Source organism: [Clostridium] scindens ATCC 35704 (assembly GCF_004295125.1).
GTDB lineage: Bacteria > Bacillota > Clostridia > Lachnospirales > Lachnospiraceae > Clostridium_AP > Clostridium_AP scindens.
The window spans coordinates 340,059-432,500 of sequence record NZ_CP036170.1; the positions used below are offsets into that span (position 1 = coordinate 340,059).

The 92,442-nt window shown below is 44.2% G+C and carries 82 protein-coding genes, 9 tRNA genes, 1 rRNA gene and 7 pseudogenes (2 of these 99 running past the window's edge); 31 read left to right on the forward strand and 68 right to left on the reverse strand.

Annotated features, from left to right (window positions below):
* On the reverse strand, positions 1-358 hold the 5' portion of the coding sequence (locus HDCHBGLK_RS01690; RefSeq protein WP_004605886.1) for a PH domain-containing protein. 152 nt of this gene lie to the left of the window's left edge; 358 of the gene's 510 nt are visible here — the first part of the coding sequence; its start codon is at positions 356-358; its stop codon lies off the left edge, out of view.
* 180 nt (positions 359-538) lie between these two features.
* Here HDCHBGLK_RS01690 and HDCHBGLK_RS01695 point away from each other — a divergent pair, with 180 nt between their 5' ends.
* The 3 genes from HDCHBGLK_RS01695 (at position 539) to HDCHBGLK_RS01705 (ending at position 2,567) form a co-directional block, all read left to right on the forward strand.
* Positions 539-967 (forward strand): hypothetical protein, encoded by a 429-nt coding sequence (locus tag HDCHBGLK_RS01695; RefSeq protein WP_004605887.1) that lies wholly within the window; start codon positions 539-541, stop codon positions 965-967.
* A gap of 90 nt (positions 968-1,057) precedes the next feature.
* The gene (locus HDCHBGLK_RS01700; protein ID WP_004605888.1) at positions 1,058-1,732 is read left to right on the forward strand and encodes a Crp/Fnr family transcriptional regulator; all 675 of its coding nucleotides are present in this window, start codon (positions 1,058-1,060) and stop codon (positions 1,730-1,732) included.
* A gap of 70 nt (positions 1,733-1,802) precedes the next feature.
* Positions 1,803-2,567 (forward strand): MerR family transcriptional regulator, encoded by a 765-nt coding sequence (locus tag HDCHBGLK_RS01705; protein WP_004605889.1) that lies wholly within the window; start codon positions 1,803-1,805, stop codon positions 2,565-2,567.
* Between the two features lie 126 nt (positions 2,568-2,693).
* Here HDCHBGLK_RS01705 and trxA read toward each other — a convergent pair whose 3' ends face one another.
* A complete protein-coding gene (gene trxA / locus HDCHBGLK_RS01710) occupies positions 2,694-3,002 on the reverse strand; it encodes a thioredoxin (RefSeq protein WP_009248832.1) in 309 nt (102 codons plus the stop codon).
* A 206-nt stretch (positions 3,003-3,208) separates the two neighbouring features.
* On the opposite strand from trxA, the gene HDCHBGLK_RS01715 reads away from it, so the two are divergent.
* From HDCHBGLK_RS01715 to HDCHBGLK_RS01725, 3 genes are all read left to right on the forward strand, one after another.
* The gene (locus tag HDCHBGLK_RS01715; RefSeq protein WP_004605891.1) at positions 3,209-3,685 is read left to right on the forward strand and encodes an RNA polymerase sigma factor; all 477 of its coding nucleotides are present in this window, start codon (positions 3,209-3,211) and stop codon (positions 3,683-3,685) included.
* Positions 3,682-4,506, forward strand: coding sequence for a zf-HC2 domain-containing protein (locus HDCHBGLK_RS01720; protein ID WP_004605892.1), 825 nt, complete (start codon positions 3,682-3,684; stop codon positions 4,504-4,506). Before HDCHBGLK_RS01715 ends, HDCHBGLK_RS01720 begins: the two co-directional genes overlap by 4 nt.
* 154 nt (positions 4,507-4,660) lie before the next feature.
* Positions 4,661-5,752, forward strand: coding sequence for a KamA family radical SAM protein (locus tag HDCHBGLK_RS01725; protein WP_004605893.1), 1,092 nt, complete (start codon positions 4,661-4,663; stop codon positions 5,750-5,752).
* A 75-nt stretch (positions 5,753-5,827) separates the two neighbouring features.
* Here the strand turns inward: HDCHBGLK_RS01725 and HDCHBGLK_RS01730 are convergent, their stop codons facing one another.
* From HDCHBGLK_RS01730 to HDCHBGLK_RS01745, 4 genes are all read right to left on the reverse strand, one after another.
* Positions 5,828-6,853, reverse strand: a complete 1,026-nt coding sequence (locus HDCHBGLK_RS01730; protein ID WP_009248834.1) for an NUDIX domain-containing protein — start codon at positions 6,851-6,853, stop codon at positions 5,828-5,830.
* Positions 6,854-7,141: 288 nt separating this feature from the next.
* Entirely contained in the window at positions 7,142-8,887 is a 1,746-nt protein-coding gene (locus tag HDCHBGLK_RS01735; protein WP_004605895.1) for a S8 family peptidase, read from the reverse strand.
* A 24-nt stretch (positions 8,888-8,911) separates the two neighbouring features.
* On the reverse strand, positions 8,912-9,523 hold the full coding sequence (gene rbr / locus HDCHBGLK_RS01740) for a rubrerythrin (protein ID WP_004605896.1): 612 nt from the start codon (positions 9,521-9,523) through the stop codon (positions 8,912-8,914).
* Positions 9,524-9,584: 61 nt separating this feature from the next.
* Positions 9,585-10,601, reverse strand: coding sequence for a glycosyltransferase family 2 protein (locus tag HDCHBGLK_RS01745; RefSeq protein WP_009248836.1), 1,017 nt, complete (start codon positions 10,599-10,601; stop codon positions 9,585-9,587).
* Between the two features lie 155 nt (positions 10,602-10,756).
* On the opposite strand from HDCHBGLK_RS01745, the gene HDCHBGLK_RS01750 reads away from it, so the two are divergent.
* The gene (locus HDCHBGLK_RS01750) at positions 10,757-11,980 is read left to right on the forward strand and encodes a 6-phosphofructokinase (protein ID WP_004605898.1); all 1,224 of its coding nucleotides are present in this window, start codon (positions 10,757-10,759) and stop codon (positions 11,978-11,980) included.
* Between the two features lie 436 nt (positions 11,981-12,416).
* On the opposite strand, the gene HDCHBGLK_RS01755 is transcribed toward HDCHBGLK_RS01750, so the two are convergent.
* Positions 12,417-14,294, reverse strand: a complete 1,878-nt coding sequence (locus HDCHBGLK_RS01755) for a PEP/pyruvate-binding domain-containing protein (protein ID WP_004605900.1) — start codon at positions 14,292-14,294, stop codon at positions 12,417-12,419.
* Between the two features lie 136 nt (positions 14,295-14,430).
* Here HDCHBGLK_RS01755 and HDCHBGLK_RS01760 point away from each other — a divergent pair, with 136 nt between their 5' ends.
* The 3 genes from HDCHBGLK_RS01760 to HDCHBGLK_RS01770 all read left to right on the forward strand — a co-directional run bounded on the left by HDCHBGLK_RS01760 (position 14,431) and on the right by HDCHBGLK_RS01770 (position 18,094).
* On the forward strand, positions 14,431-15,687 hold the full coding sequence (locus tag HDCHBGLK_RS01760) for an aminotransferase class I/II-fold pyridoxal phosphate-dependent enzyme (protein WP_004605901.1): 1,257 nt from the start codon (positions 14,431-14,433) through the stop codon (positions 15,685-15,687).
* A gap of 26 nt (positions 15,688-15,713) precedes the next feature.
* A complete protein-coding gene (locus tag HDCHBGLK_RS01765; protein WP_004605902.1) occupies positions 15,714-16,976 on the forward strand; it encodes a Glu/Leu/Phe/Val family dehydrogenase in 1,263 nt (420 codons plus the stop codon).
* A gap of 170 nt (positions 16,977-17,146) precedes the next feature.
* Positions 17,147-18,094 (forward strand): LysR family transcriptional regulator, encoded by a 948-nt coding sequence (locus tag HDCHBGLK_RS01770; RefSeq protein ID WP_004605903.1) that lies wholly within the window; start codon positions 17,147-17,149, stop codon positions 18,092-18,094.
* Between the two features lie 261 nt (positions 18,095-18,355).
* Here HDCHBGLK_RS01770 and HDCHBGLK_RS01775 read toward each other — a convergent pair whose 3' ends face one another.
* From HDCHBGLK_RS01775 to HDCHBGLK_RS01830, 12 genes and pseudogenes are all read right to left on the reverse strand, one after another.
* Positions 18,356-20,137 carry an Ig-like domain-containing protein gene (locus tag HDCHBGLK_RS01775; protein WP_004605905.1) on the reverse strand — a complete coding sequence of 594 codons (1,782 nt, stop codon included), beginning with the start codon at positions 20,135-20,137 and terminating at the stop codon, positions 18,356-18,358.
* Positions 20,122-21,654, reverse strand: coding sequence for a serine/threonine-protein kinase (locus HDCHBGLK_RS01780; protein WP_009248843.1), 1,533 nt, complete (start codon positions 21,652-21,654; stop codon positions 20,122-20,124). The genes HDCHBGLK_RS01775 and HDCHBGLK_RS01780 overlap by 16 nt, the downstream gene beginning before the upstream one ends.
* Before the next feature lie 256 nt (positions 21,655-21,910).
* Positions 21,911-23,158, reverse strand: a complete 1,248-nt coding sequence (locus tag HDCHBGLK_RS01785) for a 6-phosphofructokinase (protein WP_004605908.1) — start codon at positions 23,156-23,158, stop codon at positions 21,911-21,913.
* An 80-nt stretch (positions 23,159-23,238) separates the two neighbouring features.
* The gene (locus tag HDCHBGLK_RS01790) at positions 23,239-23,595 is read right to left on the reverse strand and encodes a DUF1667 domain-containing protein (protein ID WP_004605909.1); all 357 of its coding nucleotides are present in this window, start codon (positions 23,593-23,595) and stop codon (positions 23,239-23,241) included.
* 19 nt (positions 23,596-23,614) lie between these two features.
* Positions 23,615-24,592: pseudogene (locus HDCHBGLK_RS01795) on the reverse strand (NAD(P)/FAD-dependent oxidoreductase); the annotation flags it as partial.
* A 13-nt stretch (positions 24,593-24,605) separates the two neighbouring features.
* Entirely contained in the window at positions 24,606-26,039 is a 1,434-nt protein-coding gene (locus tag HDCHBGLK_RS01800) for an NAD(P)/FAD-dependent oxidoreductase (RefSeq protein WP_004605911.1), read from the reverse strand.
* 3 nt (positions 26,040-26,042) lie between these two features.
* Positions 26,043-27,542, reverse strand: a complete 1,500-nt coding sequence (gene glpK, locus HDCHBGLK_RS01805) for a glycerol kinase GlpK (RefSeq protein ID WP_009248846.1) — start codon at positions 27,540-27,542, stop codon at positions 26,043-26,045.
* Between the two features lie 150 nt (positions 27,543-27,692).
* On the reverse strand, positions 27,693-27,941 hold the full coding sequence (locus HDCHBGLK_RS01810; RefSeq protein ID WP_009248847.1) for a MoaD/ThiS family protein: 249 nt from the start codon (positions 27,939-27,941) through the stop codon (positions 27,693-27,695).
* A 35-nt stretch (positions 27,942-27,976) separates the two neighbouring features.
* Positions 27,977-29,863 carry an aldehyde ferredoxin oxidoreductase family protein gene (locus HDCHBGLK_RS01815; RefSeq protein ID WP_004605914.1) on the reverse strand — a complete coding sequence of 629 codons (1,887 nt, stop codon included), beginning with the start codon at positions 29,861-29,863 and terminating at the stop codon, positions 27,977-27,979.
* The gene (locus tag HDCHBGLK_RS01820; protein WP_004605915.1) at positions 29,860-30,285 is read right to left on the reverse strand and encodes a 4Fe-4S binding protein; all 426 of its coding nucleotides are present in this window, start codon (positions 30,283-30,285) and stop codon (positions 29,860-29,862) included. The genes HDCHBGLK_RS01815 and HDCHBGLK_RS01820 overlap by 4 nt, the downstream gene beginning before the upstream one ends.
* 280 nt (positions 30,286-30,565) lie before the next feature.
* A tRNA-Arg gene (locus tag HDCHBGLK_RS01825) sits at positions 30,566-30,639 on the reverse strand.
* A 154-nt stretch (positions 30,640-30,793) separates the two neighbouring features.
* Positions 30,794-31,003, reverse strand: coding sequence for a cold-shock protein (locus HDCHBGLK_RS01830; protein ID WP_009248848.1), 210 nt, complete (start codon positions 31,001-31,003; stop codon positions 30,794-30,796).
* A gap of 287 nt (positions 31,004-31,290) precedes the next feature.
* Here HDCHBGLK_RS01830 and HDCHBGLK_RS01835 point away from each other — a divergent pair, with 287 nt between their 5' ends.
* The 5 genes from HDCHBGLK_RS01835 to HDCHBGLK_RS01855 all read left to right on the forward strand — a co-directional run bounded on the left by HDCHBGLK_RS01835 (position 31,291) and on the right by HDCHBGLK_RS01855 (position 34,673).
* On the forward strand, positions 31,291-32,175 hold the full coding sequence (locus HDCHBGLK_RS01835) for a pyridoxamine kinase (RefSeq protein ID WP_009248849.1): 885 nt from the start codon (positions 31,291-31,293) through the stop codon (positions 32,173-32,175).
* 6 nt (positions 32,176-32,181) lie between these two features.
* Entirely contained in the window at positions 32,182-32,712 is a 531-nt protein-coding gene (locus HDCHBGLK_RS01840) for a TIGR04002 family protein (RefSeq protein ID WP_004605705.1), read from the forward strand.
* A 24-nt stretch (positions 32,713-32,736) separates the two neighbouring features.
* Positions 32,737-33,333, forward strand: coding sequence for a TIGR04100 family radical SAM protein (locus HDCHBGLK_RS01845; protein ID WP_004605704.1), 597 nt, complete (start codon positions 32,737-32,739; stop codon positions 33,331-33,333).
* A gap of 30 nt (positions 33,334-33,363) precedes the next feature.
* Entirely contained in the window at positions 33,364-34,254 is an 891-nt protein-coding gene (locus tag HDCHBGLK_RS01850) for an RluA family pseudouridine synthase (RefSeq protein ID WP_039909405.1), read from the forward strand.
* Positions 34,255-34,587: 333 nt separating this feature from the next.
* A tRNA-Ser gene (locus tag HDCHBGLK_RS01855) sits at positions 34,588-34,673 on the forward strand.
* Positions 34,674-34,820: 147 nt separating this feature from the next.
* On the opposite strand, the gene larE is transcribed toward HDCHBGLK_RS01855, so the two are convergent.
* From larE to HDCHBGLK_RS19185, 3 genes are read right to left on the reverse strand one after another with little or no spacing between them, the layout of a single operon-like run.
* Positions 34,821-35,657, reverse strand: coding sequence for an ATP-dependent sacrificial sulfur transferase LarE (gene larE, locus HDCHBGLK_RS01860; protein WP_004605702.1), 837 nt, complete (start codon positions 35,655-35,657; stop codon positions 34,821-34,823).
* Positions 35,654-36,421 carry a nickel pincer cofactor biosynthesis protein LarB gene (gene larB / locus HDCHBGLK_RS01865; protein ID WP_004605701.1) on the reverse strand — a complete coding sequence of 256 codons (768 nt, stop codon included), beginning with the start codon at positions 36,419-36,421 and terminating at the stop codon, positions 35,654-35,656. Before larB ends, larE begins: the two co-directional genes overlap by 4 nt.
* Positions 36,422-36,445: 24 nt before the next feature.
* Positions 36,446-36,649: a hypothetical protein gene (locus tag HDCHBGLK_RS19185; RefSeq protein ID WP_233440671.1), complete on the reverse strand. Its 204-nt coding sequence runs from the start codon at positions 36,647-36,649 to the stop codon at positions 36,446-36,448.
* 229 nt (positions 36,650-36,878) lie between these two features.
* Between HDCHBGLK_RS19185 and HDCHBGLK_RS01875 the strand changes: the two genes are divergently transcribed.
* Positions 36,879-37,109 (forward strand): helix-turn-helix domain-containing protein, encoded by a 231-nt coding sequence (locus tag HDCHBGLK_RS01875; protein WP_004605699.1) that lies wholly within the window; start codon positions 36,879-36,881, stop codon positions 37,107-37,109.
* 95 nt (positions 37,110-37,204) lie between these two features.
* Here HDCHBGLK_RS01875 and HDCHBGLK_RS01880 read toward each other — a convergent pair whose 3' ends face one another.
* Positions 37,205-38,575 (reverse strand): MFS transporter, encoded by a 1,371-nt coding sequence (locus tag HDCHBGLK_RS01880; RefSeq protein ID WP_039909403.1) that lies wholly within the window; start codon positions 38,573-38,575, stop codon positions 37,205-37,207.
* A gap of 21 nt (positions 38,576-38,596) precedes the next feature.
* On the reverse strand, positions 38,597-40,084 hold the full coding sequence (locus tag HDCHBGLK_RS01885; protein ID WP_004605697.1) for a sulfatase-like hydrolase/transferase: 1,488 nt from the start codon (positions 40,082-40,084) through the stop codon (positions 38,597-38,599).
* A 759-nt stretch (positions 40,085-40,843) separates the two neighbouring features.
* Between HDCHBGLK_RS01885 and HDCHBGLK_RS01890 the strand changes: the two genes are divergently transcribed.
* On the forward strand, positions 40,844-41,710 hold the full coding sequence (locus HDCHBGLK_RS01890; protein WP_009248855.1) for a helix-turn-helix transcriptional regulator: 867 nt from the start codon (positions 40,844-40,846) through the stop codon (positions 41,708-41,710).
* 146 nt (positions 41,711-41,856) lie between these two features.
* Here the strand turns inward: HDCHBGLK_RS01890 and HDCHBGLK_RS01895 are convergent, their stop codons facing one another.
* The 3 genes from HDCHBGLK_RS01895 to HDCHBGLK_RS01905 are packed head-to-tail and all read right to left on the reverse strand — an operon-like array spanning position 41,857 to position 44,096.
* The gene (locus HDCHBGLK_RS01895) at positions 41,857-42,966 is read right to left on the reverse strand and encodes an anaerobic sulfatase maturase (RefSeq protein ID WP_004605695.1); all 1,110 of its coding nucleotides are present in this window, start codon (positions 42,964-42,966) and stop codon (positions 41,857-41,859) included.
* Between the two features lie 3 nt (positions 42,967-42,969).
* Positions 42,970-43,533, reverse strand: coding sequence for a chromate transporter (locus HDCHBGLK_RS01900; protein ID WP_004605694.1), 564 nt, complete (start codon positions 43,531-43,533; stop codon positions 42,970-42,972).
* The gene (locus HDCHBGLK_RS01905) at positions 43,530-44,096 is read right to left on the reverse strand and encodes a chromate transporter (protein WP_039909402.1); all 567 of its coding nucleotides are present in this window, start codon (positions 44,094-44,096) and stop codon (positions 43,530-43,532) included. Before HDCHBGLK_RS01905 ends, HDCHBGLK_RS01900 begins: the two co-directional genes overlap by 4 nt.
* Before the next feature lie 116 nt (positions 44,097-44,212).
* Between HDCHBGLK_RS01905 and HDCHBGLK_RS01910 the strand changes: the two genes are divergently transcribed.
* The 3 genes from HDCHBGLK_RS01910 to HDCHBGLK_RS01920 all read left to right on the forward strand — a co-directional run bounded on the left by HDCHBGLK_RS01910 (position 44,213) and on the right by HDCHBGLK_RS01920 (position 46,911).
* Complete coding sequence (locus HDCHBGLK_RS01910) at positions 44,213-45,220, forward strand: LysR family transcriptional regulator (protein WP_004605692.1); 1,008 nt, start codon at positions 44,213-44,215, stop codon at positions 45,218-45,220.
* 279 nt (positions 45,221-45,499) lie between these two features.
* Positions 45,500-46,681, forward strand: a complete 1,182-nt coding sequence (locus tag HDCHBGLK_RS01915; protein ID WP_039909242.1) for an IS91 family transposase — start codon at positions 45,500-45,502, stop codon at positions 46,679-46,681.
* Between the two features lie 35 nt (positions 46,682-46,716).
* Positions 46,717-46,911 (forward strand): hypothetical protein, encoded by a 195-nt coding sequence (locus HDCHBGLK_RS01920; RefSeq protein ID WP_004607984.1) that lies wholly within the window; start codon positions 46,717-46,719, stop codon positions 46,909-46,911.
* A gap of 260 nt (positions 46,912-47,171) precedes the next feature.
* Here HDCHBGLK_RS01920 and HDCHBGLK_RS01925 read toward each other — a convergent pair whose 3' ends face one another.
* Complete coding sequence (locus HDCHBGLK_RS01925; protein WP_004604975.1) at positions 47,172-48,014, reverse strand: MerR family transcriptional regulator; 843 nt, start codon at positions 48,012-48,014, stop codon at positions 47,172-47,174.
* A 384-nt stretch (positions 48,015-48,398) separates the two neighbouring features.
* On the opposite strand from HDCHBGLK_RS01925, the gene HDCHBGLK_RS01930 reads away from it, so the two are divergent.
* Both HDCHBGLK_RS01930 and HDCHBGLK_RS01935 read left to right on the forward strand, forming a co-directional pair.
* On the forward strand, positions 48,399-49,202 hold the full coding sequence (locus tag HDCHBGLK_RS01930; RefSeq protein ID WP_039909230.1) for a site-specific integrase: 804 nt from the start codon (positions 48,399-48,401) through the stop codon (positions 49,200-49,202).
* On the forward strand, positions 49,199-49,435 hold the full coding sequence (locus tag HDCHBGLK_RS01935) for a tyrosine-type recombinase/integrase (RefSeq protein ID WP_154567907.1): 237 nt from the start codon (positions 49,199-49,201) through the stop codon (positions 49,433-49,435). The genes HDCHBGLK_RS01930 and HDCHBGLK_RS01935 overlap by 4 nt, the downstream gene beginning before the upstream one ends.
* A gap of 101 nt (positions 49,436-49,536) precedes the next feature.
* Here the strand turns inward: HDCHBGLK_RS01935 and HDCHBGLK_RS01940 are convergent.
* The 17 genes and pseudogenes from HDCHBGLK_RS01940 to HDCHBGLK_RS02020 all read right to left on the reverse strand — a co-directional run bounded on the left by HDCHBGLK_RS01940 (position 49,537) and on the right by HDCHBGLK_RS02020 (position 63,868).
* Positions 49,537-49,623: transfer RNA gene (locus HDCHBGLK_RS01940), tRNA-Leu, on the reverse strand.
* Positions 49,624-49,626: 3 nt separating this feature from the next.
* Positions 49,627-49,699, reverse strand: a tRNA-Val gene (locus HDCHBGLK_RS01945).
* Between the two features lie 108 nt (positions 49,700-49,807).
* Positions 49,808-49,881, reverse strand: a tRNA-Asp gene (locus tag HDCHBGLK_RS01950).
* A 6-nt stretch (positions 49,882-49,887) separates the two neighbouring features.
* Positions 49,888-49,961 (reverse strand) — tRNA-Ile (locus tag HDCHBGLK_RS01955).
* Between the two features lie 28 nt (positions 49,962-49,989).
* Positions 49,990-50,062: transfer RNA gene (locus tag HDCHBGLK_RS01960), tRNA-Thr, on the reverse strand.
* A gap of 10 nt (positions 50,063-50,072) precedes the next feature.
* Positions 50,073-50,144: transfer RNA gene (locus HDCHBGLK_RS01965), tRNA-Glu, on the reverse strand.
* 187 nt (positions 50,145-50,331) lie between these two features.
* A pseudogene (locus tag HDCHBGLK_RS01970) lies at positions 50,332-51,759 on the reverse strand (ISLre2 family transposase).
* An 819-nt stretch (positions 51,760-52,578) separates the two neighbouring features.
* Positions 52,579-54,008, reverse strand: a pseudogene (locus HDCHBGLK_RS01975) (transposase).
* Positions 54,009-54,375: 367 nt separating this feature from the next.
* Complete coding sequence (locus HDCHBGLK_RS01980) at positions 54,376-55,074, reverse strand: L-ribulose-5-phosphate 4-epimerase (protein ID WP_004604964.1); 699 nt, start codon at positions 55,072-55,074, stop codon at positions 54,376-54,378.
* A 12-nt stretch (positions 55,075-55,086) separates the two neighbouring features.
* Positions 55,087-56,055: a Gfo/Idh/MocA family protein gene (locus HDCHBGLK_RS01985; protein WP_004604963.1), complete on the reverse strand. Its 969-nt coding sequence runs from the start codon at positions 56,053-56,055 to the stop codon at positions 55,087-55,089.
* 14 nt (positions 56,056-56,069) lie between these two features.
* The gene (locus HDCHBGLK_RS01990; RefSeq protein WP_004604962.1) at positions 56,070-56,912 is read right to left on the reverse strand and encodes an L-ribulose-5-phosphate 3-epimerase; all 843 of its coding nucleotides are present in this window, start codon (positions 56,910-56,912) and stop codon (positions 56,070-56,072) included.
* A 20-nt stretch (positions 56,913-56,932) separates the two neighbouring features.
* The gene (locus HDCHBGLK_RS01995) at positions 56,933-58,447 is read right to left on the reverse strand and encodes an FGGY-family carbohydrate kinase (protein WP_004604961.1); all 1,515 of its coding nucleotides are present in this window, start codon (positions 58,445-58,447) and stop codon (positions 56,933-56,935) included.
* A 92-nt stretch (positions 58,448-58,539) separates the two neighbouring features.
* A complete protein-coding gene (locus HDCHBGLK_RS02000) occupies positions 58,540-59,841 on the reverse strand; it encodes a cupin domain-containing protein (protein ID WP_004604960.1) in 1,302 nt (433 codons plus the stop codon).
* Between the two features lie 84 nt (positions 59,842-59,925).
* Positions 59,926-60,357: an RbsD/FucU family protein gene (locus HDCHBGLK_RS02005; protein ID WP_039909238.1), complete on the reverse strand. Its 432-nt coding sequence runs from the start codon at positions 60,355-60,357 to the stop codon at positions 59,926-59,928.
* Between the two features lie 22 nt (positions 60,358-60,379).
* The gene (locus HDCHBGLK_RS02010) at positions 60,380-61,345 is read right to left on the reverse strand and encodes a substrate-binding domain-containing protein (RefSeq protein ID WP_004604958.1); all 966 of its coding nucleotides are present in this window, start codon (positions 61,343-61,345) and stop codon (positions 60,380-60,382) included.
* A gap of 59 nt (positions 61,346-61,404) precedes the next feature.
* Positions 61,405-62,355, reverse strand: coding sequence for an ABC transporter permease (locus HDCHBGLK_RS02015; RefSeq protein WP_004604957.1), 951 nt, complete (start codon positions 62,353-62,355; stop codon positions 61,405-61,407).
* 1 nt (position 62,356) lies between these two features.
* Positions 62,357-63,868, reverse strand: coding sequence for a sugar ABC transporter ATP-binding protein (locus tag HDCHBGLK_RS02020; RefSeq protein WP_004604956.1), 1,512 nt, complete (start codon positions 63,866-63,868; stop codon positions 62,357-62,359).
* A 414-nt stretch (positions 63,869-64,282) separates the two neighbouring features.
* On the opposite strand from HDCHBGLK_RS02020, the gene HDCHBGLK_RS02025 reads away from it, so the two are divergent.
* Positions 64,283-65,365 (forward strand): LacI family DNA-binding transcriptional regulator, encoded by a 1,083-nt coding sequence (locus HDCHBGLK_RS02025; protein WP_004604955.1) that lies wholly within the window; start codon positions 64,283-64,285, stop codon positions 65,363-65,365.
* A gap of 202 nt (positions 65,366-65,567) precedes the next feature.
* Here the strand turns inward: HDCHBGLK_RS02025 and HDCHBGLK_RS02030 are convergent, their stop codons facing one another.
* Positions 65,568-66,071 carry a carbohydrate kinase family protein gene (locus tag HDCHBGLK_RS02030; RefSeq protein ID WP_004604954.1) on the reverse strand — a complete coding sequence of 168 codons (504 nt, stop codon included), beginning with the start codon at positions 66,069-66,071 and terminating at the stop codon, positions 65,568-65,570.
* 134 nt (positions 66,072-66,205) lie between these two features.
* Here HDCHBGLK_RS02030 and HDCHBGLK_RS18750 point away from each other — a divergent pair, with 134 nt between their 5' ends.
* The 3 genes from HDCHBGLK_RS18750 (at position 66,206) to HDCHBGLK_RS02040 (ending at position 67,158) form a co-directional block, all read left to right on the forward strand.
* The gene (locus HDCHBGLK_RS18750) at positions 66,206-66,343 is read left to right on the forward strand and encodes a hypothetical protein (protein WP_161567386.1); all 138 of its coding nucleotides are present in this window, start codon (positions 66,206-66,208) and stop codon (positions 66,341-66,343) included.
* A gap of 121 nt (positions 66,344-66,464) precedes the next feature.
* Entirely contained in the window at positions 66,465-66,884 is a 420-nt protein-coding gene (locus HDCHBGLK_RS02035; protein ID WP_004604952.1) for an RNA polymerase sigma factor, read from the forward strand.
* A 4-nt stretch (positions 66,885-66,888) separates the two neighbouring features.
* Positions 66,889-67,158 carry a helix-turn-helix domain-containing protein gene (locus HDCHBGLK_RS02040; RefSeq protein ID WP_233440729.1) on the forward strand — a complete coding sequence of 90 codons (270 nt, stop codon included), beginning with the start codon at positions 66,889-66,891 and terminating at the stop codon, positions 67,156-67,158.
* Here HDCHBGLK_RS02040 and HDCHBGLK_RS02045 read toward each other — a convergent pair.
* Entirely contained in the window at positions 67,077-67,586 is a 510-nt protein-coding gene (locus tag HDCHBGLK_RS02045; RefSeq protein WP_039909232.1) for a prolyl-tRNA synthetase associated domain-containing protein, read from the reverse strand. The genes HDCHBGLK_RS02040 and HDCHBGLK_RS02045 overlap by 82 nt on opposite strands.
* Positions 67,587-67,714: 128 nt before the next feature.
* Here HDCHBGLK_RS02045 and HDCHBGLK_RS02050 point away from each other — a divergent pair.
* A pseudogene (locus tag HDCHBGLK_RS02050) lies at positions 67,715-67,915 on the forward strand (LysR family transcriptional regulator); the annotation flags it as partial.
* Between the two features lie 57 nt (positions 67,916-67,972).
* Here the strand turns inward: HDCHBGLK_RS02050 and HDCHBGLK_RS02055 are convergent.
* Genes HDCHBGLK_RS02055 through HDCHBGLK_RS02080 form a run of 6 tightly spaced genes read right to left on the reverse strand, consistent with a single transcriptional unit; the run spans position 67,973 to position 73,588 of the window.
* Positions 67,973-68,938, reverse strand: coding sequence for a permease (locus HDCHBGLK_RS02055; protein ID WP_004604949.1), 966 nt, complete (start codon positions 68,936-68,938; stop codon positions 67,973-67,975).
* Positions 68,917-69,264: an ArsR/SmtB family transcription factor gene (locus HDCHBGLK_RS02060; RefSeq protein ID WP_004604948.1), complete on the reverse strand. Its 348-nt coding sequence runs from the start codon at positions 69,262-69,264 to the stop codon at positions 68,917-68,919. Before HDCHBGLK_RS02060 ends, HDCHBGLK_RS02055 begins: the two co-directional genes overlap by 22 nt.
* A 44-nt stretch (positions 69,265-69,308) precedes the next feature.
* The gene (locus HDCHBGLK_RS02065; protein WP_147574674.1) at positions 69,309-69,980 is read right to left on the reverse strand and encodes a hypothetical protein; all 672 of its coding nucleotides are present in this window, start codon (positions 69,978-69,980) and stop codon (positions 69,309-69,311) included.
* Positions 69,953-70,270 carry a hypothetical protein gene (locus HDCHBGLK_RS02070; protein ID WP_004604946.1) on the reverse strand — a complete coding sequence of 106 codons (318 nt, stop codon included), beginning with the start codon at positions 70,268-70,270 and terminating at the stop codon, positions 69,953-69,955. Before HDCHBGLK_RS02070 ends, HDCHBGLK_RS02065 begins: the two co-directional genes overlap by 28 nt.
* Before the next feature lie 55 nt (positions 70,271-70,325).
* A complete protein-coding gene (locus HDCHBGLK_RS02075; RefSeq protein WP_004604945.1) occupies positions 70,326-72,902 on the reverse strand; it encodes an FtsX-like permease family protein in 2,577 nt (858 codons plus the stop codon).
* A complete protein-coding gene (locus HDCHBGLK_RS02080; protein WP_009248870.1) occupies positions 72,902-73,588 on the reverse strand; it encodes an ABC transporter ATP-binding protein in 687 nt (228 codons plus the stop codon). The genes HDCHBGLK_RS02075 and HDCHBGLK_RS02080 overlap by 1 nt, the downstream gene beginning before the upstream one ends.
* Before the next feature lie 305 nt (positions 73,589-73,893).
* On the opposite strand from HDCHBGLK_RS02080, the gene HDCHBGLK_RS02085 reads away from it, so the two are divergent.
* From HDCHBGLK_RS02085 to HDCHBGLK_RS02100, 4 genes and pseudogenes are all read left to right on the forward strand, one after another.
* Positions 73,894-74,601 carry a response regulator transcription factor gene (locus HDCHBGLK_RS02085; RefSeq protein ID WP_004604943.1) on the forward strand — a complete coding sequence of 236 codons (708 nt, stop codon included), beginning with the start codon at positions 73,894-73,896 and terminating at the stop codon, positions 74,599-74,601.
* Positions 74,516-75,118 (forward strand): annotated as a pseudogene (locus HDCHBGLK_RS02090) (sensor histidine kinase); the annotation flags it as partial. The gene HDCHBGLK_RS02085 and the pseudogene HDCHBGLK_RS02090, both read left to right, overlap by 86 nt.
* 178 nt (positions 75,119-75,296) lie before the next feature.
* A complete protein-coding gene (locus HDCHBGLK_RS02095) occupies positions 75,297-75,944 on the forward strand; it encodes an ABC transporter ATP-binding protein (protein ID WP_004604941.1) in 648 nt (215 codons plus the stop codon).
* A gap of 23 nt (positions 75,945-75,967) precedes the next feature.
* Positions 75,968-76,843, forward strand: coding sequence for an ABC transporter permease (locus HDCHBGLK_RS02100; RefSeq protein ID WP_004604940.1), 876 nt, complete (start codon positions 75,968-75,970; stop codon positions 76,841-76,843).
* A 167-nt stretch (positions 76,844-77,010) separates the two neighbouring features.
* On the opposite strand, the pseudogene HDCHBGLK_RS02105 reads toward HDCHBGLK_RS02100, so the two are convergent.
* The 15 genes and pseudogenes from HDCHBGLK_RS02105 to HDCHBGLK_RS02180 all read right to left on the reverse strand — a co-directional run.
* Positions 77,011-77,226, reverse strand: a pseudogene (locus tag HDCHBGLK_RS02105) (transposase domain-containing protein); the annotation flags it as partial.
* Positions 77,227-77,476: 250 nt separating this feature from the next.
* Positions 77,477-78,403 (reverse strand): TDT family transporter, encoded by a 927-nt coding sequence (locus HDCHBGLK_RS02110; RefSeq protein ID WP_004604939.1) that lies wholly within the window; start codon positions 78,401-78,403, stop codon positions 77,477-77,479.
* A gap of 29 nt (positions 78,404-78,432) precedes the next feature.
* Positions 78,433-78,963: a C-GCAxxG-C-C family protein gene (locus HDCHBGLK_RS02115; RefSeq protein WP_004604938.1), complete on the reverse strand. Its 531-nt coding sequence runs from the start codon at positions 78,961-78,963 to the stop codon at positions 78,433-78,435.
* 204 nt (positions 78,964-79,167) lie between these two features.
* Positions 79,168-80,091 (reverse strand): LysR family transcriptional regulator, encoded by a 924-nt coding sequence (locus HDCHBGLK_RS02120; protein ID WP_004604937.1) that lies wholly within the window; start codon positions 80,089-80,091, stop codon positions 79,168-79,170.
* Positions 80,092-80,626: 535 nt separating this feature from the next.
* Positions 80,627-81,376 (reverse strand): SDR family NAD(P)-dependent oxidoreductase, encoded by a 750-nt coding sequence (locus HDCHBGLK_RS02125; RefSeq protein ID WP_004604936.1) that lies wholly within the window; start codon positions 81,374-81,376, stop codon positions 80,627-80,629.
* 2 nt (positions 81,377-81,378) lie between these two features.
* The gene (locus HDCHBGLK_RS02130; protein WP_004604935.1) at positions 81,379-82,605 is read right to left on the reverse strand and encodes a hypothetical protein; all 1,227 of its coding nucleotides are present in this window, start codon (positions 82,603-82,605) and stop codon (positions 81,379-81,381) included.
* Positions 82,586-83,989, reverse strand: coding sequence for a Na+/H+ antiporter NhaC (gene nhaC, locus HDCHBGLK_RS02135; protein WP_004604934.1), 1,404 nt, complete (start codon positions 83,987-83,989; stop codon positions 82,586-82,588). The genes HDCHBGLK_RS02130 and nhaC (HDCHBGLK_RS02135) overlap by 20 nt, the downstream gene beginning before the upstream one ends.
* A 17-nt stretch (positions 83,990-84,006) precedes the next feature.
* Positions 84,007-85,413 carry a Na+/H+ antiporter NhaC gene (nhaC, locus tag HDCHBGLK_RS02140; RefSeq protein WP_004604933.1) on the reverse strand — a complete coding sequence of 469 codons (1,407 nt, stop codon included), beginning with the start codon at positions 85,411-85,413 and terminating at the stop codon, positions 84,007-84,009.
* 303 nt (positions 85,414-85,716) lie between these two features.
* Positions 85,717-86,400, reverse strand: coding sequence for a LysR family transcriptional regulator substrate-binding protein (locus HDCHBGLK_RS02145; protein WP_330490008.1), 684 nt, complete (start codon positions 86,398-86,400; stop codon positions 85,717-85,719).
* A 105-nt stretch (positions 86,401-86,505) separates the two neighbouring features.
* A pseudogene (locus tag HDCHBGLK_RS19910) lies at positions 86,506-86,577 on the reverse strand (LysR family transcriptional regulator); the annotation flags it as partial.
* Positions 86,578-86,880: 303 nt separating this feature from the next.
* Positions 86,881-87,138, reverse strand: coding sequence for a tyrosine-type recombinase/integrase (locus HDCHBGLK_RS19190; RefSeq protein ID WP_004604931.1), 258 nt, complete (start codon positions 87,136-87,138; stop codon positions 86,881-86,883).
* 230 nt (positions 87,139-87,368) lie between these two features.
* Positions 87,369-87,782 (reverse strand): DUF3788 domain-containing protein, encoded by a 414-nt coding sequence (locus HDCHBGLK_RS02155; RefSeq protein ID WP_004604929.1) that lies wholly within the window; start codon positions 87,780-87,782, stop codon positions 87,369-87,371.
* A gap of 682 nt (positions 87,783-88,464) precedes the next feature.
* The gene (locus tag HDCHBGLK_RS20165) at positions 88,465-88,755 is read right to left on the reverse strand and encodes a transposase (RefSeq protein ID WP_082210510.1); all 291 of its coding nucleotides are present in this window, start codon (positions 88,753-88,755) and stop codon (positions 88,465-88,467) included.
* Between the two features lie 887 nt (positions 88,756-89,642).
* Positions 89,643-89,714 (reverse strand) — tRNA-Asn (locus HDCHBGLK_RS02175).
* Positions 89,715-89,860: 146 nt separating this feature from the next.
* Positions 89,861-92,442 (reverse strand): 23S ribosomal RNA (locus tag HDCHBGLK_RS02180); it runs 314 nt beyond the window's last position.

Genomic DNA, 92,442 nt, shown 5'->3' on the forward strand with positions numbered 1-92,442 from the left:
CCACCACCTTTGCCACTTTGAACATCTGGTCTATCGGCCCTTTCCAAGTCTGCAGCTTGTGGAGCCTTTCTATAGGAACTATATTACGCTTTACAAACAAGTATCCTTCCTTGATATCAATGCACTCTTCATTAATACTGTACCGGTATCTGTGATACCGGAAATAGGGGCTCGCCAGCGCGTCGAATAAGATCAGGATCATAAGCGCCAGGGACACTGCCTTCAGCATATCCATATCCTTTGGAAATATCCACAGCCAATTGACCGCCCCGATCACCGCAAGCGCGATCACGCTCGCAAGCGCTGTTGCCACGTACATGCATCCCAGTGCCCGTTTTGATAACTTTTCATACTTCATACGAATACTCCTTCTGTCTGGTATATTGTGGATGGTAATATTGTAATGTATCTGTCCGTATTAATCCAGAAAAATTTTTGTTATAATGTTCTTATTACAAGTTCAAAGGCAACTGCTCGATCAAGACCTGGCTGTGCCAGATCGGCAAGAATACCTACCTGTCACATCTGTGAGCGGGCTGTGCGTTCCATCAAGACCCTGAAACGCAAACTTACCTCCAGGCATCTCATTATCCTTAGCCTGGTCCTGCTGCTGTTTGCAGCGGACTATGTATGGTCCCAATGCCTGGCTCCCTGGATCTATTCCATTCCTGCCGATGATGTCCAGGTTACAGAACTTTATGAACTTAAGAATGGGGATCAGGATGAAATCAGTTTTATCTTTCCGAAGGAAGAGAAAAGTCCTTCTTATGCCGCCCAGTATACCCACTCCTGCGCCTCCATCTATTATAGAGGCAAATCTGACGATGACCAGCTTATGATCTGGGAAGAAGGACAGAAGGTCGGACCTGCTCCCAGAGAGATTGAACAGAAAGTCAAAGAAGAGTACAAGAATTCACAGGAACTCGATTGGGGAACATTCACTTACCCTATGACACTAGAGCCATAAAATAGCAAGATATCATTTTATTCTTGCAGCGCTTCCTTCTTATGCTATACTTAGGATAAAATCAATCATACGTAGAAAGAAGGATGTTCCATGCTCACAGAGACAGATACCACTATATTGCAAGAATCCCTCCCTTTCTGGGATCAACTTAACGGCAACCAGAAGGAACTGCTTAAGTCCGGCTCTTCCCTCATGAAATACGCTAAAAACAGCAACGTGCACAGTGACAATTCGCAGTGTGTGGGCATGCTGCTGGTCAAATCCGGTTCTCTTCGGGTATATATGCTTTCAGAGGAAGGGCGGGAGATTACCCTGTATCGTATCTACAGCGGTGAAGTATGCGTCCTATCCGCTTCCTGCGTCTTAAAGTCCATCACGTTTGATGTATACATCGATGCCGTGGAGGCAAGCGAAGTCATACAGGTTAGTTCCGCCTCCATCTCATCCGTCATGAATCAGAATATTTATGCCGAATGCTTTGCATATAAGATGGCAACCGAGCGGTTCTCCAATGTAATGTGGGCCATGCAGCAGATTCTCTTTATGAGTTTTGACAGGCGCCTGGCCATCTTCCTGCTGGATGAGGCCGCGGCTTTACATTCCCAGGAGATCAAGATGACTCATGAGCAGATAGCCCGGCTGATGGGAAGCGCCCGGGAGGTTGTCACCAGAATGCTCAAATACTTCTCAAGCGAAGGTTATGTAGAACTTTCCAGAGGAACCGTAAAAATCCTTGATAAAAATAAATTAAAAAATCTGGCCTAAACCCTTGACCTTAACGCCGCGTAAACAGTTACACTGGTTTTGTCAGGAACTGACCAAAGGAGGAAGTCTTATGGAACATGGCTATACGGTTACCCAGCTAGCTGACATTGCCGGCATCAGCCCCCGCACCCTGCGCTACTATGACCAGATCGGGCTCCTTGTACCCAGACGCGCCCCGGACTCGGGCTACCGCATATATGGCAAGGAAGAGGTTGACGTACTTTGGCAGATACTGTTCTTCAGGCGTATGGGACTGGAACTTTCCACGATTGAAGGATTTATCAAGGATCCTGCCTTCAACCAGCTGGAAGCGCTACGGGCGCATCTTGACCATTTATACAAGGAGGAGCAGAATCTAAGGCTTCTGATTGAAACTGTGAAAAAGACGATTCAAATGGAAGAAGGGAAGATACGCATGACAGACCAGGAAAAATTTGCTGCGCTGAAAAAGGAATTAATCGAAGAAAACGAAGAGAAATATGGAAAGGAAATCCGCGAAAAATACGGTGACAGCACGATTGAGAACAGCAATCAAAACATGCTAAATCTAACATCAAAGGAGTATTATGCCATGAAAGAATTAGAAGGAAAGATCCTCGCGGCGCTGAAAGACGCCGTAACTTCCGGCGCGTCTGCGTCAGATGCCGTCGGCAGGGATATTGCCATGATGCACAAAGAGTGGCTGTCTTACACATGGCCATCCTATGACCCCAAGGCTCATCTGGGGCTGGCGGAAATGTACGTGGCAGATGAGCGGTTTCAATCCTATTATGACAAAGAACTCTCGGGATGCGCCAAGTTTCTTCGGGACGCCATCTGCGCCCACATAGCATGATGGTATAGACTCCAGGCGTAATACAACGACAGACAGGCAGCGGTATAGGTTCCCATAGAAGAACTTCCTGCCGCTGCCTGTATTATGTCCATTTTAAACAATCTGCCAATCTTATATCCGAATTCTTTATTTTAACATCTCTAATATCTCTGCTTTGGACTTTGCCCCAACTTCTCTTTTCACCGGCTTGCCGTCTCTGAATACCATAAGAGTCGGTATCGACATTACCCTGTACTCTTTGGCCAGTTCCGGCTGCTCGTCCACATTCACCTTGCAGATCTTCGCGTCTTTGACCTCTCCTGCCAATTCTTCTATGATTGGTAGTACCATCTGGCATGGTCCGCACCAGGTAGCCCAGAAATCAACCAGCACCGGCTCCTTCGCCTGTAATACTTCCTCGTTAAATGTTTCCTTTGTCAAATGAGTTGCTGCCATATCTATCATCCTTTCTTTCATTGTACTCTGTCGAGTATTTGTTTGCTTTGATGATTCTATTATACCCTATTTAAAAAGAAAATCTGTGATTCAGTCACATTTTGTCAATTTTATTTACAATCCACTAATACAGAAAAAAATGTTATATTAGTTGTAACGAATCAAGCAGTCATGCGTCTAATGGACAAGCGAGGGGAGGTGACGGAATGAAACTGGAATTTGATGAAATATATAAGCGCTTTTTCAAGGATGTGTATCTGTTCGTGCTTTCTATGAGCAAGGATCCGCATACCGCGGAAGAGATTACCCAGGATACTTTCTTCAAGGCGCTTAAGGAAATCAAGCATTTCCAGGGAAACTGTTCCGTCAAGTCCTGGCTGTGCCAGATTGCCAAGAATCTATACATCTCCTACACGCGCAAGAAAAAGGCGGTCCATACGGACAGTCTTGAACAGTTTCCCGATGACTCGGATATTGAAAGCATGTGCATCCGCAAAGACGAAGCCCTATCGATTTATAAGATTCTGCACTGCCTGGAGGAACCTTATAAAGAGGTATTCATCCTTCGCGTTCTGGGAGACTTAAGTTTCCGGGAGATCGGTGAAATCTTCGGCAAGCAAGAGACCTGGGCCAGAGTCACTTATCACCGTGCCAGGCTGAAAATCAAGGAGGTAATGATATGAATAAGGCAGACTGCGATATAATTAAAGATCTGCTGCCGCTTTATGAAGATAATATCTGCAGCGAGAAAAGCAAAGACCTGATTGAAGAGCATCTTATAGAATGCGAAGACTGCCGGGAGTATCTGGATTCCCTCCACGAAGAACTGCCGCCTATTGAGCCTTCTTCTGAGGACGCGGTCATAGACGAGACTCGATTCATCAAGCGGATCCAGCGCAAGATCGCGCGCCAGAAATTGCTGGCCTGTGGAATCCTTCTGCTGACAGTTCTGGCATTCTGCACTATCCGGGATAATACTCTAATCGGCGAAGGCATCCAAAAACTGCCTTTATTTGACAAGCGTATTGCTGTCGATTACATCGAGCCAACCCAGTTATACCGGCTGAAAGACGGGCGCATCTTCTGTACGCTTAAGAGCGAGAAGCCTTTTAGCATCTCATCCTACTGGATAGATGTATCACCCAAATATTATGACCAGCCTTGTGATGACGGCAAGACGATCCTTTCACTGGAACGATCCAGATGGGAGGAATTCTGGTCCAGCAGCGCCTCTTTCACGGAGATGTCTTATGTACTGCCGCTTAAGGAAGAAGTGGACTCTGCCGCCTCCATAGATGAAGAGAACCAAACCGTAATCCATTACAGCACTTCCATCTATTATGAAGGCAAAAGAGGCGAGCGGAAACTTATCTGGAAAGAAGGCCAGAAGATCAAGGATGCCCCTCTGTCTGTTGAAAAGAGAGTCGCTGCTGAAGAAAGCGGAAAGCCAAATGAAGACTATGGCCCGGAAGAAAATGTGCTCATCTTTGATTTTAGAGAATAGTAAACTCCAGCCACCAGACCAGCGAACTGTTATCCCGCATCTGTATACACAGAATTTTAATATTAGTTCATAAAATATTTCTTAAAATTCGCCTCCATTTTATGCTATACTTAGACAATAGCAACCCCGAGTATCCGTATTAAGGAGGTGCAATATGAGATGGGAAGAAATACTGGCAGGCAATGTCACTACTTTGGATGAATTATCAGCATCGATCCCACAGATCAATGAATATGGAGATATTGCGTCAAAAGTGCTGAACAAATATCCTATGTCCATTCCACGTTACTATCTGTCCCTTGTCAATCCAGATGATGCCAATGACCCTATCCGGAAGATGTGCATTCCCTCCTTCCTGGAAATGGATCTTGCCGGCACATTCGACACCAGCGGCGAAAGTTCCAATACAAAACTGCAGGGACTCCAGCATAAGTATCCGCAAACGGTACTGATGCTTTCCACGAACCGCTGCGCCATGTACTGCAGATACTGCTTTCGCAAGCGTATGGTAGGAAGCGGCACGCAAGAGGTCGTGGCAGATATCAAGGAGGCCATATCCTATATCCTGAAACATGAGGAAATTACCAATGTTCTCATCTCAGGGGGCGATTCTTTCCTACTGGATACGGACATCATCCGGGAATACCTGGATTCTCTATCTGCTATTGGCCATCTTGATTATATCCGCTTTGGAACCAAGACCCCTGTCGTCTTCCCACAGCGTATACTGGAAGATAGCAGATTGCAGGACATTCTTCGGGAATATGGACACAAGAAGCAGATCTATATCGTGACACAGTTCAATCACCCCAGAGAATTAACAGAAGATTCTATAAGTGCCGTAAGATGCCTGCAAGGCCTCGGCCTGATCGTCAAAAACCAGACGGTTCTTTTAAAAGGAGTCAATGACTGTCCTGAAACACTTGCCCGGCTTTTCCGGCGCTTCACAGAACTTGGAATCATTCCTTACTACATCTTCCAGTGCAGGCCGGTGACCGGTGTGATGAACCAATTTCAGGTTCCCTTACAGGCTGGCTATGATATCATAGAGCAGGCGAAGGCCATGCAGAATGGCAATGGGAAATGTTTCCGCTTCGTTCTGTCTAATCCGGACGGCAAGATTGAGATTCTTGGACGGACCGCTGACGGACAGATGGTGTTCAAATATCATCAGGCCAAGGATCCTGATAATCTGGGACGGGTGTTTCAAAGAGAGGTTGGGCCGGATATCTGCTGGATCGAGTAGAAATGTCAAAAGGCCGCCATCTACATAAAAAACGTGCCGGAAGCATGTGCGATACACATGCTTCCGGCACGTTTCCTACTCTGGAAAATACTCTTTCAGATACTCTCCTACCATTCTGAATTCATCTTCATATATGCAATTCGGAAGAGTTCCTTCCCGAACCTTTTGCATGCTTTCTTCGTAATCCATCCAGATGACTTCTTCTACTTCTGACTCCTGCAGAGTCAGTTCCTCTATATCTACGGGCTCTATATACACATAGACCGAACTAAGTTCGTTATCCCGGAACATCCTGCCGTAGAATACATCTTCAAAGGCTCCATGATGCACGCCTACATAATGCAGTTCTTCTTCTGACGCCGTAATGCCAAGTTCCTCTTTCATCTCCCTGATTGCTGATTCTATCACCGTATCTCCCGAAGTCACATGGCCTGCGGACGAGATGTCATAGCATCCCGGATTGGAATCCTTGCAAGCGCTTCTTTTTTGAAGCAGTACGTCATACCCGCTCTTTAGGTTCTTTCTTACCACCCAGATGTGCGCAGTGGCATGAAGGCTTCCTTCCCGGTGGGCAACGCCCCTCTCTCTTACGATTCCAGTCTTAGAGCCGTCCGGATTAAGTATATCGAACAATTCCATAGGCTTTCCGTTCAACGCGGCAGATACCAGCTTTTCTTGTCCGTCATAAACCAGTTTTAAAGAAAAGAAATCCTCTTCTTCATCCATCAGCCGGAAGAAGATCTTGTCCCCTTCCCAGATATTTAAGTTCCATACATCTTCAATGTCCACCCATTCCAATTCCCCCTCATCACATGGAATCGGCTCGCCTATAAAGCCGTCCGCGGTAAACAGGGACATGTATTCGGTAACCCCATTGCCGGATACGAAAGTTACAAGCCCTCTGTAACGGTAGGACGTAAGCGTGTACCCGGTCTCTTCCCATACTTCTCTTAGCAGGCACTCTTCCGGGCTTTCATCCTGTTCGAAGTGACCCCCTACGCCAATCCATTTATCTTTATTTACATCGTTTTTCTTTACGGTACGGTGCAGCATCAGATAACGCCCGTCCTGCTCGATGTAACATAGCGTGCTTAGTTTCATCTGTTTCCTCCTTAATTTCCAAGAGAAGAATACCCGGTTCCAAAACCATCTATGCTTCACTGGAACGATCTCCAGCAACTGGTCTGCCATAGAACGCGAGAGCAATTCATTCTCCTTCAGGAAAACTGCCAGGGTTCTGGCATTTTCTTTCAGAACCCTGTCCCCATACTCATAGACGAATACAATTTCCTCTTAGCCTATATATTAACATCAAACTATTAAAAAATCACTATTTTTGCACTTTTTCCTCATGAATCGCGCGTCTTTTATCATGCTGAAAACAACTTTTTAAATTGGCAGGCTATCTCTTACGCAGAGCGCCCCATATCCCACCTGAGGATTGGGATACTGGGTGAATCCCGGCAGAGGCCTTGCGCCGCGCCTTAAATAGGCCTTTACTTTCTCCCCATACAGGTAATTATCGTTGCCCCTTACAATTCCCCACTCCATCAGAAGCGCCGCGCCTCCCGTCACAAATGGCGTCGCAAAGGAGGTCCCGGTAAACTGTCCGTAGCCTCCTCCGACCATAACAGAGGTGACGCTTACTCCCGGCGCAACGATATCCGGCTTCACCAGCTGCTGTTCCCGGGTATATCCCCTTCCGGAAAAATCAGCATAGGAAAATGTCAGCGCATTGTAGGCGCCCACTGAAATCGCCCTGCTGGCAGTAGATGGGATCGTAAGCGTTGTGCTGTCCGTCGGAAATAAAAAGCCGGTTCCCTGGTTAAGCACAGATTCACTTGGAAGCCACATTTCAAATTCTCCGGATACGATACGCCTTGGAGACAGTACGATCTGCCAGATGCCCCCTGAGATATACCCGTCTCTTGGAATCATATCAATATAGATTTCCTGGGACGTGCTGTAAGGGCTGGGCTCCCCATAATAGAGCAGGATTTCCGTCTGGCCTGTCGTATATCTTTGAGGGCCCAATATTTCCTTAAATGGCCCTACCGCCACTCCGGAAGGGTTGACGATGGAGATGTCCACCACGTCCGTGTATTCTTTCCATATCTGTATATTTAGCGCTGGCTGGCTATTCTGTACCGCCAGCTGGATAATCGTCTCCTCATCTTCCCGGAGCATGCCGGAAGTATGGCCCGCGCTCGCCGCCTCATTCCCTGTCCCGATACAGATGCTGTTCTTCCAGATGTTGGAGATGTCGTCAATAAACCGTTCTAAAAGCGATGTCCCGTCATGGGGGCCGTATGTATTTCCAAAACTGATATTAATCGCTACCGGCATCCGAAATTCCAGAGATTTTCGGATGGCATAATCAATTCCCTGCATCAGTTCCGTAGTCCGTGGAAATCCCTCCTGCCTGGGATTCCCAAGTTTCACCACCAGCAACTGGCTTTCAGAGGCAACGCCTGCATACTGGCCGCCGCTATTCCTTCCATTTCCTGCCGCGATTCCCGCTACCGCCGTCCCATGCCCAGAGGTATCTACGCTTGGAACCAGTCTTCTTCGCTCCTGCACAGTCGGCTGTCTAAGCGCCTCGTTAATCTGCTCCTGCGTATATTCCGCGCCAATGGCGTATCCTTCCGGCGGCGTCCTTCCCTCTCCTGGTGCCAGGGACTGGTCCCACAGCGCCCGTATTCTTGTGGTTCCATCCGTCTCCCGAAAATCCTGGCTGGCATAATCGATCCCGGAATCTATGACTGCGACAAGAATGCCCTGTCCATATAGCGCAAAGCGGGTATCCTGCACCGAATCGATACAGGATACCCGTCTTCCGTTTGCAACTTGAAAGAACAGCCTTTTGGGCTTCTCAATATATTCTACTTCCACCAGCTGCGCAAGTTCGTCAATCCTGGATTCCAGGATGGTAATGATTGCATATTCGTTCAACAGTTCCACGACTTGGCTTGCCAGGGCTCTCACCCGTTCCAGGCTTCCTGAGTATTTGATGATCAGATCCCATTCCCTGTCAATTGGATTATATCCTACATCCAGGTCCAGAGATTTCTCCCGTTCTTCTTCCGTGGCATCTATCGCCAGATTTAGCTGGTCCTCAATCTTCTGACTTGCCATGCAATCCCTTCCTTACATACAATATTATTTGATAAACTCGCATTCAAAATATGGAGCCATGCTTGCTGGTATAAAGTATCCACGTTCGTGGCGGCATACCGGGCATACTTCCGGAACCAGTTTTCCCTTATGAATATGCCCGCAGTTCAGGCACATCCAGTACTCATCTTCTTTGCTTTCAAAATACTGATTGTTCTCCAGCATGCAGGCCAGTTTGCCAAACCGCTTTGCATGCGTCTGCTCTACCCTCGCGATCTGGTAGAACGCGGATGCCACTTCTATGAAGCCTTCTTCTTTGGCTACATCTCCGAAGTTTTGGTACACATCCTCATACTCTTCCATCTCGTTATGCTCTGCGGCTTTCAACAGTTCGCTCACGCTGTCAAAATGGTCTACCGGGTAGCCTCCGTCAATATGGATGGTTGTTCCCGAAAGGTTCTTAAGCAGATCATAGAAGCGCTTTGCATGAGCGCGCTCTTGATCCGCAGTAAAGAGAAATACCTGGTTGACGGCAAATAGTCCCTGTTCTCTTGCAACCTCGGCTGCTATCGTATAGCGGTTTCTTGCCTGGCTCTCCCCGGCGAATGCTCTCATCAGATTCTCTCTTGTCTTACTTTCTTTAAAATCAATAGCCATGTCACACACTCCTTTTCATTATTAATAGTAGTATGTGGCATGGCTGCCAGATTATACATATTTAATTAAATCCAATAATTCTTCTTGCAACCGTATAGGCCAGCGAGGAGATCTTCCTGCCCGACTTGCCCGGGATATTCATGGTCTGCCCCAGGATTCCGTAGCGGATCTTAATGTAGGTCTTCATATCCCGCTTCTTCAGATACAGCCACAATTCCTTTTTCTTCTCCAGATTCTCCTTCTCCTTTGAACGGATCAAAAGAATCGAAGATACCGTCATCATGATTGCCAGGTAATTTATCATATACTGCCTCAGCTTCTTGCTGGTCACCTTTTTAAGCTGGTACATGTCTATCATAGTCTTGGTTACGAATATCTGCTGGTCCACCCTTGCGATCATCACCTTCTCATTGACGGACTGGTCCTCTCTTCCAATAAAGTACCTGTAAAAATCCACATCCAGATAGTATATCTTGCGTACATGAGGAAGGGGATAGTATACATAGATGTTATCCACATAGAAGGTATGCTTCGGCAGTCTCATCTGGCTCAGTTTGAGCATGTCCGTCCGGTATATGACAGAATGCATCAGAATATACTGATCCAGCCTGAAATGTCCGATATCATCCCAGCGGAACACCTCGTCCTGCGGAAGGACGTTCCTGTAATGTATGCATTTTTTATGGGTGACCCCCGCTTTTTCATAGACATAGTTGGAAATCAGCATGTCAATCTGCTCATTGTCCTCCTCCAGATGGCGCAGCAGCATCAATATCTTATGCAGCGCCTCCTCATCCACCCAGTCATCACTGTCCACAACCTTAAAATACTTTCCACTGGCATTGGCAAGTCCGGCGTTGACCGCGTCGCCATGCCCTCCATTCTCTTTATCGATTACTTTGATTATATCCGGATACTTGTCCATGTACTCATGGGCAATCTGCGAAGTTTTATCTTTAGAACCATCATTTACAATAATAATCTCTACCTCATCCCCGCCCGGCAGGATGCTTTCAATGGCATGGGCCATGTAATCCTGGGAATTATAGCATGGGATAGCAAATGAAATATACTTCATCATTCTTCTCCTTTTCTTCGATGAATTATCTATCTAGTATAAATCATTTCGTAAGATTTTCCAACCGCTTCTTGGTAAAATATCTCCTTATTGATTGTAAATTCCCTTTACATCCGCTATAGTATTTGGTATAGGAAGAACTAGGAGGAATTCATATGACAAAAAATATTATCGTCGGACAATCGGGCGGGCCTACCGCCGTAATCAATGGAAGCCTGTACGGAGTCGTTGCAGAAGGACTTAAGCATCCTGACCGTATCGGCCGCGTATATGGAATGATCAACGGAATCGAGGGATTCCTTCAGGGACATATGATGGACATCGGCTCTTTAGACCAGACAAACGAACTGGAAATGGTACGCACCACGCCAGGCGCATATCTCGGCTCCTGCCGCTACAAACTGCCGGAAAGCCTGGAGGATGCGGTGTATCCACAGCTTTTCCAGAAATTTGAGGAGCTTGGCATCGGCTATTTCTTCTATATCGGGGGAAACGATTCCATGGATACGGTCAGCAAACTGTCCCGCTACGCCCAGACTATCGGCAGCGATATCCGCTTCATTGGCGTGCCAAAGACCATCGACAATGACCTGGTAGAGACGGATCATACGCCGGGATACGGAAGCGCCGCCAAATACGTTGCCACCGTAGTAAGGGAGATTTCTGCTGACGCCACCGTCTATGACAACAAGCAGTCTGTAACCATCGTGGAGATCATGGGACGCCATGCCGGATGGCTAACCGCCGCCAGCATTCTTGCCCGCAAATTCGAGGGGGACAACCCTGTGCTCATCTATGTGCCGGAGGTTGCCTTTGACCAAGAGGCATTTATCGCCAAGGTAACTGAATCCTTGAAGCATACGCCCAATCTGGTCGTCTGCATCTCAGAGGGAATCCATGACGAGGATGGCACTTTTATCTGCGAATACTCCAGCGAAGTAGGAACCGATACCTTCGGGCACAAGATGCTGACTGGCTCCGGCAAATATCTGGAGAACCTTGTCAAGGAGCGGCTGGGCGTCAAGGTCCGCTCTATAGAACTAAATGTATGCCAGCGCTGTTCCTGCGCCCACTTGTCCAGAGTCGATCTTGACGAGTCAGAGAATGCCGGCATATTTGCCGTGCTGTCCGCCCTTGCAGGAGAGACCGGCAAGATGATCAACTTCATCCGTAACAAAAGCGTTCCTTATGAACTGTCGTATGGCACTGCCGATGTCAACATCATCTGCAACCAGGAGAAGACCGTGCCTTTGGAGTGGATCATTGCGGACGGTTCCGACATCAGCAATGAATTCATCGACTATGTGCGCCCGCTGACCCAAGGATTTGTAGAACTGCCTACCAAGAACGGAATACCGCTTTTCGCTTATAGAAAATAGACTGGTATAAGAAGCCCCATGCCATCGTATCCTGATCGTGGCATGGGGCTCTTTTACGCTAAGGCTCCGTGCTGGCATTTACGGGATTCTGCTTTTCTATTATCTTTCCTACCACCGCCGCGGTTGTCTCTGGGATCCCCGCATATTGTTCATAGTTTGTTCACTTATCTTTCAAAAAACCTTCATTTCTTTAACATCGTTTCTTCATAGGTCTGCTTTATACTGAATTTATCAGATGAAGAACAAGACATCTGAACATTAGATAAGACCATTGACCAATAGTAAAATACTATTTTTGAATAAACTTTTTCATAATACATGCCGGGGATTGAGGAATCAATCACCCGGCATCCTCCCTTTTATAAGGATCTCTATCGCCACCTTCCCTATTTCATAAGATAAAGAAGCCCCGCCACCTGTTAACGGCAGTTTTAATTTACCTGGGAATCAAAGGCGCGGCAAGCCAGCACACTGCCCTTCCCTTTTTTGAATCCAGCAGAAGCTGGGCATTACAGTCTGACACATCATAAGCTTTAATTATCCCTCCCAGTTCCTCATTTTCGGGAAATAGTTCCGGGAATATATTCGGATGCTGCTTCAGCAGCCGGGGCTGATAGCATCTGGTCTTGCTGTTCTCGTTGATCGCACCGTAATATACGTCAGCCTCCACAAGATCCTGGAACATATGGCTTCCATAAGACAGTTCCGGATGATATCCCACTTCGCTGTACGCTACCTCGCAGATGGCGCAGAATGCACTGATGTTGGCATATACTACCGGAACTCCCAGTTCCGGCGATGAAGTTCCGATACGCCCCGGAACCAGAAGCATCATCTTCTTATCTGTCTCTTCATAGTGGCGGTTGATCTCATCAATCTTCTGTGCCACGTGGAATTTCTTAGCATAAGGATATTCGTAATATTTCCTGGGATCCACCCATACGATAATATCCAGTTTCTCCATCTTGGAGCGGCGCATGGAAGTACGGCGCACGTCGAAGAGGAACTCCTTAACTTTCTCTTCCGGAATGTGGATTTTCTCTGATATGCTGGCCTGAAGAGGCCTGCACTGCAGAAGATTCAGCTCCCACTCTCCTTTTGCCATGCTGTTTACCGCAAATTCAACGTCCACCGGCCTTCCGTATACTTCCTGCAGCATGCCAAGGATATCCTTTACCATCTGGATAAAGAGGTCGTTATTCACCATCCCCTGGCAGTCGGCAAACAATACCTGCTTATACTTTCCTCTCTGGGCCAACAGTTCTTCGGCTTCCGTATCATGGCTTAGCACCAGTTTCTTCTGCCACCCGGGAAGTTCGTCTATCACTTCTTCCAATCGTTTCGTGCACAGGGAATTGGATGCATAATCCATCACGTCTACATTCCGCTGGGAATATTTGTGCCGTTCAGCCACCGTTGTTCGAAGATTGGCCTGCGCCCGGTCAAGGCCTACCAACCTCGGATAATCTCCCGGCGTACGCTCTACCGCGCGCGTGCCAAGGCCCATGACCATCCTTATCATTCCCGCGTCCGGATTCATGTTCTCCATCCATTTATAAGGATTATAGGAGCACCCCATGCCCGCTGCCACGGGCATATAGAAACTGTCGTACCTCTGCCCTGCCACCTTCTGTATCAGCAGCGCCATCTGCTCGTCCACATCCAGCAGCCCCCAGCGCCTCCGGTACTCGATGGCCGAGGGATTCATGGTGCTTGCATAGACGCTTCGTACGGCATTCATCAGATCGGAGAGCCTCTCTTCCTCGCTTCCCTGGTTGATGCAGAAGATGGATTCATATTTGCCGGAAAAGGCGTTGCCGAATCCATCCTCCAGGAAACTGCTGGATCTGACGATGATCGGCGTATCCCCGTAATGCCGTACCACTTTGAGAAGTTCTTCCTGTATGGCTTCGGAAAAACTGCCGTTCCGGATACGGCTTTGCAGTTCATCCGCCTCTTGGAACTTCTCTTTTTCCTTCATATGGCGTCTTCTTAACTCCATACAGTCATTCTCTTCCAGATAATGATAGAATACATCCGAGCCCACAAAATAGGAATCGTGCGGCTCCATATAATCCATGTATTGAGGCATCCTCGCCTGGATCAGTTTTCTCGCAAGAAGAAGCCCGCACGCTTTCCCCCCGATCCGGCCTCCTCCAATCCGGCGCTGCGCCACCTTATAGTAGTCTTCAGGGCCAAAGTTTTCCACGATCAGGCGTTCCATCTCAAGCCCCGTACTCATCAGATCATTGCATATATATTTGCTCTCTTTCGCTGTCAGGCTCTCCCTGCTTCTGATCTCTTCCCAGTTCATATGCCTGTACCTCCTGTTCTTATGAGATAATCAAATGCCTATACCTCTTATACATATATAGGTATTTGTTTTTATCATACCATTTTATCTATAATGAAATCAAGAAAACAAAGCACCCAAAGGAGGAAAGGGAAGCATGAACCAACCAGTAAACAGCGCCGATGCCCTTGACGAGTTAAAACTACAGTACGAACAAGCCAAGACCAAAAAATTAAACCTGAATATGTCCAGGGGGAAGCCTGCGCCTTCCCAGCTTGATCTAAGCAACGGATTGCTTAAAACCATGGACACTTACATCACCGCCGATGGCACGGATGCCCGCAATTACGGCATCGGGGATGGCATCCCGGAGTGCAAGAAGCTTTTCGCCGATCTTCTGGGCCTTCAGCCTCAGCAAATTATCATGGGCGGAAATTCCAGCCTGAGCATGATGTTCGACACCCTGGCATCCATGTGCCTGTTCGGCACCGGCGGCAGCACCCCATGGCATTATTACAGATTCCAGGGCACGCCCGTCAAGTTCCTGTGTCCCGCGCCAGGCTACGACCGCCACTTCAGGATCTGTCAGGAACTTGGGATCGGGATGATTCCGGTACCGCTAACTTCGGAGGGGCCGGACATGGAGATGGTTGCGTCGCTTGCAAAGAAGGATCCCTTGATCAAAGGCATCTGGTGTGTGCCTCTTCATTCCAATCCGGAAGGCATCTGCTACAGCGACCAGGTGGTAGATCAGCTGGCATCTATGGAAACCGCTGCCGACGACTTCCGCATCTTCTGGGACAATGCCTATGGCATCCACCACATCTACGAGAAGGTGGAACTTATGAATATCCTGGAAGCCTGTGAAAGGCATCACCATCCAGACCGGGCATATTATTTCTTCTCTACATCCAAGATTACATTTCCTGGAACCGGACTTGCGCTGATTGCATCCAATTCCTCAAATGTAGCAGAGATAAAGCGGCATATGTCCGCACAGATCATCAGTTATGACAAGATCAACCAGCTGCGGCATGTACAGTACTTTCAGACACCGGAAAACATTCTGTCCCATATGGACCGGCTGGCACAGGAGTTAAGGCCCAAATTCGATCTGGTACTATCCAAACTGGAAAACCAGTTTGGAGGAACAGGACTGGCTTCCTGGAGCACCCCGAAGGGCGGATACTTCATCTCCCTTTATACCCCGCCCGGCTGTGCCAAAAGAACGGTGGCGCTTGCCAAGGAAGCCGGAGTCACTCTGACGGATGCCGGGGCAACCTATCCTTACGGAAAGGATGAAGCAGACAGGAATATCCGTATCGCGCCGTCCTATCCAACGCTTGAGGAACTGGACGCGGCCATGGACATATTTATCTTATGTATTAAAATAGCAGCATTGGAAAATAAATAAACCAATATAACAGGAGGAAATCTAATATGAGCAAGACATATAACCCTTATGATAACGTATTAAAAGTCGTATCCGAAGCAGCCGGCATCCTAGGCTATTCAGACAGTGACATTGAAGCATTGAAATACCCGGAAAGAGAACTGAAGGTTGCGATTCCGGTGCGTATGGATGATGGAAGCACGAAGGTATTCGAAGGCTACCGTATCCAGCACTCCACTTCCCGCGGACCTGCCAAAGGAGGAATCCGCTTCCATCCGGATGTCAATCCGGATGAAGTAAGGGCTCTGGCAGCATGGATGACGTTCAAGTGCGCGGTCGTCAATATCCCTTACGGTGGCGGAAAAGGCGGCGTTGTCTGCGATCCCGGCAAACTGTCTGAAGATGAGATTCGTGCAATCACCCGCAGATTCACGGCCGCTATCGCGCCTCTGATCGGACCGGAACAGGATATTCCTGCTCCTGACGTAGGAACAAACGCAGCTGTTATGGGATGGATGATGGACACCTACAGCATGCTCAAAGGCCACTGCGTTCACGGAGTTGTTACAGGCAAGCCGATCGAACTTGGCGGAGCGCTTGGAAGAAGCGAGGCTACCGGGCGCGGCGTTATGTTCACCGTCAAGAATGTACTGAAGAAAAAAGGAATTCCTGCACAAGGCACCATCGTGGCTATTCAGGGAATGGGAAATGTCGGCAGCGTGACAGCCAAACTTCTTTATCAGGGAGGATTGAAAGTCGTTGCGGTCAGCGACGTATCCGGAGGCCTCTATAAGAAAGAAGGCCTCTGCATCCCGCAGATACTCGAATACCTGTCCAAAGACCGGAAGAACCTGCTGTCCGGATATCAGGAGGAAGGCATCACGCGCATTAGCAACGCTGAACTTCTGGAACTGGATGTAAAACTTCTGATCCCCGCTGCCCTGGAAAACCAGATCAATCTCTCCAACGCCAAAAAGATAAAGGCGGATATCATTATCGAAGCCGCGAATGGCCCGACTGCTTCCGAAGCAGATGATATCCTGAAGAAAAAGAATATCATGGTTGTTCCTGACATCCTTTCAAACGCAGGCGGCGTCGTGGTATCCTACTTTGAATGGGTACAGAACATCCAGTCTGTCAACTGGACAGAAGAAACCGTCAACGAGAAACTCAAAGACATCATGGATTCCGCCTTTGACGCCGTATGGAACATTGCGGAATCAAACAACGCCACCTTGCGGACCGGCGCTTACCTGATCGCTGTGAAACGAGTGGTAGATGCCAAGAAAGCGAGGGCTATCTGGCCATAAAATACACCCTTCTCGCTAAGCAAGGGGCCTGTCAAGCGCAGGCCCCTCGCATCATATATTCATTCCCTTCAAGTCTGGCAAGACATATGCCTGATTTGTCAGCCTGGTCTTTTACGAGTTTACAAATCATGGTACAATATGAATAGGTAGAAACAGGGAGGATATCTGAGATGTTTAATTCTATGAACTATGTGTATGAAGTGTACAAAGAGCGGAGTTTTTCCAAGGCTGCGGCAAACCTGTATATCAGCCAGCCATCCTTAAGCGCCACCGTCAAGAAGGTGGAAGAGCGCATAGGCTCGCCAATCTTTGACCGCAGCGTAAGCCCGATACAGTTGACGGAATGCGGCCGGCATTATATCAAGGCCGTCGAAGAGATCATGGATACCCAGAGCCGGTTCGCGAATTATCTCAATGACCTGAATGAACTGAAGACAGGCCAGATCGCAATCGGAGGAAGCAATCTATTCGCTTCCTATATCCTTCCCCCGGTAATCACCTGCTTCACCAAGAAGTATCCTCTGGTAAAGGTACATCTGGTGGAGGCGAATACGCCTCAGCTGGTGGATCTGCTGTTCCGAGGAACACTGGATATGGTCATTGATAATTCCTCATTCCCGGATGCGATCTACCATCATCACCTATATACCCAGGAAACACTTCTCCTGGCTGTGCCCGCGTCTTTTGCTTCCAATGAAAAGGCTGCTTCTTATCGCCTTACGATCCAGGATGTGCTGGATCGCAGGCATGTGAAAGAAGAAACGCCCTGCGTTCCGCTTTCCCTATTCGAGGATGATCCTTTCATTCTCCTTCGTTCCGGCAACGATACCAGATCCCGGGCTGAAAAGATCTGTCAGGTTCAGTCATTTTCGCCCAACATTATCCTGAAACTGGATCAGCAGGTCACCGCTTTCCATATCTGCTGCTATGGAATGGGTGTTACATTTGTCAGCGATCTGCTTCTTGCCCACATTCCTAATGGAGAGGACTGCTACTATTACAAGCTGGATGCAGACTATGCCGGTCGCAGCATCTATTTCTACCACAAAGAGACACGGTACGTGACAAGGGCCATGGAAGAATTTTTAAAAATCGCTTCCAACGGCGTTACCACATAAAGAAATGCCAGATCATATAACTTTGATCTGGCATTTCTTTATCTCTTTTTTTAAGCCACTGTTCCTCATCGGAATATGGAATAATTGGAAGATAGATGTAGGAAGCGTGGATGCTGTCTACGAATATCTTATATTCAATATCCTGGCTGTTTGGCAGCCGAACCATCCAGTGATATGGATTCGCGTATGGTCTTTATCGATCTCCTCCTTCATCAAATAAGTGATTTCTTTTAAAGACAGTCCCATCTCCTTCAGACCGGATTATCGCAAGAAAAAGCCGTTCTTTTTCCTCTTTTTATAGTATATTAACACTGTAATTGCCAAAAAAAGGATAAAAATCATGCATATTATTGGCCATTTTTTGGGGGCTTCATCCTTCCTCTCCTTATCATCTGCCCTCAGTTTCTTTTCTATCGGCTTTACCAGCCTTTGAAATACCGTTTCCTTTGGCGACACCTGGAACTGTATATGGCCGACAGCCTGATTGCCCGCATAGTCGGATGCCTTGACCTCGATCTCATAATTCTTTAAATCCTGTACCGTAAACTGGTAAATCCTGCTCCTTTTATTCGTCTTCTGCACCTCCCCGTTAATCTTTATCTCATCAATCTGATCCTCCTGATCTTCGAGGGTTACCTGAAAAGTCTTCTCTTCCTCGTAGTCCTTCCCGTCTTCCACGTCCTGAAACACTACCTGGGGAGGGGTATGGTCGATGACAAATCTGGCCTTCGCTGTACCTGTGTTGCCAGCGGCGTCAATAGCCTTGACTTCCAGGGTATGCCGTCCTTCTTCCAGGACCTCCTGCCCCATGGGATAGATTCTTCCATCCAAAAGTATGGTGTATGTATAACTGGTAAAGTCCCGAATCCATTCGCTGGCAGGATAATTCCAGCAGAAACGTTTCAGGTACTGGTTATCCAGACGGTCTACATAGCTTATTAACGGACTCTTCGTATCAATGATGAACCGAGCCGCCTTCCCTGCCTCATATCCGGCCTTGTCCGTGCAGGACAGGCTCAACTGATAGATGCCGTCATCAGCCAGTACCTGTCTGGCACATTTCCCGGATTCTGTATCCGACCATTCCGATACCGGAATCTCTCTGGCATTTCCTTGCGGGTCTTCCCGGCGGACCCATGCCCTCATATCTTCAATTACATTTTCCTCCTCTACAAGGTATCTTACCACCACAGGCTGGCTGGTAATCATGTAATCTTCTATCCCCTCTATCCTGGCCTTTGGCGGCAGCCGGTCAATGAAAAGGCCGCAAGAACGGCTGGCCGTATTCCCCGCACGATCCCTTGCCGTTACCGTAATCTTCACAGCATTTCCTTTGGCGGATGCACAAGCAACCTGGAAGGCGGCTGGCAGTTCCTTGCTCCTTCCCACCCTGGAATTGCCAGAAGCGCAAACCACCTCTTCAATCTGGCTTCCCAACTCCCCGTCCTCTCCTGTTACCGTTATTGATACCGCCTCCTGATACCATGCCTCAAATCCCCGGGGCGCCCCAATCCAAATAGCAGGCGCCTGCGTATCAATAAGGAAATCCTTATCCAGGCTATACTCCTCCACCTGCTTCCCTTCTCCATCTTCCATCCAGATCGACAGTCTGTTGATTCCTTCCTTAAACTGCTCCCCTTCTATCCTGGCCGCACCGTCTTTCTGTGCCAGTTCCCCTTCCCTCGTCTGTCCTTCGCTGTCGGCAAATTTGTATTTTGTAACTCCCGCCTCGCTCACATGCGTAATCTCAACTTCCGGCTTCGTAATATAGTATCCATTTTCCCCATCTTCCGGCGGAATGGATACCTGAAAGCACTCGATAGGCTCCTCCGGAGTCTCTGGCTCTTCCGGAACCTGCGGATCTTCTGGCTGTTCTAATGCCCCGGGGGTATTCGACGCCTTCGATGTTCTCGTTTTTGACAATCCCGATTTTGACGTCCCTGCTGCCTTTGGGACTTCCGCATGCAGAATTGACGACTGCTGCCAGTATATCATTCCTAATACGATGACCAATGCTAAAATACTCTTTAATTTCCTATCCATACTTCTTCCCCTTCCACTCGAATCTCATATTCCTTCTGCAACTTCTGAAACTCTTCTTTCTCAAGAATCTCTGGCATCCTGCCAATATATTCCCGGATCGTCTGGACGCACAGTTCCCGGCTGATGGCTGTATCCTTGCACAAAAGCCGGATATGCAGGATTCCCAGATCCTTTGAATCTTCCAGTTCCCCGACGCCCTTTATACAGGTATTAAGCGCCATCTCCTTCTGCCCGCATGCCTCATAGAGGACTGCCATCTTCTTGTATACTTCTTCCCGTTTCTTCTCCTCTGACTCTAATTCCAATATCTCTTCCCAGACATGCGCCGCCTCCTCAAACGCGTCCGTCTGCTCATAGGCGCTTGCCATATACTCTTTTACTTCCTTTACCTCCCGGTCGTCCAAGCCTTCCCGTCCAAGCCATTCTTCTCCCAGCCTCAGAATATTTCCTGCCCCGTCTTTGGATTCCAAGAGACTGTAACCCTTGATCAGACATAGATCACAACGATCTTTTTGATCTTTCGGCGCCTCCTTTTCTAGTTCGAGAAGATGCTTCTTCAAGTCCCGGCGTACTCCCGCGGCTTCCCCAGCGCCTCCGCCTCCATCCAGCGCTTTTACGATGGCTTCCATGTGTTTGGCCGGTGCATAGTCATCCGATATGAGCGCAAGATATTCAAGGCTCTTTTTATAATCTTTCAGTTCCAGGAAGTAAGCCATTGCAAGTTCCAGATATGCTTCTTCGTCCGCTGCCTCTTGATCGTCCGTGTCTTTATTGACCGTGCCCTCATTGACCGCGCTTTTATTTATTGATTTCTTTTCTGCCATTTCTGTTGCGGGTTCGTGGGATTCTTCCGGCTTGTACCCTCCCCAGAGCACCGTTGTTGCAACCGCGGCAGATAGAATGGCAGTTCCGGCTACAGCCAGGATTTTTCTTGCTTTTGGATGGGATTCTTTTCTTTTTCTGTAAGATGGGATTTGTCTACGAATGTCAGATATGTCTTGATAGGAATGTTTCGATGTGTCTTTCAGACACCTTGATATAATCTTATGGAACCTTGCCTCTTCCCGCCTTTTAAGCGGCGGTTCGGGATCTGCCTCCGACAATATATACTGGATCGTCCTTCCAAGCCCGTAGATGTCCAGTCGGACGCTTGCCTTCTGGTAATAGGCCTGTTGCCGCGGAAGGAAATGCTCCCTGATTACCCTTCTCTGCATAAATCTTAACTGCTCTTCATTGGACTTGGCATCCATGTCCAGAAAATGCAGCTGGCCTTCCTGCGTCACTATGATGCTGTAAGGGTTCACATACCGATAGCAGGGATTACCCCGGCATCTGTGAATCAGTCCCAATTGCCTGGTAATATCCTGAATCCACTCTAGAAGTCTTTCCTTAGACAGATTCGGATGGTATCTGAGCCAGACAGCTAAAGTGCACCCTTTTACATACTCCGAACTAATATAGCAGGATTGTCCATGCTCAATCAGGCGCAATACATCATAACCTTCTTTTGATGACAATTACATCACCTCTTTTTCTTGCCTTTTCCTTTGTCTTTTTGTAGGGAATTAAATTGATACGTCAGATATAAAAGATTCTTTTGAATAATTAGAGTAATACATATATTACTTGATTCCGTAAAAAAATACAAGTGTTTTTGGGAAAATTTGGGGAGTTGTGAACGCAGGGGGGCCGGGCGGGGGATGACGGGATGCCAGCCCGCACCCCGCCTCCCTTGGCCGTCCTCTAAAACCATCTAAATATTACCCAAGGTTCCTACTTATGACTCAGTTCCTTCGGCGTATACAAGTGCCGCGGAATACCATCTACCATAACCGGAGATACGTCTCCTTGAATCAAAGGTCTGACATAAGATATAAACTCGCTCGTCACATACGTGCCTTCCTTGTTCACCCAATCTCTTGGAACAAGTTTCTCATCATTTGCAATCTTATGCACGTCTTTTACTTCTGTTCCGCACTGGTACGGATCATCGGACAGTCTCTGGAGAACCACCATCTTGCCGGAATCTCCTTCATCTGCTGCCTTTACGGCCGCGCCGCCTACCTGGTATGCTTCCAGGATGTCCACTCTGGAAGCGGCATGGGATGCGGAACGCTGCAGCGTGCTGAGTTCGATCGCGCGGGTCTTGCAGCCGATCTCTCCTGCAATAAAGCTTGCAAGGTATGATGCGGTTCCGGACAGCTGCTTATGGCCGAATGCGTCCACGAAGTCAATGCTGTTGCCCAGTTCGCATACATAAGTGCCATCATCGGTACGGATTCCTTCGGATACCGCAACTACGATGGACGTCTTCTTCTCCAATAATTTCCTTACCTTATCGCCGAATTTCTTAAGGTCAAATGGAATCTCCGGCAGATAGATCAGATCCGGCCCCTCGCAGTCCTCGCCTTCTGACAGCGCTGTGGCTCCTGTCAGCCATCCTGCATTACGTCCCATAACCTCTACGATCGTAACGATGCCTTTTTCATATTCCAGGCAGAATCCGTCACGGATAATCTCTTTCATGGACGTGCCGATGTATTTGGCTGCGCTTCCATATCCAGGCGTATGGTCTGTCAGCGCCAGGTCATTGTCGATTGTCTTCGGGCATCCGATGAATCTGGTTGGATGTCCTGTGATGATCGCATAGTCGGATAACTTCTTGATGGTGTCCATGGAATCATTTCCACCGATGTAGATGAACGCTTCAATATCCAATTTGTCAAGTATGGCAAATATCTTGTCATATACATCGCGATTCTCATGAATCTCCGGAAGTTTATATCGGCATGATCCCAAGAAAGCGGCTGGCGTTCTTTTCAATAATTCTGCATCCAGCTCTGTCTTGATGTGGTCTGCCAGGTCAATATATTTTTCCTCTAATAACCCCTGTACGCCATGAAGCATTCCATATACCTTCTTCGCTCCACGGTCCTTTGCTGTACGGTAGACTCCTGCAAGGCTTGAATTGATAGCTGCTGTGGGTCCGCCGGATTGTCCTACGATAACATTTCTTTCCATAAACTAGTTCCCTTCCTTCCTTGAATTGCTGTAGATATTACTATTTTAGTATATTTCAACATAATTGTCCACAAAAACTCTTATTTTTTATGCACATTTACCGTTGCTACCACATCTATACCGGTTCCGGCCACATTCTGCGCTACGATATCTCCTATCTGTACCGGCGCCTTGACCGTAATATTCTTCAATGCCTGCATGCAATCCATGATCCGGCCTTTGGGAATCTCTCTTTCCGTCTTAACCGACACCCTGGGAAGTTCCCCTCCCTCCACCTCAAGCGTCGTTGTTACCGTCCTGGTCGGGCTTAAAACCTCTTTCTGGGCATAGACATACCCCCTCATGCAGCGATTTCCCGACACATCCGACACCTCATCCTCGTCTACAAGGACCTCCAGCTGGCAGCCGTTGGGACATACGATGCATGTCATCTTCATTTTCTCCACCTCATACTGCCTCCTTTACATAATCTGCTGCATGCTTTCCTGCCTCCGCAGCCTCCTGAGACACATGGTCCGCCAGGTCATGCACATGGAGCACGTTTCCACACGCAAATACGCCTGCCACCGTAGTCTGCAGCCGTTCATCCACCACGGGTCCATGGGTCTTTTCATCCATTCTGGCCCCCAGTCCCCTGGTCAGCTCGTTCTCCGGAATCAGGCCTACCGACAGCAGCAGGGTGTCGCAGCGATACGCTTCCTGTGTTCCCGGGACGGGTTCCTTGTTTTCATCTACCTGCGCCAGCGTTACCCCTTCAATATGGTCTTTTCCCTTGATATCGATCACCGTATGGTTCAATTTCAGTGGAATCCCGTAATCCTCCAGGCACTGGACGATATTCCGGGTGAGGCCGCCGGACTTCGGCATAATCTCGGCCACCACCTTTACCGTGGCCCCTTCCAAAGTCATGCGCCTGGCCATGATAAGGCCAATATCTCCCGAGCCCAGGATCACGATCTCTTTGCCCGGCATATAGCCTTCCATATTCACCAGCCGCTGGGCTGTCCCGGCCGTATAGATTCCTGCCGGGCGAAAGCCTGGGACATTAAGGGCTCCTCTGGGGCGCTCCCGGCACCCCATTGCCAGGATGACCGCTCTGGCGCGAAGCATCGTCATTCCCTTTTCTCTGCTCATGGCTGTCACGATCTTCCATCCGTCTTCCTGCGCAACGTCTACCACCATTGTATTCAACCGATATGATATCTTCTGCTCCAGCACCTGCCGGATATAACGCCATGCATACTCCGGGCCGGTCAGTTCCTCCTTAAATGTATGGAGGCCGAATCCGTTATGGATGCACTGGTTCAATATACCGCCTAATTCCTTGTCCCTCTCTAGGATCAAAAGGCGCTCGATTCCCTGATGCCTGGCATTCAGGGCTGCCGCCAGGCCTGCCGGCCCGCCGCCGATAATCACGATGTCGTATTCTTCCATGCCTTTTGCCTCCCTATAATTCCTCTTTGTCCCGGCCCTTAAGCATCCAGGACTCGTCAGATGCTTTCCTCACTTCCAGCAGATCCGTATTCCATTCCCGTGCCAGAATCTCCATGACCTTTGGAGAGCAGAAGCCGCTCTGGCACCGTCCCATGCCCGCACGGGTCCTTCGCTTGATCCCGTCCATGGTCCTGGCTCCCAGAGGCCTGTGGATCGCGTCTATGATCTCGCCTTCCGATATCATCTCGCATCGGCAGATAATATTGCCATAGGCCGGATATTTCCGAATCCATGCGTCCCTCTTTTCAATGGACATCTGACCGGGGCGCACGATTCCTTCCCGCCTTGCTATATAGTCCTTATTCTCGGGAAGTTTCAGCCGTTCTTCTACCATGCCTGCCACCAATTCGCCAATTGCCAGGCAGCTAGACAATCCCGGGGACGCGATCCCCGCACAGTCATAGAACCCTTCCTCTGCCTCCCCTATGATAAAGTCCCCATCCTTTTCATGGGCCCGCAAGCCCGCAAAGGATGTAATCACCTGATTCAAGGGGATATCTTTTACTGCCCGGCCACACTGTTCCTTAATCTTTTTAAACCCTTCCCTGGTGGTCTGGATGCCTTCCTTATCCTGGATATCCAAAGCCGTAGGCCCTACCAGCAGATTGCCGTGGACGGTAGGCGTAACCAGCACGCCCTTGCCGTAGGACCCCGGCAGCGTAAATATGGTTCTTGAGACATGGCCTCCTGCTGCCTTGTCAAGAAGCATATACTCTCCCTTCCTTGGAACAATCTCCATAAGAGGCGAACAGGCCAGATTGTGGATCTGATCAGCATAGACGCCAGCGGCATTCACAACCGTCCTTCCTTCATAAGACTGGCCGGATTCTGTGTGCACCTCATAGCCTCCCGGCAGCCTGCGTATCCGATCCACTTTTGCATGAAAGATGAATGCTACGCCGTTCATGCAGGCATTCTCCGCCAGCGCGATGTTCAATTCAAACGGGCATACGATGCCTCCGGTGGGCGCATAAAGCGCCGCTACGGCCGTATCGGAAAGATGGGGCTCCATCTGCCTTAATTCGGGTCCGGATACGATCCTCAGTCCCAGAACACCGTTTGCAATGCCATTCTCATAGAGGCGCTTAAGTTCCGGCATCTGCTTTTCGTCTGTGCAGACCACCAAAGACCCATTCCGTATGAATGGAATATCCAGTTCTTCCGATGCCTTATCCATCATCGCGTTTCCTCGCACATTCAGCCTTGCCTTCATAGTCCCCTGCCTTGCGTCATGCCCTGCATGGACGATGCCGCTGTTGGCTTTGGACGTTCCTGTGCAGACATCCTCGCTGCGTTCTAGCACACAGATCTTCCCACGATATTTTGCCAGTTCCCTCGCAATGGCACAGCCGGAGACCCCGGCCCCGATTATCACTACGTCATACATGCTCTACTCCTCGTCCTTTGCCCAGTCAAATGCATATTTTACCGCCTTGTTCCAGCCCTTTATCCTTTTCCTTCGTTCGTCTTCCCCAATCTTCGGCTCAAAAGTCCGGTCAATCGCCCAGTTCTTTATGACTTCTTCCTTGCTCTTCCAGCATCCTACTGCCAGGCCCGCTAAATAGGCTGCCCCCATGGCCGTAGTCTCAATGCAGCTGGGCCTCTTCACCGGCGCGTCCATGATGTCCGCCTGAGTCTGCATCAGGAAATTATTGGCGCTGGCGCCGCCATCCACCTTCAGGGAACTTAAGGAAATTCCTGAATCCGCCTCCATAGCCTTCAGCACGTCGTATACCTGATAGGCCAGAGATTCCAGCGTTGCCCGGATAATGTGGTATTTATTCACGCCCCTTGTGATTCCTACAATGGTTCCTCTCGCATACTGGTCCCAGTGCGGCGCGCCAAGTCCGGTAAATGCCGGCACCACATAGCATCCATTGGTATCCTTTACTTTCTGCGCCATATACTCTGAGTCCGGCGAAGAATCTATCAGGCGCAGTTCGTCCCTGAGCCACTGGATTGCCGCTCCCGCAACGAATATGGAGCCTTCCAGCGCATAATATACCTTGCCATCCAGCCCCCAGGCAATGGTGGTTACCAGACCGTTATTCGAGAACACCGGCTTCTCCCCGGTATTCATCAGCAGGAAGCAGCCCGTTCCATATGTATTCTTTGCCTCCCCCGCCTGAAAACAGGTCTGGCCGAACAGGGCAGACTGCTGGTCGCCGGCCGCCCCGGCAATCGGGATAGGGCCGCCGAAGTAAGAAGGGTCCGCCTCCCCGTAGACGCAGCTGGACTCCTTCACCTGGGGCAGCATGGAGGCAGGGATATCCAGCAGTTCCAGAATCTCCTGATCCCATTCCAGAGTATTGATATTAAAGAGCAACGTCCTTGATGCATTGGAGTAGTCGGTTACGTGCACCCTTCCCTTAGTCAGTTTCCAGATCAGCCATGTCTCCACCGTTCCAAATAAAAGTTCACCCCGCTGCGCCCTTTCTCTTGCTCCTTCTACATGATCCAGTATCCACTTGATCTTCGTCCCGGAAAAATAGGCGTCAATGATCAGTCCTGTCTTCTGCCTGAAAAACTCCGTAAGGCCCTTGTCTTTCAACGAATCGCAGAACTGGGCCGTCCTCCTGCACTGCCATACGATCGCATGATATACGGGCTCTCCTGTATTCTTATCCCATACGATCACCGTCTCTCTCTGATTCGTGATGCCGATTGCGGCAACATCCTTGGAATCAACGCCGATCTTATTCATCGCCTCAACCGCTACCCCCAGCTGGGTGGACCATATCTCGTCCGCATCATGCTCCACCCATCCTGGTTCCGGAAAATACTGGGTAAATTCCTTCTGTGCCACGCTGCATATCTCTCCCTTTTCATTGAATAGTATACAGCGGTTGCTTGTGGTCCCGGCATCCAATGCCATAATGTATCTTGCCATATCCTTCACCTCTCTTAGCACTTCTTGTAAGTTACTATCCATTGTACCAAATCGGCGGCATAATGGCTAGTCTGCCGCGACATTCCCACGGAAATGTATTCTCATATGCAACAGACCTCCCGCATCGCATCCGGCATGGCCCGGGATATCCTACCCGCCTCCGCATACCGTCAGAAACCGCACTTCATCTTCCGGCTTCACTTTTGTACGATAGTTATCAAGGGACACAATACTGATTCCATTCAGGGTAATCAGGCTGCGCCTGGCCTCTTTATAGGCCAGGCGTCCGTATTTTACGCGGATGGAAGCCAGACAGCCCTTTACATCATGGATATCGAATACTTCTTCTTTCCTGCCCGTAATCTCACGGAGCGCTCCGTAATAAAATATCTTTGACATGATCCATCACCTGATTTCAAAAATTTGCAAAGTTATTACCGATGTATCTTTAATTGCCATATTTTCGCCGCCGAAGGAGTTCCATCTTCCTTCCAGCCGCGTACCTTGTAATACTTGGGAAGCATTTTATCAAGGCGCACTACTGATTTTGGATTCTTATCCTGAGGAACTTTTGCAAGGCGGTCCGGCAGGCTGTCGTCATTCACCGTCAAACCTTCCCTGTAATTATAAAGCCGCTCAATATTGTACCCTCGTTCTCCCAGCTGCATGAAGCGTCCAGTCGTCATCTTAAGCCCGGTGATATGCTTCAGCGCTTCTGCATGGGGCAGAAGGAACATGGAATTAAACGGAAGGAGCCACGGCATGAATTTCCACATGACGCCTAGAACCGGCCTGACCCATATAAGCAATTTCCCGCACAGTTTTGTAAACCAGTGGGACGGTCCCAGCCTGAATAAAAAAGACGGAATCATGCTGTAGGCAGTGAAGAGGCAGAATCCTGACGCAGAGACAGCCTCCATGGCATTCTGCATGAGCACGGTAAGTTCAGGCTTGCCTTTCGTCTCAAGAGGATCCGTGGATAAGACTCCTACCGATTCCAGCAGCGCCAGGTATCCTCCGTTCAGGTGGCATCCGCCCCTGTTGGAAGTTGCATAGCCAAGTCCCATGCCTACAGATTTTCTTGGTTCATAGGAAGCCAGTTCCAATCCTTTGGCATGAATCGCGGCGTCCTTAGCGCCATATTTTTCAGCCAGCCATTTGGAGCCGTTGGCCAGTTCGCTATAGATTCCTTCCCTGCGGGCAATCTTTTTAATCATTTCAGGAAGGCCGGCGGCGTCGCCAAAGCTTACGCCAAAGTCCGCAATTCCCCGTTCTTTTAGTTCCATGGCAAATGCAATCGTCCCGCCAAGCGAGATGGTGTCCATTCCCATAAGATCTGCGATATAGTTGATTTCATTGATCGCGTCCAGATCTGCGCTTTCGATATTTGCCCCAAACAGGCCCACCGTCTCATATTCCGGACCTTTCACATCCTTGTCATAGACCCGGACTCTTCTTTCGCACCGGATCGGGCAACTTACGCACCCCATATTCTTAACCAACTTCGTATCAGCCAATGTCTCTCCGCTGATCTCTTCGGCCTTCTCGTAAAATCCCTTCTGGAAATTCCTGGTGGGCAGGGAGCAGGTGGCATTGGCCTTCGTGACCAGTCCTGCGCTTCCATATTTGGGAAGGGAGGTTCCGGTCATCGGATGGGATTGTAAGAAATGGACCCATTTTTCTATATGTTGATCAAGTTTTTCTTTATTATAGATGCAAGGAGATTTTGTACCGTATGCCGTCACCGCTTTAATATTTTTAGAGCCCAGGACCGCGCCGGCTCCGCATCTTCCGGCCACTCTTTCGCCCGACAGGACTCCCGCGAAGCTTACCAGATTCTCACCGGCAGGACCTATGACGATGGTACCGTACTGCCGGGGGAATTCTTTCTGTACCTGTTCTGTATCCATCCCCCAGAGATGCCCGGCTTCTTTTACATGGACATTTCCATCCAGGATCTCAATATAGGAAGGAGCCTTCGACTTCCCAGTCAGAATAATCCCATCGTATCCGGCCTTTTTCAGCATCATTCCAAAATTACCGCCGCAGTTGGAGGATGCGATGCCTCCAGTCATCACATTCTTGAACGTTATATTGAACCTGCTGGAAGACGGCGCTCCCGTTCCGTTCGCCGGCCCTGTATTGATAATGATCATAGCCTCTTCCGAAAGTGGATCTATGCCTGCGGGCGTCAGATCATAGAGAAGCTTTGCCGCTAATGTCTTGCCTCCGATGTAATATCGAAATGTCTCAGCATCAATTTTAAAACGCCGTACTTTTTTCGTTGATAGGTTTATTTGCAGATAAATGGGCAGATTCATTCGGCCTCACCTGCTTTCATATAGATTGCGTGAAGCGGACATGCCGACTCACAGATTCCGCAGCCCACACATCTTTCCGGAGCCGCTAGTTCGGCAAATACGCTGATGTCTCCCCGGTAGGATGGATCCGCTATTTTCAGCGCGTCTTTTGTGCAGTTCCAGACACACATGGAACAGGCACTGCATTTTTCTCTCAGGATAACGGGCTTTTTCCATTTGCTTTTTGGGACTTGCTCCGCCTGGTTCCCGGCTTGGTCAAGAATGGCTCCCTGGCCACAGGCTCTACCGCAGACGCCGCATTCCACACAGCGCTTCTCATTAATACGATGCCTCTCTTTTAACGTCCCTTCGACCGCGCCAACGGGACACAGTTTTTTGCATAATGTACATCCGATGCACTTTTCCGTTATAAAATAGGACATTCTTTCACCTCTCACTATTATTCATAGGTCCGGGCTATCCCACTCTGCCCGGAGAAAACCGGGAATGTTCTCAAATAAAATCATTTCTCTGAAAATGCATTTTTTCTTCACCTCAGTCAATTTTCTTATTATATCATCATCTCTTTAATTAATTATAATCCTTCTGCAATTTAATTGCGCTATAAATATATATTTAACGAACTGAAATCATTAAAAATGTCCGGCATTATTCCGACGCAAAAAGACCCTTGCAGAATGTACCTGCAAGGGTCTTGCCTGACGTGGGCGAGAGGATTCGAACCCCCGACCTTTTGGTCCGTAGCCAAACGCTCTATCCAGCTGAGCTACGCCCACACGACTATGAATCATTTTCACAGCGAAATTAATTATATCCTAGTTTGTCCTTAATGTCAATATCATTTTATAAAAAAGAGGAAAAGTATGCTTTATATAAAAACAGGGCAGATAACTCTGCCCTGAAAAAGATCGTTCTGTATATTATAAACGACTAAACAGTACAAACGTTAACTGCTTTCAGCTTTCTGCTGTCTTTTGGATCTGCCTCTACATCAAAAGTCACTGCCTGACCTTCTTCAAGAGTCTTGAATCCATCGCACATAATAGCTGAAAAATGTACAAATACATCTTTGCCGTCTTCTCCTGTAATAAATCCATATCCTTTTTCTGAGTTAAACCATTTTACTGTACCATTGTTCATTAAGCGGTACCTCCATATTCTAATTTTGTGCTTTTTGGATAATAAAAAAACGGCCTTTATTCGTAAATCATGTGGAAACGACTTACAAACATAGGTCCGATTCATACATTACCCGATTACATTTATTACTATATCATGTATTGCTTTAAAAGTAAATAGAAACTTTTCAAAAAACTGGCCTGTTTGTTTTCTTTGTATCTGGACTTTTTAAGCCATCCACTTTAGTGATAGTATAGTCTACAGAAAAGCAATTGCAATCTATAATACATTAAAGGATGTGAACCGACTTGACGAAAAAGATCGCTGTAATCAATGATTTGTCCGGATTCGGCCGCTGCTCTCTCACTGCGGCCATCTCCGTCCATTCTGCCATGGGCGTCCAGGCTTGCCCGCTTCCAACCGCAATCCTGACTGCACAGACCGGCTATCCCAGCTACTACTGTGATGACTACACAGACAAGATGGAGCATTACCGCGCCGAATGGAAGAAGATGGGGCAGCATTTCGACGGCATATACACCGGCTTTGTAGCCGGAGAAGCGCAGATCCGGCAGATTTTCAACTTCATAGACACCTTCGACAGCCCGGATACATTTCTGCTGGTAGATCCAGTAATGGGGGATAATGGACGTACCTATTCTATCTTTACTCCGTCCCTCCTGGCACAGATGAGAAGGCTTGCTATGAGGGCAGATATCATTACCCCTAATCTTACGGAATTCTGTCTTCTGGCGGAAGCGGATTATAACAAGATCGCCAACTTTACACAGATAGACCAGCAGCTGTCCGCCATCCGCGCATTGGGCCAGTCGTTCTGCCAAGACGGCCCCCGTGACATCGTCGTCACCGGAATCAATTTCACGGATGCTGACGGGACGCAGCAGGTAGGCAACCTATATATGAATCATAAGGATTCTTTTTTCTGCTCTCTGCCTTATGTTGGCGGAAGCTACTCGGGCACTGGGGATTTATTCGCCTCCTGTATCAGCGCGGGGATGGCCAGAAGCATTCCTCTCCCAGACATTATGCAAACTGCCGGACAGTTTCTGGAACTGGCCATCAAGGATACCGTAGCAGATGGAATCCCCCGCAATGATGGCGTAAACTACGAGAAATACCTGTCTTGCCTAATTCCGGAATGTAACAATTTTTTTAATCATAAGGAAGGATGATGAATTATGAAAACTACCAACAGGCCCGCTGCCCTCATCACCGTCACCGGCCTATTCGCAGCAATGATCGCCTTGATGACCGCATATATTTTCCACATACCCTATGGAGCGAACGGAGGATATATCCACTTTGGAGATGCTCTGATCTATATCGCCGCCGTCCTCCTGCCCCGTCCGTATGCCTTGGCCGCAGCGGCGATCGGGGGCGGGCTTGCAGATCTCATGACCGCGCCAATGTGGGCGCCCGCGACCATATTGATCAAGATGCTTATCACGCTTCCATTTACCAGCCATAGCACAAAGATGCTGGAGATGCGCAATATAATCGCTCCGCTCCCTGCCCTTTTCCTGTCCGCAACAGGCTACTATCTGGCGGAGGGCATCCTCTTCGGCTCTTTTGCAGCGCCGCTGGCTTCTCTTGCAGGAAGCGCCATACAGTCCGGCGGAAGCGCGGTTATCTTTCTTCTTACCGCGGCAGCGCTTGACCGAATCCATATAAAAGCCAAGACACAGCAGTTTTTATTCAGCAATCACTAAGATTACAGAAGGGAAGGATATACGATGGCTGATATTTTATACACTTACAAAGACCAGGTATATGCTAATATTACCAACAAATGCAACTGCCGCTGCCGCTTCTGCATCCGAAGCCACGAAGACGGCGTAGGCGATGCAGACACTCTCTGGCACAAGACTGATCCCACACTTGAGCAGATCAAGGAAGCTATGGACGCCTTTGACTTTGCCGGCTATAAGGAACTGGTCTTCTGCGGCTATGGAGAGCCCACTTGCGCGATCGATAACCTGGTCGCTTCGGCAAAATATGCAAAAGAGAAATATGGACTGTCCATCCGGGTGAACACCAACGGGCTGGCAAACCTATACTATGGAAAAGATGTCATTCCCCTTCTTGCACAAGCGGTAGATTCCGTATCCATCAGCCTGAATGCGCCTACCAGCGAGCAGTATAATGAAGTTTCCCGCCCACAGCTTGACAACGCGTTTGAAGGACTCCTTCAATTCGCAACGGAATGCAAAGGACAAATTCCTTCGGTGAAACTTACGATTGTAGATGTGCTGCCCAAGGAGGAAATCGAGGCATGCAAGAAATTGGCCGCCTCGCTGGATATACCACTAAGAATACGCAGATATGCCTAACGGATGTCTGCGAAATATGGGGGACGGAATATGGACAGAATATTAACTTATCAGATTGGCCCTTCCGAGGGAGGGCTTCGGATTGAGCAGTTTCTCCTGCGCAGAGGATACTCGCTTCAGAATCTCACCCAGTTAAAGAAAATGAAAGAAAGCGTGCTTGTAAACGGCCAGTGGCTTCATCTGAACCGCCGTCTTACATCTGGTGACGAACTGGTGATCCACATACAGGAACATGAATCCTCCAAAAATATTCCTGCGGTAAACCTGTCTCTGGATATTGTGTACGAGGATGAGGACATCATCGTCATCAATAAGCCTGCCGGAATGCCTATCCATCCCTCCCAGAATAATTACAGGAATTCTCTTGCCAATGCCCTTGCCTGGTATTATCAGGAACAGGGGAAGGCTTTCGTATTCCGGTGCGCGAACCGGCTGGATCGGGATACTTCCGGACTCACCGTTGTCTCCAAGCATATGCTAAGCGGCAATGTTCTGTCGTCCATGGCCGCCGACAGGATGCTTCACCGGGAATACCTGGCAATCTGCAGAGGCCATATCACGCCCTCTGCCGGAACCATCCATGCTCCTTTATCACGAAAGCCCGGCTCCATTATCGAGCGCACCGTAGACTGGGAGCAGGGAGAGACAGCCATCACCCATTATTGCGTCGTAGATGAAAAGAACGGACACAGCCTCGTCTCACTTCGCCTGGAGACTGGCCGCACACATCAAATACGCATTCATATGAAACATCTGGGCTACCCTCTCATCGGAGATTATCTGTATAATCCTGACATGGAATATATTGGGAGACAGGCGCTTCATTCCCATAAGCTTTCATTCCCTCATCCAATTACCGGGGAGGATATGGAATTCATCGCGCCGCTTCCCGAGGACATGCAATCGGTGCTGGATCCATAAACCTTAACAGGCCTTTTGCCTGGCTTATGATTTTCTTAAGAATCTTTAGAAATTTTTCTGACTGTTGACATACTTACGTCACATTTATTCCTTATAATAAACTTATCAATTAAAGAAGACGGTAGTCGTACTGAGGTGTCTGTATGATTACCGGACTTCGCCTAACAATACGTAAAATTTACATAGATTTTTTCATCCCCCTTTCGGGCCGGCGCATAAGTGCCGGCTCTCTCTCTGTGCAAAAAAATGAATAATTTTTACATTAGGTATTCCCTCAGACGAATCTCTTATGCTATAATCAGTACGTGGCTTCCATCCGAAGCCATACACTATGCAGCAGTGGTCGAGTTGGCTGAAGGCGTCTGCCTCGAAAGCAGAAGAGCCGAAAGGCTCCGGGGGTTCAAATCCCTCCTGCTGCGTTATATCCTGCCAGTACATCTCTTTCGGTACATGCAGGATATATTTTTCCAATAATTTCTTCCGTTTTTTTAAGATTCTTTAGAAACATTTCCGTCTTCTGACATATCTGCTTCACATTTTCCGGCTATAATAATCATATTAGTATCTTAATCCTCCCTATCATGAGCCTCTATATTCTGATCCATGCTCCCAGACCGGAATCCTTCCAGATCAAGCGCAATATAGACATAGCCCAGGCTCTTGAGATATTCTGCAATCTCCTTTTTGTATTCCATGACCACGTCCATAGCCTGGCAGTCCACCTCGATTCTGGCAATATCGCCATGAACTCTGACCCGTACATTGTAAATCCCAAGTTCCTTAAGATAAGACTCTGCGTCTTCCACCTTACGCATATCCGCATAAGTCAGCCTGGTTCCATAAGGGAATCTGGTGGCCAGGCAAGGCGTCGAAGGCTTCTTCGCTACGGAGATCCCATATTCTTTCGCAAGCAGCCTGACCTCTTCTTTGGTAATGCAGGCGTCCGCCAAAGGACTGATGATTCCCAGTTCTCTTATCGCGCGGATACCCGGGCGATAGGCCTTAAGGTCATCCGCATTGGTCCCTTCCATTATCCATCCTGCCTGCAGCTTAGCGGCCTCGCCCTGGATCTGCTCAAACAAATGCCTTTTGCAGCGATAGCACCGGTCTGTCGGATTGTCCGCAATCTGCGCGGTTTCCAGTTCATCAATCTTAAGTATCCTGAAATCAGCCCCAATCTCTTCGGCAACCCTTTTGGCGCTTTGCGCGTCACCAGACGGGTGCATCGCCGTATGAAGGAAGACTGCATACACCTTCCGATTACTTTTTAACGCCGCTTCGCAGGCAAGTTTCAGCAGCAGGCTGCTGTCCACTCCGCCGGAAAATGCAACGATCACGTCCTTCTTGGCATAGCCTTCCATCTGTCTTCTCAGGCACTGCATCTTCTCTTCGTTCCTTTTCATTCCCTTTCCTCTTCCTGCCTTCCTCTTAATCCCAGCCTGTTTATCTGGGCCGCAATATAGCCCGCCCCGTATCCATTGTCAATATTCACCACCGAGATGCCATTGGCGCAGGAATTAATCATGGTCAGAAGGGCCGACAGTCCATGCATGCTGGCGCCATAGCCAACCGAAGTCGGGACGGCAATAACCGGCTTATCCACCAGGCCTCCGATAACGCTGGCAAGAGCGCCTTCCATGCCGGCCACCGCGATCACGCAATTGGCCCGCTGTATGGTCTCCAGCCTGGCGAGCAGCCTGTGCAGCCCGCTTACTCCCACATCGTAAACGCGCTCTACGCAGGCGCCAAAATATTCGGCCACCTGGGCCGCTTCCTCCGCTACCGGAATATCTGCCGTGCCTGCCGTACAGACGGAGATGCGGCCTGCTCTTTCCTTTCCCTCATGTTCTATCTTCAGTATTCCTGACGTCTCATCATACTGCACCTGTGCGTATTTGCTCCTTATCAGTTCATATTGTTCCCTGGATGCCCTGGTGCCAAGGACTTCCCCTTCTTCCTCATACAGCCTGCCAAAGATCGCAAGGAGATGCGCATCTGCTTTTCCGGCACAAAATACGACTTCCGGGAAACCGGAGCGTATCTTCCTGTGGGTATCTAGCTTGGCATACCCCAGATCCTCAAAAGGCTGGCGTCTCAAGGCGCCTTCTGCTTCCTCAAGGCTCAGTTCCCCCTTCTTTAACCTTTCCAGTATCTCGCGTGTCTCCATAATCTCCTCCTGTATGTATGCATGCTATTCATCCTGTTTCTTGATCTCTTTCTTAATATTTTCCCAGACTCTTTCCGACATCTCCTTATACTCCGTCTCCTCCACGCCCTCTTCCGGAATGACATACTTTTCCAAATACTCCCATTCCAGGCTGGCATACTCCGGATACCGCTCCATAAATTCCGTATATTCAACGATCCTGTCCTCTTCCAGCATCCTCCTGGCCATCTTCATATATCCATTAAAAGAAAGGCCATGATTACGATTAGTCCTTGTCCCGTACGCAAATACTACGCGTATATAATATTTAATTTTGCTTAAAGAAATCCTTATCTTATTCATACACATATTTATACCACCATCTACTGTTTTTTAATATATGATAACTCATTTTGAGTTAAATCTCAACGTGATTGGTTCAAGTATAATAATATGTTTCCGATAGGAGGGAATTTGTATGACGTATCACGAAGACTTGTATATGATTTATAGAGATCGTCTTAGGGCGCTGCGAGAAGATAGCGATCTTTCACAGAAAACTATCGCGGATTATCTCGGCATTGGTCAGACTACTTATTCCCAATACGAACTTGGCAAACGTTCCATGCCAGTAGAATATATTATCAGACTCTGCCAGTTTTATAACGTTTCCGCAGATTATATGCTTGGTTTAACAAATGAGAAATAAAGATCTATTTTCGGATATTTGCAACCAACTTGTTAATGTCTACATGACTGCCGGAGCGAATAAGTTTCTACGAACCCTATCTTACTAACCACTTATTATTTTGCTTCTATCGCTTTCTGTTCTCTTAATTTTTGATTTGCTTTTTCTACATTCAATTGTGTAAGCAGTAAAGCTACCAGAATATTAATAATCATTGGGAGCCACAGATACATAAAGTGAAGCATATTAATACAAGACTGTGACTGTACTGCCAGTTTTCCATCGAAACCACCAAAGTCAAGTAACCATCCCACAATTGCTGTGCCAAGTCCACTACCAATTTTTAATCCCATAGAAGTACAGGAATACATCGTTCCGTCAATTCTCTTTCCATACTGTAAAAATGTATGTTCAGAGCACTCAGCTACTAATGCATTTAAGTTTCCCTGCCATGGAGCCATACCAATCGCTCCAATCGCTGTACCCACCAGCATAAGAGGAACACTTCCCATATATCCTGCAATGATCACAATTCCACGTCCAGCTGCTGCAATCAAATATCCAGAGAAGTTCAACTTATAATATCCTTTATATTTTGCTACCATTGCCGGTAAAAACGCAAGACCTATAATAAGCGCCAGATTTATCGCTCCAGAAAATGTTCCGAGCAGTTCTGCTTTTCCGAGTACGTATGTCATATAGTAAATTCCACAGTTTATAATTGCCGAATATGTCTGTCTGAGGATATCAACAACAAGAATTACGATATAATATCTGTTATGTATTAACATTTTAATAGATTCAATCAAACTGTATTTTTCTTCTTCGGATTTTTCCTCTCCATTTCTCAGTTCTTCCTCTGGAAGTTCTTTTACCGAAAATACAGTCAGTGTATTAGAAATCAAGCCAATAATCGCATAAATAATTGCGATTGTTCTCCAGCCTTCTGCTCCCCCGCCAAGTTGCTTAACCAATCCTACTGTAATTGTCTGAATAAGAAAACTTGTACCAAATGCGAACATGAAGCGGATAGATCCCATCTGCACACGTTCTTTTAAATTCTTTGTTACCAGTGCTGTTAATGTGGAATATGCTATATTATTTGCTGTATAAAATCCTGCATTTAATAACAGGTAAGTAATAAAGAACCATGCATACTGAGAAGTTTTTCCTAATGTAGTCGGAACTGAAAATGCTGCAACCAGTGTAATTGCACATCCAAAATATGCACCAAACATCCATGGCCTTGCTTTTCCCATCTTGGTATGTGTACGGTCAATCATTGAACCAAAAATAACATCCGAAACACCGTCGAGTACCTTCGATGCTGCGATCAGCGAACCAATTACACCAGCCTTTAATCCAACAGTATTTGTCAGGTAAATCATAATAAACGAAGATAAGAATGCAAATACCACATTGCCTCCTATATCGCCGGAGCCATATCCTACTTTGTTATACCATTTTAAATATCTCTTTTCTTCCATCGTGTTCACTCCCCTATTCATTTAACATTTTTTTCTTACTGCTTCTTCCATCGGAAGCCCGGTATCATAATCCAATTGTCTTGGTTCATATTCTTCATTCTCTCGCTGTCTTGTATATCCTTCATTTTCCCAGTCTGGAATAAAATCGGTTCTCCACGGACGCATACTCCACTGATATCCACGGTATAAATCTCTCGTATCGTTCATATGCTGAATCAGTTTATCATGTAATGCATTGCGCTCTTCTATATACTTCTTATCTTCGATCAGGTTGTTCATCTCATATGGGTCATTTTCCAGATCATAGAATTCATCTGTATCCAGAAGATGGATGACCAGTTTATAACGTTTAGACATTACTGCTCTCATAATCTGCAGTCCACCAAATCCATCATGATCTATCTCATATCTTGTAAACTCTGTAAATACTACATCATTAATTTCTTTCTCCGGGTTCTTAATCTGTGGAAGCATACTCTTTCCTTCCAGTAATTTCGGAATCGGGAGTCCAAAATAATCCAGAATCGTTGGTGCAATATCAATATGGGATGCCATTGCGTCTTCTACATATCCCCTTTCCCCACCTTTAATAATCAATGGAATATTTGCGACTTCTTTATATGCCGCTGCATTTTTAGAAAATAATCTGTGTGCACCTAGCATATCGCCATGATCCGAAGTAAAAATGACCAGTGCATCTGGTGCAACTTCCCGGATTTTATCTAAAACTCTTCCAATTTCATAGTCCGCAAAGGAATTGCATCCCAAGAACAGTGATAATCCATCTGACGGCTGGTTAATTTCATCTTCAGTTGCATGCAGATTCTTTCCCGACCAAAGTCTCTGCATAAATGGTTTTTTTGAAAGATCATCCTGAAAGTTCGGACAACTTTCAAATTTAAATCCATCAAACATATGGTTAAACGGCTCCGGACAAAGTGATGGTCCATGTGGTTCATCATAGGATACACTTAAAAAGAAATCTTCGTCCTGATGGTTTTCTAAATATTTGATCGCACGGTCTGAACAACGATGTGCATAAGTAAATTCTTCTGAGAAACCATCTTTATAACATTCTTTTGGATCTCTGGACCTTACTTTTTCCTCATCCGTCAACTCATCCAGATATGTTTTCATATCATACCAGTATTCCGGATCCCATCCTTCTGGACATCGCCCATTTCCAAAATAATCAGATCCATCCAGATGCCATTTTCCAATATACCCACATGAAATCCCATGATTGTGCAATCTCTGTCCAATTGTTTTAACATTATCCCCCATTGCAATACTGTTCGTTACCATTCCGTTCGTATGTGGAAATGTACCAGTAAAAATTGCACTTCTTGCTGGACCGCACACCGGCTGACAGGTATATGCATTTTCATAACGGATACCTTCTTCTGCCAGACGATCCAGATTTGGTGTCTTCATTTTCGGATTTCCATAGCATCCCACCATATCTTTCCTGGTCGTATCTGTCATCAGAAATATCACTTGCTTTTTCATCTTTCATCCTCCTCGATTTCAATTTATGATTGATTCTGCCCGTCACTTAATTGCATACTCAGTATAGTACCCCGATTGTAGTATTCCTATATCAGATTATGTGTTTCGTATGGACGATTCTGCTTTTCCAAAGGCAAGCGCTTGCTGTTGGGATACAATAGATAGGTAACATAAAAAAACAAGGATTCGCTTCGATAATAATCTAAACGAAGGGAGAATCCTTGCATGTCAATCTTATCACAGCAGAAATACCAACGTCAACGAATGGTTATATATACACAGAAACATTCTAAGAACTAAGACAGATCCGAAAGAGATTAAAAAAATATCAATGGACGGATTTACTTTTGGCTTCTCAGGAATTATGTGAAAAAGATAAGTGCCTGTGAAGTTGTCAATACTTTTGACTCATTCACAGAACGTGGTTCAAGAAAACCTTCTGTTGTATAAGGCTTCAAATACGGTATTGGGGGGAAGGTAAGGGGTGAACTCGCAATCATGTATCCGGAAAGGATGCCAGAGTAGCAAAAACCGCCGGAATGCCAAGACTAAATGCATGCCCGGATTATGGATTATCTTCCGGCCGCTCTTGACATACCAGTTTATTTCTGATATGTATTAACCAAGGACTTGACAGCGGAATCCGCCGTCAAGCCCCATTAATTATCATAGAAGATCTGAATTTACAGAAACCAAAGGCAAACGCCTGCTATCTTGACAGTATTTGAATATGAATATATGCGAAAGAGAGGGACCTCTATGATTAACGTATCAGGTCACTTTAGAAACGAACGAAGATCCATTGGCTTTGAAGATCATTCCGCTTCACTGTCTGTAAATTGCTGTGGCATGCAGATCTTTAAAACTAAGGATTATACGCAGAATCGTGCAGCTGGTCGTGTAGATTACCAGTTAATCTACATCCATAAAGGAGCTGGACATTATTACCTGCACAAAAAATGGGAAAATCTGAGTGCCGGAAATATTCTGCTGTTCCGACCACATGAGCCTCAAACTTATTCTTATTATTTTGAAGAACATCCAGAAATCTATTGGATACACTTCACTGGAAATGAATGTAAAGAAATAATCCAAAAATACAACCTGCATAACTGTTATATCGGTGAACATAGTTTATTAAAAACGCTATTTCAGGAAATAATTATCGAATTACAAATAAAGAAACCCTATTTTGAAGAGATGGTGTTAAGTAATTTCCTACAGATTCTTGCTACCATCGCACGTTCTCATCAGCAGATTCTCTCTCCTCTTGAGAATGATTTTTCCATAAACCGCCTTGTAATCCAGTTGAATCAGAAATATATGGATGACTGGAACATAGAGTCTATGGCAGAGTATTGTAAACTCAGTACCGGATATTTCTCACATCTCTTCAAGAAACGTATGGGGAGTGCTCCTATGAAATATCTCACAGAACTTCGTATAGAAAAGGCAAAAGAATTGATTGCTACTAATTCCATGAATTTATCAGATATTGCTCAAATGGTAGGATTTACCGACTCCCTTTACTTTAGCCGAGTATTTAAAAAGACTACCGGAATTCCTCCAAAAGAATTCCAGCAGTCTTTGCTTACTTCAAATACTCCCGACTGGTGGGCTGATTAATATTCAGTCCACTATTTTATTTTTTCAGCATTTTCATACCTCTTGATAGTTTCGTTTACTTGTTCTACTATTGATTATAAAAATGTTATGCCTGTCTGTACATGCACAAAATTATAAGCAATATGCACTTTTTCTCTCATAAACCATCAACAATTTACACGATTTCCAAGTTCCATGATTTGTTCATAACAATGTTCAAAAAATATTTGATATCCTTCGCAAAAGTAATTCAAATATCCGGAGTCCCCCTGCTCCCGGTTTCTCATACATCCGCCTCCGCAAAGTCTGTAGTACCTGCACTTTTTACATTTTAAATCAAGCTCCATTGAACGTTCCTCAAATCCTAACTCTTTACGTTTTTCATCAATCTCTGAAATAATGTCCGTATTCAGATTTCCCAGGTAAAAGTCGTCCAGCACAAAAAAATCACAAGGATACACGCTGCCATCCGCTTCCACTACATACTGAATTCCACACTGCCCCCTCTGTTCACAGGACTCAGCCATATACCCTGCTGCCAGCCCCACATAATTTTCAAACTGTCTGATATACGGATGACATCCTTTTTTCAGGTCTTCATACCATAACCCAAATAGTTCCATCAAAAACTTTCCATACTGTTCTGGCTTAATTGAATATGCAGTTTTTCCATGTTCTTCTCCATATGGATCCAGACAGGCAATATATTGTTGGTAATGCCATCCCTGCTGCCGGTAAAACGAATAAATTTCTTTTATATTTTCAGCAATCTTTGGTGTTACCACTGTTAAAATATTATACTCCACACCATATTTATCCAGTAACTTTGCAGTCTTATTTATCCGCTCAAACGTATCTTCCCCATTCTTACTGTGACGCATAGAATTATGTATCCTGGCAGTACCATCTACTGATAATCCAACCAGGAATTGATTTTCTTTAAAGAATTCACACCATTCCTTTGTAACTGCATATCCGTTTGTCTGAAATGCATTGATCACCCGTACATGGTTTCGATTATATTTTTTCTGAAACCAGACTGCCCTCCGGAAAAACTCCAGTCCACGAAGTGACGGTTCTCCGCCCTGCCAGGTGTAGCTCGCAACACCTTCTGCCTGAAGCATTGTTCTGCGAATCAAATTCTTTAGAGTATCTTCACTCATCATTCCATAGAATTCCTGCTCTCTTTTGGCTGCTTCATCACAGTAAAAACAGTAATCACATGTCATATTGCACATCCCGGATGCCGGCTTCACTAATACACTTATATTCCTCATTCTTTATCCTCCAATGAATGATATTCCAACCTTCATAACCCCTGCCAGAACCATAACCCAGATTGGATTCATCTTGATTTTCCGAAGTAATACGATGCATACCACAAAAATCACGACCAGACTCCATTTTGTTCCTGCCAGTGCAATGGCTGCTGCATTTCCCCAAAAAGCAGTAATTAAAATAGAAATTCCTGCTGAGGCAATCATCGCAACCACTGCCGGTCTTAGAGAGTTCAATACTCCCTGCAGCATAGCCATATTCCGATATTTCAGATACAATTTCGCAATAACTGTAACAATAATACAGGATGGTAAGATGCATCCAAAGGTTGCCACCAAAGCACCTGGAATTCCCGCAATCTTGATTCCAACAAACGTAGCTGAATTAACAGCAATCGGTCCAGGTGTCATCTGCGAAATCGTAATCAGATCGGTAAATTCTGACATGCTGAGCCACTTATGCGCCGTCACAACCTGCCCCTGAATCAGCGGCATTGCTGCATATCCTCCACCAAAACTAAACATACCAACTTGTAAAAAACTAAAAAACAACTGCAGATAAATCATTTTTGTGCTCCTTTCCTTACAAGGAAAGTCCGGATTACTCCAATCATTCCACAAGTAATGACTATATATATTACATTCACGCCATAAATGCAGGACGCTCCAAATGCACCTGCCATGATCAGTAAAGATAATGCGTCTTTACTCTCAACAATTCCTGCTCCCATTTCATAAGTCACTGAAGCAATCACTGCACCAACTCCCGCCTGCATTCCTTCCAGCATCTGACTCACAAGATAGTTACTCCGAAATGCATTGTAGCAAACAGATATCACAGATATAATCAGGAATGGCGGAATAATAGTTCCAACAATTGCAACCAGCGTTCCCAACATTCCCGCCAGCTTATATCCCACCACAATTGCTCCATTCACCGCGATTGCCCCTGGTGATGACTGCGCAATCGCTACCAGATCCAGCATTTCATTTTTTTCAATCCAGTGATAATCATCTACAAACTTCTTTTTCATCAACGTAACTATTACATAACCACCGCCAAATGTAAAGGCACTTAAATATAATGTTGAAATAAATATTTTCCATAGTACTTTTTTCTTACATTTCATAACTATCTTATCTCCCTTCACCGTCTCTTAGTATATCCTCGGTTGACACTTATGTAAAATACTATTATTATATGAAATAGATAACTTTTTCATTATGTATTTTAGGAGGAACGCTTATGACATTACGGCATTTGAATATTTTTGTTTCTGTATATGAGTACAACAGTATTACCAAAGCTGCTGATGCACTTCACATTGCACAGCCTTCTGTCAGTCTGGTAATAAAAGAATTGGAAGAATATTATGGAATTCAACTATTCGACCGGATCGGGCGTGGGATTACCCCTACAGAAGCGGGAAAAGAACTTTACAGCTATGCAATTCATATTGTCTCTCTCTTCAATGAAATGGCGCAGCGTATAAAAAACTGGGATAATGTTGGAACTCTGCGTATCGGTGCTAGCATTACAATCGGTACACACATTCTTCCTGGATTAATCAAGGAATATCAGAAAGACTTTCCCTATCTCAGAATCAAGGTAACTGTAAATAAATCAGCCACGATCGAACAACATATTTTAGATAATAAAATTGATATTGGGTTAATTGAAAACCAGCCTGATCATCCCGAGATTCTCTCTCAACCGTTTATGAAAGATAATCTTTGCGCAATCGTTCCAAACGAAGATCCACTTTCTTCTAAGGCGTATATTACCCTTGAAGAACTGGCTTCACGTCCATTTCTAATGCGTGAAAAAGGAAGTGCCGGGAGAGAAATTCTGGACGCCTGCTTTTCTTTAAAAAATATTCATGTAAACCCTTTATGGGAAAGTTCCAGTACTCAGGCTATTGTAAAAGGAGTTTCTATGAATCTTGGTGTTGCTGTTCTTCCTTATCTTTTAATTAAAAGAGATATTGAAGAACATAACGTCAATTACCTGCCGTTTAAAACCCCGTTAACTCGAAATCTGAATATTATTTATCACAAAAGCAAATACCTCACCCGCAACATGCTTTCATTTATTGGACTTTGCAAAAAAGTGGGCAGGAGTCATTTGGTGTGCATCCCGTCAAGTAGACAATTGAATAAATATAAGATTAGTGGACCTGTTGACAAACTAAAGAAAAATGACTTTCTGTATGGTATACTTATTATATCAATTGCAGGAGGTTACTTTTTATGATGGGAATACAAAACGGACAAATCCAAATAATAATCCTTGATATAGATTCCATGATTCCAGAGAATCATCTTCTGAGACAGATTAAAAGTAAACGTCAGGCGTATGGTTTGACGTTTACACATTAACCAAGTTTGAACAGACTATGAATGACTAAGGGCTGACTTGCGAATGATATCCATTTTATAATAAAAATAGTGTCTTCGACACTTCAACTCCCCTGCCCCTCAATCATGAGGGATAGGGGTTTCTTTTTGCTTCATTTTGCTTCATAATGGTCTTATGAATATCTTACAAAAAATTTTTATCGAACATTATGAAGAAATGATTTATCTTCAACATCCTCGTGATGCTATTGTTGAGAATGTAGAAAAAATGATTCATTGTGGCGATCCATCTTATGGTGGCGCCATGTATATTTGTCCCAATTGTGGTAATTTCAAATTTACTGCTTTTCGTTGTCATTCTCGCTTCTGTCCAACTTGTGGTAACATGTATTCCATTGACAGAACTACTGCTATGTCTTTTAAGATTATTGATGTACAACATCGGCATTGTGTTTTTACCATTGATGATTCTTTGCGGCCTTTTTTTCTTAAAGACCGTTCTCTTCTTAACTGCCTTTTTTCGGCAGTCAACAGCGTGATTTCTCGTATGTTCCATAAAGAAAATAAATCTGAATTATTTACTCCTGGATTTATTTGCGTCCTTCATACCTTTGGCAGAGATTTAAAATGGAATCCTCACATTCACTGCCTTGTTTCTGAAGGTGGTGTTGGTAATACTCTTTCCTGGCGACACTTCAAACATTTTAACTATCATTTTTTACGTGATGCGTTCCAAACTGCTCTTTTAAATGAACTCCATCAAAAAATAGGTCCAGCTTTCAAAAAAGTAAAATCTGCTATCTATGCAAAAGATAAAAATGGTTTTTATGTTCGCGCCATGCCTAACAAGTGTAATCCTTCTCAGGTTATCAAATATATCGGTCGTTATCTTGGCAGACCTGTTATTGCTACTTCTCGCATTGATTCTTACGATGGTGATTTTGTCACCTTCCATTACAACCGTCATGAAGACAATAAACTTATTACAGAAACTGTTCCTGTTTTGGAATTCATTGACCGCTTAACACAACACATCCCTGAAAAACATTTTAAAATGATTCGCTATTATGGTATTTACGCTCGTCACCGTAATTCTGACAATTTTTTACGAAAAGCCATTTCCAGAGAAAAACATAACTTTTTTCTTTCACTCAATAGGTGGCGTGATTCAATCTTACATTCTTTTGGTTACGATCCTTTAAAATGTCCGAACTGTGGAAAAACCATGCTATTTTTAGAACTATATTTTAATCATAATCCTGTTCCTTTGCATGAATTATACGAAAAGGCTATGCAAAAACATAGATGTCGTTCGCCTGCCTCGTTTTCATATCTTCCAAAACCTCTTTTCTCATGATAAACTCAATATATCTTAAGAACGGAGGCCACACTATGAAACGTATAACAGAAGCAGAACTCGCAAAGGAACTAAGGGAACAGTACATTAAAAATCCACCAGAAGGTATGACTTCTAAAGAAGTCCATGACATGAGTGACGACGAACTTCTGGATATGGATTATTTCTTACATGAATTTGATAACCTTGATGATGACGATTTTGGTGAAGAGGGCTTTTACATCTTTTAATCCAAACCGTCTGATTCACTATGCCCGCTTTTGAGCGGGCTATTTTAGTCCCCAAGTTCTCCGAAAGGAGAACTTTCCTATAAAGAAATAAAGGAAACGCTTGTAAATTCAACGTTTCCTTTACCTTTAAATAATGCCGCAGACCGGAATCGAACCATTTTAAGCAATCACAAATACTGATAGAAAGGGGCTTTGAGGACTTCATCACGGTCTGGGTGTTCAAAAAGTGTTCAAAGGTTTTTCATTCACAAACCGTATTTTTACTTGTAAAATGCTTCAATAGCTTGTACTAAGAAATCAGCGGTACCTTTACCATATTTCTCATCAGTCATAGACTTAATTCTTTCGTTGCGATAATACTGTGCCTGTGCCAGCATAAAACCTTGTTCTTCTTTTATTTGTGATAACTGTTTCATAAGTAAGCCATACTCTTCAACGATTTCTTGAACTTCCAAAGAATTTACATCACAACCTTTTTTTGCAATTAGCCTTTGCAAAACTGCTTCTATTCGTTTGTTGTAACTTTCAGCTACGTCTTTGCTAATAGGATTGTTAACTACTGATAAATATTTTTCTTTTCCTCCATACCACTCAACAACTTTGGCATAGCCTTTCTGCATTTCTTCCGATGAGACTACCTCAATATAATGCTTTTTCCATTCTTCAACACTTCCAAACTCTTTGATAGCAAGTTCTTTCATATTGTCGGGCATATGTTCAAGCATAGTTTGAAACATTTCTTCCACTTCTGTTTTACTGAAAATTGCAAAATCCATTCTATTCTCTCCTTTCAGAATGTCATCAATGCTGGCAATCAGACGTTCCATACGTTCTTTCTTTGCTACCAGCATTTTTCTCTGCATTTGCAGAATCTGGTTTCTTTCAAGAGCCGGGTTGTCCATAACAGTTTTGATTTCTTTCAAGGGAATATCAAACTCACGGAAAAACAAAACCTGCTGTAATGTTTCCAATGCCTTATCGTCATAAAGCCGATATCCCGCATCACTTTTCTCTGTTGGCTTTAACAATCCAATTTCATCATAATAGTGAAGCGTGCGAACGCTGATACCTGTTAAATCTGATATTTCTTTTACTGTCCTCATAACTGCTGACCTCCTGTTCCTGATAAGATAACTTTAATCTATGACGTTCCGTGAGAGTCAATAGTTTTCAATTCAATAAATTGATTTTTCAAATGATATTTTTAAGGAAATGTCGCACGCACGCTTAAATGAAAAGCAAAAATCAGCCTTGCAAACCATTGAAAAGCATTATGAATTAGAGAATTATATTTAGTAAATAAAAGATACATAGAACAAAAAAGATAACATGAAAGATATTTGACAAGGCGAATATTCAGGTAAAGGAGGGCAGACAATCTTATCCGTAAAGATAAGCAATTATGTTCTATGTCAAAACGCCACTTTATACAGTTGACAGACGTACAGAAGCGATTACACGCTTCTATTGAAAACTTGAGATTATATATGGAAAATGCTACACTTCCTTCAGCAGAGATGGCACAGCATATAGATATGACAAGAAAGCAAAAAGAAAAACTGGTAACTGCTATTTATTTCAAAGACAAAAAAGGAAAGGATTTTTATACTTGTACAGACGGACGGATTAAGTCTTACAATCCACAATTTATTGCTACAAGCAGAGAACAGTTGATAGACAAGTTATATGAGTATTATTTTGACAATGTACTGGAAGATGTCTATAAAAACTGGGTTCAACATCGTTCTGAAACAAAAATTGTGTCGGGAAAGACGATTGAAGAAGACATTGGGATTTGGAATCGTTTTATTGCTGGTTCTGAAATAGCCACTATGCAGATTGTGGATATTCAGCCAAAGGATTTGATGAAATTGTTTCAATCGTGGACTGGCAACGGACTAATTACCCGAAAAGATTTTAATAATCGAAAATCTGTGTTAAATGGTATTTTCAGATATGCGGTGCTAAATGAGATTATCACTTACAATCCGATTACTTCTCTTCCGTGCAATGATTTGAAGTATAAAATACCAATGGCAAAGAAGAAAGCCTACACAAAAGAAGAACGCTCCGCACTGCTTGCTTATTTAAAGAGTTTAGAGCCGGACGCTTACATTCTTGCAATTATGCTTGCGTTCTACGGAATATTCCGAATTGGTGAAATCAAAGCATTGTCATGGGATAACACAAACGAGAATGTGATTACCATTCAACATCAACTTGTGGAGGAACGGATATTACAGGAAGATATGACACTAAGCGAACCGCAAAGAATGAAGGCAGACCATTGACAACAGATTCATTTAACCGTCGTTTAAAGAAATATTGTACAGAGATAGGAATTCCCTATCTATCAAGTCACAAAATACGTTTTACGGGTGCGTCCATGCTCTATGATGCCGGAGTAAAGCCGATTGATATTCAACCACTTTTGGGGCACTCTACGCTCACTATGACGCAACATTATATCGGTCAGCGTGTAGCAGAAAGAGATACCTCGCAAATGGCGAAGATATTGGCGTAAGCCTTGTATTTACGGACTGTACAACTTTGTACAACTTTTCAAAGAGAATGAAAAATGCTTCAAACCCTCCATTTACAAGGGTTTGAAGCACCTTAACCAAATGCCGCAGACCGGAATCGAACCGGTACGGGAGTATAAGTCCCGCAGGATTTTAAGTCCTGTGCGTCTGCCAGTTCCGCCACTGCGGCATATGGGACCTATAGGGCTCGAACCTATGACCCTCTGCTTGTAAGGCAGATGCTCTCCCAGCTGAGCTAAGATCCCATAAAAACAAACATAATAGCCTTGCCTCAAAGTTAAGATAACTTTGTCAAGTCGGCAGGCTGCGGCTTTCTCATCAGGCTTTTAACTCTTGCCAAATGATCATGCCGACGACCCAGAAGAGACTCGAACTCTCGACCTCCGCCGTGACAGGGCGGCGCTCTAACCAACTGAGCCACTGGGCCAGATAATGGACCTTCGGGGACTCGAACCCAGGACCGATCGGTTATGAGCCGATTGCTCTAACCAACTGAGCTAAAGGTCCAAAATCATAAAAGTCCCTTATAGGACTAAGCCGATGATCGGACTCGAACCGATAACCTGCTGATTACAAATCAGCTGCTCTGCCAATTGAGCCACATCGGCGAATTTCAAATGACTCCGACGGGAATCGAACCCGTGTTACCGCCGTGAAAGGGCGATGTCTTAACCGCTTGACCACGGAGCCATTATAGCCTGTTCCCCGGAAATATCGACAAATAATTCCTTGAGCGACCGAGTTATATATTATCACATGGGCATACTTTTTTCAAGCCTTTTTCTAAAAAAACCGAAAAAATGTTACTGTCAAGTAATCGTTGGCAACTTTCTTACCGATTTATCTTTTCTGTTCAAATAAGTTCTTTTTCTGGCTTCTAATACCCCACCATGTGCAGCAATCGTTTTCGCTCTCCTTGTATCTTTCCATCCAGTCCTACCACATGCCCGACTGCTGGATATTCATAGCCCTTTCCGTCTTTCTTCGGTGCCTTCGCTGACATCAGGATCTCTCCATATAGCTCTTCCACTTTTTCTTCTTCAAATACCGGCCTACGCACACGTTCTGTCACTTCATACAGTTTCCCACTGCATTTTTTTGCCAAGATCTTCGCCAGATGGTTCCCGCCCCGTCGGCTCCAACTCCTGTGCCCATGTTTCATCCGTTTCGCAATCACACTCCACACATGGTTCTCCATTGTCCCCATGTTCCGGTATTCCACCCCTTCCGGCGGTTCCGGCAACTCAAGCCCCTGAGACTGATATGACAAAAGTCCTTCCCGGTTATTCTCATAATACCGGATCAGTTCTTCTGCATCGTCAATCTCACTATCATCACTTAGACTGTTCCGGTAGATCTCCAGATACCGGAATAATTCTTCAATCTCTTCTTCTCTTAGAAGTTCTAAAACGGCATCCCGAGCAGTTTCTTCATGGATCTTTTCTTTTACGGCTTTATTCCGGTGGAATGGATCCAACTGGAAACACGTGCTTTTATCTTTTACTTTCTTAATCCATGACGCCCCATCTGCATTTAAGATCCTCTGGCTTACTTCATCCAGATTAAACTCCTGTGCAATCACGGCCTCCCGGTATTCCTGAAATTCTTTTGCTTTTGAAAATCCGGCAACCACCACTTTATTTTCCAGGGCATAACGATCCGGACCGGTCCTTCTCCATCCATCATAAGCAATCCCGATCTTCATCTCTGCCTTATCCTGCTTTTCCTTCTTTCTATCTTTGCCCTGCAGCCTGATATAAACACCATCTGCTTCTTCAAACAGAACAGGAACCTCTCTTTTCCCTTTTACATGCCCTCTCTTATATTCTTCTGTCAGCTCTGCTTCTTCCTCGCAGACTTTTTCCCCTAGTGTCTGGATAACATTCCATACTCCCATTGCGCTGATGGTCTGGCCTGTCATCTCACTGACCTCTAACGCGCACTCTCTGTAAGATAGTTCCGTAATCCCTTTCACCAGCAGTTCCGCCATGTTCGTTGATATCAGGCCTACATGATCCAGTTCCAATGTTTCATCCAGCAGATATACAAAACACCTGGTTCCGTCTTCCTCATTCACTTCATAGACAATTCTCTGATAGGTCACTTCGCCATACACGGTTTTTATGGTTGTCTACCTGGCTCCCTTATTCCGATACTTCTTCTTATCCCTGTTTTCCATCAGCATCCGATCATACCGCTCTAAGAATTCTTTTGTAAACTTTCTTCCGATCTGGCAGACCCATGCAAAAATATTTTTCTCCAACTCCTTGAATGTTACGCCGTTTTCCTTTATCATTGAATTCATCATACAGACTCCTTATGTTTTTTTTCGTCAATTAAACAATAAGATAAATCTGTATGATTGGGAAGAGGTTTCGGTCTCTTCCCTTTATTTTTGCCAATGATAATTATACTCTAAGCGAAAAAATCTTACTCCTTTTTTTATGACGTTTTCCCTGCTCCTTTACCTTTGGATAACTTGCTGCCTATATACTAGCACTCCCGGTTCTACCACACAGAAAGCCAGATTGCTGATTATGTTCTCAACAATTTCAGGGAAGTATGCTTTATGACCTCGACTGATTTGCTGAAAAACTGTAAATAAGCCATTCCTCCGTCATCCGTTTCACAAAGGATCTCGGCTATACGGAATTCCAACGCGCAATCCGGGCACAATACAACGACTATATTGATAACTATTCTGATACGCCAACGATACCTACCGTCAAATTGCCCCTTTGCTCCCCTTATCATAAAAATATTGCGGCAAAAGGAAAAGGACTAAAATCAATCCGATATCAGCCCACATCCCCATGTCTCCAAATTAGTTTGAAGTCCCGCCGGATTGCGCAAGGGGAGATAAGGTTGTCTTTTTCATACAGTTGTCCTCCATCAAGGTCTCTTTGTTTACTTCTTTGATTCTCCTTTATTCTAGGAAAATCAAATTCTCTATACTAGGTAATTGTTAAATGATTTCTTGCCAGCAGATGGACGTATACAGAGCGCCCATAGGTAAGGAGAAAAAAGGTCAGTATCCAGAAAAATTCCGGAATGACATAAATGTCAGATTTTGGGGCGCACTTATAGCCCTCAGATTTAAGAACTATGATAATTGAATACTTTTTCAGGCAACCAGTGGTTTTAAACTCCGGATATACTCTGGACAGTTCATGCGAAATGCTACAATCACGGTAAGCTGGCTGGCAATTCCGGCAAGAAAGACATCTGCTTTCGTGGTTGCATGGTTTCTGGTGTGCTTACCAGCAATGCACATATTGGTTTTGAAGTGGTTGATGGCTCTTTCTATGGAAGTTCTTATTTTATAGAGGGCATCCCATTCAATGGTATCACGTTGAATCCCCGGAAACATGCGAAATTCCATGTTTTCATAGGTGTAAGTAGTTCTGCCCTTCTTAGCTGTACTGCAAGGATGCTCACACTCACAGATCCATTGTCCGTTTTTCATGCGAACTTTAGGACAGCACCATTTGATACGGTCGGAACGCCCTTTTTCACTCGTAATGCCACAATACTTCATGGCCAGCAGGGGGGCATTAGGGCAAGTGGGATATCCGTATTCATTGTAGCCCACTTTCTTAAGAGGACTTTCGTTACGCGGGTTGTATGGGATCAGTACTATCTGGAATCCAAAGTCATTTTTCAGGAAGCCGTAAATGTCAGCAGAATCAAAGGCGGCATCTCCCAAAAAAGTATTCGGATGAAAAGTAGGGTGCGCGGAAAAAAAGTCAGAGAGAACCGGCTTTAAAGCGGCAGAGTCACTGATGGTTTTATCCTCGTCCGGGGAATCCGATTTTTTCTCAACAGGAAGTTCCGGATGGGCAGCCTTGAAATCATCATCAAAGAATACGATGTCCCTGACGATACCAAGACCTTTCGTGAGGATACCGAATTTATCGGCGTAGCAGAAATGCCCATTGATATACATCTGCTTTGCATCAGGACAGGAAGCAGCCTGTGAAGGCATAAGCCCGTATGCCATCTTGTAAGGATCCACCTCGGGTTTGTCTTTTAAAAAGATTTTAAGCGTTTGATCAGAGCATTGAGGGTTTTGGGATTGTTTTCGTTAACAAAGAGCTCAACACCAGAGGTGTCAAAGGTAAGGATCTGAGCAAGGGAAGAGTCGATGAGTTGGCAGATTGGCCCCGTAAAATCGACCATTTGCCGGAACATAAGTTCAATATAGGGTTCAAAATTTTGCCGAAATCTGGTGAACAGAGGAGCATCGGGGACCTTGGAAAAGCCGCAAAAATGGCGAAGCTCCTTACAGAGGGACAGAAAAAGAATAAGCAGCGAATCTGTAGGGATAGAAAAAATCTTCTGAAGGATGAGAGCAGAAAGAAAGCCGGATAAAGGATAAACCCTGTTACGACAAAGGTGCTAATAGAAAGCATTGGTAAAGACAGAAGGGATGAATTCGTTTATATCGAAATGCTCATCCAGAAGATGGAAGAAGGAAGGCGTGTCTTCCATAAACATGTCCTGGCAATCTGAAAATGTATTTTTTAAAGAAATCTGACGATATTTAGTAGCCATAAATTTTCTCCTCCGTAGATGTGTGTGGTGGTTGGTGGTACTTCTATTATACCATTTGCGGAGAGAAAATTTATATAAACAAAGCAAGAAAACCCAGTAAAATCAATGGGTTTGGGCATTTAACAAATATCTAAATACTCTATACAATAAGGAGAACACTAACTTTTATGTATGTTAAATTAAGTAAATAAAATATTTATAAAACAAGATTCAGAAGATTGCAGAAATTGCGTGCAAAAGTTAAAGCAGCTGGAGGAATCCGTTCATGGAAAATTTGTAAAGAAATGATAGATGCTGGCGCCAATAGAATTGGAACCAGCAGTTCATTATATATTTTAGAGGAATTCAAGCAAGAAATTATTCATTCCTATTTTGACTGCCCGTAATATGCATTCGCACCATGCTTCCTATAGTAATGCTTATCCTGCAGTTCCTGCGGCGCCAGCTGTACGTGCGGCTTTATCAGTTCGCACCGCGCTGCCATTTTTGCGACTTCTTCCAGTACAACTGCATTGTGTACTGCTTCGTGCGCATCTTTTCCCCATGTGAAAGGCCCATGGTTTTTGCATAAAACAGCTGGCGTTGCAAGATAGTCCAGTTCACGTCTTGCATACTCATCCGCAATCAAGATCCCGGTATTTTTCTCATATGCTGTCTCAATTTCCTCCTTTGCCAGATTTCTAACACATGGTACGCTTCCGTAAAAATAGTCTGCATGTGTTGTTCCGTAACATGGAATATCTCTTCCTGCCTGTGCCCAGCTTGTGGCCCACGGAGAATGTGTATGTACCACGCCTCCAATCTCCGGAAATCGATTATATAATACGACATGTGTAGCTGTATCCGAAGACGGATTATATTCCCCTTCGATCTTATTCCCATAAATATCCACTACTACCATATCATCCGGAGTCAGTTTATCATACTCAACTCCACTCGGTTTGATTACCAACAATCCCCGTTCCCGGTCTATTCCGCTTACATTTCCCCATGTAAATGTGACGAGGCTATATTGCGGGAGCAGCATATTTGCCTCATAAACCTCTATTTTCAATTCTTTTAACATATTCTACCTCTTTTATGCCTCCGGTATTTCATATCCCCAATCTTTTCGGATACCATCTAATATCTCCAAAACTTTTACGGTTTCAGCATGCAGCATTTCCGGACACTCCACTGCTTTTGAACGGATTGCTCTTGCACAGGCCTGCACTTCATATTCGTAACCGCTGATCTGTTCTGGAACTTTGATTGCTCTTACTTCTTTATAATCCGCATCAAACACTTTAATTTCTTCCGGATTATTAATATTTGTGATTTCAATATATCCCTTTGTACCAAAAATAGAAGCATTACGATTCTGTACCGCATAAACGTTCGACTGCAGTGTCGCAACTTTTCCATCCGGGAATGTCATAATAATACTGTCGATCATATCTACGCCGTCTTTGAATGTTGCTTTTGATGTGATCTCCGCATCTACTTCGCCAAATACCATACGTGCAAAATGGATCAGATACAGTCCGCAGTCAAGCAATGCTCCTCCTGCCAGATTGATGTTCCATATACGCGGCACCTGACTGAGTTCATATCCCAAATTAGCAGTAAGTGAGGTCACTTCCCCGATTTCCCCGCTTTCGATAATACTGTTTATAATTTGGCGTGAAGGCATATATCTTGTCCACATTGCTTCTGTAATCAAAAGATTTCTAGATTTTGCCAGTTCAAATAATTGTTTTGCATCTTTTGCATTTACACAAAATGGTTTTTCGCAAAGTACGTTTTTCCCTGCTTCCAGACAGGCTTTTGCCGCTTTATAATGAAAAGAATGTGGTACTCCGATATAAACCAGATCCATATCTTCTTTTTCAAGCATTTCATCGTATGATCCATATGCGTGGGGAAATCCATATTCTTTTGCGAAAGTTTCTGCTTTTTCTTTATTGATGTCTGCAATCGCACATATTTCCACATTGTCCATGCCTTTTACTGTATTTGTCATTTTTACTGCAATGGCTCCCGCGCCAATAATTGCCATTTTTAACATGTATTCTTCCTCCTTTATTGTTGTTTGTCCAGAATAGCCCGCATACTGCTATTTGCAAAGCAGATATCTTCTTTCCACGTATCCTGACCGACATCCCACAATTCCGTGACGTAACGGCGGATACCGTTTTTCCATGCTTCTTTTATAATACGCTCAAATTCTACATGTCCCGTTCCAAAAGGTACTTCACGGAAAATTCCTGTCTTTGATTCTTTCAGATGCAGAGAAATCATGCTTCCTCTTCCGAGAGAAATATCTTCGCAAACGTCATGATGGTGCAATTCTGCTGCATTCGTAACATTTCCTGAATCGGGATACATATTCAGATATGGTGAACGGATGATTCTCACATATTTCATGCCTTTTTCGACCGTATTCATGAAATCATTTTCCATTGTTTCCATACCAAGTACAACGCCTTCTCTTGCTGCAATTTCTGTTCCTTCCCGTAAATTTTTCAGAAATAACTGTTTCGTCTCTACTGTAGATTCTCCGTAATAGATGTCGTATCCCGGAATCATGACGGTACGAATTCCCAAATCAGAAGCCAGAAGAATCGATTCCTCCATGATTTCTTTCCCTCTGCTGCGTTTTGTTTCATCCGGATCTCCCAATGCAAATTTTGTCAGCGCACTTACGCTCATGGACCGGATTGGAATTCCCGTTTCATACATGGTATCAACCAGATTCTTCCTCTCTTCGCTGCTCCTATATATCCACTGGATCTTTTCCTCACTTGCATCTATGCACATTTCTACATAATCATATCCACATTCTTTTGCACATAACAGTTTTTCTTTCCATGTCAACGTTCCTCGTATTGCTTTTTCGTAAAGTCCAATCTTATATCGCTGCATTTTGCTGTTCCTCTCTGTATCTAATTTTTAAAGCGATCCCATGCACTTGACAATCCGTCGATCACCGCTCTGTATGTATCGTATTTTTTTTCATAGATTTCTCTGTAGTCCGGTCGAGGCTGTATTGTCTTTGTAATTTTTACGGTACGTGCCACCGCATCCTGATAGTCTTTATAAATTCCGGTCGCAATACCTGCTGCCATTGCTGCTCCCTGTGCACCCAACTCTTTGTCTTCAATCACATCAATCGGAATCTGAAGAGCATCTGCAAAAATCTGCACCCATACATCTGAATTGGCAGCGCCTCCGGACAGACGGATACTCTTTGGTGTATCACAGTTTTTCAGAAGTTTCTTTATATGTGTGATATGCGAAAATACAATTCCTTCATAAACTGCCAGCAGCATGTGCTTTTTATTGTGAAATGCCGTAAGTCCTACAAATGTTCCTTTTGCAAGCGGATCTTCATTTGAACCGTTCAGAAACGGCAGGAAAATCACATTGCAGTCCTGTGGTTCAATGGATCCTACCCATTCATTTGTAATATCATATACAGATTTTCCGGCTGCCCTTGCCTCTTCTTTTTCGTCATTCATAAGATTTCTTATAAACCACTCCATGTTACCCGCCGAAGTAGGACTGCTTTCTTCCACAAGATAATAATCCGGAATACAGAAAAAGGAATTTAAATCCACGGTTCCGTTTGTTACCGGATCTTTTCTGATAAATTCATTAATACTCCACGTACCCGCAATCATACACATCTGATTCTCATCGCATAATCCGGAAGCGATTCCGCATGCGTTGACATCAAACATTCCGGCTGCTACAGGCGTTCCCTCCGGAAGAAGTGTTTTTTCACTTGCTTCTTTTGTTACATATCCGCAAATATCCGCGGAATACCGCAGAGGCGGAAGTTTGTCATAACATTCTTCAATCCCGAACAGACGCATCAATTCTCTATCGTGCTGCTTTGTTGTAAGGTTGACCATATTGGATCCAGAACAGTCCGTATATTCACTGTATGCTTCTCCTGTAAGCATATATCGGATATAGTCTTTTACGGCAAATATATATTTCGTCTTTTCCAGAACTTCCGGTTTGTTTTCTTTTAACCATGCAAGCAGTGCTACCGGCTGAACAGCCAGGATTTCCTGATATGTTTTCTCATATACTGCCTTGTTTGTACCGTCTTTATACCATCTTTCCACCTGTGACCACGCTCTTGTGTCGGTAGAGATGATCCCATTGTAGGAAGGCTTTCCATCCTCCCCTACTAAATACAGACCCTTTCCATGTCCGGAAAATGACACACCTGCAATCTCATTTGGATTGATTCCGCTTTTCGTTATTGCCTGTCTGCATGCCTGCACATTAACTTCCCACAGTTCATCCATATCTCTTTCGGTATATCCCGGCTTTGGTGTAATTGTCCTTGTCGGCACACTTGCAACTGAAATCTGATTTCCTGCTTCATCAAACAAGGCAGCTTTCGAGAAAGTTCCACCATTGTCAATTCCCATTAAATATTTCATTTCGATTTACCTCTTTGCTCATTACATTTTGAGAAAGGCCAAACATAATTCTATTTAAACTTTCTCCATAAGTCTGCCGTTTCCTTAGCTGTTTAGTTATTTGGTTCTGTCGGAACACCCGGACAATTAGGTCCGAAATGTTTTAAAAGAACAAGCGGTTCTACCTGGCTCAAATTTGTGATTTTTACGCCGTCTATAGCTGCTTTTTCAGATATGAAAAATTCATCTGTACTTTGCTGCCCGAAATGCAGTAAAGTAGCGGATTCACAATCATAAACACCAAATTTTCCATGTCCCTGGATGGTAATACAGCCGTAAGCCGCACCGTCTTTGATCACTACGGTCTGTCCCGGATTTACTGTCAACTCTTTTGCGGCGATGTACGGATTGGCATACACAATCCACTTCTGTGTATAACCTTCTGTCTCTGTTTCTACTACCGGGCGACGGAAATAATGCTTTCTGTAATGCGGATCAACATTCTTCTCCCAGTCAAGAAGGTTGAATACCGCATCAATACCATTATCATCCGGCGGACATTCCTCATTGAGCATTTCCGGTGGATATACTTCTCCTGATACAATATTTTCGTATACAGAATTGACGTCGGAATTCCACTGTGGTTCATATGTAAGAACAGATGCCGGAGCATGAATTACTCCTGCCGGTGTATACCAGCCAGTTCCAAGTTCGATTCTGTACGCTCTTGAAATATCCGTTATTCTGGTATCATCATATTCAAAACGACGAAGTCTTTCTTTTACTTCATCCGGATCTACATCCGGGTCAAATCCAAAATATGTATAATCTGCTTCTCCATACCAATTATTCAACTGCTTCGGGAAATAGTAACATTCCGGTTTCCCTAACTTTCCGACACGGGCTGCGTCTTCAAATGTCAGATGCAGATGATGGAACAGAGGTTCTTCGTTGTCAAAAAATTTGGAATACATTGGCCAGCCGTTATATTTTTCCATCAATTCCTTTCCGACCAGTTCTTGTCCAAGTACTTTCACAGCCGTACGAAGTGCGAATTTTTCGTCAGAATTGTAATCTACACAAACATAAGACAATCCTTCATCCGCCTTTGCTGTCAATCCGTTGTTTGCTGCGATTGTTGCTGAAAACCATCTTTCTGTAATTGATCCTCTTTCCATTCCAAAAGCGAAATAATCATCTGAATGGAGTCTTAATCTACGTCCGGCTTTATTAAATCTTCTAGGTACAAACGCTGGGAACAGGCGGAAGATTCCTTCTCCCTTTTTAAATGTCTCACGAATAACTGCCTCATCCTCCGTAGCGTCTTTTACAACTAAGTTGCCTTCCTCTTTTGCCTTTGCCAGTTTTTCATCCAGTTCTTTGTTTCCTTTGATGATTAATTCCTTTACTGTCATCTCTTTCTCCTCCTTTATTTTAATATCTCTTCTTTAAATCTTGAAACTGATCCTTTTTTTCTTCGCTGTAGCTTTTGATTTGCTTTATACACATACACCTTTCTGAAGAATAATATTACCGTATCGTGACGTATCCCCTGTCTGGATTACCACATATGCATCTTCTGCTTCTTTATAAAAATCCAGTCTGTCTAAATATTTAAACTGTTTGAACGCATGGTCTTTATCATACTTTTTCAACAGTTCCTCGTATGTTTTCCAAATCATAACTTCCGGCTCATAATCCAGTTTCTGCATCAGCCGCACGGGATAGTCAACAAAATAGTCCAGTGGAAAGAAAGGAAGGATAGCTTCCAGTAGTTCCGGGATTTCCGCACTATCCATTCGAATCATTCTTTTAGAATGCGCTGTTCCTGGGAATCCAGCATCTGCAATGACAAGATAATCCGCGTGTCCCATTTCCATCATGTACTTTACCAAATCAGGAGGTAAAATTTTCGGTATATTTCTCAGCATATTCTTTTTCCCCTTTATCATTCTATTCATTTGAGAAAGCACCGCCTTCCAAATAAGCGTCTACATTATCTGATGTGATCGCATGAAATGGAATACGTGTATCTTTCTGATAGTCTTCTCCGTTGATAATCTGAAGAGCTACTTCTACAGCACCTTCTCCTTGTCCTGCGGAATCCTGAAGAACAGATACTCCAAGTTCTCCGTCTTTTACAGCCTGAATTGCATCTTCCAGTCCATCGACACCGCCGATTACAACGTCTGTTCTTCCTGCTGCTTTACATGCGGATAATGCTCCCATTGCCATATCATCATTTTCACAAACAATAGCTTTTAATTTGTCTCCATATGTAGTTAACCAGTCTTCTGCTAAAGCCATCGCTTCATCACGTTTCCAGTTAGCTGTCTGACAGGAAAGGACTTCAAAGTTGTCCAGCATCCCCACTTCTTCAAATCCCGCATAACGTCCAACCTGTCCGGATTGTCCCATTGGTCCTTCAATAATACAAATTTGGGAGCCATGTTCTACATTGTCATTAAACCATGTTCCAAGTATTTCTCCTGATTCCTGATCTGTACATCCGACAAATGCAGTATAGTTTTTATCCGCAATGTCTCCGTTACAGATAATGATCGGGATATCCGCTTCGTTTGCCATTGATACGACAGGTGCGCTTCCTTCTACATCCTGCGGAATTACGATCAACGCATCAACCTGCTGTGCTATCAATGTTTCACAGTCGTTGATCTGTTTATTTACATCTCCTTCCGCATCTGCCATGATCAGATCCACGCCTTGTTCTTTTGCTGCATCTTCTGCTGCATCTGCTATTGCTTTTACGAATGTATCGGAATTTGTTTTGGAAGAGAATCCGATCGTAATTTTATCTTCTCCTCCTGATTTGCTTTCTTTTTTGTTTCCGCATCCTGTCAAAACTGTTGACATTACCATTGCACCAACCAATAATACTCCTAAGAATCTCTTTTTCATGTCTTGTTCCTCCTTAAAACTTTTTTTAATAACTTCGCGACATTATGCTCCATTCTCTGTTATTTGTTCTTTCCTTTTGAAGTCATATCCAGGAATACTGCAATAATGATCAGAATACCTTTTGCAATTTCCTGATAGAAAGAATTGATATTCAGTAAGTTCATAGAGTTTGTCATTAATCCTAACAAAATAAATCCGAAAATCGTTCCTGTTAATGTTCCGATTCCTCCTGACATACTTGTTCCGCCGATTGCTACCGCAGCAATCGCATCCAATTCATATCCTTCTCCTGCTGTCGGCTGACCGGAACTGATACGAGCGGAAAGGATCAAACCTACTACTGCTGCACAAAGTGCAGAAATTACATAAACCAAAAGTTCTACTTTTTTCGTTCTGACACCGGATAATTTTGCTGCGTTTTTGTTGCCACCGATTGCAAATACGTAGCGGCCGAATGTCGTTGTTTTCAAAATAATAATTCCGATTGCAACTACAATAACCAGTAAGATGATCGGGATTGGAACTGCTCCAACGTATCCCTGTCCGATCTGAAGAAAACTTTTATTGGAAATCGTAAACGGTTTTCCGTCTGAAAATGCAAGTGCAATACCGCTTCCCATTGTTACGGTAGCCAAAGTTGCGATAAATGGCTGAAATCCTACGTATGCCACAAGAATTCCGTTAAAGCATCCATAGAAGAGTGCAACGGTCAAAGCAATGATGCATGTAAGCAGCCAGTTCCATCCCTGCTGCAACAAATATCCGCAGATAACACTTGTTACCGCTACTACAGATCCTACAGAAAGGTCAATGCCGCCTGTCAGAATAACAAATGTCATACCAACTGCAATGATACCGTTAATGGAAATTTGCCGAATGATATTGATAATGTTCTGTTCTGTAAAGAAAACCGGCGATACAAAACTCATAATGATAAAAGTTGCTATTATAATAAAAACAAGTGCAAAGCTTCTAAGAGTTGCTTTCATATTTATTTTTTTCTTTGTCATTTTATAGTCCTCCCAACGCCAATCTCAAAATTTCTTCCTGTTTTTTCACTTCATCGCCTTCCAATTCGCCGGCAACTTTTCCGTTCGACATTACGATGACACGATCACTCATACCGATCAATTCCGGCATTTCTGAAGAAATCATAATAATTGCAATTCCCTGCTTTGTCATTTCCAGCATCAGTTTATAAATCATTGCCTTTGCTCCGACATCGATTCCTCTCGTCGGCTCATCAACGATCAGCACTTTCGGATGCGATAACATGCATTTTGCCAGTACGACTTTTTGCTGGTTACCACCGGAAAGACTTCCAACCTTATCTTCGATTCCGTTCATTTTCGTTGCCATGGAATCCGCATATTGCTGACATTTTTCTCTTTCACTTTTTTTCTTTACAAATCCCATAACACTCAATTCTTTAAAATTCTGTAATGAAATATTCTCCCGGATACTTCTTTCCAGAATTAAACCAAGCGCTTTTCTGTCTTCCGATGCAATAATGATATTGTTTAAAATAGCGTCTTTTGGATGTTTGATCTTAATTTTTTCTCCCTCCAGAATGACCTCTCCTTCGTCTAATGGATCGTATCCTACCACAGAGCGCATCACTTCACTTCTTCCGGCTCCGACAAGTCCTGCCATTCCAAGTATTTCTCCCGATCTTACTTTAAGGTTTACGTTCTCAAATACACCTTTTCTTGTGAAATTTTTCAGTTCGAGAACGACGTCACCTTTCTTTGCCGTATTCTTCGGATATCCGCCCTCCAGTTCACGTCCGACCATCATATTGATCAGTTCTTCGGAAGAAACCTCGTTTGTCTTCACACAACCAATAAATTTTCCGTCCCGCAATACGGAAATCCTGTCTGCCAGTTCAAATACTTCTTCCATACGATGTGAAATATAAATGATTCCTTTGTTTTCTTTCTTTAGCCGATCAATAATTTTGAAGAAAATTCTCGACTCTTTCTCGGACAAGGAAGAAGTTGGTTCATCCATGATGATTACCTTCGAGTTATAAGATACTGCTTTGATGATTTCCATCATTTGAATCTGCGCAATATTCAGATTTTTCATTTTCATATCAGGCTTAATGTATTTCGATAATTCATATTCATCCAAGAGTTCCTGTGTTTTCCGTTCCATTTTTGCTTTATCCACTAAAGGTAACCCCTTGATCAATCTATCTTCTCTGCCCAAATAGACATTTTCTGCAACTGTCATTTCCGGTATGGGGCTAAGTTCCTGATGAATCATTGATATACCGGCATCCAACGCGTCTCTCGCCGACATAAAATTCACGTCTTTTCCTTCAAAGCGTACCTGCCCGCTATCTTTCGTATAAACGCCCATAATAATTTTCATCAATGTTGACTTCCCTGCTCCATTTTCTCCCATAAGTGCATGCAACTCACCCGGTATAATAGAAAGTTCGGCACCATTCAATACAGTTACACCTGAAAAAGATTTTGTTATTCCTGTTGCCTCAAGAACATATTTTATCTCTTCCACTCTTGTCCCTCCTTTTCTCTGAACGGTTCTGTTGGCGGTTATATTCTCCTGATTTTTACCAGTTTACTCTGCAATGTTAGAAAAACGTTTTTCTATGTTTTAATAATACTTCCCTTGTTAGTTTTTGTCAATATACATTTTTTTTAAGCTTGATTTTTGTTACTTTTTCACACTTATGAATACTTTTTTTTTGCAATATTACTAATGAATCTGAACTTCCAGAAAAAATCCTACTCAATCGCCAAAATCCGCATTAACATTGATGCTTTAGGATTTTATGCTGATCTCCCATTATCCTACTTGCTTTTTGTTAAAATACTGTTTACAATATCAATATATTGTTTGCTATTATTTGTTATTTTCTGATGATCAATTGCTTGACACACAACGGAAGATGAAATCTAGGAGACCAAAATGAGTAGTATTAAAGAAGTTGCACTATATGCCGGCGTATCTATTTCTACCGTATCAAATGTATTGAACGGAACCAAATATGTAAGTCCAGCTTTGACAGAAAAAGTACTTGATGCAGTTCAAAAACTGGAATATGAAGCCAACCCTCTTGCAGCAGGATTGAAGAATAAAAAGACGGGATTAATCGGTGTACTGACCCAGGATATGTGTGGTGTATTTTATCCATACATCATCCGCGGAATCAGCGCAATTGCTGATGAAAAAGAATACCGTATCATTATCTGTGACGTAAACGGGAAAAAAAGCGAATCCTCTGTTTCCGAGTGTGAAAAACAAATGTTTCATAAGTTGTTGCTCAGCCATGTCGATGGCATTATCTTTGCATCATCCATCGATAAAGCTTCCGAAAAACAGCATTTTAAAGAGATTAAGAATCTAGTACAGAAGCAGAATAAACGGATTCCTCTTGTCAGTCTCGAACGTGACCTGACTTCTTTTGGCATTGATTCTGTATATTTTGATAATCTGAATAATGCAAGAAAAGCAGTACAGCATCTGATCGACTGCGGATGTAAAAAAATCTGTCATATTACCGGTCCGCGTGAGCTTCAGATTGTTGCGGAACGTCTTGCCGGATACGAAGAATGCTTACTGGAAAACTCATTGTTTCTTAATGAGGACAAAATGATCGTAAACGGAAGGTATACGTACCAGAGCGGTTACATGGTCATGAAAGACCTTCTAGAAAAGGTTCCCGATTTAGACGGTGTTTTCTGTGGGAACGACGAAATGGCAATCGGTGCTTTGAAATTTTTGAAAGAACGCGGTAAAAAAGTTCCGCAGGAAATTAAACTCATGGGATATGATGATGTATTCCTATCTACCATTGTTGATCCTACTATTTCCACCATACATATCAGAAAAAATTCCACTGGCAAAAAAGCTGCAGAATTACTGTTTAACAGGATCGAAAATCCATCTGATAATCCGGAACCAATCGGAATCAAAATGGAAAGTAAGCTCATCATTCGCAATTCGACGATAGAAAACATGCCTGAAAATTGGAATTTCAATGACTGGTAAATACAATTATTAATCTGCCAACAAGACAGGGCATTATAAAATGTCTGCTCTGTTCAAACATGGTAAAGGGATGCAAAACTTTGAAATGAACTGATGACATTCCTTGGAGCCTGAATGGCTCCTGGAATGTCATTAGTTTCATTCACTGTACTAACGTTTAATATCGTAATTCATATTCATCAGATTAAGAATTGTCGATACATCAATCCGTTATATTTGCATCACCCCTGATTGTATGCTTGATTGCGCTACTTGCCACTGCAAAATTGATAATGTCCATCGCTTTGTAATGCTTCATCATTGCATATATCAGTCCGCTGGCGAATGCATCTCCTCCTCCAACACGATCCAGAATGTTAAATGTAAAAAGCTTGCTTTCAAAGGTATGTCCTTCATACCACATATATGCTTTTAAACTGTTTTCACTTCCGCTATGCGCATAACGTACATGTCTGGCTATACATTTCAAGTTCGGATACCGATCAATAAATATATAAAAAATCTCATCCTGCTGTTCATAATTTGGCTGCAATGGAATATTATCCTTTACATCTCCTTTGCTGTGATCTGCCTCATCTTTCCATAAATGATACGGTTCAATTCCCAGCAATACGTCTACAAACGGTAAACATTGTGTACAAAAATCTCTGGCCTCTTCCCATGTCCAAAGAGTGCTTCTAAAATTACCATCAAAACTTACCGTCATCCCTTTTTCTTTTGCCGTTCTCAGACTGTTCAAAATTAACTTTTGACATCCTTCCGATAACGCAGGTGTAATGCCACGTAAATGTAACCATGTATAACCTTCTAATAATTAAATAAATTATTATGAGTGCAAATATGACAAATAAAATGGAATGTGAAGCAAGACAATTTGGTGCGGTTGATGTTATAAAAAAAACAGCATGGGACTTTTTGGATTTAATAAAAGCCAATTTTCCAATAAACTATTTACATCTGAATATTTCACAGCGTTAAAAGCTCGTACAAATGTGTATTTTGTACGGGTTTTTTTCTTACCCTTTTTCCTGCATTAGCAAAAGGTATAAACGGCATATCCGTTTATATATTTCATCATTTGCGGAAAGGGGGTGGAATTATGGAAACATCTTCTTTCGAGCATATCGTCAGAATACAGTTTAATGCTTTGATGATGACTGTTATTAAATGCACAGTAAAAAGCAAGAAAAGACAGTTTACAAGACGTTCTAAGCGTGAAGTTTTGTTTTGTGAATTATCAGATATGAAACAACTAGAGCATAGAACAATGGATAACTATTCTTGTGATTATATCTCTTTTGAAGTCTTGAATTATACAATCCAAGTATCAAATGAGAAACTTGCTGTTGCTTTACATAAGTTATCAGAGAAACAGCGTAGTGTTATCTTATTACGCTATTTTCAAGGCATGAGCGACCAAGAAATTTCAGAATTGTATCATGTATCACGTTCTGCTATTTATCGCAGAAGAAGTAACGGATTGAAGAAACTGAAAGCACTAATAACTGAAAGGAATTGAACAAATGAGAAAAGAATATGGCTATCCCTCACTAGAGGTAATATGCAAAGCGTCTGCCGGAAATGAACCCGCAATAAAAGAAATCTTGAAATTCTATGACGCTTATGTCTGTAAATTATGCTTGCGTCCGTTTTACCACTCTGAAAATAGTAAAATCACTATGCAGGTTGATGAAGAATTAAAAGGTCAAATTCATACAGAAATGATGAAAGTTAATATATCTTCCGTCTTCACCTTCATATATCCTGTTGTCGTTCCGTCGCTGCAGCCATAATATTCGGAATCTGCAACTTCCTGGTCAAAAATCACCTGAATCGTCTTATCCCAGTCATCCAGCACGCTGTAGATAGTGGCTGCCCCTATCTTGGTTCCCAGGATTTCTTCAAATAGTTCCTGTGGCGCAAAAGATACCCGGGGAATCTCCAAAGCCTCGCAGAATTTCTTTGTGTCAAACGGCTTTTTGTCCGTGGTAATAAATAGATAGAACAGGGTCTTTTTCTTGTTGCACAGAAAGAGTGTCTTAACCATGTCCATATCCAGTTTCGCATTGATCTGCACACAGTCTTCCATCGTAATTGCCTCATCCGTGTCCACCCTTTTATAGGGTATCTTTAATTCTGCTAAAACCTGGTATACTTTTTGCTGCAAAGGCGTTTTGAATGCTTCTGGCGCATCTGTTTTGATTTCACTTACATAGAACATATTTTCACCTTCTTTAAAAATCATTTGATTATTTCCAAGCCTTATTGTATCATACAGACATCAAACACAATAACGAATATTTCTCATATTAAGCATGACAATATCGGATGGATAGGAGGATACTAAATATGGACATGAATATCCAGAAATATATGGCATTTGTAAAGGCTGTAGAGTATGGCAGTTTTACAAAAGCCGCCGAGATATTGAACTACTCCCAATCCGGGATTAGCCGCATAATCAACGACTTGGAAAAAGAATGGCAAGTCGTCCTGTTGGAGCGAAGAAAGACAGGGGTCAGACTGACCAGCGACGGAATGAAACTGCTTCTCTGGCCGTGCGTCGGTTCCTGGAATACCTGGAATACCGCTAATTCCCGTTATCAATTAGAGAATCATCATCGCATGAAACACATTGAATAAATATCCTACAACAATAATCCCGACCGTGCAGATTGCGATAAACACCGCCAACAGCCTGGGCTTGACGGCTTTTCTAAGCATGATCATGGATGGCAGGCTTAATGTAGTGACTGCCATCATGAACGCAAGCACTGTCCCCAGCTGCGCCCCTTTAGAAAGCAGCGCTTCCGCAACCGGAATGGTGCCAAAAATATCGGCACACATGGGGATTCCAACCAAAGTGGCAAGGATTACTCCGAATGGATTATCGCTCCCCAACACTGCTTCTATCAGATCCTGGGGAATCCAGTTGTGTATAAATGCTCCTATGGCTACGCCAATAAGGATGCAAGGAAATACCTTTTTAAAGGTGCCTGCTACTAGCTTCCTGGCAAACTGCATTCTGTCTTTCTTCGTGAGCGTTGGCGAATCGATATCTACATTTCCCGCCTGTGCAATGAACTCCTCCACGTAACGTTCCATATGCATTCTTTCAATCAGCATTCCTCCAATAACTGCGATAGCCAAGCCAATTACCACATAAGAAACTGTGACTTTCGCTCCAAATATGCTCATCAGCAGTACAAGGCTTCCCAGATCCACCATCGGAGAGGAAATCAGGAAGGAAAACGTAACGCCCAGGGGCAGTCCAGCGCTGGTAAATCCAATGAACAGCGGTATGGATGAGCACGAACAGAAAGGCGTCACCGTCCCCAGCAGCGCTGATACCACATTTGCACCAATGCCGTGGAAACGTCCCAATTTTTTCTTGCTTCTCTCCGGCGGAAAATAACTCTGGATATAAGAAATGACAAAAATCAAAAAGCATAGCAATACCGTTATCTTGATCACATCGTAGAGAAAGAACTGAATGCTCCCTCCAAGTCTTGCGTTAATGTCCATGCCTGCGCCAGCCAGCAGGCTGCCTATCATTTTCCCCAGCCATTCCATGCCAAGAATCTGATCCTGTATAAATAGCAGAACTGTTCTCTATCCAAGTCGGGCGTCGTAAGCCTCGCCAGACGTTTTAAGGCCCGGTCTCTTCCTGATGCGCTTAGCCTGTAATGCGTCCACTTTCCTTCCTGCCTGCTGTCCACAATGCCTGACTCGCATAATATCTTCATGTGATACGACAATGCGGACTGGCCTATGCCCATATCATCGATCAGGAAGCAGGCGCATTTCTCCCCGCTTCTTAACAGGCTTATAATCTTAAGCCGCTTTTCATCACATAGGGCCTTAAATATTTTTGCGTCTTCTGTATATTCCTTTTCCATAATCCGCCCTCACATCAATAATTTTTGATAAGCAAATTACTTCCTTACTCCATCACGGTCAGCAGTTCCTTGGGCCTGCATCTTACAATCACCAGAAAGGATAAACCCGCTGACAATGCCACGATAAGCAGTCCCATCCCACCTGCCGCTAGAACGGCTGGTGGATTTAATTCCATATTCAACTGCACATCCACGTCTACCGCATCCATATCAATCGGGCGATCAAAAGAAAAACTCGTCTCTTCTTCTAAACGCTGCTCTGTCTTGACGACAGAATCATTGGCCAGTTCACCGGATACCAACGCTTTCCCCGCATCCGAAGGCGCTATATGCCGTCCTTCTTCCAGTTGAAATAGATCCAGCATAAAATACTCATTAAGCGCGCTGTCTGTATTTCCCAACAAACGGGCCATCTGGGCCTTGCTGTCCGCTTCCATTGAAAACTTTCTCGCCTTAAGCACGAGTTCCGGAACTGTCAAGTAGTAGGTCGCCATCGCATTATAAGCCTTAATGCCATCAATCTTCATCACCTGATCGATCATAGACTGATCCACCGTCTGAAGGATGTCCATCTTCTGATAGTCGGTCTCAACCTTAAAGTATCCGCCAATCTCTTCCCTGAGTCTGGCCACGGTTCCCTCTGACGCCTGGCTGATAGCCGTGTCCAAAAGAACCAGCGTCATAATCGTCAAAAACAGCACCAGCAGCAACGCCAAGAATCCGCTTTGATCAGTACCCCTCGGGCCGGATTATCTTCTGGATCTCTGGGAAAAAGCAGCGCTGGAAATCGAAAAATGCCTTGCCGGTACAGGGAAATAGCAGATTCTTGGCAAACTCCGACAAAGTCCTTCTGACTGCGTTTTTTTTCAATTCGCAGATCGATCGGTTCCTCCTTTATCGCTTCCCGGTACATTCCGTATCCCTTTATTCCGAAGAAGACAGCGCTTCCCAGCACCATATAAATCAGAAATATCAGACAGTTGAAGAGTTTTCGTTTTTTTCCCATAACTACCCATTCCTTTCTATCGCATCCGCGTAGAATCCATGATCAAATTGCACCATTAAGTCATATCATCACGGAGTGCGTCAATAATATTTTCCTTCCTTATCTTGCTGACCGCATAAAGCATGGTAATAAATATTACTAGGAACACGCTGATTATACTGATTCCAATGCTTGCCCACGGCAGTACGAAGTGGCTGTCCGCTATCATTGCCCTGCAAATCATCCACGATGAAACGATCGCCACCGGAAGCCCAAAAAGCAGTGATCTCACGCCATAAAAGGCGCACTCAAACCGCATCATTTTGTTGAAATCCCGGTCAGACATCCCTACGGAGCGTAACATGGCAAGTTCCCTCCGGCGCAGCTTGATATTCGTCGAGATCGTATTGAACACGTTGGCAATAGCAATCAGCGATATCATAATAATAAATGTATAGGAAAATACATTGGCAACAAAGATATAATTCCTTCCTTCCTCAAGAGCATCCGATGTGTTCATAAAAGTATATGCAGAGGTAAGGGACGCTTCTTGGACCATGGCCTTCATCTCGTTCTCTGATTTTGGGGGGTTCTCTGACTGGAAGGTCAATCCTTTCACTTTCAAGTCCGCCGGATTATCGGCAGGATACAGATACGCCTTCATAGACCAGGGCGCCATCACTTGGAAAGAGTAAGGCCTCTGCTCCGTGGCTCCAGCTATCGGAGGCGAATCCGGCGGTACGGTCTCGACGAACGTAACGCTTATGTTCTGGCCTTGCGCCTCCCCTGTTTCCGCGCTTGCCTTTGGCATGACGGCCAGGTCCATAGAGGGATTCGTAAACATATCCTTAAGATCGTTCACTCCTTCTGCCTTTTCATCGTTCATTTTGGCAACGGCAATCATTTTCCCATTCTTCCCGGTATATTCCTCTGTCGGCAAGCCCAGATCCTTTACGATCTTCAGATAAGCGTTGTCGTCAAGAAACTGGATATCCATGGGCAGTTTCACCGTTCCCTCCGAAGAATGCCCTCCAACGGCTTTCCAGTAATCTTCCGTAAGTTCGCCGGGACTGACTGTACACATATATGCCACGAAGGCCTGATAGGAACTTTCGGTAACTCCTTCCGCAAGTTTGAGTTTATCGAATAGTTTAAGCATGTCAGAATCATCCATGGCCTGGGTTCCAAAACCTATATCATAGCTGGTCACCACCTTTGCCTGTTTTGTCTCTTGATTCATGCTTGTTACAAGGGCGCTGGTGGAGACAAACAGCACGATACTCAACGCAAGAGACAAGACGATGCTCCTATACCGCTTTTTATTCCTTTTAAAGTTCTTAAGTGCAAGAGTTCCTTCCAGACCGCATATGCGCCTTGTCATTCTTAATATTCTTACAGCCTTTGCCTCTACTTTGATCTCGTTTGTCTGGCGGATACAATCCATCACTGGTGTTTTGGCTGCCTTTCTTGCCGGGATATAGGCTGAAATCAAAATCGTGATTATGCTGACTGCAACCGCTCCTATGATTGCCAGGGCTGATATATCCATGGTTAATGAAACGCCAGTATTAAAAATGCTGCTGAGTTTTTTGGTTATACCCATGATTATAAGCCCGATACTTGCCAGGCCCAGGCAGATGCCAACAGGAATTCCCACCGCGCCGATGCAAAGTCCTTCAAAAAGTACGGAATTGCGCAATTGCTTCGATGTAGCCCCCACGGAGGAAAGAATTCCAATCTGCCGCATGCGCTCATTCAGAGAGATGCTGAACGAGTTATATATCAGGAATATGGAGCCCACCATGATAATCGCAATTACAATAACGCCAGCCGAATACAGCAGTGCATTAAATACCCGGTCGGATGGGTTGTCCGATAGTCCCATAACGCGAAGCACATTATGGTTCAGGATGTATGCATGGCCATCTCCCGCGCTCTCTGCGTATGAGTGGATCTGCCGCGGATTCCGAAGCGACACGAACACGCTGAGTTCTGCCCCTTGCATGCTTTCCTCATTTCTTGTGATCAAGGTGTAACCCGGCGACGAATCCTCTTCAAAGACTGGCGTTCTGCAGACTCCTACGACCGTATACTCTTTCTCCACCTGGGGCGCGAATATCTCAGTTCCGGCTTTGTAGGGATCGCCCTGGCCCAGTTTTTTATCTCCGTCTATGCGGTTACCCACGGCGAGAGATATCGTATCGCCCACTGCGTAGGAAGCGCCGCCTTCCGCTGTCGCTCTTCCGGACAGAAGAATCTCCCTGTCATTTTCAGGCAGTCTGCCTGACAGCAACGTTACAGGCAGGGCATCAAACGTCTTCTGACTGAATCCCGCAATAAAAAAATATGGCTTATTTGGATTCTCTCCGCCTTCAATCCTGGCATATCCGATATTTTCAAAGGATACGGTCTTTTCCACTTTCTTATCGCTGCTTATCTCCTTTTTAAAAGAGGAGTCCGCATCTAGATATGCGACCTGCCAGTCGCCATATTTACTGGCTGCTACTTCTGCCATATAGTTCATCAGAGAGACCCCAAAAGTAGTCACTGCCGTAATCATAGCAGCGGACAGAACGACACCGATAATCGTCACGATCGTCCGTGTACGGTTCTTTTTTAGACCTTGCATGGCAACCTTATTAAATATGTTCATTATCGTGCCACCTGCCTCTCATCCCGCACCACTTTGCCGTCCGATATCCCGATGATGCGGTCTGCCTGTAGGGCGATATTCTCGTCATGCGTAACGAGTAGCAATGTCTGCCCATATTTTTTATTGCTTTCCTTCAGCAGCTTGATTATCTCATGCCCGTTCCGGCTGTCCAAGCTTCCGGTCGGCTCATCGGCAAGCATGACCTGAGGCGCATTCATCAGAGCCCGCCCGATGGCGACCCGCTGCTGCTGGCCTCCCGAGAGCTGGTTAGGCAGATGATTCTTTCGCCCCTCTAGGCCCAGCAGATTCAGCAGGTCTTTCAGCCGTTCCTTATTTACCTTCCTCTTATCCATAAGGATAGGCAGCGTCATATTTTCCACTACATTCAGAGTGGGGATCAAATTGTGGAACTGATAGATTAGCCCCACCTGTCGCCTGCGGAAAATTGCAAGTTTTTCATTATTCTGGGCATACACATCCTGCCCATTCAGATAGACTTTTCCGCTTGTAGGCACATCCACTCCCGCAATGATGTGAAGCAGCGTGGACTTGCCGGATCCGGAAGAACCGATAATTGCGGTAAATTCCCCCTTTTCTATGGTAAGAGAAACTCCATCAAGCGCAGTGACTTGATTCTCCCCCTTCCCATAAACCTTATATAGATTTTCAACTCTTAAAAACTCCATTATGTGAGCCTCCTTTTTCATAAATGTTAATCTTGAATTTACCCATATAATAGAACTCTCAACTTACTTTTCTGTGACTTTTAAGTGAGACATCCGTCACTTTCCGATGAAGAATACGTCATTTTATATAGAGAGTAAAACAAAAAACCCGTAAATGTAAAGTTTTCATAAGGATGTTTTTAAGATTTAGGATTTACTTTGCCACAATGCCTTATAATAAAATAGTCGTTTTTTCATAAAATCCGTCCGCCGTAACATTTTGCGGACATTTGCCTGTTATACTATCAGCAAAAGGAAGTGAGGATATGAAACAAATTCTGATTGTCGAGGACGACAGTTTTTTGAATAAAATGCTATCTTATAATCTTGCCGCAGATGGCTACGGAATAACTTCTGCCCTAAATGCCAGAACCGCAGACGAAGTCCTGCTCCAGCGGGAATTTGATCTGGTGCTGCTGGACATCAATCTGCCAGATGGGAACGGCTTTGAGTTGTGCAAACTGATAAAGCCCCAGCACCCGGACACCATAGTAATTTTCCTGACCGCCAACGATCAGGAGAGCGACCAGATACGAGGCTATGAGGTGGGCGCGGTAGACTACATCACAAAGCCCTTTGTGATCGGGGCCTTGCAGCGGAAAATCAAAGCCATGTTTGCCATGCTGGAACACCACAAACCGGCCAAGGATATTTACGACGACGGGCGGCTGTTTCTGGACTTCTCGGAGCAGACCGCTTCCCTAAACGGCAAGCCCCTGACCCTATCCCCGATGGAGTACAAAATGCTGAACCCGTTCCGTAAAAATCCCCGGCAAGTGCTGACCCGTGGGCAGCTTTTGGAAAGGCTGTGGGATATAGACGAGAAGTTTGTGGACGAACACACCCTGACAACCTCCATCAGCCGGATTCGCAGCAAGATTGAATCTGATGGCGACGGACACGCTATTGGAAAAGCCCATGACCGAGGCGGAGCGCACCGACTTCATCCGGGGAATCTGCACCCAGACGGATAAGCTGGACTTTCTCTTTCAGGCCCTTGTGAAAACCTCCCGGCTGGAAACAGGCGTGATCCAGTTGGATAAGAAACCGGGCCGCCTCTTTGATACCGTGGCGCAGGCCATGAGTGGGATCGTGTATGCAGCAGAGAAAAAGGATATCGCCGTATCCGTGGACTGCCCGGAAGATTTGACCTTTTTCCATGACAGCAAGTGGACATCCGAAGCCCTCTTTAACCTGCTGGACAATGCGGTGAAGTACACCCCGGCAGGCGGGAAAATCACAGTGTCGGTGGTGCTGTGGGAAATGTATGTGGAGATCAAAGTAGCCGATACCGGCAAGGGCATTTCCGAAAGCAATCAGGCCGCCATCTTCCGGCGTTTCTATCGTGAGGAAGAAGTACACGAACAGCAGGGCGTGGGCATTGGTCTATATCTGGCCCGCGAGATCGTAACGCGGCAGGGCGGCTATATCAAAGTGGTTTCGGAGCCGAGCAAGGGTTCGGAGTTTTCCATTATGTTACCTACAAAATAGAACGCGGCGGACGGCCATTTTCGGCTGCCCGCCATAAATTTTTTTGAAATGTCCGAGCGTTGTAACATTTCACCCCGATTTTCATTGAAATTTTTTGGCCGCTGTAACATTTCGCGGACATTTGGGTTTTACAATACCCTTATCAATAGGCGGGAAGCCTTGAAAGGAGTTTTTGAAAATGAGCGTTTTACAGACGATTAACCTGAAAAAGTATTACGGTACAGAGCCGAACATTACCCGCGCCCTTGACGGCGTGAACTTCTCCGTGGAGGATGGCGAATTTGTGGCCGTTGTGGGAACCTCCGGCAGCGGCAAATCCACCCTGCTTCACATGATGGGCGGGCTGGACACCCCTACTTCCGGCAATGTAATTGTCCGGGACAAAGAACTGTCGAAAATGAACGACGAACAACTCACCATCTTCCGCCGCCGCAACATCGGTTTTATCTTCCAGAACTATAACCTTGTTCCCATCCTGAATGTGTATGAGAACATCGTTCTGCCGGTGGAGTTGGACGGGGACACGGTGGATCAGAAGTTTTTGGACGAGATCGTTCACCTGCTGGGGCTGGAAGATAAACTCAAAAATATGCCGAACAATCTTTCCGGCGGACAGCAACAGCGTGTGGCGATTGCCCGCGCCCTGATTACCAAACCGGCTATCGTACTGGCCGACGAGCCGACCGGCAACCTTGACAGCAAGACCAGCGCAGAGGTGCTGGGGCTTATCAAGCGCACCAGCGCAGAGTTTCGCCAGACCGTCGTAATGATTACCCACAACAATGACATTGCCCACCTTGCAGATCGGATATACCAGGTGAGTTAATTCAGGCATTGGAATCCTCGGAAATGTTTGTTGATGGAGGCAGAACTTATGTAGATACCTCTCAAATTACATTTGAAGTCCCCAAACATTCGCGAACTGAAAGCGACCAGCAGCAATATGTGACTGCATTTGGTGGAGTAATGTACGAGTTAGGTGAAAACAATGATTTGTCCTGTTTCTTGTATGGAATGGATGATTACACTTTATCTAATCTTACACTAACAAACGAAGAAGAAAGCCATGAAACATTAGAAAAAATACAGTCGGGAAATTATATACTTGTTAATGAATCGGGCTTAAACCTGATAAAACCAGGTGATCGCATCACTTTATTTAGTAATGGTGCTGCATATACATTTGAAGTTCTGGATCTTATAGTTCCAGATAGCGAGGACATATCTGAAAATTGCGGCTTTACTACAACCGGGGTTTCCTTTTATCTCCCTACTGAAACGTTTATGAAATGTAGTCAGAATTATCGCATTATGTCATATTCGTTTAATGTTTTACCGAGTTCCCTTAATGATGTTGAAATGGCAATAGATGAATACATGAATAGCGTTGGTTCTAATTACGAATATCAATCAAAGGCCATATATCAGCAAATATTTGAACAGCAAAAGCAGATGTGGCAAAGTGTTGGTGTTTTCGTTAGTCTTGTAATAGGAGTGATTGGAATACTGAATTTTATAAATACTATTATTACGGACATTATAGCAAGGAGAAAAGAAATCTGTTTGTTGAGATGCGTTGGTATGACAATACGACAAGTTAAAAAAATGCTTGTTCTTGAAAGTTTGTGTTATACCGTAATGACTATTGTTGTGACACTATTTTCAAGTATCACGCTTATTCCACTCATTAGTAATGGAATTACAAAAGTGATAGGGATGCAATAATTTTCTTACCACTATAATCCGACAAGTCTCTTTATAGTTTATGTACTTCTAATTCTTTTGAGTTTAATCATACCGTTAAAGGGCTATAAATCTTTTATAAAGTAAGCGTCAAATAAAACAGTGTAAAGAAAAACAATCGTCAGACTTTTATACTAAAAGGTCAACGGTTATTGACAGAATTTTTTTACCAGAGGATTCCAGGGCAGATCATCATCCAGATATTCAGGATGTTCAAGAAAAGCACTTCCCGGCATTTCTGACAGAATATATTTTATATACTTCATTGGGGCAAGCCCATTCGCTTTGGCAGTCTCAACCAGTGTATAGATCCCCGCACTTGCGGCAGCTCCTTTCGGGCAGCCGGAAAACAGCCAGTTTTTCCGGCTGCAGGAGCAGAATGAGGTATATGTCCACCGGGGAGTGGAACTTCTGCAAACTCAGATGGGGAATCTGTTAAAAGAGCCGGCTGTTGATGCTTGAGCGTATGGATGCAATTTTTCTTACGGGGCAGGTACTCAAGGGCAAGTCTTCAAATTTTGGCAAGAATGTAATAATAACTTTTCAAAGAGCGTTCTTATTTAACGCTACAATAGAGCAAAGCTATACTCTGCTCTATCTTTATATAGTCATCCACTATTTATTCGTTTTACTTCCAAAAATGTCTACCAGAAAACGAATTAACACATATATTACAAACATAGTTGCAATTATTGTTTCAATTAAAACCCAATATTGTAAAATCGGTATCGGACTACCCATATTCATTAAACATGCTATTGTCTGCTTTGAAGCAATCGCACTGATAACAAACGGGAACGTAAATGCCGCATAGCTTGGGAAAAACGGTAATTTTAGATATCCAATCGCTTTTACCAATGCAAAAATATAGAGAACGGTTGCTACAACAAATAATGTCAACACCATAGTTTTAGATTTTGGTGTTACAGATTGTATATAACCCGACAAACATAAACTTGTAGGTGCTGCATAAATGCAGATTAGTGGTTTTGCTGGGTTTGGAACTTCTTTGCATTTTATATATCTAATAGTAACTAATACCAGCAAAGCAACCAAAGTAATTAGTCCAAACCAAAACGCCACTGTTCCTACCCCAAATTGTTCATAAGCAGGTGCCGTAATTGCTGCAACCGCAATGCCAACATAGACGATATAATAACTTGCAAATACTTTTGGCATTTCTAATTTCAAAATGAATTTCACCGTAAAATAGACAATTAAAATAACATGAAGTATAATAGCCAGAATCCAAATATAAAAGGCAGCCATGCCAATAAATGGTTTTACATAAACACTAAGAAGCATCAATGCCATTGAAAATGTTCCGGATACACTCGCCATAATCGGATTTTTCATATCCTCTTTAATCATTCCCGGAAACATAATCAACTTCAAAAGAACTAATATTAGCAACAATGCCGCAACTGCACCACATAATACGCGAATCCCCTCCGAGTAACTCTGGAGTAAATTTCCCAATGCAGCCATTCCAAGCATTACTCCGCAAAGTGGGACAGGAACTCTTTTAATTACATTTTTCATCTCTGTTCTCCATTCCTTATTATTTACTCTTATGCAACAATATCTTTCCGCTCACGTGGTTCTTTTTTCTCATCATCACTATCCAAAACCTCAATACCTAACTCACGGCATACAATTTCTGCAACTTTCCATGCACAAATACCTGTATAATAAATACATTGGTTTTTATGCTCTCCCCTCCCCATATCAAATTCGCGGGTAAGGACACGGCAACAGACAGCTTTCTTTCCATTCATTTCTTTAAACCAATTATGAAGTTCGTTAGAATATGACATACATTTATTAACCTCTGGATCTTTAGGTCCTCGTGGCTCAGTTCTTCCAAAAAACATCCCAAGCGCCAGAATCCCTCCGTTAAGCGCGCCGCACATGCATCCAGAACGCCCTGCTCCAACAGACATAGCTGATGCCATCCCTATAACATCTTCAGGAACATCAAGTTCAAAGTTCTCTCTCATAGCTGCCATGACAGCTTCACAACAAAAGAATCCTCCCCTGTAATGATTTTCTGCGTCTTGCTGCACCTTCCTTAAATTTACTGCTTTTGCTCCAATATTCATTTTTTCTCCTCCTAGGCTTTGTATTTAGAAACAAAAACAGAATAACATATAAATTAAAAATCGAGGTATTGAATATTTTAATATACTTATACATACAACCAATGCCTCGGCAAAACATACAAATTATTCATTTAATTACTCATTGTTTTTTGTAAAAAAACAGAAAATTGCGCTGAAAATCAATAGTTTGTTTCATTAAACAAACTATCTTTTGATACGACCGTCATGAATCGCCTGCATCCATTCTTTTACATGCTGATAAAAGATTTCTACTGCCTTTCCTTGTATTTGATGCTTTCTTATCAGCATACATATACTCCACATAAGAGGATATTCCCCATTCTCTTTTGCCTCAAAAGGAACCATCACCAGATTACTCTCTTTCATATCATCAAACACAAAATCTACAGTAACTGAAATACCCTTCTTTCTGTTTACCATTTTATGGCAAAGGCTAAATCCCGATGTTTCAAAAATAATATTTGGACTAAATCCCTCGTCTTTACACGCATCCACAATTATGTGATGAATGCGGAAATCCCTGTTTTCAATATAAAGCGGTTCCCCTTTCAAGTCTTTGATTGACACATGACTTTTTTTTGCCAGAGGGTGATCCTTATGTACCAGAAGTTTAATCTTAAATGATTCCAGTACTGTCACATCATATTTGTCTGAATCAAAATTAGAAATTGTAAATACAATATTCCCTTCTTGATTGTCAAAAAGTCTTTCTACTTGATAGTCTGGATATTCGCGGTAATAAAATTCTATTTCCGGATGTTTCTCTTTGAAAACTATAAGACATTCTGGAGTTACCAAACGCAGAATACCATATGCAGACAAAAGGTCAACTATTCTTTGATTTTTTTGATGGATAGACATTAGTTCTATTTCCATATTATAATATACTGCTTCAATCTTTTTCATGTGTTTAAAAAAACACTCTCCACTTTCGGTCAGTTCAAACTTATTCCCTTTACGTTGGAATAATTCACAATCATATTCCTTCTCTAAATTTCGTATGATTTTGCTGACACCCTGCGGAGTCATATATAAAAATTTAGATGCCTTTGTAATGCTTTTTTCTCTGGCAACCACTTCAAACACATTAATATTTTTTATATCCATATTTTTCCCTCAAGCATTCTTACAAAAATTGCATAAACAGATACAATTTTAATTATATTGATAATAACATATGTGTCAAACCAATTTTCAAACCTGGACTTTTCAATATTTAATTTTTACATTATACATTCACTTATAATACAGATTTCTCTATCCCCTTCACCCATCTCCGAAGCGAATCCCATCTTTTAAGCCAAGGCGGTAGAAAAATTCCTCATTATCAGCCCCATCATCAAATAAAGCACTGCAATAACTTTCAATTACTTGCGACACTGTGCCTTGGGCATTGAAATAACCTCCCTATGTAAAAGTAAAGCCCTGCCTTACGACAGGGCTTTACAAACATTTTAATCCCAAACATTTATAAGCCGCATATGTGGTGTGACACGAACGCGCCCCGAAGGGCGGCTCAACCTGCATAAAACGAACGCTGCGAATGAAGAACCGGTTAGCAGACTATTCTACGGGCGCGAAGCCCAAGGAGGTTTCCGCTATACCGATTACTTTTACATTCTAACAGCATACAACGTTTTGTTTAATCCATAATAAGACCGCCGTTTACATCAAGGATTTCTCCATTAATATAGGAAACGCAGTCGCTGCACAGAAAGGCTACTGCTTCCGCGATTTCACTTAATTTTCCAAGCCGATGAGAAGGAATCTGAGAAAGAATATCCTTCCATCTGTCATCGGCAAGAACCTGTTCCGATTCTACCCATCCCGGAGCAACGGCATTTGCATTAATATTGTGTCCGGCAAGTTCCCCGGCAAAGGATTTTGTCAAGCTGATGACCCCTGCTTTGGCAGCGCCATAAATGGACACTCCTTTTCCAGGATTCTTTCCATCAGAAGAAGAGATGTTGACAATTCTTCCATAATTATTTGGAAGCATAGATTTTTGAACGACTGCCTGTGTAACAAAGAACAGGCCTTTTAAATTTATATTAATTACAAAATCAAATTGTTTTTCTGTGACTTCCAGGATAGGGGAAGCCGGATAGACACCAGCATTATTAATAAGGATATCAATCCGTCCCATGGTATCTACTGCCTGACTGACTGCCCCTTCGATATTTGCCATATCAGTGAGATCGCATACAAGAGGCATGACCCGGACGCCTAGAGAACGGCAGGATGAGATTACTTCGCTGTCTGGTGTAACAGCCACGTCCAGTATAATAATATCAGCGCCTTTTTTGGCCAGAGTCTCAGCAATACATTTTCCAATGCCGTTGGCTGCTCCCGTAACAAGAGCAACTTTACCGCTTAATTCTTTCTCTTTCATATTTATATTCTCCTTTCGTGATAAAGTTTATAATCCGTTGTGATGGTATCTGTTCCTTCAGGAGCCAGCGTGCGTGACAAAGTTTGTATACCTGTGCGTTTTACCGCCAGCATAAGAGCATAAGGATCTGTAATATCAACAGATTTTTCGAAATAGGACAGAATTTGTTTAAAGAATCGAGTTCCGTTTTTTATGATCTGATCGGCAGTGCTGTCAATAAGATCTGTATTGATGGTTTTTACCAGTTCCGGTATATAGGATTCCAGCTCCTTTGCGTATTCCAATGTGTGGATGATTTCGTCCGGGGTTGTATGTATAGTCAGGCCCCGGTTACCCATAACAGTAACGGCATGTCCGGTTTCATAAATATATTGTCCGGCCATATCTGTGAGAAGACATTGGCTAAGATGTGCGGTGTTCCGTTCAACATCTTGCTGACAGCGGCCAAGTTTGTTGGTGAAAATCATAGAACCAACAAGATTTCCATGATGTATTTTTTTCAGAGCGGACAGAAACACCAGTCTCTTAAAAGGAGAGTGGAACATGTCTCCATAAGAATGTGCCAGACTGGCATGAAGAAGATCCTCCACAATATACTGCTCCAAAAGAGCATATCCAATCAGCATACCGAGATCATCAGCCACAGGGCCATATCCGTCATCCAGATTGGAATGGATGAGAGTACCTGATTCTTTAAAGGAAGCCATCAGTTTGATTGCTTTTACTGTATGTTCTGTTCGAGCCTCCAAATCAGAATATTCAGGATAGTCCCATCCAAAATACTGGGATATATTTCCGATGGTTGTCACACCTGCCTGTAAGGCAGCCCGCGTATTTTCCAAAGATGCAGGACTTCCAATCATATTATCACCCAGATGAGGCTGCATATAGGAGGAAGCCCCTAATATATCCCAGTCTTTTTGAGAGGAAAAATAAAGGGCGTCACCTTGCCGGTAAATAGAACGCATATCCTCAGGAAGTGCCATTGCATAGTCAATGCTGACGCCGAAACGCTCCAAGTGGAGCTGCTTTTCCTGTAGCTGTATTTCCAGTTCCTTTATTTGTGTCTGTAATTCTTTCAGGGTAGGGCAGCAAAGATGACAGTGATAAGTAAAGTTTTTCTGTTTTGCCCTGTTTTTTTTAAATTCTTTTTCTGAAGAAAAACCACTGCATTTTATTGCTTGTGTTTTTCCGAGAGTAAACAAGGATTCATTCTCTTGATGAGTCATAAGTACCTCCTTTGATTTTCTTTATTCCAAAGCCTGACAAAGCGCAGAACAACATGGCGGCGGGAGTAAGCAGTCCCAGGAAATAGTAGGGAAGATAAGAAGAAACCGCAACACCCAATGTGGCAGAACAGTAAATACCATTCGTTCCCCAGGGAACCATGGGGCAGATAATGGTACCACCATCCTCCAGAGTTCTGGATAGAACACTTCGTCTTAGACCTTGTTCGTCATAACATTGTCCCCACACATTAGCCGGAATGATCATTGCCAGATAGGGATCCGCTGCAAAGAAGCTTAAAAGAAAAGTAAGGACCCATGTGGAAATAACCAGTCCCGGAATATGGCAAGTCAGTTTTTGTGTTTTTGTCAGAATGCCATTTATAATGCCTGTGGCTTGAAACGCGCCTGCCAGGGACAGTGAGAACAGCATAAGAGTAATCGTAGTTGTCATGGTGGTCAGGCCGCCCCGTGTTACAAGAGTGTCCACAGCCTCCACGCCTGTATTTCCCACATACCCGGAATACATATAGGAAAGTCCTTCCTTCCATGATCTGCCTTGGTAGAATACGGTAAAAAGCAGACCCATTCCGGAAGCGGCCATCATAGTAGGAATGGCAGGAAATTTTTTTATAATCAAAAAGATCATAATGATAAGTGGAAGGAAGAGAATCGGGCTGATGCGAAAAGAACTTTTGATTCCTTCTGTAATGATGGATATCTGCTGTGCACTTGAATTTTCGTTACTGTATTTCAATCCCAGGATTCCAAAAAGTATCAGGCTGCCGATATAAGCCGGACCAGTTGTAAAGAGCATTGATCTTACATGCTCATACAAATCCGTTTTTGCGACAGAAGCAGCAAAATTAGTGGAATCGCTGACAGGAGACTGTTTGTCTCCGAAGTAGGCACCGCTGATAATTGCACCGGCTGTCAGTCCGACAGGGATTTTCAGTCCGGTGCCAATTCCAATAAAGGCAACACCGATGGTACCTATTGTTGTCCAGGAAGAGCCAGTACATAAAGACATAATGCTGCATAAAATAACAACCGATATTAAAAAATACTGGGGAGAAAAAATTTGAAAGCCATAGTAGATAATGGCTGGCACAGTTCCGCTTGACATCCAGGTTCCCACAGTCACACCGATCAGGCATATGATCAGAATAGCTTCTATAGATTCAGAAATATTGTAGATGATTCCTTCTCTTATTTCGCTCCAAGAGACTTTATGGGTGACACCATAAAGCACGATCACAGCAATACTGAAAAGAAGAGGAATATGAGGGCTTTGCTGTAAGATTACTACTCCATATATCAGAATAAGGACAGCAACCCCCAGCCAGATAGCAGACTCTGCAAATGTATGTTTTGTCTTAAATTTCATATTCCCCCTCCTTCTTATTATTCCTTAACTGCTTTGTAATTTCCGATTCCGATTGCCGCAAAAAGAATGCAGATGATAGGTGCGGCATAGCCGATTATGTACCACGGGATATAGGAAGAAACGGCAATTCCAAGTGTGGCGGATACATAGAGTCCGCCAGATCCCCAGGGAACCATAGGCGCAAAAAGTACGGCATTTCCAACATTTCGACACAGAACATTTCTGTTCAGACCCAGATCATCATAGGCGGTGTCAAGAGCTTTAGATGGCAAAGTCATAGCCAAATATGGGTCAGCGGCAAAATAGCTGAAAATAAAGGTCAGTACATTCGTAAGAGCCACAAGTGGAGTTACTTTTTTGATTAGTGGTGATATGTGACCTAAAATAACAGGAATGATACCGATTCTTCGGAGAACTCCAGCCATCCACATAGAGAAAATCATCAGAGCCACGGTGCTCATCATATTGTTCATGCCTCCGCGAGTAATAATTGCATCTACATCTTTTACACCCGTATTTCCTACATATCCATTCATCAGATATCCAAGTGCGCAAGAGAGGCTTTCGTGTTGGAATATGATTGCTACAATAATTCCAGTCACTGCCGCCACAATCATTGTAGGAATGGCAGGCAGCTTAATGGCAATCATAATAAATAGTATAATAATCGGAATCAGGAGAAGAGGTGTCAGATGAAACCCTTTTTCCAGTCCGGCCAATGTTGATTCAATCTGAGAGGAACTGGACGCGTTGGAACCAGAATAGCGAAGCCCTATAATAATGTAGGCAACAAAACTGATTAAAAGCGCCGGAATATTGGTGCACAGCATTCCTCTGACTCCATTGTAGAGTCCTGCTCCGGACACTGCTGTTGCAAAATTACATCCATCGGACATAGGAGACTGGGTGTCACCGAAAAATGCACCACAGCAAATAGCGCCTACAACGATAGGAGCCGGAATACCCATAGATACACCAATTCCCAGAAATGCAACTCCCACAGTTCCAACGGTTGTCCAGGAACTACCAGTCAAAGTACTCATAATAGCACAAAGGATCACAGTAAAGGGAAGAATAAAGGACGGTGAAAATATTTTTAGACCGGCCCATATAACATAAGGAACTGTACCGCACGCAACCCAGGCTCCAACAACCATACCAATGGTCATAACAATAATAATAGCTTCCAGGCTGCTGGCGATGGATTCAAAAGCTTTGTCCATCATATCTTTCCACGAAATCTTCAGATATAATCCATAAAAAGATAAAAGAAATGCACATGCTAAAATCGGAATGTGTGGCGATAATTGGAGTACAAGGATTCCAACCATCAGTACGATTACAGCAAGTACAAGGATCAGAATCGACATGCCTAATGTAGGCTGTTTTTCTTTTGATTGTTCTTTTCTCTCAATCTCACTCATAAAAAAACCCCCTGTTTAAATTTTTATAAAAATAACCATAAAACATAAATCGCGATGTTAATGTTTTAACAATTCTTATTATAAATTTCAACACACTTAAATTCAATGTCTGAAACCTTATTTGTTATATCAATTTTGTTCTACTAATTTGGAGAAAAAAGACAAAAAAACAAGTGCTAAGTGATGTAAAAACAAAGACATATTTCATCACCACTTAGCACTTATCCTTAGAAAGAACAGAGTCTTAGAGAAGCTGACTTTGGTATAAGGAATTCCAGATACAAAAGCAGATATAAAGAAAAACTATAGCAGGCTGTCAAGATTCTCTCTTACAATTCGAATAAATAGGTTGGCAGTTTGGCTTAAAGTATGATTCTTAAGAAAAACCATTCCCACTGTGATTTCTTCATCTGTTTTAAAAGGGATTGCGACGATATCTTCGCCCTGAAGGTCTTTGTCAATCATTTTAGTACAGGTTGTAAAACCATTCAGAGTATGAATCAGATAAAACAAAGTACTGCGGTCGCTGACCCGGATGTTTTTCCTATGGTCAAGTATATCCAAAGTTTCTTCAGAAAAATATCTGGAATTAAATTCTCCCTTTCCAAAAGAAAGAAAAATATAAGGTCGAAGATCCCGGAATTGAATCTCTTTTTTAGAGGCCAGGGGATGATTTTTGCCCACAAGAATATAGGAGGAAACTGAAAAAAGCTCTGTAAAGACAAGGTTGGCTTCTCTCAAATGACGCTGTATCGTGGGCTTATTAAAAGGATTCATGTACAAAATACCAATTTCACTTTTATAGCATTTTACATCATTAATCACTTCTGAAACCGTTGTTTCCCGGAATATAAAATCAAATTCCTCCGGATTTAGTTCCTGCACAAGCTGTGAAAAGGCATTCACAGCAAACGTATAATGCTGTGTGGAAATACCGAACGTTTTCTTTTCAGAAGAAGAAGTGCCAAGATACTGCTGTTCCAGCATCTTTTCCTGCTCTACAATCTGGGCTGCATAGCCGAGAAATTCTTTCCCTTTCGGGGACACACTAATTCCCTTATTTGTGCGAATGAAGATATCGAAATTAAGCTCATTTTCCAACTCCCGGATTGCATTTGACAGGCTGGGCTGAGAAATATAAAGACTCTTGGCCGCAGCATTCATGGAACCTCTTTTTGCTATTTCTATGGCGTATTTTAACTGTTGTAATGTCACTGTTTCCCCCTCCGTTTGATGATTATAAATTCTCGGAATTCTCAGCCCTTATTTTTCAAAGCTTCCCATCCCTTTCTTCAGAAAAACAGCATAGATTTTCGAGTATCTTTTTATAACTATCACGAACCGTCAATATATCCCTGTTTATAAGGGTTTGACGGTCTTTCTTCATATTCATGTTACAGGTACACTGCGCAACTGAACCTAACTACGCATATTTCCGCCGTAAAACGTTGTATAAATCGTTGTAAATTACGCTATCAGACTTCGCATTTCTCTGTTTGCTCCTGCCTCTGACGCATGGGCGTATAAGTCCAGCGTTATCGTTATGCTTGCGTGTCCCATGATATACTGTAAATTCTTCGGGTTCATGTTCTTCCGTGCAAGCGGTGTACAGAACGTATGTCTTAGGCTACGGGGCATTATCTTCGGCAACGGCGTTTTCTCATGGTTCTTGTTGTACTTCTTCAAAACACCGTCCAGCACCGATTTATAATTGCTTTCCTGCATAGGGCGCCGTTGGGACTGATGAACAGAAAATTACGGTACCCGTCTATCTCTTTGAACGTTGGCTTCTGCTTCCTTTTCAGCACCCGTCGAAAGGCTTTCTCTGTTTCCTCGCTCATAGGCACGTTGCGGAAATCGCTCTTACCGTGGGCGGATCACTCCGTTAGTTTGCGAGATTTTGAGTTTATCTTCCACATAAACTGGATTTGTATTCTAATTCAAGTATAAAATCATTACTTCCTGTTGGGCTTTCTTTTTATTTCCAGCAGTTTAACGAAATCACCAAACAAGGTTGTATCCGTTGGCTCAAACATCAGCCATTTTCCGTCATGATAGGTTTTAGTTTCATCATAAATTTTTTGAACTTCTTTTGAATAATTATTTCTATCTGTTTCGAATTTTAATCTTTCATCTTTCCCTAAGATAATCATAAATCCTACGCAGTTTTCTCTTGCGTACAATGTACAAAGCGTTTTTCCGCCTCGACGGTACTTATACTCATAAGTCCACGCTTTACCACCTTTGTTCCACAAGCATTCCATTTCATATTTTTCATCAATTAAGGTACACAGTTTATTCCATATATCATATAATGATTGTCCGACTAAAGCAGTCATTTCCTCTGCCTTAGGTATTTTATCTAGCATACTCGTTTCTCCTTTACAATTTCCGATATGTCTTTACAATCATTATATCATGCTTCTTTCAGCATTGTCATTTCTTTTCTGCTTTTGAAAAACTACTTATTAGCCTCTGTTTTGTAAAGAGTGCTGTTCAGCACCTCTCTGATAGATTTAGTGTTTATGCGGATATTCTCGATTTTTCGCCCGTTTTTATTATTGAAAATCACCCACTATTTTCGCCAAAAGGCTTGACAGATCACTCAAAATTTACGGCGAAGCCGATTGAATATATTCTATTTTCATCGACTGGAGGCGATTTTTATGTTCCCTTGTAACATCGGCGGCCATGCCGCCTATCAGGATTTTGGCCTGACTGAAATTTTCCATTTCTACCCAGATCCCTTATGCTGGAACGTTATTCCAAACATGGGCCTGCTCCAAGAATTCCTTCCTGCATGCTTCGTTCCTGCCTGTTATCCATTAAATTTAAGATTACTTCTATTACCCGCTGAGTCGCTTTACTCAAGGAAAATCCTTTGTACGCTATACTTAGCGGTTTCTCCTTTGGCGATGTTCCCGGTATTGGTACCTTTTATTCTCTCGTCTGTGGGATTCTGATTCTAATAACCAATGTTCCGATTGATAATTCAGCAAGTTTATCTTCAGGAAATCTAATATTTCCAGCCCTCTGTGTGCCGCTCCTATATCATATCCACCGTCTAAACCAATTTCCTGATATCCACATAATTGTCCTTGTTTCTATACACTTCAGAACAATCTCATTAAAAATTTCGCGGAGGATACTGGCATCCTTAAAACATCGTTTTCGGTTCTGGCTGAAAGTGGAATGATCCGGTACTCTGTGCATGAGATCAATCCCACAAAACCAACGGTAAGAAAGGTTAGGTGATACTTCCTCATCAAGCCTTCGCTCTGATTTTAGATCAATAGATTTTCTTCCTGAATTAGAATAATAAGGAGCAGCTTTTTCGTATATAAAATCAAAGTTTACACATTTTTAATCTGTCTCAGAAGATGATTCTCTGGAATCATGGAATCTATATCAAGGATTATCATTTGGATTTGTCGTTTTATTCCCATAATAAAAAGTGACCTCCTGCAATTGATATAATAAGTATACCATACAGAAGGTCATTTTTCTTTAGTTTGTCAACAGGTCCCAAGTTTCACACTCTCACGGCTACTTCTGAGTACGTGGAAGAAATCAAATCCCTGCCTGTGAAACGTCAAGTTTCTGTCAGCGGAACACTGAAAAAATTAGGCGTTTCACGTTCGGGTTACAATGCATGGAAGAAACGGGTTCCTTCGGACACGTCTGTTCGTCGTGCAATGATCACCGCCTTCTTTCGGTCAGAGTATTTTATATTCTGCCCTTTACTAATCTCGAGAGCTCCATTCAAAAAAACGGCTGCTACTGGGCTTCCTGCACAGGGTAAAAGCCACAGGCGTATATCTCTGATGTCTCCAATCCCTTTATGAGTTCTTTCTCCTCGCCTGTTAAGGTATCCTGATCCTTGTCTTTCAGTTCTTCTAATAAATCTCTTTGAAGTTTTGACTGGATAAGTATTGGTATCTTTAATGTACGTTCAATCTACCCGTTAGCATTTTTATGAAAATCAAACGTTTCCTCCGCATCTGTTACATTCAGCCAGTGAGATTCATGTCTCTACATATTTTTTTACATTCTCTGCCGCATCCAATCAGGTGGAATGGATAGATATACCAATGAGCATAAATATCGTCATTATCGCCTTTTTTATTTAGCATTAGTAAATCAATTGTATATGAATAATTTCACTAACATTTTAATTTATTTTATACAACAAAAAAGCCCGCAAACACTAGTTTTACGGACTTTTCAAACTCCCCGAGTTGGGCTCGAACCAACGACCCTTCGGTTAACAGCCGAATGCTCTACCACTGAGCTATCGAGGATCATGCTATCTGTAATGAAAGAAAAACACCGGCCTCCACACTTTAGTATGGCCTCCTGGTGCCCTATATATACCTTCAAAACCGCATACGGGAAATACTTCCATCCAAAACTCCAACTCCGAGTCTTTTTCTGCCTTCCAGCCTCTCTGGTCATGCCCTCGACCGATTAGTAATAGTCAGCTCCATGCATTGCTGCACTTCCACCTCTATCCTATCTACCTCGTCGTCTTCAAGGGGTCTTACTGGCTTAACGCCAGGGATATCTCATCTCGAGGGGGGCTTCACGCTTAGATGCCTTCAGCGTTTATCCCGTCCCGGCTTGGCTACTCTGCCATGCGCCTGGAGGCGCAACAGATCCACCAGCGGCCAGTCCATCCCGGTCCTCTCGTACTAAGGACAGCTCCTCTCAAATATCCTACGCCCGCGCCGGATAGGGACCGAACTGTCTCACGACGTTCTGAACCCAGCTCGCGTACCGCTTTAATGGGCGAACAGCCCAACCCTTGGGACCTACTTCAGCCCCAGGATGCGATGAGCCGACATCGAGGTGCCAAACCACTCCGTCGATGTGAACTCTTGGGAGTGATAAGCCTGTTATCCCCAGGGTAGCTTTTATCCGTTGAGCGATGGCAATCCCACTTTATACCACCGGATCACTAAGTCCTACTTTCGTACCTGCTCCACCCGTCGGTGTCGCAGTCAAGCCCTCTTCTGCCTTTGCGCTCTGCGAATGGTTTCCGACCATTCTGAGAGGACCTTTGAGCGCCTCCGATACCCTTTCGGAGGCGACCGCCCCAGTCAAACTCCCCGCCTGACATTGTCCCCCAGCCGGTTCACGGCTGCTGGTTAGAAACCCAGCACTGCAAGGGTGGTATCCCAACAGCGGCTCCGCGACGACTGGCGTCATCGCTTCCTAGCCTCCCACCTATCCTGTACATGCAATACCGGATCCCAGTATCAAGCTGGAGTAAAGCTCCATGGGGTCTTTCCGTCCTGGCGCGGGTAACCAGCATCTTCACTGGTACTTCAATTTCACCGGGTGCATTGTCGAGACAGTGCCCAAATCATTACGCCTTTCGTGCGGGTCGGAACTTACCCGACAAGGAATTTCGCTACCTTAGGACCGTTATAGTTACGGCCGCCGTTTACTGGGGCTTAAGTTCAAGGCTTCGATCGCTCTAACCTCTCCCCTTAACCTTCCAGCACCGGGCAGGCGTCAGCCCATATACCTCGCCTTGCGGCTTCGCATAGACCTGTGTTTTTGCTAAACAGTTGCTTGGGCCAATTCTCTGCGGCCATATCTCTATGGCACTCCTTCTCCCGAAGTTACGGAGTCATTTTGCCGAGTTCCTTGACAATGCTTCTCCCGTCGGCCTTAGGATTCTCTCCTCATCTACCTGTGTCGGTTTGCGGTACGGGCGCGATATGAGCGATAGCGGCTTTTCTTGACGCATGGCTCGCATACTTCCCTACTTGCAGTTCGGTACGCGTCACGGCTTCGGGTTACGCTGCACGGATTTGCCTATGCAGCCCCTACCCCGCTTGCGCCGGTCTTTCCATTCCCGGCTTATGCTTTCCACGCGTGTCCCCACAGTTCTGTCATATCGCGGTACAGGAATCTCAACCTGTTGTCCATCGGCTACGGCTCCCGCCCTCGCCTTAGGCCCCGACTTACCCAGAGCAGATCAGCTTTACTCTGGAAACCTTGGATATTCGGCCGGAAGGATTCCCACCTTCCTCTCGCTACTCATTCCGGCATTCTCTCTTCGATGCGGTCCACGGCTCCTTCCGGTGCCGCTTCCTCCCGCATCCAATGCTCCTCTACCGATGTACTTGGTACATCCCCGGGCTTCGGCAGTGTGTTTCAGCCCCGGACATTTTCGGCGCGGGACCTCTCGACTAGTGAGCTATTACGCACTCTTTGAATGCATGGCTGCTTCTGAGCCAACATCCTAGTTGTCTTCGAAATCCCACATCCTTTTCCACTTAACACACATTTTGGGGCCTTAGCCGCAGGTCTGGGCTCTTTCCCTTTCGACTGCCCAACTTATCTCGTGCAGTCTGACTCCCATACATCATCTACGCGGCATTCGGAGTTTGATATTCTTCGGTAAGCTTTGACGCCCCCTAGGAAATTCAGTGCTCTACCTCCGCAAGACTCGTATGAGGCTAGCCCTAAAGCTATTTCGAGGAGAACCAGCTATCTCCGGGTTCGATTGGAATTTCTCCCCTATCCACACCTCATCCCCACCCTTTTCAACGGATGTGGGTTCGGTCCTCCATTGCCTTTTACGGCAACTTCAACCTGGACATGGATAGATCACCCGGTTTCGGGTCTACTCCGGCTGACTCCTTCGCCCTATTCAGACTTGGTTTCCCTTCGGCTCCGGGCCTTTAGCCCTTAACCTTGCCAGCCGGCGTAACTCGCCGGACCGTTCTACAAAAAGTACGCGGTTGGGCACGTAAGGCCCTTCCACAGCTTGTAAACATATGGTTTCAGGTTCTCTTTCACTCCCCTCCCGGGGTTCTTTTCACCGTTCCTTCACAGTACTATGCGCTATCGGTCACTAAGGAGTATTTAGCCTTGCGGGGTGGTCCCCGCCTCTTCCCACAAGGTTTCTCGTGTCTCGTGGTACTCTGGATACCGCCGTGTCTGTCAGGCTTTCGCTTACGGGGCTTTCACCCTCTCTGGCCGGCTTTCCCAAAGCCGTTCTGCTAGCCTTCCCGA

Coding starts and splice junctions, on each gene's coding strand:
- HDCHBGLK_RS01700 (WP_004605888.1), top strand. CDS start 1,058: ATGCTCACAGAGACAGATACCACTATATTGCAAGAATCCCTCCCTTTC.
- HDCHBGLK_RS01705 (WP_004605889.1), top strand. CDS start 1,803: ATGGAACATGGCTATACGGTTACCCAGCTAGCTGACATTGCCGGCATC.
- trxA (WP_009248832.1), bottom strand. CDS start 3,002: ATGGCAGCAACTCATTTGACAAAGGAAACATTTAACGAGGAAGTATTA.
- HDCHBGLK_RS01715 (WP_004605891.1), top strand. CDS start 3,209: ATGAAACTGGAATTTGATGAAATATATAAGCGCTTTTTCAAGGATGTG.
- HDCHBGLK_RS01720 (WP_004605892.1), top strand. CDS start 3,682: ATGAATAAGGCAGACTGCGATATAATTAAAGATCTGCTGCCGCTTTAT.
- HDCHBGLK_RS01725 (WP_004605893.1), top strand. CDS start 4,661: ATGAGATGGGAAGAAATACTGGCAGGCAATGTCACTACTTTGGATGAA.
- HDCHBGLK_RS01730 (WP_009248834.1), bottom strand. CDS start 6,853: ATGAAACTAAGCACGCTATGTTACATCGAGCAGGACGGGCGTTATCTG.
- HDCHBGLK_RS01735 (WP_004605895.1), bottom strand. CDS start 8,887: ATGGCAAGTCAGAAGATTGAGGACCAGCTAAATCTGGCGATAGATGCC.
- rbr (WP_004605896.1), bottom strand. CDS start 9,523: ATGGCTATTGATTTTAAAGAAAGTAAGACAAGAGAGAATCTGATGAGA.
- HDCHBGLK_RS01745 (WP_009248836.1), bottom strand. CDS start 10,601: ATGAAGTATATTTCATTTGCTATCCCATGCTATAATTCCCAGGATTAC.
- HDCHBGLK_RS01750 (WP_004605898.1), top strand. CDS start 10,757: ATGACAAAAAATATTATCGTCGGACAATCGGGCGGGCCTACCGCCGTA.
- HDCHBGLK_RS01755 (WP_004605900.1), bottom strand. CDS start 14,294: ATGAACTGGGAAGAGATCAGAAGCAGGGAGAGCCTGACAGCGAAAGAG.
- HDCHBGLK_RS01760 (WP_004605901.1), top strand. CDS start 14,431: ATGAACCAACCAGTAAACAGCGCCGATGCCCTTGACGAGTTAAAACTA.
- HDCHBGLK_RS01765 (WP_004605902.1), top strand. CDS start 15,714: ATGAGCAAGACATATAACCCTTATGATAACGTATTAAAAGTCGTATCC.
- HDCHBGLK_RS01770 (WP_004605903.1), top strand. CDS start 17,147: ATGTTTAATTCTATGAACTATGTGTATGAAGTGTACAAAGAGCGGAGT.
- HDCHBGLK_RS01775 (WP_004605905.1), bottom strand. CDS start 20,137: ATGGATAGGAAATTAAAGAGTATTTTAGCATTGGTCATCGTATTAGGA.
- HDCHBGLK_RS01785 (WP_004605908.1), bottom strand. CDS start 23,158: ATGGAAAGAAATGTTATCGTAGGACAATCCGGCGGACCCACAGCAGCT.
- HDCHBGLK_RS01790 (WP_004605909.1), bottom strand. CDS start 23,595: ATGAAGATGACATGCATCGTATGTCCCAACGGCTGCCAGCTGGAGGTC.
- HDCHBGLK_RS01800 (WP_004605911.1), bottom strand. CDS start 26,039: ATGTATGACGTAGTGATAATCGGGGCCGGGGTCTCCGGCTGTGCCATT.
- glpK (WP_009248846.1), bottom strand. CDS start 27,542: ATGGCAAGATACATTATGGCATTGGATGCCGGGACCACAAGCAACCGC.
- HDCHBGLK_RS01810 (WP_009248847.1), bottom strand. CDS start 27,941: ATGTCAAAGATATTTTATTACGGAGCGCTCCGTGAGATTACGGGCAGG.
- HDCHBGLK_RS01815 (WP_004605914.1), bottom strand. CDS start 29,863: ATGAATCTGCCCATTTATCTGCAAATAAACCTATCAACGAAAAAAGTA.
- HDCHBGLK_RS01820 (WP_004605915.1), bottom strand. CDS start 30,285: ATGTCCTATTTTATAACGGAAAAGTGCATCGGATGTACATTATGCAAA.
- HDCHBGLK_RS01830 (WP_009248848.1), bottom strand. CDS start 31,003: ATGAACAATGGTACAGTAAAATGGTTTAACTCAGAAAAAGGATATGGA.
- HDCHBGLK_RS01840 (WP_004605705.1), top strand. CDS start 32,182: ATGAAAACTACCAACAGGCCCGCTGCCCTCATCACCGTCACCGGCCTA.
- HDCHBGLK_RS01845 (WP_004605704.1), top strand. CDS start 32,737: ATGGCTGATATTTTATACACTTACAAAGACCAGGTATATGCTAATATT.
- HDCHBGLK_RS01850 (WP_039909405.1), top strand. CDS start 33,364: ATGGACAGAATATTAACTTATCAGATTGGCCCTTCCGAGGGAGGGCTT.
- larE (WP_004605702.1), bottom strand. CDS start 35,657: ATGAAAAGGAACGAAGAGAAGATGCAGTGCCTGAGAAGACAGATGGAA.
- larB (WP_004605701.1), bottom strand. CDS start 36,421: ATGGAGACACGCGAGATACTGGAAAGGTTAAAGAAGGGGGAACTGAGC.
- HDCHBGLK_RS19185 (WP_233440671.1), bottom strand. CDS start 36,649: ATGGCCAGGAGGATGCTGGAAGAGGACAGGATCGTTGAATATACGGAA.
- HDCHBGLK_RS01875 (WP_004605699.1), top strand. CDS start 36,879: ATGACGTATCACGAAGACTTGTATATGATTTATAGAGATCGTCTTAGG.
- HDCHBGLK_RS01880 (WP_039909403.1), bottom strand. CDS start 38,575: ATGGAAGAAAAGAGATATTTAAAATGGTATAACAAAGTAGGATATGGC.
- HDCHBGLK_RS01885 (WP_004605697.1), bottom strand. CDS start 40,084: ATGAAAAAGCAAGTGATATTTCTGATGACAGATACGACCAGGAAAGAT.
- HDCHBGLK_RS01890 (WP_009248855.1), top strand. CDS start 40,844: ATGATTAACGTATCAGGTCACTTTAGAAACGAACGAAGATCCATTGGC.
- HDCHBGLK_RS01895 (WP_004605695.1), bottom strand. CDS start 42,966: ATGAGGAATATAAGTGTATTAGTGAAGCCGGCATCCGGGATGTGCAAT.
- HDCHBGLK_RS01900 (WP_004605694.1), bottom strand. CDS start 43,533: ATGATTTATCTGCAGTTGTTTTTTAGTTTTTTACAAGTTGGTATGTTT.
- HDCHBGLK_RS01905 (WP_039909402.1), bottom strand. CDS start 44,096: ATGAAATGTAAGAAAAAAGTACTATGGAAAATATTTATTTCAACATTA.
- HDCHBGLK_RS01910 (WP_004605692.1), top strand. CDS start 44,213: ATGACATTACGGCATTTGAATATTTTTGTTTCTGTATATGAGTACAAC.
- HDCHBGLK_RS01915 (WP_039909242.1), top strand. CDS start 45,500: ATGAATATCTTACAAAAAATTTTTATCGAACATTATGAAGAAATGATT.
- HDCHBGLK_RS01920 (WP_004607984.1), top strand. CDS start 46,717: ATGAAACGTATAACAGAAGCAGAACTCGCAAAGGAACTAAGGGAACAG.
- HDCHBGLK_RS01925 (WP_004604975.1), bottom strand. CDS start 48,014: ATGAGGACAGTAAAAGAAATATCAGATTTAACAGGTATCAGCGTTCGC.
- HDCHBGLK_RS01930 (WP_039909230.1), top strand. CDS start 48,399: ATGGAAAATGCTACACTTCCTTCAGCAGAGATGGCACAGCATATAGAT.
- HDCHBGLK_RS01980 (WP_004604964.1), bottom strand. CDS start 55,074: ATGTTAAAAGAATTGAAAATAGAGGTTTATGAGGCAAATATGCTGCTC.
- HDCHBGLK_RS01985 (WP_004604963.1), bottom strand. CDS start 56,055: ATGTTAAAAATGGCAATTATTGGCGCGGGAGCCATTGCAGTAAAAATG.
- HDCHBGLK_RS01990 (WP_004604962.1), bottom strand. CDS start 56,912: ATGCAGCGATATAAGATTGGACTTTACGAAAAAGCAATACGAGGAACG.
- HDCHBGLK_RS01995 (WP_004604961.1), bottom strand. CDS start 58,447: ATGAAATATTTAATGGGAATTGACAATGGTGGAACTTTCTCGAAAGCT.
- HDCHBGLK_RS02000 (WP_004604960.1), bottom strand. CDS start 59,841: ATGACAGTAAAGGAATTAATCATCAAAGGAAACAAAGAACTGGATGAA.
- HDCHBGLK_RS02005 (WP_039909238.1), bottom strand. CDS start 60,357: ATGCTGAGAAATATACCGAAAATTTTACCTCCTGATTTGGTAAAGTAC.
- HDCHBGLK_RS02010 (WP_004604958.1), bottom strand. CDS start 61,345: ATGAAAAAGAGATTCTTAGGAGTATTATTGGTTGGTGCAATGGTAATG.
- HDCHBGLK_RS02015 (WP_004604957.1), bottom strand. CDS start 62,355: ATGACAAAGAAAAAAATAAATATGAAAGCAACTCTTAGAAGCTTTGCA.
- HDCHBGLK_RS02025 (WP_004604955.1), top strand. CDS start 64,283: ATGAGTAGTATTAAAGAAGTTGCACTATATGCCGGCGTATCTATTTCT.
- HDCHBGLK_RS02030 (WP_004604954.1), bottom strand. CDS start 66,071: ATGACGGTAAGTTTTGATGGTAATTTTAGAAGCACTCTTTGGACATGG.
- HDCHBGLK_RS18750 (WP_161567386.1), top strand. CDS start 66,206: ATGACAAATAAAATGGAATGTGAAGCAAGACAATTTGGTGCGGTTGAT.
- HDCHBGLK_RS02035 (WP_004604952.1), top strand. CDS start 66,465: ATGGAAACATCTTCTTTCGAGCATATCGTCAGAATACAGTTTAATGCT.
- HDCHBGLK_RS02040 (WP_233440729.1), top strand. CDS start 66,889: ATGAGAAAAGAATATGGCTATCCCTCACTAGAGGTAATATGCAAAGCG.
- HDCHBGLK_RS02045 (WP_039909232.1), bottom strand. CDS start 67,586: ATGTTCTATGTAAGTGAAATCAAAACAGATGCGCCAGAAGCATTCAAA.
- HDCHBGLK_RS02055 (WP_004604949.1), bottom strand. CDS start 68,938: ATGGAATGGCTGGGGAAAATGATAGGCAGCCTGCTGGCTGGCGCAGGC.
- HDCHBGLK_RS02060 (WP_004604948.1), bottom strand. CDS start 69,264: ATGGAAAAGGAATATACAGAAGACGCAAAAATATTTAAGGCCCTATGT.
- HDCHBGLK_RS02070 (WP_004604946.1), bottom strand. CDS start 70,270: ATGGGAAAAAAACGAAAACTCTTCAACTGTCTGATATTTCTGATTTAT.
- HDCHBGLK_RS02075 (WP_004604945.1), bottom strand. CDS start 72,902: ATGAACATATTTAATAAGGTTGCCATGCAAGGTCTAAAAAAGAACCGT.
- HDCHBGLK_RS02080 (WP_009248870.1), bottom strand. CDS start 73,588: ATGGAGTTTTTAAGAGTTGAAAATCTATATAAGGTTTATGGGAAGGGG.
- HDCHBGLK_RS02085 (WP_004604943.1), top strand. CDS start 73,894: ATGAAACAAATTCTGATTGTCGAGGACGACAGTTTTTTGAATAAAATG.
- HDCHBGLK_RS02095 (WP_004604941.1), top strand. CDS start 75,297: ATGAGCGTTTTACAGACGATTAACCTGAAAAAGTATTACGGTACAGAG.
- HDCHBGLK_RS02100 (WP_004604940.1), top strand. CDS start 75,968: ATGTTTGTTGATGGAGGCAGAACTTATGTAGATACCTCTCAAATTACA.
- HDCHBGLK_RS02110 (WP_004604939.1), bottom strand. CDS start 78,403: ATGAAAAATGTAATTAAAAGAGTTCCTGTCCCACTTTGCGGAGTAATG.
- HDCHBGLK_RS02115 (WP_004604938.1), bottom strand. CDS start 78,963: ATGAATATTGGAGCAAAAGCAGTAAATTTAAGGAAGGTGCAGCAAGAC.
- HDCHBGLK_RS02120 (WP_004604937.1), bottom strand. CDS start 80,091: ATGGATATAAAAAATATTAATGTGTTTGAAGTGGTTGCCAGAGAAAAA.
- HDCHBGLK_RS02125 (WP_004604936.1), bottom strand. CDS start 81,376: ATGAAAGAGAAAGAATTAAGCGGTAAAGTTGCTCTTGTTACGGGAGCA.
- HDCHBGLK_RS02130 (WP_004604935.1), bottom strand. CDS start 82,605: ATGACTCATCAAGAGAATGAATCCTTGTTTACTCTCGGAAAAACACAA.
- nhaC (WP_004604934.1), bottom strand. CDS start 83,989: ATGAAATTTAAGACAAAACATACATTTGCAGAGTCTGCTATCTGGCTG.
- nhaC (WP_004604933.1), bottom strand. CDS start 85,413: ATGAGTGAGATTGAGAGAAAAGAACAATCAAAAGAAAAACAGCCTACA.
- HDCHBGLK_RS02145 (WP_330490008.1), bottom strand. CDS start 86,400: ATGCTGGAACAGCAGTATCTTGGCACTTCTTCTTCTGAAAAGAAAACG.
- HDCHBGLK_RS19190 (WP_004604931.1), bottom strand. CDS start 87,138: ATGCAGGAAAGCAATTATAAATCGGTGCTGGACGGTGTTTTGAAGAAG.
- HDCHBGLK_RS02155 (WP_004604929.1), bottom strand. CDS start 87,782: ATGCTAGATAAAATACCTAAGGCAGAGGAAATGACTGCTTTAGTCGGA.